Origin of the sequence: Streptomyces sp. NPDC002133 (assembly GCF_040296405.1) — a bacterium.
Classification (GTDB): Bacteria; Actinomycetota; Actinomycetes; order Streptomycetales; family Streptomycetaceae; genus Streptomyces.
Genome location: NZ_JBEOXF010000030.1, coordinates 1 through 92,127, shown reverse-complemented (window position 1 = coordinate 92,127; position 92,127 = coordinate 1). Strand labels below are relative to the sequence as shown.

66 protein-coding genes, 1 tRNA gene and 10 pseudogenes are annotated in these 92,127 nt (G+C 68.6%); 36 read left to right on the top strand and 41 right to left on the bottom strand.

Translation table 11 applies throughout. From position 1 onward, the window contains the following. Nucleotides 1-99: 99 nt before the first annotated feature. The 9 genes and pseudogenes from ABT078_RS25620 to ABT078_RS25580 form a co-directional block, all read right to left on the bottom strand. Nucleotides 100-399 (bottom strand): annotated as a pseudogene (locus ABT078_RS25620) (helix-turn-helix domain-containing protein); the annotation flags it as partial. Nucleotides 400-812: 413 nt separating this feature from the next. After that, nucleotides 813-1,001, bottom strand: coding sequence for an MbtH family NRPS accessory protein (locus ABT078_RS25615; RefSeq protein ID WP_351231530.1), 189 nt, complete (start codon nucleotides 999-1,001; stop codon nucleotides 813-815). Beyond that, nucleotides 998-4,924, bottom strand: a complete 3,927-nt coding sequence (locus ABT078_RS25610) for a non-ribosomal peptide synthetase (RefSeq protein WP_351231528.1) — start codon at nucleotides 4,922-4,924, stop codon at nucleotides 998-1,000. Before ABT078_RS25610 ends, ABT078_RS25615 begins: the two co-directional genes overlap by 4 nt. Continuing rightward, the gene (locus tag ABT078_RS25605) at nucleotides 4,921-5,148 is read right to left on the bottom strand and encodes a phosphopantetheine-binding protein (RefSeq protein WP_351231526.1); all 228 of its coding nucleotides are present in this window, start codon (nucleotides 5,146-5,148) and stop codon (nucleotides 4,921-4,923) included. Before ABT078_RS25605 ends, ABT078_RS25610 begins: the two co-directional genes overlap by 4 nt. Nucleotides 5,149-5,153: 5 nt before the next feature. After that, entirely contained in the window at nucleotides 5,154-5,786 is a 633-nt protein-coding gene (locus ABT078_RS25600) for an isochorismatase family protein (RefSeq protein ID WP_351231524.1), read from the bottom strand. A 13-nt stretch (nucleotides 5,787-5,799) separates the two neighbouring features. Next, entirely contained in the window at nucleotides 5,800-7,521 is a 1,722-nt protein-coding gene (locus ABT078_RS25595) for a (2,3-dihydroxybenzoyl)adenylate synthase (RefSeq protein ID WP_351231522.1), read from the bottom strand. Nucleotides 7,522-7,547: 26 nt separating this feature from the next. Then, complete coding sequence (locus ABT078_RS25590) at nucleotides 7,548-8,744, bottom strand: isochorismate synthase (protein ID WP_351231520.1); 1,197 nt, start codon at nucleotides 8,742-8,744, stop codon at nucleotides 7,548-7,550. Between the two features lie 53 nt (nucleotides 8,745-8,797). Then, entirely contained in the window at nucleotides 8,798-9,601 is an 804-nt protein-coding gene (locus ABT078_RS25585) for a 2,3-dihydro-2,3-dihydroxybenzoate dehydrogenase (protein ID WP_351231518.1), read from the bottom strand. A gap of 483 nt (nucleotides 9,602-10,084) precedes the next feature. Continuing rightward, nucleotides 10,085-10,225 carry a hypothetical protein gene (locus ABT078_RS25580; protein ID WP_351231516.1) on the bottom strand — a complete coding sequence of 47 codons (141 nt, stop codon included), beginning with the start codon at nucleotides 10,223-10,225 and terminating at the stop codon, nucleotides 10,085-10,087. A 484-nt stretch (nucleotides 10,226-10,709) separates the two neighbouring features. Between ABT078_RS25580 and ABT078_RS25575 the strand changes: the two genes are divergently transcribed. Continuing rightward, entirely contained in the window at nucleotides 10,710-11,915 is a 1,206-nt protein-coding gene (locus ABT078_RS25575; RefSeq protein WP_351231514.1) for a cytochrome P450, read from the top strand. A gap of 423 nt (nucleotides 11,916-12,338) precedes the next feature. Here ABT078_RS25575 and ABT078_RS25570 read toward each other — a convergent pair whose 3' ends face one another. The 3 genes from ABT078_RS25570 to ABT078_RS25560 all read right to left on the bottom strand — a co-directional run bounded on the left by ABT078_RS25570 (nucleotide 12,339) and on the right by ABT078_RS25560 (nucleotide 14,690). Continuing rightward, the gene (locus tag ABT078_RS25570) at nucleotides 12,339-12,485 is read right to left on the bottom strand and encodes a hypothetical protein (RefSeq protein ID WP_351231512.1); all 147 of its coding nucleotides are present in this window, start codon (nucleotides 12,483-12,485) and stop codon (nucleotides 12,339-12,341) included. 161 nt (nucleotides 12,486-12,646) lie between these two features. Then, nucleotides 12,647-14,431: a SpoIIE family protein phosphatase gene (locus tag ABT078_RS25565; protein ID WP_351231510.1), complete on the bottom strand. Its 1,785-nt coding sequence runs from the start codon at nucleotides 14,429-14,431 to the stop codon at nucleotides 12,647-12,649. Between the two features lie 67 nt (nucleotides 14,432-14,498). Continuing rightward, a complete protein-coding gene (locus ABT078_RS25560) occupies nucleotides 14,499-14,690 on the bottom strand; it encodes a hypothetical protein (protein WP_351231508.1) in 192 nt (63 codons plus the stop codon). Nucleotides 14,691-15,900: 1,210 nt separating this feature from the next. Between ABT078_RS25560 and ABT078_RS25555 the strand changes: the two genes are divergently transcribed. The 7 genes from ABT078_RS25555 (at nucleotide 15,901) to ABT078_RS25525 (ending at nucleotide 24,927) form a co-directional block, all read left to right on the top strand. Next, entirely contained in the window at nucleotides 15,901-17,430 is a 1,530-nt protein-coding gene (locus tag ABT078_RS25555) for a 4-hydroxyphenylacetate 3-hydroxylase family protein (protein WP_351231506.1), read from the top strand. A 151-nt stretch (nucleotides 17,431-17,581) separates the two neighbouring features. After that, nucleotides 17,582-18,442, top strand: a complete 861-nt coding sequence (locus ABT078_RS25550) for a cupin domain-containing protein (protein WP_351231504.1) — start codon at nucleotides 17,582-17,584, stop codon at nucleotides 18,440-18,442. 107 nt (nucleotides 18,443-18,549) lie between these two features. Beyond that, nucleotides 18,550-21,522 (top strand): AfsR/SARP family transcriptional regulator, encoded by a 2,973-nt coding sequence (locus tag ABT078_RS25545; protein WP_351231501.1) that lies wholly within the window; start codon nucleotides 18,550-18,552, stop codon nucleotides 21,520-21,522. 103 nt (nucleotides 21,523-21,625) lie between these two features. Then, nucleotides 21,626-22,165: a flavin reductase family protein gene (locus ABT078_RS25540; protein ID WP_351231499.1), complete on the top strand. Its 540-nt coding sequence runs from the start codon at nucleotides 21,626-21,628 to the stop codon at nucleotides 22,163-22,165. Nucleotides 22,166-22,278: 113 nt separating this feature from the next. After that, a complete protein-coding gene (locus ABT078_RS25535; protein WP_351231496.1) occupies nucleotides 22,279-23,166 on the top strand; it encodes an NAD(P)-dependent oxidoreductase in 888 nt (295 codons plus the stop codon). Nucleotides 23,167-23,195: 29 nt separating this feature from the next. After that, nucleotides 23,196-23,420: a hypothetical protein gene (locus tag ABT078_RS25530; protein ID WP_351231494.1), complete on the top strand. Its 225-nt coding sequence runs from the start codon at nucleotides 23,196-23,198 to the stop codon at nucleotides 23,418-23,420. A 319-nt stretch (nucleotides 23,421-23,739) separates the two neighbouring features. After that, complete coding sequence (locus tag ABT078_RS25525; RefSeq protein WP_351231492.1) at nucleotides 23,740-24,927, top strand: RNA-guided endonuclease InsQ/TnpB family protein; 1,188 nt, start codon at nucleotides 23,740-23,742, stop codon at nucleotides 24,925-24,927. Nucleotides 24,928-25,315: 388 nt separating this feature from the next. On the opposite strand, the gene ABT078_RS25520 is transcribed toward ABT078_RS25525, so the two are convergent. Next, nucleotides 25,316-25,861: an SLAC1 family transporter gene (locus tag ABT078_RS25520; protein ID WP_351231538.1), complete on the bottom strand. Its 546-nt coding sequence runs from the start codon at nucleotides 25,859-25,861 to the stop codon at nucleotides 25,316-25,318. A 154-nt stretch (nucleotides 25,862-26,015) separates the two neighbouring features. Here ABT078_RS25520 and ABT078_RS25515 point away from each other — a divergent pair, with 154 nt between their 5' ends. After that, nucleotides 26,016-26,240 carry a P-loop NTPase family protein gene (locus tag ABT078_RS25515; RefSeq protein ID WP_351231490.1) on the top strand — a complete coding sequence of 75 codons (225 nt, stop codon included), beginning with the start codon at nucleotides 26,016-26,018 and terminating at the stop codon, nucleotides 26,238-26,240. 91 nt (nucleotides 26,241-26,331) lie between these two features. Here ABT078_RS25515 and ABT078_RS25510 read toward each other — a convergent pair whose 3' ends face one another. The 4 genes from ABT078_RS25510 to ABT078_RS25495 all read right to left on the bottom strand — a co-directional run bounded on the left by ABT078_RS25510 (nucleotide 26,332) and on the right by ABT078_RS25495 (nucleotide 30,997). Then, nucleotides 26,332-26,916 (bottom strand): carboxymuconolactone decarboxylase family protein, encoded by a 585-nt coding sequence (locus ABT078_RS25510; protein WP_351231488.1) that lies wholly within the window; start codon nucleotides 26,914-26,916, stop codon nucleotides 26,332-26,334. A 682-nt stretch (nucleotides 26,917-27,598) separates the two neighbouring features. Next, a complete protein-coding gene (locus ABT078_RS25505) occupies nucleotides 27,599-28,999 on the bottom strand; it encodes a M24 family metallopeptidase (protein WP_351231486.1) in 1,401 nt (466 codons plus the stop codon). 141 nt (nucleotides 29,000-29,140) lie between these two features. Further along, on the bottom strand, nucleotides 29,141-29,785 hold the full coding sequence (locus ABT078_RS25500; protein ID WP_351231484.1) for a helix-turn-helix domain-containing protein: 645 nt from the start codon (nucleotides 29,783-29,785) through the stop codon (nucleotides 29,141-29,143). Nucleotides 29,786-30,235: 450 nt separating this feature from the next. Continuing rightward, nucleotides 30,236-30,997 carry an FAD synthetase family protein gene (locus ABT078_RS25495; protein ID WP_351231482.1) on the bottom strand — a complete coding sequence of 254 codons (762 nt, stop codon included), beginning with the start codon at nucleotides 30,995-30,997 and terminating at the stop codon, nucleotides 30,236-30,238. A 214-nt stretch (nucleotides 30,998-31,211) separates the two neighbouring features. Between ABT078_RS25495 and ABT078_RS25490 the strand changes: the two genes are divergently transcribed. The 4 genes from ABT078_RS25490 (at nucleotide 31,212) to ABT078_RS25475 (ending at nucleotide 36,634) form a co-directional block, all read left to right on the top strand. Next, nucleotides 31,212-32,003 carry an SDR family NAD(P)-dependent oxidoreductase gene (locus ABT078_RS25490; RefSeq protein ID WP_351231480.1) on the top strand — a complete coding sequence of 264 codons (792 nt, stop codon included), beginning with the start codon at nucleotides 31,212-31,214 and terminating at the stop codon, nucleotides 32,001-32,003. A gap of 119 nt (nucleotides 32,004-32,122) precedes the next feature. Next, nucleotides 32,123-33,682 (top strand): Re/Si-specific NAD(P)(+) transhydrogenase subunit alpha, encoded by a 1,560-nt coding sequence (locus ABT078_RS25485; protein ID WP_351231478.1) that lies wholly within the window; start codon nucleotides 32,123-32,125, stop codon nucleotides 33,680-33,682. 25 nt (nucleotides 33,683-33,707) lie between these two features. After that, a complete protein-coding gene (pntB, locus tag ABT078_RS25480; protein WP_351231536.1) occupies nucleotides 33,708-35,135 on the top strand; it encodes a Re/Si-specific NAD(P)(+) transhydrogenase subunit beta in 1,428 nt (475 codons plus the stop codon). Nucleotides 35,136-35,215: 80 nt separating this feature from the next. Next, nucleotides 35,216-36,634 (top strand): FAD-binding oxidoreductase, encoded by a 1,419-nt coding sequence (locus tag ABT078_RS25475; RefSeq protein ID WP_351231476.1) that lies wholly within the window; start codon nucleotides 35,216-35,218, stop codon nucleotides 36,632-36,634. Between the two features lie 363 nt (nucleotides 36,635-36,997). Here the strand turns inward: ABT078_RS25475 and ABT078_RS25470 are convergent, their stop codons facing one another. From ABT078_RS25470 to ABT078_RS25455, 3 genes are all read right to left on the bottom strand, one after another. Continuing rightward, nucleotides 36,998-38,374 (bottom strand): NADP-dependent succinic semialdehyde dehydrogenase, encoded by a 1,377-nt coding sequence (locus ABT078_RS25470; RefSeq protein ID WP_351231475.1) that lies wholly within the window; start codon nucleotides 38,372-38,374, stop codon nucleotides 36,998-37,000. A gap of 849 nt (nucleotides 38,375-39,223) precedes the next feature. Next, nucleotides 39,224-39,907 carry a GntR family transcriptional regulator gene (locus ABT078_RS25460; RefSeq protein WP_351231472.1) on the bottom strand — a complete coding sequence of 228 codons (684 nt, stop codon included), beginning with the start codon at nucleotides 39,905-39,907 and terminating at the stop codon, nucleotides 39,224-39,226. Continuing rightward, entirely contained in the window at nucleotides 39,904-40,416 is a 513-nt protein-coding gene (locus tag ABT078_RS25455; RefSeq protein WP_351231470.1) for a VOC family protein, read from the bottom strand. Before ABT078_RS25455 ends, ABT078_RS25460 begins: the two co-directional genes overlap by 4 nt. A gap of 133 nt (nucleotides 40,417-40,549) precedes the next feature. Between ABT078_RS25455 and ABT078_RS25450 the strand changes: the two genes are divergently transcribed. Together ABT078_RS25450 and ABT078_RS25445 are read left to right on the top strand one after the other, a co-directional pair. Further along, nucleotides 40,550-42,739, top strand: coding sequence for an alpha-ketoacid dehydrogenase subunit alpha/beta (locus tag ABT078_RS25450; RefSeq protein ID WP_351231468.1), 2,190 nt, complete (start codon nucleotides 40,550-40,552; stop codon nucleotides 42,737-42,739). Beyond that, complete coding sequence (locus ABT078_RS25445; protein WP_351231466.1) at nucleotides 42,732-44,006, top strand: dihydrolipoamide acetyltransferase family protein; 1,275 nt, start codon at nucleotides 42,732-42,734, stop codon at nucleotides 44,004-44,006. The genes ABT078_RS25450 and ABT078_RS25445 overlap by 8 nt, the downstream gene beginning before the upstream one ends. A 244-nt stretch (nucleotides 44,007-44,250) precedes the next feature. Here the strand turns inward: ABT078_RS25445 and ABT078_RS25440 are convergent, their stop codons facing one another. Next, nucleotides 44,251-44,409, bottom strand: coding sequence for a hypothetical protein (locus ABT078_RS25440; protein ID WP_351231464.1), 159 nt, complete (start codon nucleotides 44,407-44,409; stop codon nucleotides 44,251-44,253). 174 nt (nucleotides 44,410-44,583) lie between these two features. Here ABT078_RS25440 and ABT078_RS25435 point away from each other — a divergent pair, with 174 nt between their 5' ends. Continuing rightward, on the top strand, nucleotides 44,584-45,006 hold the full coding sequence (locus ABT078_RS25435; RefSeq protein ID WP_351231462.1) for a DUF3592 domain-containing protein: 423 nt from the start codon (nucleotides 44,584-44,586) through the stop codon (nucleotides 45,004-45,006). 517 nt (nucleotides 45,007-45,523) lie between these two features. Here ABT078_RS25435 and ABT078_RS25430 read toward each other — a convergent pair. After that, complete coding sequence (locus tag ABT078_RS25430) at nucleotides 45,524-48,016, bottom strand: SpoIIE family protein phosphatase (protein WP_351231460.1); 2,493 nt, start codon at nucleotides 48,014-48,016, stop codon at nucleotides 45,524-45,526. A gap of 656 nt (nucleotides 48,017-48,672) precedes the next feature. Between ABT078_RS25430 and ABT078_RS25425 the strand changes: the two genes are divergently transcribed. Continuing rightward, nucleotides 48,673-50,763 carry a SpoIIE family protein phosphatase gene (locus ABT078_RS25425; protein WP_351231457.1) on the top strand — a complete coding sequence of 697 codons (2,091 nt, stop codon included), beginning with the start codon at nucleotides 48,673-48,675 and terminating at the stop codon, nucleotides 50,761-50,763. A gap of 1,380 nt (nucleotides 50,764-52,143) precedes the next feature. On the opposite strand, the gene ABT078_RS25420 is transcribed toward ABT078_RS25425, so the two are convergent. Continuing rightward, nucleotides 52,144-55,881: a S8 family serine peptidase gene (locus ABT078_RS25420; protein ID WP_351231455.1), complete on the bottom strand. Its 3,738-nt coding sequence runs from the start codon at nucleotides 55,879-55,881 to the stop codon at nucleotides 52,144-52,146. Nucleotides 55,882-56,476: 595 nt separating this feature from the next. Between ABT078_RS25420 and ABT078_RS25415 the strand changes: the two genes are divergently transcribed. The 6 genes and pseudogenes from ABT078_RS25415 to ABT078_RS25390 form a co-directional block, all read left to right on the top strand. After that, nucleotides 56,477-57,481, top strand: a complete 1,005-nt coding sequence (locus ABT078_RS25415) for a LuxR family transcriptional regulator (protein WP_351231453.1) — start codon at nucleotides 56,477-56,479, stop codon at nucleotides 57,479-57,481. Between the two features lie 429 nt (nucleotides 57,482-57,910). After that, nucleotides 57,911-58,321 (top strand): VOC family protein, encoded by a 411-nt coding sequence (locus ABT078_RS25410; RefSeq protein WP_351231451.1) that lies wholly within the window; start codon nucleotides 57,911-57,913, stop codon nucleotides 58,319-58,321. A gap of 360 nt (nucleotides 58,322-58,681) precedes the next feature. Further along, nucleotides 58,682-59,146 carry a helix-turn-helix transcriptional regulator gene (locus ABT078_RS25405; protein ID WP_351231449.1) on the top strand — a complete coding sequence of 155 codons (465 nt, stop codon included), beginning with the start codon at nucleotides 58,682-58,684 and terminating at the stop codon, nucleotides 59,144-59,146. A gap of 5 nt (nucleotides 59,147-59,151) precedes the next feature. Beyond that, complete coding sequence (locus ABT078_RS25400) at nucleotides 59,152-59,778, top strand: glyoxalase (RefSeq protein WP_351231447.1); 627 nt, start codon at nucleotides 59,152-59,154, stop codon at nucleotides 59,776-59,778. Nucleotides 59,779-59,949: 171 nt separating this feature from the next. Further along, nucleotides 59,950-60,397 (top strand): annotated as a pseudogene (locus ABT078_RS25395) (pyridoxamine 5'-phosphate oxidase family protein). Between the two features lie 184 nt (nucleotides 60,398-60,581). Then, nucleotides 60,582-60,793 (top strand): annotated as a pseudogene (locus ABT078_RS25390) (transposase); the annotation flags it as partial. 86 nt (nucleotides 60,794-60,879) lie between these two features. Here ABT078_RS25390 and ABT078_RS25385 read toward each other — a convergent pair. Then, a complete protein-coding gene (locus ABT078_RS25385; RefSeq protein WP_351231540.1) occupies nucleotides 60,880-61,200 on the bottom strand; it encodes a hypothetical protein in 321 nt (106 codons plus the stop codon). Nucleotides 61,201-61,756: 556 nt separating this feature from the next. On the opposite strand from ABT078_RS25385, the gene ABT078_RS25380 reads away from it, so the two are divergent. Continuing rightward, nucleotides 61,757-61,830, top strand: a tRNA-Met gene (locus ABT078_RS25380). A gap of 233 nt (nucleotides 61,831-62,063) precedes the next feature. Here ABT078_RS25380 and ABT078_RS25375 read toward each other — a convergent pair. Together ABT078_RS25375 and ABT078_RS25370 are read right to left on the bottom strand one after the other, a co-directional pair. Beyond that, nucleotides 62,064-62,669 (bottom strand): recombinase family protein, encoded by a 606-nt coding sequence (locus tag ABT078_RS25375; RefSeq protein ID WP_351231445.1) that lies wholly within the window; start codon nucleotides 62,667-62,669, stop codon nucleotides 62,064-62,066. Between the two features lie 372 nt (nucleotides 62,670-63,041). Then, nucleotides 63,042-63,218, bottom strand: coding sequence for a hypothetical protein (locus ABT078_RS25370; RefSeq protein WP_351231443.1), 177 nt, complete (start codon nucleotides 63,216-63,218; stop codon nucleotides 63,042-63,044). 224 nt (nucleotides 63,219-63,442) lie between these two features. On the opposite strand from ABT078_RS25370, the gene ABT078_RS25365 reads away from it, so the two are divergent. Continuing rightward, on the top strand, nucleotides 63,443-64,555 hold the full coding sequence (locus ABT078_RS25365; RefSeq protein WP_351231441.1) for a right-handed parallel beta-helix repeat-containing protein: 1,113 nt from the start codon (nucleotides 63,443-63,445) through the stop codon (nucleotides 64,553-64,555). Nucleotides 64,556-65,061: 506 nt separating this feature from the next. Here ABT078_RS25365 and ABT078_RS25360 read toward each other — a convergent pair. Beyond that, nucleotides 65,062-65,544: pseudogene (locus ABT078_RS25360) on the bottom strand (tyrosine-type recombinase/integrase); the annotation flags it as partial. Here ABT078_RS25360 and ABT078_RS42790 point away from each other — a divergent pair. Beyond that, entirely contained in the window at nucleotides 65,524-67,041 is a 1,518-nt protein-coding gene (locus tag ABT078_RS42790; RefSeq protein ID WP_502981312.1) for a helix-turn-helix transcriptional regulator, read from the top strand. The pseudogene ABT078_RS25360 and the gene ABT078_RS42790 sit on opposite strands and share 21 nt — an antisense overlap. Nucleotides 67,042-67,477: 436 nt before the next feature. On the opposite strand, the pseudogene ABT078_RS25345 reads toward ABT078_RS42790, so the two are convergent. Then, nucleotides 67,478-67,696 (bottom strand): annotated as a pseudogene (locus tag ABT078_RS25345) (DUF4158 domain-containing protein); the annotation flags it as partial. A 24-nt stretch (nucleotides 67,697-67,720) separates the two neighbouring features. Here ABT078_RS25345 and ABT078_RS25340 point away from each other — a divergent pair. Then, nucleotides 67,721-68,146: pseudogene (locus ABT078_RS25340) on the top strand (polysaccharide deacetylase family protein); the annotation flags it as partial. A 187-nt stretch (nucleotides 68,147-68,333) separates the two neighbouring features. Here the strand turns inward: ABT078_RS25340 and ABT078_RS25335 are convergent. The 3 genes from ABT078_RS25335 to ABT078_RS25320 form a co-directional block, all read right to left on the bottom strand. After that, nucleotides 68,334-68,894 (bottom strand): hypothetical protein, encoded by a 561-nt coding sequence (locus ABT078_RS25335; RefSeq protein ID WP_351231437.1) that lies wholly within the window; start codon nucleotides 68,892-68,894, stop codon nucleotides 68,334-68,336. Nucleotides 68,895-69,658: 764 nt separating this feature from the next. Further along, nucleotides 69,659-70,717, bottom strand: a complete 1,059-nt coding sequence (locus ABT078_RS25325; RefSeq protein ID WP_351231534.1) for an IS630 family transposase — start codon at nucleotides 70,715-70,717, stop codon at nucleotides 69,659-69,661. A gap of 126 nt (nucleotides 70,718-70,843) precedes the next feature. Further along, nucleotides 70,844-71,509: a nitroreductase gene (locus tag ABT078_RS25320; RefSeq protein WP_351231435.1), complete on the bottom strand. Its 666-nt coding sequence runs from the start codon at nucleotides 71,507-71,509 to the stop codon at nucleotides 70,844-70,846. A gap of 159 nt (nucleotides 71,510-71,668) precedes the next feature. Between ABT078_RS25320 and ABT078_RS25315 the strand changes: the two are divergent. Further along, nucleotides 71,669-72,240, top strand: a pseudogene (locus ABT078_RS25315) (aromatic-ring hydroxylase C-terminal domain-containing protein); the annotation flags it as partial. A 116-nt stretch (nucleotides 72,241-72,356) separates the two neighbouring features. Here ABT078_RS25315 and ABT078_RS25310 read toward each other — a convergent pair. Continuing rightward, nucleotides 72,357-75,050, bottom strand: coding sequence for a Pls/PosA family non-ribosomal peptide synthetase (locus tag ABT078_RS25310; protein WP_351231532.1), 2,694 nt, complete (start codon nucleotides 75,048-75,050; stop codon nucleotides 72,357-72,359). 1,272 nt (nucleotides 75,051-76,322) lie between these two features. On the opposite strand from ABT078_RS25310, the gene ABT078_RS42785 reads away from it, so the two are divergent. The 6 genes and pseudogenes from ABT078_RS42785 to ABT078_RS42775 all read left to right on the top strand — a co-directional run bounded on the left by ABT078_RS42785 (nucleotide 76,323) and on the right by ABT078_RS42775 (nucleotide 79,894). Beyond that, nucleotides 76,323-77,270, top strand: coding sequence for an RNA polymerase sigma factor (locus ABT078_RS42785; RefSeq protein WP_502981310.1), 948 nt, complete (start codon nucleotides 76,323-76,325; stop codon nucleotides 77,268-77,270). Further along, nucleotides 77,267-77,590: pseudogene (locus tag ABT078_RS25295) on the top strand (FAD-dependent oxidoreductase); the annotation flags it as partial. The gene ABT078_RS42785 and the pseudogene ABT078_RS25295, both read left to right, overlap by 4 nt. Beyond that, the gene (locus ABT078_RS25290) at nucleotides 77,565-78,401 is read left to right on the top strand and encodes a group II intron reverse transcriptase (protein WP_351231432.1); all 837 of its coding nucleotides are present in this window, start codon (nucleotides 77,565-77,567) and stop codon (nucleotides 78,399-78,401) included. The pseudogene ABT078_RS25295 and the gene ABT078_RS25290, both read left to right, overlap by 26 nt. A gap of 167 nt (nucleotides 78,402-78,568) precedes the next feature. After that, on the top strand, nucleotides 78,569-79,234 hold the full coding sequence (locus ABT078_RS25285) for an RNA-guided endonuclease InsQ/TnpB family protein (protein WP_502981309.1): 666 nt from the start codon (nucleotides 78,569-78,571) through the stop codon (nucleotides 79,232-79,234). Next, on the top strand, nucleotides 79,228-79,512 hold the full coding sequence (locus ABT078_RS42780; RefSeq protein ID WP_502981308.1) for a zinc ribbon domain-containing protein: 285 nt from the start codon (nucleotides 79,228-79,230) through the stop codon (nucleotides 79,510-79,512). The genes ABT078_RS25285 and ABT078_RS42780 overlap by 7 nt, the downstream gene beginning before the upstream one ends. 82 nt (nucleotides 79,513-79,594) lie before the next feature. Further along, complete coding sequence (locus tag ABT078_RS42775) at nucleotides 79,595-79,894, top strand: hypothetical protein (protein WP_502981306.1); 300 nt, start codon at nucleotides 79,595-79,597, stop codon at nucleotides 79,892-79,894. Between the two features lie 61 nt (nucleotides 79,895-79,955). Here the strand turns inward: ABT078_RS42775 and ABT078_RS25275 are convergent, their stop codons facing one another. From ABT078_RS25275 to ABT078_RS25260, 4 genes are all read right to left on the bottom strand, one after another. Continuing rightward, nucleotides 79,956-80,951: a MerR family transcriptional regulator gene (locus ABT078_RS25275; RefSeq protein ID WP_351231429.1), complete on the bottom strand. Its 996-nt coding sequence runs from the start codon at nucleotides 80,949-80,951 to the stop codon at nucleotides 79,956-79,958. A 720-nt stretch (nucleotides 80,952-81,671) separates the two neighbouring features. Continuing rightward, nucleotides 81,672-81,815, bottom strand: a complete 144-nt coding sequence (locus ABT078_RS25270) for a DUF6126 family protein (RefSeq protein WP_351231427.1) — start codon at nucleotides 81,813-81,815, stop codon at nucleotides 81,672-81,674. A 5-nt stretch (nucleotides 81,816-81,820) separates the two neighbouring features. Beyond that, nucleotides 81,821-82,462 carry a helix-turn-helix domain-containing protein gene (locus ABT078_RS25265; protein ID WP_351231423.1) on the bottom strand — a complete coding sequence of 214 codons (642 nt, stop codon included), beginning with the start codon at nucleotides 82,460-82,462 and terminating at the stop codon, nucleotides 81,821-81,823. Between the two features lie 1,377 nt (nucleotides 82,463-83,839). Beyond that, complete coding sequence (locus ABT078_RS25260) at nucleotides 83,840-84,211, bottom strand: DUF8825 domain-containing protein (protein WP_351231421.1); 372 nt, start codon at nucleotides 84,209-84,211, stop codon at nucleotides 83,840-83,842. Nucleotides 84,212-84,341: 130 nt separating this feature from the next. On the opposite strand from ABT078_RS25260, the pseudogene ABT078_RS25255 reads away from it, so the two are divergent. Then, nucleotides 84,342-84,837 (top strand): annotated as a pseudogene (locus ABT078_RS25255) (hypothetical protein); the annotation flags it as partial. Between the two features lie 241 nt (nucleotides 84,838-85,078). Here the strand turns inward: ABT078_RS25255 and ABT078_RS25250 are convergent. The 4 genes from ABT078_RS25250 to ABT078_RS25235 all read right to left on the bottom strand — a co-directional run bounded on the left by ABT078_RS25250 (nucleotide 85,079) and on the right by ABT078_RS25235 (nucleotide 88,812). Next, nucleotides 85,079-85,747, bottom strand: a complete 669-nt coding sequence (locus ABT078_RS25250; protein ID WP_351231419.1) for a type 1 glutamine amidotransferase — start codon at nucleotides 85,745-85,747, stop codon at nucleotides 85,079-85,081. Next, on the bottom strand, nucleotides 85,740-86,474 hold the full coding sequence (locus ABT078_RS25245) for an MOSC domain-containing protein (RefSeq protein WP_351231417.1): 735 nt from the start codon (nucleotides 86,472-86,474) through the stop codon (nucleotides 85,740-85,742). The genes ABT078_RS25250 and ABT078_RS25245 overlap by 8 nt, the downstream gene beginning before the upstream one ends. A 377-nt stretch (nucleotides 86,475-86,851) precedes the next feature. After that, on the bottom strand, nucleotides 86,852-87,322 hold the full coding sequence (locus ABT078_RS25240; protein WP_351231415.1) for a MarR family winged helix-turn-helix transcriptional regulator: 471 nt from the start codon (nucleotides 87,320-87,322) through the stop codon (nucleotides 86,852-86,854). A gap of 347 nt (nucleotides 87,323-87,669) precedes the next feature. Beyond that, the gene (locus tag ABT078_RS25235) at nucleotides 87,670-88,812 is read right to left on the bottom strand and encodes a sensor histidine kinase (protein WP_351231413.1); all 1,143 of its coding nucleotides are present in this window, start codon (nucleotides 88,810-88,812) and stop codon (nucleotides 87,670-87,672) included. A 1,437-nt stretch (nucleotides 88,813-90,249) separates the two neighbouring features. Here ABT078_RS25235 and ABT078_RS42770 point away from each other — a divergent pair. Next, a pseudogene (locus ABT078_RS42770) lies at nucleotides 90,250-90,489 on the top strand (IS30 family transposase); the annotation flags it as partial. 135 nt (nucleotides 90,490-90,624) lie between these two features. Here ABT078_RS42770 and ABT078_RS25230 read toward each other — a convergent pair. After that, nucleotides 90,625-91,596: an alpha/beta fold hydrolase gene (locus ABT078_RS25230; protein ID WP_351231411.1), complete on the bottom strand. Its 972-nt coding sequence runs from the start codon at nucleotides 91,594-91,596 to the stop codon at nucleotides 90,625-90,627. Nucleotides 91,597-92,127: the final 531 nt, after the last annotated feature.

Here is a 92,127-nt window from a genome sequence, read left to right as displayed (position 1 = left end):
CTCCGTATGCTCATCCGCCGCGCCACCTCGCTCTACCGATGGGACGGTCGCCCCACCACCAAACGCCTGAAGTAACGCCTACTGCCGGGCACTCTAAGCCGGCCGCAGCTCGCGCACCCGCTCCCGCAGGATCGTCAGCCCGCGCTCCCAGCCGATCCGCTCCGCGATCACCGTGACGGGCATCGTCGGGGTCTGTTTCAGCAGTTCCCGCACGGCCGGCTCCACCGCGTCCACCGCCGAGCCCTTCGGCGCCCGCCGATACCGCGGCGGACGGTCCGAGCCCAGCGCCCGCAGCACGGTGTTCCTGGAGATCCCCAGCTGACGGGCCACCGCCCGAGCCGACAGCCCCTCCATCCGGTGCATCCGGCGGATCTCAGCCCAGTCCTCCACGTGGATCACCCTCTCTTCCTCCCGACTTCAGAACCAGTGAAGTCAGGATGATCAAGAGATCGCAGAGTGGCTCACTTTTCAGCCGCCGTCCGTGGCCCTCGTTTCACCCGTTGCCGAGATCATCTTGCCGAGTTGGCGTGGGAGCGGGGTTTGAGCATCAGGCAGCTGGTGGAGGCGCCGGCTGCCGAGCGGCCCACTGCGGCACGGCGTACGGGCGGCCGGCGGTGGACCGGGAGGCGGTAGGTCGGCCGCTGGGCGTTGCCATCAGTGACGCCGAGGCCGACCAGGCCTGGTCCCGTCGACGTCGAGGGCGTCCGTTCCCGGCACCGGCTCGTCGCAGTCCATGGCACTGGTGTACTTGACCTGAGCCCGACAACAGGTCGCCGCGGGGGTCATCGCCTTCCGTCGTCCGGCGCCGAGAGTCATCCCCGGGCCGCATCCACCTCGCGCGCGCACGCGTCGTGTGGGGCCGGGCCGAAGCGGGCCCTCCAACCCGGCGGTACGGCACGCCAGGCGGGCCACAGGGACAGCTGCCCCTGGGCGTTCTGCAGCACGAGGTGGGTGTCCTTGTCGGCGGGGCCCGGATCGAACGGACCGGCTTCACTGCTCATGCGTCGAGCTCCGTCATGCGCGCCGCCAGGATGGCGGCGATGTCGTCGAGGTGGCGGTCCTGCAGGAGCTGCGCATGCGTGCAGTCCAGGTCGTGATTGACGATCGGGCCGCTGACGTGCGCGCGCCATGCCTTCCATGTGAGCCAGTCCTCCGCCCGCGGCGCGGCTGCGGTGAAGAAGAGCAGGTCGCCCTCGTAGCAGCGGTGCTGGTGCTCACGCACCAGGCGCGCGTGGTTGGGCACGATTTCGATGATCTTCGACAGGGTCCGGTCGGCGAGCCCGGCGAGCGGGCTGCCCACCCGGCGCAGCGTGGCCATCACGTCGTCGCGGGTGCGCTCGTCGGTGCGGTCGAAGCCGCCCATGCGCAGCACCGCGGTGAGCGCGTCGCCCTCCTCGGGCGCGGGCCGCTCCCTCCACTGCTCGGCCGGGAACGCGTCGAACAGCGCAAGCAGTTCGATCTTCTCCCCGGCCTCCTGGAGCATGCAGGCCGCGGTATGGGCGAGGATCCCGCCGAGGGACCAGCCGAGCAGCCGGTACGGACCATGTGGCCGCACTGTGCGGATGCGCTCGACGTAGTCGGCTGCCTGCTCCCGCAGAGTGCGCGGCAGCGGCTCGTCGCGGACCAGGCCGCGCGCCTGGATGCCGTACAGGGGCTGGTCCGGAGCGAGGCGGGCGGACAGGCCCGCATAGCACCAGGAAATGCCACCGCCGGGATGGAACGCGAACAGCGGGGGCCGCTCGCCGTCGGTGCGCAGCGGAAGGAGGACGTCGAGGGCGACCTCGGCCGCACTCCCTCCGCGGCCGGCGCCGCGCGGCGGCCCCGCGGCGTTGATACGGGTGGCGAGAGCGGCGGGTGTCGGTGCCTCGAACAGCGAGCCCATGTTCAGCTCGGTGCCGAACTCCTCCCGCACCCGCGCCACCAGCCGTACCGCGGACAGCGACGTGCCGCCCAGGTCGAAGAACGCGTCGTCGGGACCGGCCCGTCCGACCTCGAGCACCTCCGCGAAGAGTCGTGTCAGCGCCTCCTCGAGCGGGCCCGACGGACGTCTGGCGCCCTCACCGCCGGTGAAGACAGGGTCGGGCAGTGCACGGCGGTCCAGCTTGCCGTTGGGGCTCAACGGGAACGCGTCGAGGCCGACGACCGCCACCGGAACCATGTGTTCCGGCAGCACCCGCGCCAGCCGGGCCCGTACGGCCTCGGGATCGGCGCCGCCGGTCACGTACCCGACGAGCCGGTCCTCCCGCACCACGGCGCACGCGCCGTCCACGCAGGGCTGCGCCACCAGCGCGGCCTCGATCTCGCCCAGCTCGATACGCTGCCCGCGCAGCTTCACCTGGTTGTCGGTGCGGCCGAGGTACTCGACCTCGCCCTGATTCGTCCAGCGCGCCAGGTCGCCCGTGCGGTACATCCGGCCTCCGGGCGGCCCGAAGGGGTCGGCGACGAACCGGGACGCCGTCAGCGCAGGGCGGTTCAGATAGCGCTCGGCCAACTGCCGACCAGCCAGGTACAGCTCACCCGGGATGCCCGGCGGGCACGGCTGGAGCGCCGCGTCCAGCACGTACAGGCGGGTGTTCCACACCGGGCCGCCGATCGGCACCGTGCCGCTGCCGTCCCGGGCGCACACGTGGTACGTGACATCGACGGCGGCCTCCGTCGGCCCGTACAGGTTGTGCAGTTCGACGCCGGGCAGCGCCCGCACAAAGGCGTTCACCGTCTCGGAGGGCAGAGCCTCACCGCCGCAGAAGACCCGGCGCAGCCCCGTGCAGGCGGCCGTGTCGGCCTCGGCAAGGAAGACCTGGAGCATCGACGGCACGAAGTGGCAGATGGTGACGGACTGTTCGCGGATCAGAGAGGCGAGTTCGACCGGGTCCTTGTGGACCCCCGGCTCGGCGACGACGAGCGACGCACCCTCGCGCAGCGGCCACATGAACTCCCACACGGACACGTCGAACGACGACGGAGTCTTCTGGAGCACCCGGTCGTCGGCGGTCAGTGGGTAGGTGTGCTGCATCCAGCGCAGCCGGTTGTCGATCGCCCCGTGCGAGACGACGACGCCCTTGGGTCGGCCCGTGGAGCCGGAGGTGTAGATGACGTACGCGGGGTGGGTGGGAGTGAGCGGACGTGCCGGGTTGGCCGGTGGGTAGGGGGATATGTCGAGTTCGTCAAGGACGACGAGTGGGGCGCCGGCGTCCACGGGAAGGCGTCCCGCACGGTCGACCACGGCGCACACCGGCGCCGCGTCCTGGATCATGGACGCGAGTCGCTGCGCCGGATAGTCCGGGTCGAGCGGCAGATACGCGGCACCCGACTTGAGCGCGGCGAGCACGGTGGCGACCAGCTCCACCGAGCGGGGCATCGAGACCGCGACCACTGCTCCCGGCCGGGCGCCGAGGGTCTGCAGGTGCCGGGCCAGCCGGTTGGCGTGGGCGTTCAGCTCCGCGTACGTCAAGGAGCTGTCCCCGTACACCAGCGAGGTCGCGTCCGGGGTGCGCATGGCGCGCGCCTCGATGGGGCCGATGAGCGTGGTGGCCGGCAGCGTGTGTTCGGTCTGGTTGAACTCGTGCAGGACCAGGGTGTGTTCGGCGGGTGTCGCGATGGTGTGAACGGCGAGCGGCTGCTGCGGGTCGGTGCCGGCGAGACGGTCCAGCAGGTGCAGGAAGCGCTCCTGGTGGGCGGCGAGTTCGGCATCCTCGTACAGGGAGGGGTTGCCGTCGTGGTCGATGCGCAGGCCGCGGCCGTCCGCGCGGTCGTAGACGTTGACCCTCAGGTCGTCGACAGGCCCTGCGGCGAGGTTGTGCGCCCGCGTGGGCGCGCCCGCGAAGTCGACGCCGTAGTCGAAGGGCATGACGTTGATGACCGGGCCGAACAGGGCCCGGCTCGCGCCGAGCACTCCCAGGTCACGGCGAATGTCCTCGTAGCGGTAGCGCTGGTGGCGTCGCACGTCGCGGATGCCGAGCACGACCTGGTGCACCAGGTCGGCGAAGGTCGCGTCGGGGGAGACCGCCAGCCTGAGCGGGAGCACGTTCATCACCATGCCCGGCACACGCAGCGAGGCCGACCCCATGCGGCCCATCATGGGCAGGCCGAGCACGACGTCGGACCGCGCGGTGGCGCGGGAGGTGTAGAGGGCGAGCGCGGCGATCAGGACGTCCGGCCATGTCGCGCGGAGCCGGGCGCCCAGTTCGCGCAGACGCTCGGTGATTACGGGAGTCAGCTGAGTCGTGCGGCGACGGAACGTGCGCGAGGGCAGCGCGCCGCGGCCCGCGAGCCGGGGTGCCTCGGGCCGGTCGGCGAACACCTTCGCCCAATGGGCGCGGTCGGCCGCGAAGGCGTCGGACGAGTGGTAGGCGGCATCCTCGGCGACGAGGTCGGCGATGGTTCCGAAGGTGCGCGGGGCGGGTTCCTCGCCGCCTGCGAGCGCCGTGTAGACCTCGGCCGTGCGCCGTACGAGGAGCGAGTAGCCGAAGCCGTCGATGACGAGGTGGTGGATGCGTTGGTACCACAGCCATCGCTGCGCGCCGACCCGGAACAAGGCATGCCGGAAGAGCGGTCCGGTCGCCAGATCGCAGGGCTTGGCGAGGTCGGCGCGCATCCACGCCACGGCCTTCCGCTCGGCACCGTCGTCGCCGTGCAGATCGAGAACCGTCAGCGGCGGCTCGACGGTGGCGCTTATGTGCTGGCGCGGACCGTCCGGGCCGTTCTCGACGTGTACCCGCAGGGTGTCGGCCTCGGCGGCGACGCGGCGCAGGGCCGTGGCGAAGAGGTCCGGGTCGAGCGGCCCGTCGATGTCCAGGCACTCCGCGGTGTTCTGTGCGGGGCTGAGCGGATCGAGGGCCTGTGCGTACCACATGCCCGACTGTGCCGCCGTCAGCGGCAGCACAAGGGCCGGGGTCCCGGTGCCGATGGTCGTGGAGGCGGTCATGACGCCCCCAGCAGCGGTGCCCAGGCCTTGATGGCCGGCTGCTCGGCAAGGTCCGCGAAGCCGGCTTTGACGCCGTGCTCGCGGCGCCACCGTTCGAGCAGTGCCATGATGCGGACCGAGTCGAGTCCGTAGTCGACGAGGTTCTCGTCGAAGGGGATGTCCGCGGGGTCCTCGCCGAGACTGTCGGCGACATCGCTGCGGAGCTGCTCCAGAGTGAGTGCCACGGTGCTCAGAACTCCTTGAAGAGCGCGTCGGTGGTGGTCACGAACGCGCAGCGGCCGGCGGCCCAGCGCAGGGCCATGTCGTGGTCGTCGCGGGAGAAGTCGGCGACGGCATCGGCGACGACGAACGCCTGAATGTCCCGCATCCACGCATCGCAGGCGGTCGCCAGCACGCCGATGTGCGCGTACACACCGATGACGACCAGCTGGTCGCGGCCCGTCTCACGGAGAAGCTGCGCCAACCGGGTGCGCACGAAGGCGCTGTACTTCCACTTGGTCAAGACCCTGTCGCCGGGCTGTGGCGCGACGTCGTCCGGCACGGCGAGCGCCCCGGCGTCGTCGGCGACGCCGGGGCCCCAGAAGTCGAGCTGGAGCCCGCGCTGCTGGGGCGTCTGGCCGCCGCGCTGCGTCGAGTACACGACCGGTACACCGAGGCTGCGGGCGCGCTCCAGCAGCCGGCCGGTGTTGCCCAGCATCCCGGTCAGCGGCTGCTCGCCGGACGGGAACGCACCGAGGAAGTGGTTCTGCAGATCGTGGACGAGCAGCACGGCGCGCGCGGGGTCCGCGGTCCAGGTGACGCGGTTCTCCGGCAGTTCGTCCGCCGCCGGCAGCGGATAGGGTGCGATGGCGGGAAGTGCCATGGGAAACAGCCTTTCAGCGCTGCTCGGTGGCGGCCGCGGCGGACCGCAACCCCTTCTTGGTGACCTTGCCGACCCCCGTCTGCGGGAAGGCGTCGACGAACTCGACGAGATCGGGGACCTTGTAGGCGGCGATGCCGCGGTCACGGACGAACCGCTTGATGGCGGCCGGCTTCAGCTGCTCCGCACCCTCGCGGAGGATGACGTAGGCGAGGGAGCGCTCCCCGAGATACGCGTCGGGCACCGCAACCACGGAGACGTCGTGCACGGACGGATGGGCCAGGATGATGTTCTCGACCTCCTCCGGCGCGACCTTCTCACCGCCCCGGTTGATCTGGTCCTTGGCCCGGCCCTCGACGACCAGGTGGCCCGTCGGGGTGCGGCGCACGATGTCGCCGGTGCGGTAGAAGCCGTCCGGTGTGAAGTCGCGCGCGTTGTGGCCGGGCGCGCGCCAGTAGCCGCGGATCGTGTAAGGGCCGCGGGTCAGCAAGTGCCCGAACGCGCCCTCGGGGACGTCGTGTCCGGCGTCGTCGACGATGCGGATCTCGTCGTCCGGGGAGATCGGGCGGCCCTGCGTGGTGACCACGGTCTCGAAGTCGTCGTCCAGCCGTGTGTAGTTGACGAGCCCCTCGGCCATGCCGAAGACCTGCATCAGCCTGCAGCCCAGGGTGGGTTCCAGACGGCGCGCAGCCTCCGCGCTGTACTTGGCGCCGCCGACGAGCACCAGGTCCAGACTCGCCAGGTCGTGATCCTCCTGCGGACCGGTCTCGGTCCACAGGAGGGCGAGCGGCGGCACCAGCCCCGTCATCGTGATCCGCTCCTGCTCGATGAGCGGCAGGGCCGTCGCCGGGTCGGGGCCGGGGCACAGCACGACGGTGCCCCCGGCATACAGCGTGCCCAGCCAACCCGGCGAACTCATCGGGAAGTTGTGTGCGGCCGGCAGGACGACGAGGAAGCGGGTGTCCGCGTCGACGCCGCAGATCTCATTGGAGCCCCGCAGCGAGTAGATGTAGTCGTCGTGAGTGCGCGGGATGAGTTTCGGCACTCCCGTCGTACCGCCCGACAGCTGGAGGAACGCCAGCTCGTGCGGCTCCGGTCCGGCGGGCATGACGACCGGGTCGCAGGGCACGTCGGACAGTGCGGTGTGCTCGCCCGGGTCGCCGACGACGAAGACATGCCGCAGGCTCGGCGTGCGCTGCGTCATCCGCGTCGCGAGCTCGCGGTGGTCGAAGCCCGCGTGACGGTCGGGGACCACGTAGGCGACGGCCTCGGCGAAGGAGCAGAAGTGGCCGATCTCCGTCTCCCGGTGCGCGGGCAGCGCGTACACGGGCAGCGCACCGATGCGGAAGAGCGCGAAGGCGACCTCGATGAACTCGCCGATGTTCGGCAGATGGAGGACGACCCGGTCGCCCTTGGACATCCCGCGCGCCGCGAATCCGGCGGCCAGCCGGTCGGCGCGCTCGTCCAGTTCCCGGTAGGTCCAGGTGCGGCGCTCGGGCGCCGGGTCGACGAGGGCGATCCGGTCGGGGTGGGTGGCGGCGCGCTCGCGCAGTACGCTCCCGAAGGTCTCCCCGCGCCAGTAGCCCGCCGCGCGGTAGCGCTCGGCGAACTCCGGGGGCCAGGTGGGTGCGTCGATCCCCGGAGTGGTGGCAGTCGGAGGGCGCGGCGCGGTGGGGGTCCTCCCGGCCGGAGGCCGGCGGACCCTTCTTGAAGGGGCGGAGGCGGTGGGGTCCCCCATGCCGGAGGCCAGGGGAGGGTGGGCGGTCACAGCGAAGCCCCCACAGCATCGAGAAAGGTGCGGAACTTGGCGCCGGTCTCGGCGGTCTCGGCCTCCGGCGACGAGGCGGCGACCACCCCGGCGCCCGCGAACAGCCTGAGCGAGCGCCCTTCGGCTTCGGCGCAGCGGATCGTCACGACCCACTCGCCGTCCCCGTCCGCGTCCTGCCAGCCGACCATGCCGGTGTACGGGCCTCGGTCGAAGGGCTCCGACTCCGCGATGACGGCGCGGGCCACCTCGGTCGGGGTGCCGCACACCGCCGGTGTGGGGTGCAGGGCGGTGGCCAGCTCCAGGGCGGTGACGTCAGGGTCGGCGAGCTCGCCCGTGACGGTGGTCGACAGGTGCCACATCGCCGCCGTACGCACCAGTGTGGGCCGCTCGGGCACCTGCAGGAAGGTGCAGAACGGCGTGAGCGCCTCCTGTACGGCGTCGACGACGACGGCGTGCTCGTGCAGGTCCTTGGGCGACTCCAGGAGCGCTGCCGCGCGCCGGACGTCCTCGGCCAGGTCGGGACTGCGGGGGGCGGACCCGCCCAGTGGGTTTGCGGTCAGGCGGCCACCCGTGCGGGCGACGAGCAATTCGGGACTGGCTCCGATGAGCGTGCGACCGGGGCCGCTGGGGACGGCGAAGGTGTAGCCGGCAGGGTCGCGGCGGGCCAGGCGGCTCAGCATGGCCGGCAGATCCGGCTCGTCGGGCGCGGTCAACTCCAGCGTGCGGGCGAGGACCACCTTGGTGAACTCCCCGGACCGCATCCGCTTCACCGCGTCGGCGACCGCCCGCCCGTATCGCTCGGGCTCCGGAACCTCCCGCACCTGCCAGTCGGTGCCTTCCTCCGGGAGCGGCCCGGGCAGGGCGGTGAGCGGGTCCTCACACAACGGCGGCGCCCACTGGACGGACTGGGGGGAGACCAGCGAGTGCGGGGAGGCCGGAGCGAAGGGCACGGAGCCCACGACGACCGGCGCCGGGGCGCCCGCCCGTCGCCGTGCGTTCAGGACGGCGCGCACCCGCCATGTCAACGGCCGCGTGTCGTGGGGGATGTCGGCGGCGGCCCCTCTGCCCAGCAGGGTGTGGTGGGGCGACGCGAGGAACCGGTCGCTGCCCGGGCGGTAGGCGTCGAGCAGGGCGGTTGCCGCGCCGGGCGATACCAGAGGCGTGGCTGTGGGTTCGCGCAGAGAGGCGGACATGGATGTCTCCAGCGGGGGAGGGCACGATCCGTGGTCGGGGAGCCGCTGCGGGTTCAGGCCCGCAGGGTGGCGCCGCCGTCGACGTACAGGTCGTGCATGGTGATGTGACGTGCGCGGTCGGACACGAGGAAGGCGACCGCCTCGGCGACGTCGGAGGGGTCGGCGATCCGGCCGAGCGGGATGCCGGTGCGGTGCGTCGCGAGGTCTCCCTCGACGATGCGGCGCGCGGCGGCTGCCGGGTCCTGGTCGTCGGAGGCGGTCCACATGGCGCGCTGCATGTCGGTCAGAGTCGAGCCGGGGGAGACCGTGTTGCAGCGGACGCCCCGTGAGGCCACCTCCAAGCCCAGGCATTTGGTGAACATCACAGCGGCGGCCTTGGAGGCGGCGTAGGCGGACAGGCCCGCGCGGGGAACGCCGGCCGCGTTCGATGCGACGGTGACGATGCTGCCGCGGCCACGCGCGGCCATGCGGCGGGCGGCTGACCGCGAGACGTGGAATACGCCGTTGGTGTTGACGGCGAACGTGGCCGCCCAGTCCTCGTCCGTCAGGTCCACGACCCGGGAACCCCGCAGGATTCCGGCGACGTTGACTGCGATGTCCATCGCACCGAGCGCGGGCTCCGCCTCGGCCTCGGCCACGAGGGCCTCGACGGCCGCGGCGTCCGTGACATCGAGTGTGCGGGCGGTGACTTGATCGCCGTACTTTGCGGCGAGCGCCTCCACGCCGTCGGGGTCCAGGTCGGTGGCGAGTACGCGCGCGTCGCGTTCGACGAGCGCCGTCACCACCGCCTTGCCGATGCCCCGGCCCGCGCCCGTCACGAGGGCGAGCCGTCCGGAGAGTTCAGCGTCGGCACTCACTTGACCATCGCCTTCCGGATGTCGTCGAGCACCGAGACCGCCGCCTCCATACCGCCCGGGCTCGCCCACTTGGAGCCGTCCATCACGGTCGCGTGCTTGTCGCGCACGGCGTTCAGATGCTGCTGGTAGGCAGGCTACTCGGCCAGCTCGTCGGGGAGTTCGGCGTCCGAGCCGATCGAGGACGGGATGCCGATGAACAGCCAGTCGCTGTCGATCTCCCCGAAGTTCTCTTAGCTGATCGGCGTCGAACTGCCTTCACCCTTCTCGGTCTGGACGCCGGGCCGCTCGAAGCCGAACATTCTTCAGGATATCGCCGATGAGCGCGCCCTGCTGTATGACGACCGTGCCGTTCGCCGAGTAGTGGGCCACGGCCACGCTCGCGCGGGAGCCGAGGTCCTGTTGGAGCACCTGCTCGCCGGAGCGTTGCCCGGCGCGGACGACGTCCGGCTCGTGCTGACACGACCTTCTCGATGTCCGGGGCGGTCACCGCGCCATCAGGGCCCTGCCCTTCGCCTGGTCCACGAGATACACGGGGGCGCGCTTCCGGCTGCGGCCCGCGGTCGGGCCGACCGGTTTGACACCGAGAGCGAGCATCGAGTTCGGATCCATCTCGCTGAGCGCCATCACCCGCTTCGGCGTTGGCGGGGAACGCGAATCCGACCGGCATGTGCTCACCTCGAGGCACGTCGTCCCTGTGATGCGGGAGCGAGGAGCCGGGGCTATCGTGAACATGTCGGTGATGATGAGCGTGTCCGCGCTACCGTGCGTCCTGGGGTACTCCTGGTAGAAGGCCGGCGTGAACTCCTTGACACTCGCGCTCGGCACTCACTGTGCGCCGTGGCGCATCCGGGGCAACGGCTTGATTGTCGATGCGACCGGACACGCCGCACGTTCCTTGCGACGATCACGGGTACGCAGGACGGCGTGACACTGCAGGAGATCCGTGCCCAACGCGCCGCGGCGGCGGCTCGCACGGTGCCGCTCGGACGGCTTTTCTGGCATCCGAAGACGCCTCGTTCATCAGCGGCGCCCTGCTGCCCGCCGACGGGCGCAGACGATCCACACCGTGGACGGCGCGCCGCAAGCGGCGAGAGACGAAGGATCGCCCATGACGACGACTGTCCGAGCAGACCTCACGGACCTCGACAACTTCGCCAACGGGTTCCCGCATGATCTGTTCGCCCGGCTCCGCCGCGAAGCACCGGTCAGGTGGCACGAGCCCACCGAGCACACTCCGAGGAGAACCGGGTTCTGGTCGGTGCACACCTACGCCGAATCGCGGGCGATCCTGCTCGACCCCGCCGTGTTCTCGAGCGCCCAGGGGACGGTCCTTTTCGAACACCCGTGGGCTGGCTACATGATGAACATGATGGACAACCCGCGCCATGCCCGGCTGCGCCGCCTTGTCTCCGGTGGCTTCACGCCGAGGATGGTGAATCGGCTCGAGGACGAACTGCGGCGGCGGAGCGTGACGTTGATCGACGCCGCCGTCGAGCTGGGGCGATGCGACCTCGTCGAGTCGGTCACCGGTGAGCTCCCCTTGCAGGCGATCTGCATGCTCATGGGGATCCCGCAGCAGGATCGCCACCTCCTCTCCGAGTGGGTCCACCACGTGTTCGACGTCAAGGCCGACTCGACTGTCGACGGGGCGCCTGCTGCGGCGGCGGAGAGCCTTCTGCAGTACGGCCGAGAGATCGTCGCCGAGAGGCGGCGCAACCCGCAGGACGACCTGCTGTCGGTCATCACCCATGCCCACCTCCCCGACGAGGATCCGTCGCACCTCATCGAGCCGGAGATCGACGCGTTCTTCGAGCTCCTGTTCGGCGCGGGGGCGGATGCGACGCGCAGCGCGGCATCGTGGGCGCTCGTCGCGATGTCCGCTGACCCGACGATCCTGGATGCGGTCGCCGACGATCCGAGTGTGCTCACCACACTGCCGGACGAAGCGGTCCGCATGATGAGCCCCGTCGCGCACAACGTCCGCACGGCCACGCAGGACTGTGAACTGGCGGGACATCGGATCTCCGCCGGGGACCGCGTCGTGTACTGGCTCGCCTCGGCAAACCGTGACGAGGCGATGTTCTGCGACCCCCAGCGTGTCGATGTTCGTCGCGAGCCCAATCCGCATCTCGGGTTCGCGCAGGGGCCGCACTTCTGCCTCGGCGCCAACCTCGCCCGTCTCGAGCTTCGGGTGATCCTCGGCGAGTTCGCCGCCCGCGTCGAGAGAGTCGAGCTCACCGGTGATGTCGAGTGGACGCGCAGCAACAAGTACAACGGCATCAACGGGATACCGGCAGCGCTCGTGCCGCGGTGAAGGCGGCCCGCTCCGCGAGGTGGCCGCTGTGCGCGTGTCCGGGGTGTGGGTCGTGCCGGAGGTCGTCCCGCACGTGATCTGCCGCAGTAGCGTCGCGATCGACGAATCCCGCCGATCTCGAGCCACTGATCTTCCGCCTGTATCCCCTGCCACAGCGACCTCATGGGCGGTTGCCTCGCCGAGACCGGTCTGACCATCAGCACGCGAGCGCCCGGCACGACATCACGGGGCCAACCTCAGTGACCTCCCCGCTTCGGTTCATTGGCTGAGCTGGGCTGATCGGAGGGGCGCCGTGGTTGTCGGCCGCTTGTCGCCGAACGGGCAGGGACAGCGCCGCTGGTCAGGTGGCCGGCCCGGGCATGGCGAGACAGGCGAAGACATCGCCGCCGGCTCATGTCGCCAGGGCCAGGAGGGGAGCGAACCTCAGCGCGCGCGGCGGCCTCCGCGGGTGTTGCGGGCGGCCGCGTGCAGCAGTCGGTCGCGGAGGTTCTTCGGCTCGACGGTGGCTCGCCGTGCTCCGGCGTGGTGGGCGGACGGCCACGGTGAGCACTTGGTGATCGTGTCGTCCATGGACACCGCGGGCCACGGCTGCGGAGTTGGGGCGGCGTGCGCCGCCGGTTCCACTCGAACCAACCGTGCCTCACGCGCGAACGGAACGTGAGCCAGAGCTGTTGCTCACCGAAAAGGCGACTCGACCGCCGGTCAGAAGGCGGGCTTCGGTCACCCGGTGATCAGATGAGTTCGCTCGCCTGCAAAGGCTGCTCGGCCCAGATGGTTTTCCCGGTGGGGGTGTAGCGGACTCCCCAGCGGTTGACGAGCCGGGCGGCGATGTACAGTCCTCGGCCGCCTTCGTCGGTGTCTCGGGCGCGCTTGATGTGTGGGGCTGTGCTGGAGGGGTCGGATACCTCGCAGGTCAGTCTGTCGCTTTCGCGGATCAGGCGCAGGGTCGCGCAGCCGCCGCCGTAGCGGATGGCGTTGGTGACAAGCTCGCTGACCACCAGCTCGGTGGCAAAGGCGAGTCCGGCAAGGCCCCATTCGCTGACTCGGTCGACGGCGCTCTGGCGGCTGCCGGCAACCGCCGCCGGATCGGCCGGTATCTCCCATGATGCGGTGTCTTCGTCGCGGACTCCGTGTACCCGTGCGAGCAGGAGGGTGCCGTCATCGCGCAGGGCGTCCTGGGAGAAGCCGGCAACCAGGCGGGACGCTGCCACGTACAAATCACCGTCGGTGGGGCGGGCTGCGGCCAGTCGCTCGCGGAAGATCGCCATTCCGCGGTCGATGTCGTTCGACGGGTGTTGAATCAGGCCGTCGGAGTAGAGCGCGAGCACGTCGCCGTCTCGTAGATCAACCTCCGCGACCTCGAACGCCAGGCCCCCCACGCCCAGCAACGGGCCTGGGGAGAGGGGAATGTACTCCACCGCGCCGTCGGGCCGGACGATTGCCGGTGGCGGATGCCCCGCACTGGCAACGGTGCAGCGCCGTGTGGTCGGGTCGACGACGGCGTAGATGCAGGAGCTGCCTGGGGCCTCGTGACCCTCTGCAAAATGGATGACGAGGTCATCGAGGTGGGTGAGCAGTTCATCGGGCTCGAGATCGAGATCGGCGAGTGTGCGCACGGCCGTGCGCATCCGGCCCATGGCGGCGGCGGCATGCACACCCTGGCCGACGACTTCGCCCACTACCAGCGCCACGCGGGCGGAAGACAGGGGGATGACGTCGAACCAGTCCCCGCCCAGGCCGCCTGTCGCCCCCGCCCCGGCCGGCACGTAGATCCCGGCCGTCTCGCCTGCTGTCGTGACGGCCCGCGCCTGTGGCAGCATGCTTTGCTGGAGCGCCAGCGCCATGCGATGTTCGCGCGTGTAGCGACGGGCGTTGTCTATGCTCACTGCGGCATAGGCGGCGAGCCATTGCAACAGCTGCAGATCAGCAGCGGTGAAGGGGGTCCTTCGCCATACTTCGATGCTGCCCAGGAGCAGACCGGGTTGTTCAATGGCGTCGTGCATCCTTTCTGTGACCAGGGGGGCACACAGCAACGACACTTCTTCGTGGTCGCCGCCTATCGGAATGAGGGCTCTTTCCATGTCGGGGTTGTGGTCGTAGAGGGCGTTGATGTGCGAGCGACCGGAGATCATGAATCCCTTTCCGGCCTGGAAACTATTTATCACTGATTGATTCGGGAATCTCGGAAGATCATCGCCCACCGGAAGGTAGCCATTCGGCCACCGCCTGCCTGCCGGCGCGAGCGCCGTGCGACGCAGCGCCAAGTCTCCGCCCCCTGTCCGCTCCGGTGGTTCCTCGCCGTCGCCGATTTCCGTGGCCAGATTGACGTTCGCGAAGTCGCCCAGCCCCGGGACTACGAGGTCGGCCAGACGTTGAGCCGTCGTTTGCACGTTCAAGGACGCGCCGATGGACGCCGCGTTCGAAAGCAGCTCCAGCTGCCTCCGTGCTTGGTCCACATCGGTGTCCACTACCTGGCCGCCCTCTGAGCCGTCCGGATCGGGAACCATCAGCTTCATATCTTTATACTAGGACTTGTCTGAATATGGACGAACGCTGGCGGTCGTCATTATGCTGCGGAGGCGGTCACCGGATCTCGATGTGGCCGGTTGGATCGCGGTGCCATGGATGCCGCGCGCACCATTCCAGACAGACCTTGGCCAGGACGGGCAGCACCGCTTGCCGGCCGACCAGGCCGCTGGGCAGTGCCTGGCGGCGCACCGGCCGAGCAGGCCGCGCGATCAAGCCGCCGGCGCGGAAGCCGGGCAGTTCCCACACAACGCCTCACTGCGTGTCTTTTGCGCGTGGCACACCCGTGTCGGAGACCGTCGGCAATTCCCGGGCGTTCACCGGACGAACGTCGTCTTGAGGCAGCGGCATGAGCTTCGAGAACCCAGGGCCCCGAGGGAGGTCAGCGGTCCGTGGCCGGTCTGTTCTCACGCCGGGCCTGGGACCGCGAGGGAAGACGCCAGGGACTTCGGTCACCTGCAGCTGGGCGTCCATGCTCAGCCGTCCGAGCCGGTCGCGTTGTGCCGGGATCCGGCCCGTCAGCGAACTGGCGACCATGCCGACCACCCGGACCACCGTAGCCGCAGAGATCACGTCACCGAGAGTGACATTCTCGGGTGTGGCCGCTGCACGGTACGTCTCAGGCGTCGCTCTGCCCCCAGGCGCGGACCTTGCGGTGGGCGGCGCTGGCCTTCTCGTCCTTCTGCAGCCTTCGTCCCAGGAGCGGCGGTGCCGGACGATGTGGCTGGGGCTGATAAACGCCCCGACGCCACTGAGCCCCCGAGCGCAAGTCGAGCGCATCACGGTAACCGGTGGCCGAGTGGACGGGGTACTTCTCGCCGATGGCGGCCACCTGGCAGGCGGTCGCCCCCGCCCTGCACTGCCTGCCAGGGCCGCACGAGTGCGGCTCGGCAGGGGGCGATGATGCGTTCCTCGATACCGCGCGCCGGCTGCTGCTACGGACCCGGCGCGCAGTTCGACTTCTTTCCTCACGCGAGGCGAACGTCAGGTCCAGCGTCATTCTCGGACCCCATTCGCCGCCGATGGATGCGGACCTTGGGAACCGATGTGGAACAGGCGGACTCGACGAAGAGGCCGTGAAGGGCTCCCGCGCCGCACTTGACGTCTGACCAGCGGTCCACGGACAGAAATACTCTGCCGCAAGGCTCTCTAACGCCATTGCTAACGGCGCCTCATCACGATTAACACCCGGCTAACATCCCGTGAATAAACTGAGGGGAATCATCGGGTGAGCGAGTCTCCACCTTGCAGGAAGATGTGCTTCGTCGATTCGAATTGACGGTGGGAATGACCGGCCGATCGTGGCTCTGATTTCCCAGCTTATAACGCGTCGAAGGTAGGTTCACAAACGGGTTCGCGGCGGTTCCCAGCGACGTTCCGTCGAGGGAACTCACTGACGAATCCGACAAGAGAAGTCCATGCAAGACGGTGCTTGGGTGAACGGAGAAGGTGGCATTTGATGCGAACTGGCGACCAGTACTTGGAGTCTCTCAGGGACGGGCGCGTTGTCTGGGTCGGAGGTGATCGGATCGATGACGTCACCACACACCCGAAGACCAGAGCAGCGGCCAAGACCATAGCGAAGTTCTACGACCTGCATCACGAGCCCGAGATGCAGGACATCATGACCTTCGTCGACGACGACGGAGTGCGTCGTTCGATGATGTGGTTCAAGCACGTGGACGCCGAGGGGTTGCGGCGCAAGCGTGTGTATCTGGAGACCGTGATCCGGGAGCTCAATGCCGGATCGGTCGGGCGGACCCCGTGCGCGAACAACTACGGCCTGGTCACCTACGAAGAGGACCCGAAGCCGTGGAGTGACCAGTCCGTGGGCACCGGCGGGCGTGACCTGACCGTGGGCATCCGAGACTTCCTGGAGCTCGTGAAGGAGGGCGATCTCAACTGCGCCTTCGCCTTCATCGACCCTCAGGTCGACCGGTCCAAGCAGCACGCGGCCAAGACCGCGCTGCGTATCGTGGAGACTCGCGACGACGGCATCGTGGTCAACGGTGTCAAAGCCGTGAGCACCGGCACGCCGTTCGCCGACTACATTCACATCGGCGTCTTCTTCCGCCCGGGAATGGAGAGCGAACAGGTCATCTACGGCGCCTGTCCTGCCAACGCGCCGGGCGTCACGATGGTCTCCCGCGAGGCGACGGTGCGGGACGACCCCGATAACCACCCGATCTCTTCGGCCGGCGACGAGCTCGAATGCACCGTCATCTTCGACAACGTGTTCATTCCGTGGGAGCGCGTTTTCCACATTGGAAGTACCGAGCACGCTTCGCTCTACCCGCAGCGCATCTTCGACTGGCTGCACTACGAGGCGCTCGTCCGGACGATGGTGCGGGCCGAACTCATGGCCGGACTCGCGCTGGTGATGACCGAGCACCTCGGCACCTACCAGCTTCCGCCGGTCCAGGCGCGCCTGGCGCGTCTCATCGAGTTCTACCAGACGATACGAGCCCATGTGATCGCGTCCGAGGCGGAAGGGTTCATCTCGCCGGGAGGGCTCTACAAGCCGAACGTCCTGCTGTTCGACTTCGGCCGGTCGTACTACTTGGAGAGGTACGCGGAAATGAGGAACGAGGTGATCGACCTTGCCGGTCGTGCCTCGCTCCTGTTCCCCACCGAGGAGCAGTGGAGCAACCCCGAGCTTCACGACTGGCTCGAACCGTTGCAGGCAGGTGCGGTCGGCGAGCCCTATGACCGCTTGCGCATCTCGCGCGTCATCCGTGACCTCTTCCTGTCCGACTTCGGCGACCGGGTGAGCACCTTCGAGCAGTTCAACGGGACCCCGATGCTCGCCACTCGGATGCTCACGATGAAGCGCTCGGAGCTGTCACCCTCCGGCCCGCTCACCGAACTCGCCCGAAAGATCTGCGGCCTTCAGAAGCCCGAGGCTCCCGAGGTGACGGCTTACACCGAGCAGGCCGAATACGCCCGGCGCCTTGACGGCGTGCGGCTTGAGGGCTCACGGGTCCGCTGAGCCGGCGACCGAGCAGGGGCGGTTCGCGGCCGGTGTCGGCCGCGGACCGCCGTCCTCAGTATTCCCCTGGGCAGGGGCTCCATGAAGAAAAACAGCGACTGGGCGAGGGATGCCGACCCGGGCTCCTTCGCGTATGAACGGAGAGGTTGACATGGCTTACTACATCGCACGTGCGGCGGATCGGAAGTTCTTCGATGTCGAGGGCGTGCCCGGTCTTCGGCAGGCGCTCCTGGTCGGGCATGAGCAGGGTGCTGCGCACTTGGAGGTGAGCTTGTACGAGCTGGCTCCCGGGGCGACGACGGGCTGGGCCCGCTGCCCGTTCGAGGAGTCGTGGTTCATCACGGGCGGAAACGGCGAAGCCACCCTTGCCGGTCTGCGCTACGAACTGGGTTCCGGCGACTACGGTGTGGCGCCCGTGGGCCTCGCCCATGCGCTGTCCGCGGGTGATGAGGGACTGACGTGGCTCGGCGTGCGCGCACCGAAGCCGCCGACGTTCGACGGTGCCCGTAACAGCATCGCCGCCAAGCCCGCTGCGGGTGAGAACCTCGGCCGTCCGTCGGAGACGGATCCCCGGCATCGCTTCGTCGGGCACTTCGAGGACTCGGACATGGCCCCGTACGCGCAGCTGTCGATGCCCGGTTACCACGGCCCCAACGTCAAGAACATCAGCCTCAGGATGATGGTCGACCAGCTCCTGGGGGCACAGCATCACACGGTCTTCGTGTGCGAGATCGCGCCGAAGTCCGGTCCGGGCCAGGCGGCGAAGGTCCACTACCACCCGTTCGAGGAGATCTACTACTTCACCTCCGGCGGGATGCGAGGAACCCTCGACGGCAACGACGAGGTCGTCGAGACAGGTGATCTGGTGTGGGCGGGCACCAACGGCACACATGGGTTCGTCAACGAACGTAATGAGCCCGCGCGCTGGATCGAGGTGCAGTCGCCGATTCCTCCCACTTCGGACGGGTTCTTCTTCCCGGACGACTGGCGTAAGCTCCCGGAAGAGCACTGAGGATCACGGAGGCGCGACGATCGATGGGTGACTCCGAAACCGATAGACCGAGCGGCTCAAAGGCCCCAGGTCGACAGAATCGCGCGATCATCAGGCGGAAGCTGGCAATGCCGGAGCCGGCGAAGGACATCGTCGTTCGCGAGAGGCTCAGTCAACGGCTGAGGGGGTTGCTCGACCGCCACACCGTGGTGAACGTCTTCGCGACAGCCGGGGCCGGCAAGACGACGGCAGTGGCCCTGGCTGTCCGCGATCTCGACAGGCCCGTTGCCTGGCTGTCACTCGACGGTACGGAGCAGGCGGCGGGCCGCCTGCTCGTCTACCTCGAGGCGGCTGTCGAGGGCGCTGTCCCCAGTGCAGCCGATGTGGCGTCCGATGCCCTGAGCAGCAGTCTCCACATCGGTGAGGCAGCTGGACTACTGGCGGAAAGTCTCCAGGGGAGCCGGCTCATTCTGGTGTGCGACAACGTGGAACGAGTCGCCCCCGACGAGACCTGCATCGCGGTGCTGTCGTCCTTCGCTCGCTACCTGCCGTACGACGTGAACCTCGTACTGATCTCGCGTGTCGATGTCCGCCTCGACTCGGGCTCGACGAGCGAGCGTGACCGGGTGGGTGAACTGGTCGAGAGCGATCTCTCGTTCGACGCCCAGGAGGCCGCCGCAGCACTACGAACCGTCGGTCGCGTCGACGTGAATCCGGCTCAGGCGGTGGCGGCGACGGGAGGCTGGGTCACGGGCGTCCTGTTCGAGGGCTGGCGTCATACACCGTCTCGCGAGCTGGATCGCGACATGCTGCGGTCCTATGTCGCAGCGAACGTCTTCAACTCCCTCTCCCTGACCGAGAGAACGTTCCTCCTTCATACCAGCCCTCTGGAGGAGGTATCGGCTGAGAGCGCCCGAGCCCTGGACCAGGAGAACGCGGCGCAGGTCATGGCGGGACTCCGCGGCCGGCATCTTCCGGTGACGTGGTCCCCGGACGGTTCGCGCATGACGCCGCACCCGGTGTTCCGCGACTTCCTGCTCGAGGCTCTGGGACGGGAGGATGCCAGGACGCTCGACGCGGTTCGGCGCAGGCACGCCGAGGTCCTGATCGCCCGCGGCGAGCACGAGGAAGCCGTCGATGAGTTGCTCCGGCTCGGCGACCTGGAGGCGGCTGGGCGGCTGGCTGCCGTGGCCCTCCCCAGCCTCGTCGCCCGGATGGACTTCGCGCCGGCGGCACGGTGGCTCGATGCACTGGGAGCGTCGGCCCGGACCCCGACCCCGGAGATCGGATCGGTCATCCTGCGCGTCGCGTTCGCACTCGAGCAATGTGATCGCGGAGTGGAGCTCGTCGACCGCCATGGATCTGCCTGGCTTCCGGAGCCGGGGACTCCCGACTTCGAGGAGGCCCATGTCCTGGCCTGTTGGTGCCTCTGGCACTTCGGGCGGATCGAGGAGGCGCGGTCCATTGCCGATCAGCTGCCCCCGGGCCGGAACCGGCTCATCGCGTTCACGCTGATCGCACTCGCCACCGGCGAGGAGCCGCCACCTTTTCCCGACTACTCGACCACGCCGTCCGGCCCCCTCGACGGTTTGCTGATGCGGCTTGCCTTCTTGCGCGGTCGCCTCGAAGGACTCGACGACCCGGGATCGTTCGATCCGTGGCGCACGATACTCGGCGGCCCTTGGACCGTCGCCGCACTGCGCGCCACCGGTCGACTCGACGCCGCGATGTCGATGTTCGAGCCTCGCCGTGGTTCCTCGCAGCCGGTCTGGCTGCATGCCGTCGACGCCGTCGACCTCATGCTCGACCTCGGCCGCGGAGAGGAGGCCTGTGCGTCCATCAAACGTGGGAGAGAGCTCATCGCGGCAACCGGCTCCAGAGTGTACAAGAACTTGAGCCTGCTTGTCGAAGCCAAGTTGTGCCTGCGCCTCAAGGGTGACACACAAAGTGCCGACCGTGTGCTGGCCGAGGCGACTGCCAACGGAGCCTCGGAGTACGCCCTCACACGGGAGCCATGGCAGATGTGGTCGGGACTGTCGATGCTTCTGCAGAACAGAGATGCCGAGGGGCACGAGCACCTCGCGGAATGCCTTCGGAGCATGCAGAAGGGAGACCGCCATCTCGATCTCCCGACGGCTGCCGTGTACCTGGCCGAGGCACAATGGCGCCTCGGCCTCGAGGACGACTCCGACGCCACGGCCGACCTTGCGATGGTCTCCGCCTCGACGCACGGAACACAGCACCTGCTCCTGACGGCCCTGGCGGACATGCCGTCGGTTGCGGCCAGAGCTGCGGACACCAAGTCCAGTCGCATGTCGCCCTGGCACGAGATCCTCGCCGTCCTCTCGGGCCAACATCCCATACGTGTGAACGTGCGTACGCCCCGCCTCGTGCTCGAGGAGTTCGGCGAGCCGACCCTCACCATCGACGGAACCGTGGCTCAGCCTGGGCTGACGAAGAGTGTCGAGCTGCTGAGCTACCTGCTCGGGACACCCGACCGTAGGGCTACACGCGAAGAGCTTCTCGGGGCGCTCTTCGGCGGCCGCAATGATGCTGCCGGCCGCAGCTATCTGCGGCAGGCGCTCTACCGACTGCGCGAGGTGCTCCCCGACGGCATGGGCCCGGCGCAGGACGGCGATGTCTTTCAACTGGTCGGCCCCGCGTTGGCCATGGGTTCGGCACAACGGGCGGTCGACCTCGTCGCCCAGGCGGGGAGACAGGACGGAGCGATTCGCCTCCAGACGCTGTCGAACGCCCTCAGCAGTGCGGAGAGAGGGCCCTACCTTGCCACGGTTGCAGGTGACTGGGTCGCCGAGCGTCGCGTAGCTCTGACGGAGACCTTCTTGTCGGCCCGAGTCGACGCAGCCAGTCTCGCCTATCGAATGAACCGTTATCGCGAGGCAAGGGGACTTGTCGACTACGTGCTTCGCGAGGATCCGTACCGCGAGCAGGCCTGGCGGCTCGCCATCCAGCTGGCGCATGCCAGCGGCAGCGATGACGCCGTGCTGGCGCTCTACCAACGGTACGCCGCGCGGATGCGGGAGCTCGGCGTACCGCCGTCCGACGAGGTTCGCCGACTCGTCATGCAGCTACGCCGATAGGCCTGGGCCGATTTCGCGTCAGTAAACATGCTCTCAGTCACACTCAAGCCATCTCGTTACGGACAACGCTCAAGCCATCTCGTTACAGGCAACGGAGGGCATCATGGGTACATCGACCGCGCAGGACATGAGCGTCACCTACCGCGGAGCCATGTCTCGGTTCACGACCGGCGTCACGATCGTGACCACCAGGACTCCGGAAGGACCAGCAGGGATGACAGCCAGCGCTGTCGCGTCTGTGTCGCTGGATCCGCTCATGCTGCTGGTCTGCGTCGGAAACACCCTTGCGACGAGGGACGCGATCTCCGGATCCGGAGTCTTCGCTGTCAGCGTCCTTTCACAGGGCCAGGAGCGGCACGCACTTCAGTTCGCGAGCCGGTGTGACGACAAGTTCGCCGGCATCGGGTTCCGAACCGACAGCGACCTCCCCGTTGTCGAAGGCGCCGTCGCCCACTTTGCTTGCAACGTGAACGAAGAGATCGCCGGGGGAGACCACACCATCTTCATCGGCGAGGTGGTCAGCTGCGGCTATTCCGTCGAAGCGGACCCACTTGTGTACTTCGGTGGGAAATTCGGCAGTCTCTGCGATCTCGATTCGCATGCGCAGCTCGCGTTCGACTGGCAGCTCGCTGCATCGATGTAGCGAGACCCGCCAAGACACCCAGGCCGGCACTGAGCAACACCGCGAGTTGTCCGGCCTGGGTGAGATCAACAACCCTTTGCGCATGTCGCGCATTTTGTCCCCAGGAGATGAACGTGGACGTATCCGTGCTGGGCCTCGGTCAGATGGGATCCGCCATCGCAGAACGACTCATCGGCGCAGGCCACAAGGTCAGCGTCTGGAATCGGTCGAAGGGCAGGGCAGACGGCCTGGTGGCCAAGGGCGCGTTCGAGCTGGACGCCTCCCATGAGGCGTGGGCCCGGTCGGACGTCTGCATCACGATGGTCGCAGACTCCTCTGCTCTGGCCGATGTTGCGCTCGCGCCCGACGGCGGGCTCGCCCACGCCGCACCCGGCAGGGGGAAGACTCTCATCGACATGAGCACTGTCTCAGCGGAGGTCTCCCGTCAGGTGGCCGCCGCGGCTGCGGCCGGCGGCATCCGGTACCTACGCGCTCCAGTGAGCGGAAACCCGGGTGTCGTGCGAGCCGGGAACCTCACGATCATCGCCTCGGGTGAGGACCCCGTCTTCACGTCGGTCGAGAGTCTGCTTCGCGACATCGGCCCCCATGTGTTCTACGCCGGCGAGGGGGATGCTGCACGAATCATCAAGCTGGCTCTCAACCTCATGGTCGCCGGGACGGCCGAACTTCTTGCCGAGTGCGTCGCATTGGCCGAGGCCCACGACGTACGACGAGACAAGCTTCTGGAGGTCGTCGGCGCCTCGGCGGTCGCGTCACCGTTGGTGAAGTACAAGATCGGGCCCATCCTGGCGGACGACTACACGTCGACGTTCAGCTCGCGGCTGATGCGCAAGGACTTGGACCTGGTCCTCGAGTCGGCGGCAGCCGGTGGAGTTCCGCTGCCGGTCACCGGCGTCGTGCAGCAGCTGCTTCAGGCGTGCATATCGACTGGTTTGGGCGAGCTGGACTTCATGGCGCTCCTCATCCGGCTGCAGCGTGAGGCCGGCCAGACCTCTGCCTGACCGGCCGCACAGTCGATGGACTTCGACATGTGGACCAGTCTCGGTCTCCGACCCTGTCGGCGGTCGGCGGCTTCGCCGGTTACGAGATCCTGGAGGACCGGGCGACCGAGACGGTGCGCATCAGTTGGATCTGCGACGACACCGGAGGGGAGTTGGGCGTTCACATGGGCGGGTTGTTCAGCCCGGACGCGCGGCCCGGTTCCGCGCGGGACGTGGGTGCGGCGGGCCGGGAGGTCGCCGGCGATTCGGTCTGACCCGAGCAGTACGGTCGCGACCCGAAGCCGGGAGCGGGCGACGCCATTTCTCACGTCCGGTGGGTGAGGGGACGCCGGACGTTCCGCACGCACGCGGGCTGAGCTGCCGAGCCGCGTGATCGTCCGGGCCGGCGAGTGCATCCGCCCGGACGATCACGCGGCTCGCGTCACTTCACCTGATTTCTCCCAGGAGGCCCCGGCCTTCAGGCCGGGGAGGAATGGGTGCTTGGAGCGGAGCCGCTAAGCGGCGGAGTTCCCTTCGTGTCTGTCGTGACCTGTGCTTTCGGCTGTTGTCGGTGGTGGCGGTTAGGTTGATGGGGTGAAGGTCGTGGTGCAGGTGAAGCTGTTGCCGTCGCCGGAGGTGGCGGCGGCTTTGGCGGCGACCCTGCGCGTGTGCAACCGGGCGGCTGATGCCGCCTCGGTGGTGGCTTATGAGACGGGCACCACCACCCGCAACGAGCTGCAAAAGCTCGTCTACACCCACTTGAAGTCGGAGTTCGGGCTGGCTGCCCAGCCGGCCGTGCGGGTGGTGAAGAAGGTCGTGGACGCCTACGCCACGTTGCGCGCCAACATCCGGGCGGGAAACCTCGGCCCGGCCACCTCGAAGCGGCCCAGGCGTGCGGAGTCGAAGCCGGTCGTCTTCCGGCCTGATGCGGCCCAGCCGTATGACGACCGGATCCTGTCCTGGCAGCACGACGCCCGGACGGTGAGCGTCTGGACCGTGGCCGGGCGGATGAAGGGCGTCCGGTACACCGGGCACCCCGGCCAGTTGGCGATGCTCGAGAAATACCGCAAGGGCGAGTCGGATCTCGTGCACCGGGACGGCATGTGGTTCCTTATCGCCACCTGCGAGATTCCCGAAGCGCCGCTCAACACCGACCCGGTGGACTGGATCGGGGTGGACCGGGGCATCGCCAACCTCGCCACCACGTCCGACGGGACCAACTACCAGGGCCGCCGCCTTGGCCGCTACCGGCGCTGGCACGCCCGCAAGCGAGCCGAACTCCAGGCGAAGCAGACCCGCTCCGCCACCCGGCGGGCCAAACGCCGGGCACGCCGCGAGGCCCGGCACGCCGCCCATGTCAACCACAGGATCAGTAAAGAGATCGTGGCCGTCGCTGGGGGTACCTCCCAGGCGAAGCGCTGGGGGAGCACCGGACGCGGAATCGCCCTCGAAGAACTGAGTGGCATCCGTGACCGGGTACGGCCTTTCCGCGACCAGCGGGCCGCGTTCTCCTCGTGGCCTTTCCACCAGCTGGAAGAGCACATCCGGTACAAAGCCCGGCGGGCCGGAGTGCCGGTGATCTGGGTGGATGCCCGCTACACCTCGCAGATGTGCCCCAGATGCGGACACACCGCGAGAAACAACCGTCCCGTCCGGGACGCCTTCTGCTGTCGTCGGTGCGGGCTCGCTGGCCCGGCCGACCACGTCGCCGGGGTCAACGTGCGCAACCGTGCACGCTCGGCGTGGGTTCTCGTCAACGGACCCGTACCACAAAGGACATGAACACCTCCCTTTTTGCTGGTAGATGCGACCCGTGACCGCCCTGCCGTAGGGGGCAGTCGGGAGCGCGACAAGGCGTCAACGACAGAGCCAACAGGTTCGGTCGTTTGCGGCCGAGAAGTTGACCGGAAACCGGAGCCTCGGGCAGGAACAGTGCGCCGAGAAGGCTGCCGCGCAGCGTGCGCCCGGCGACGACGACCTCGTCGCCAGAAGGAGTACGTACAAGGCTGCCGACGCGTCGAACGCGTCGGCGCGAAGGCGTGCCGCCAGTGGAACCGGTGCCCGTCACGCACGCGCCCACCGGAAGGTGAAGCTCTACCAGGCCAAGATAATGGGAAGATGTGCCCTGGCGGCCCGGCCCCACGGTGAGGCGGGGCGAGGGCAGGCCACATCATTGCGAGCCCGCGGTGGGGACAACGATGACGAAACCGGAGACACGGCGGCGCCGGACGTGTGCGGGTGCGGCAGTGCCAGGTGGGCGACCGACCCCAGTGCGTTCCCCGCTGCCATCGGCTGACCGAGCAGAGAGCGGACCGCGCACGATGCACAGCGTGGGAACCATCCCGCTGGCCCGACCTTGCGGTGCACGAGACGGCTCGACAGGTGAGTGCTGATCACGATGCTCGTGAAGTGGCTGATCCCGAACGTGGAGCAACAGGCAGCAGCAGGGTGAGACGCGCCTGTCCGGGAGCGGTGTGCGGAACGAGTGTCGCACCGCCGGCGGGGAGAGCATCGGCGGGATCACGTGCATGAGCCATCCCGCGAAGGCCGGGTCCTGGCCCGCTTCGTGGTCCGCGATGGCCGGGATCGGAATCCAGACACTGGTGACCAGGCTCAGCAGCGTGCCGACGACCCACAGCACCAAGTCGACGCGTACGGCCGGCGAAGGACCGATCCAGTCCTTCGCCGGCGAGAGGGTGCCGAACCCCACAGTCATCAGTGCCACGGCCCACTTCCGGGGTGCGCCGGCCGTGGCACCGATGTCTGTGGGCATGGTGCTGCGCGGTGTTCCGGTGAGGTGTGCAGTGCACCACCCACGCCGACGACAGGGCGAGCAGTGGGGCGGTCGCGAGGGTCCGGAGGACCAGGCGATGATGCGGAGCCCTGTCACGCGGAGTGGGAGGACGGAGGCGGCGTCGGCCCCGGTCCCCGTCCCGTCAGTTGGACGCCGGGGCGAGGTCTTCGGCGACGACAGGGTCGCCGCCATGATCGGCCGCCTCGTCCACCAGTCCGAAGTGATCTCCCTCAAGGGCGACTGCCACCGCATGCGCGGTCGTGACCTCGGCCGGATTCCCGCGATCAACACCGGGGAATGACCAACTCAACTGACGGACCGTGGGGCCATCGTGACGGTCGAGGACCGGGATGGCTCTCGAAGCGGCCGAGACCTCACTGCCCTGTGTGGTTTCAGAGGTGGATCTCCACGAGTGTGGGTGGCTCCGGCATGTCCAGATCGAGGGCCATGACACGATGGAAGCGTGACAATGCATTCCAGATGCTGATGCTCATGACGAGCTCCACCACCTGTGCTGCGTCGAACACCCGCTGCACATCGTCGCGGACACTTGCCGAGACGCCGGTGAGGCCACCTTCCACGGGGACCGTCGGAACGGCGACCGTGATCTCCTCGGCCAACTGAAGAGCCAGCCGTTCCCGCTCGGTGAAGCCTTCGAGCTCGCCTCCCGCAACGGCCGTGAGCTCGTCGACGCCCACCCCTTTGGCCAGTGCGGACGTGCAGCGGTGACTTGCTGTATAGCGGCAGTGGTTGAGTACGGCCACGCGTACCGCGACGAGCTCCTTCACGCGCTCCTCCAACGCGCCTGGGCCGTTGACCTGCCTGAGGAACGGCAGGTATGTGGCGAGCAAACCGGGACTGTTCCCGATGGCCGCCCAGGTGTTGAGGACTTGTCCGTAAGCATTCACCCCCTGTGCGAGGGTGGGTTGGTCGACCGAGGAGAACTGGTCGGATGCGAGTAGAGGAACAAGCGACATGTGAACTACCTTTCGACGGGTCCTGCGTGGGAGTGGCCGGCTCGGGGTGAGGGTGGGACAGACTCCTGGGGAGTGGCCATTACTGCATGCCCGGTCCGGCGACGCGGTGAAGCGCCGGGTTTCCGCAGGCCGATCGCGATCCCCATCGTCGCGTTGAGCCACGGCACGAGGAAGGTCAGGGCGACGCGAGCCGTGAGCGCCCACGTGAACGGGCCTTCCCGGACCTGTGAGTAGAGGTTGACCATGAACAGGATTGACCCGACTGTCAGGGCGGCCACGGTCGTCTGCGCCAATGACCTGCCTCGTACGGCGCTGCGCAGCGCCTCGCTCCAGGAGACAGCGGGAGTCTTGGCTTGAGGGTCTTGCTCGGGCAAGCTCATCGTGTGCTTCAACGCTCCCGTCAGGTCACGATCTCCAGCGGTCGCTTTGGCCGACAACACCGTCGAGGGAGTGTGGATGGAGGGCGGCCGCGTCAGCGAACTCGTCGCCGAGTCCCAGCTGATCGTGAATGGGGACTCGGCGGACGACGTTGCAAGCCTGATCCACACCCACCCGACTCAGTCGGACGCGCCGGGAGAGGCCCACGTGCTCCTTGGAGGGAAATCTCTTCACGTCACCGACTCACGGGAGCAGTCGGCGGCTCGCGTCCACGTGGACCGACGGGCTTGGGTCAGCTCTCGGGTCAGAGGTGAGCAGAGTCGCCTTGGTGGCTGGACCGGGTCCCGGCAACCGTGTTCAGATGCGACTGCGAGTCGCGCTCGGTCGACAACGGTCCTGAGACGGTGAAGTAGCGCTGGCCGGCGACGAGAAGCTCCTCTGCGGGGAACTTCGTGATCACCTCGCAGCCATCCGCGGTCACCACGAGTTCCTCCTCGATCCGGGCCGCGCCCCAGCCGTCCTTCGACGGCCAGTAGGTCTCCAGCGCGAACACCATGCCCTCTTCGAGCACCTCGGGGTGCTCAAGGGAAACCAGTCTGGAGAACACCGGCTTCTCCCAGATCGACAGCCCGACACCATGGCCGTACTGCAGCGCGAAGGCCGCTTCCTCGTCGGGGAACCCGAACTCCTGCGCCGTTGGCCACACCGACACGATGTCGGCCGTTGTAGCGCCTGGGCGGACGAGACTGATCGCTTCGTCCATGTACTCGCGGCACCGCGTGTAGGCGTCGCGTTGGGCGGAAGAGGCGCTGCCGACAGCAAACGTACGGTAGTAGCAGGTGCGATAGCCGTTGTAGCTGTGCAGAATGTCGAAGAACGCCGGATCCCCGGGCCGCACGATGCGGTCCGAGAAGACGTGGGGATGTGGTGCACACCGCTCCCCGGAGATGGCATTGACGCCTTCGACGAACTCCGAGCCGAGGTCGTAGAGAGTCTTGGCCACCACTCCCACACACTCGTTCTCGCGCACACCCGGCCGGAGAAACTCGTAGAGGTTCTCGTAGGCAGCGTCGACCATCGAGCAGGCATGGGTGAGCAGATGGATCTCGTCACGTGTCTTGATGCGTCGGGCTTCCAGGAACACCTGCTGGCCGTCGACCACGGTGATGCCCGCGTTCTGCAGGGCCATCAGGACCGGGAGCTCGATGACGTCGACGCCGAGCGGCTCGCCCAGGAGCCCATAGAGCTCGAGCTCGCGCTTGATCTTCTGGGCGACGGAGTCGGCCATCCCGACCAAAGGGTTGATCGCGCCGCGCAGTGTCGAGATGCCGGCGCGAGCGCCGCTCGGGTTGCGGGCATCGGCTCCGTGGTGGGCTCCGTGCGGATCACTGTCCGAGTGGGCTTTCGAGTAGTCCAGCCACGGGTTGTACAGCTGGTGGTGCTTGGCGGCTGAACCAAAGTCCCAGACGATCGGCTCACCTCCCCTGACCAGCAGGGAGAACCGGATCATCTTGTCGACTGCCCATGTGCCGATGTGGGTCGAGGTCATGTAGCGGATGTTGGCGAAGTCGAATGCCAGGACGGCGCCGACGTCGGACTGCTCCAACGACTTGCGGAGACGGGCCAGCCGCTCGTCGCGGAGCCTGCTCATGTCGACGCGGGTTTCCCAGTCGACCGCGTTCGGACCAAACGTTGGAATCGCCATCACAAGTCCTTTGCTCAAGCGGACAGTCGCGGTATCGGAGACGCACGCCCATCAGCTGCACTCGGTATGGTGTGCATGTGTTAAGCAAGACTTAACACCTGAAGGGCGAGCGACGTCAACCAGTGGTGGGCAGCGAGGTTGTCAAGAGCGGCCTTCTTGCTGCGCGTCAGTGGGGAGCCAGGTGGGGATCGGGCCCTCGGTTCCCGACGCACCGCCCCCTACGACCACATGCCACAGGCCGCTCGCCGGCTCGTCGCTCTCGTTCACGTACAGGTGGGGGACCGCGGAGTCGAAGCTGATGGACGAGCCGGGTTCGAGACTGTAGGTCTCGAACCCGATGCGGACGGTCAGGCGCCCCGAGATCAGAAAGCCGTACTCCCGTCCTTGGTGACTCATCAGCCCTCCTTTCGTGGAAGAGCTGCTGCCAGGTGGGTAGGTGACGAGCAGTGCATCGACAAGCGGGTCAGGGCTGGGCGTAAGCCGCTCCCAGGTGACGCCGCTGTCCATCACGAGCACAGCTCGTTCGTCGGGCGTCACAAGAGGCGACGTAGGGGTCGTCAGTGGGCCGCGACTGCGCTCCACCCCCGGTCCGGCGAGGAGCTGGTCGAGCGAGATCGAGAGTTCGGACACCAGGGAGTAGAGGGTGGCGACCGAGGGTTCGGAGTGCCCGTTCTCGATCTGGGACAACATGCTCGGTGAGATGCCGACGCGGCGACTCAGCTCACGAACGCTGAGCTTGGCCTCGGTGCGAGCGGTGCGCAGGCGAGCACGTGCTTCGGGTTCCACGGGTCTGTTCCCTCCTCGATTGCGGCATGCGGTCCCCGGGCAGTCGTTGACCTGCGTCGGACGTCGCTCCCGCGGTGTACAGCAATACTAAACAAGACGCGAGGGTGCGACACGGATGCGGGTGGACTGCCGGGTCTGCGTGGTGGTGACCATCCAGAGATCACCGTGCCTGATTCTGACCCCGCGACCCGGTTCTTCGTCGACATTCCGGGAGCCAAGGAGTTCGACGTCCTCGGCCCCTTCGAGGCCGAGGACGGCTGAGTGGAGACTCAACTGGGAGTGGCCCGCGATGCCAGGGTCGACCGCCTTCCGTCTCCGCCTTTGGCTGCGAGCCTCCAACTGGAGCTCGACGGTTGTCCCGATGGGAAGGGCCATCAACGGCACATGTCCGGCGCGCCTGTGGGATCCGCGGACCCGAACGCCTGAGGGGAAGTGGGCCGTCGGCCAGGCCTACGAGGCTCGCTTCACGAACGTCACCTCGACATGGGTGCCTGTCCGCGCTGGGCTCATGACTTCGACCGTGCGGTCCTGACGCACTCGAAGGGCGCAAGGGTGACTGTCGACGTATCCGAGATAGAACCCGGGTGCGGGGCGCGCGAACTCGGACGAGATCAGCAACTGGCCCTCATCGCCGACGACTGCCGGAAGGGTGAGGGACGCTCCCAGCAGGTCAGCGGCCCCTTCGATGTCGCCGTCGAAGATCAGCCGGCGGATGCGCGTCGATGAGATCGGCTCACCGGCCGGGCCCCGCGTGACGAGCGGGACGACTCGGGTGCTCAGCTCGGGATACTGTTCGAAAGTGGTTGTCGTCCCGGCGCCTCGGGCGCCGAATCGAAAGCCCTGGCCGACACTGACGAACTGCGCACCGAGCCGGTCGACAACGACACGTTCGACGAAGTCCTCGGCAGAAACTCGCGACCAGGCTCGGTCGAACGGGACGATCGCCACGCGCCGGATCCCCAAGGTGCCAAGCTTCTGGAGCTTCCGTCGGCGATCGCTCAGCAGGCTCGGTACATGGCGTGGCTCGAGCACCTGCATCGGGTGAGGGTCGAATGTGAGCACTGTGTCGCACTCGTAGAGGACCTGACGGTGACCGAGGTGAACGCCGTCGAAGGTCCCGATCGCGACCTTGGCGCGCGCCCGCGCTCCACCGGTGCGGCGACTACCGGCGCCCCGTTTCCTGTCGGGCACCTCGAGGCTGAGGACCTCCATCGCCCTTCCCTCCTTCACCCTCGGAGCGGGCCGAGCGCGGGCCATTGTGCGCCTCGCACCGTTAGCCGTCAGGAAGGTGGGAGGGGGCCCGACCGTCCGCGTGTGAACCCTGTGTTAACCGCGCTTGCAGTGGCCGCAGCGCTTCAGATCTTCTCTTCGCAGAAGGAATAAACCGCTAGCTGTGAGGAGCCGAACAATGGCTGCAGGTTTGAACTTGGAGGGCCGGACGGCTTTCGTGACCGGTGGTAGTCGAGGCCTGGGCTTCGCCATCGCACAGGCGCTGCTCGAGCGTGGCGCCAAGGTGGCGATCGCAGCCAGGGACGAAGCGGCCGTCAAGGCTGCGGCCGGTCGTCTCACCGCTGGTGCCGGCGCGGCGGACGTGCTCCCCGTCGTCGCGGACGTCACCGACGCGGAGTCCGTCAACAGCGCGCTGGCAGAGGTGCACGCGTGGCACGGCAGCCTTGACATCCTCGTGAACAACGCAGGGCCGCAGCTCGCGCCGTCCCCCCTGGACAAGGTCGACGAGAAGATCGTCGCGTCGGCCTTCGACACGAAGCTGATCGGCTTCATTCGCGTCTCGCAGGCCGCTCTCCCGTTCTTGAGCCGGACCGGCAGCGGCAACATCGTCAATGTTGTCGGCGCGACTGCACACGCGGTGATTCCGAATACCGCTGCTACGGCCATCGTGAATGCGGGCGTGGTCGCGCTCACGAGCTACCTGGCGACCGAGGCGGCGCCCAGCAACATCCGAGTCAACGCGATCTCCCCCGGAATGACGAAGACCGAGGGCTGGCTCACCAGGACCGAGGCCATGGGCCAGCAGCAGGGCAAGAGCGCCGAGGAGGTTCGGGCCGGCATGGCCAAGGGGCTTGGCATTCGCCTCGACCGCTGGGCCGAGCCTGCCGAAATCGGCGCTGCGGCGGCGTTCCTGGCGTCCGACGACGCCTCCTACGTGACCGGTCAGGTACTGCGTGTCGACGGCGGGCTGTCGAAGCCCGTCGCCTGATCGCAGGCCCCAGGCAGGCGCCGTCCAAGGTCCGCACTCGCCTTGGACGGCGCTCCTGGTTTGCGTACGTGAGGAATCCGCCGAGTGCTCTGCAACATCGACACCCTGGAGTGTTGGGAATGCTGATCGGAATCGTGAGCGAAGCCCGCCGTGGCGAGACGCGCGTTGCCGCGACTCCTGCCACGGTCGTCCAGTTGGTGAAGCTCGGGTACGACGTCGTGGTGGAGCCGGGTGCGGGTGTGTTGTCGAGCTTCCCGGACGAGGCGTATCTCGGGGCCGGTGCGAGTCTCGGTGACCCGCTCGCGGCGGAGGTGGTGCTCGGGGTGAACGCCCTGTCGCCGGAGCAGTTGGACGGGTTGAAACCGGGTGCGACGGTCGTGGGCATCATGGGCCCGGCGTTCAACCCCGCACTCGTTCAGGACCTTGCGGCGCGGCCGATCACGGCGTTGGCGATGGACGCGGTGCCGCGTATCTCGCGGGCGCAGTCGCTGGACGTGCTGTCGTCGATGGCGAACATCGCCGGCTACCGGGCGGTGGTGGAGGCTGCTCATGTCTACGGCCGGTTCTTCACCGGTCAGGTGACGGCTGCGGGCAAGGTGCCGCCGGCCAGGGTGCTGGTCGTCGGTGCGGGGGTGGCGGGTCTGGCCGCGATCGGCGCGGCGGGGAGCCTGGGGGCCATCGTGTACGCCACCGACCCGCGGCCGGAGGTCGCCGACCAGGTCAAGTCGCTGGGCGGCGAGTACCTCTCGGTCGAGATCGCGGACGCCGGCGAGGTGGAGGTGTCGGCGACGGGTTACGCCAAGGAGATGTCGGACGACTACAACACCCGCGCCGCCCAGCTGTACGCGGACCGGATCCCGGAGATGGACATCGTGATCACGACGGCCCTGATCCCGGGCCGGCCGGCGCCGACGCTGATCACCGCGGAGATGGTGGCGTCGATGAGGTCGGGCAGCGTGATCGTGGACCTGGCCGCCGCGAACGGCGGCAACGTCGAAGGCACCGTCAAGGACGAGGCGGTGGTCACCGCCAACGGTGTGACGATCATCGGCTACACCGACCTGCCCGGCCGGTTGCCCGCGCAGGCGTCCCAGCTGTACGGGACGAACCTGGTGAACCTGATGAAGCTGATGACGCCGGGCAAGGACGGCCACTTGGTGCTGGACTTCGACGACGTGGTGCAGCGGTCGATGACCGTGGTCCGCGACGGCGAGTCGACGTGGCCGCCGCCGCCGGTCCAGGTGTCCGCCACTCCGGCAGCCGCTGCCGCCTCCGCGTCCCCCGCGGTGAAGCCGGCCGGCTCCCAGGACAAGCCGCCGATGTCGATCCGGCGGCGGTTCGCCCTGGTCGGGGTCGGCGCCGCGGTGCTGTTCCTGCTCGCGGCCATGTCACCGCCGGCGCTGCTGGGACACCTGACGGTGTTTGCCCTGGCGATCGTGATCGGCTACTACGTGATCGGGCACGTGCACCACGCCCTGCACACGCCTTTGATGAGCGTGACCAACGCGATCTCGGGAATCATCGTCGTCGGCGCCCTCATGCAGATCGGGCACGGTGAGACCCCGAACGGCGTGGTGGTCACGGTGCTGTCGGCAACCGCGATCCTGCTTGCCTCGGTCAACATCTTCGGTGGCTTCGCGGTGACCCGCCGGATGCTCTCCATGTTCTCGAGAAGCTGAAGGGGCCCCAGCCATGTCTGATCTGATGACTGTCGAGACCGCCACGGCGGCGGCGTACATCGTCGCGGCCCTGCTCTTCATCCTGGCGCTGGCCGGACTGTCCCATCACGAGTCCGCCAAGGCCGGCAAGACCTTCGGCGTCGCCGGTATGGCGGTGGCCCTGGCCGCGACGATCGCGCTGGCGATCGACCGGGACATGTCCGGAGTCGGTCTGGCGCTGATGATCGGCGCCGTGGCCGTCGGTGCCGCGATCGGCCTGTGGCGGGCACGGGTCGTGGAGATGACCGGGATGCCCGAGCTCATCGCCTTGCTGCACTCCTTCGTGGGGCTGGCCGCGGTGCTGGTGGGCTGGAACGGCTACCTGCACGTCGAGGCCACCCTGGACGGCACCAGCAGTGCCGAGGCCAAGGTGCTGGAGGCTCAGGAGCTGCTCGGGATCCATTCCGCCGAGGTGTTCATCGGCGTCTTCATCGGCGCGGTCACCTTCACCGGCTCGATCGTGGCCTTCCTCAAGCTCTCGGCACGGATCAAGTCGTCCCCGCTGATGCTGCCCGGCAAGAACTACCTCAACCTCGGTGCCCTGGCCGCGTTCGCGGTGCTGACCACGTGGTTCGTGATCGCTCCGGCGCTGTGGCTGCTGGTCGCGGTCACGCTCGTCGCGCTGGCCCTGGGTTGGCACCTGGTCGCCTCGATCGGCGGCGGTGACATGCCGGTCGTGGTCTCGATGCTGAACTCCTACTCCGGCTGGGCGGCCGCGGCGTCGGGGTTCCTGCTGGAGAACGACCTGCTGATCATCACCGGCGCCCTGGTCGGCTCCTCTGGTGCCTACCTGTCCTCCGTCATGTGCAAGGCGATGAACCGGTCCTTCATCTCCGTGATAGCCGGCGGGTTCGGCATCGAGGCCGGCCCGGCCGAGGACAAGGACTACGGCGAGCACCGCGAGATCACCGCCGAGGGCGTCGCCGAACTCCTCGGGTCGGCCGACTCGGTGATCATCACCCCCGGTTACGGCATGGCCGTGGCCCAGGCCCAGTACGGCGTCGCCGAGCTGACCCGCAAACTCAGAGACCGCGGCGTGAAGGTGTGCTTCGGCATCCACCCGGTCGCGGGCCGGCTGCCGGGCCACATGAACGTCCTGCTCGCCGAGGCCAAGGTCCCGTACGACATCGTGCTGGAGATGGACGAGATCAACGACGACTTCAACCACACCGCCGTCGTTCTCGTCATCGGCGCCAACGACACCGTCAACCCCGCCGCCACCGAGGACCCAGGCTCACCCATCGCCGGCATGCCCGTCCTCCAGGTCTGGAACGCCGAGAGCGTCATCGTCTTCAAACGCTCCATGGCCTCCGGGTACGCCGGCGTCCAGAACCCGCTCTTCTATCGCGAGAACTCCGCCATGCTCTTCGGCGACGCCAAGGACCGTGTCGAAGACATCCTCCGAGTCCTCTGACACGAGTCTTGCCGAAGGCACGGGCAACTGTCCCCGAATTTCCCGTTCGCCTAGTGCGTCCCTGACACAGAAGGTCCCCCATGAGCGCGTCGACAGAACCCCGCACCCACCCCGACTTCCCCACCGACTTCCGCGGCGCGGTGCTGCGGCCCGGCGACGAACAGTACGACGCGGCGCGTGCGCTGTATCAGGGCCGTGCCGCCGACGAGGGCCCCGCGCTGATTGCGCAATGCGCCGACGAGGAGGACGTCGCGACCGTGCTGCGCCATGCCTCGGCTCACGCCATCCCGGTGGCCGTGCGCGGTGGTGGACATGGCTCGGACGGCTATGCGATGCCCGGTGGGGCACTGGTCATCGATCTCTCGGGGATGCGGGCGGTCACGGTCGACCCGGAGACCCGGGTGGTGCGGGCCCAACCGGGCGTCAAGCTCGGCGAGATGGATGCCGCCGCACAGCAGCACGGCCTGGCCGTACCCGCCGGGACGGTCAGCAGCACCGGCGTTGCCGGGCTGACCCTGGGCGGCGGCATCGGCTTCCTCATGCGACGCCACGGCGCCACCGTCGACAATCTGCTGGCCTGCGACATGGTCACCGTCGACGGCCGCAAGGTCCGCGCCGACGAGACCGAGAACCCCGAGCTGTTCTGGGCGCTGCGCGGCGGGGGCGGCAACTTCGGGGTCGTCACTTCCCTCGAGTACCGCGCGCACCCGGTCGGCCCCGACGTCGTTGCAGGACAGCTGATCTTCCCGCTCGACCAGGCCGCCGATGTCCTCGGCAAGCTTTCGGCGCACCTGGCGACAGCCCCGCGGGAGCTGGGCCTGCTGGTCGCGATCGCTCCTGCTCCCCCTCTGCCGATGCTGCCCGAGGAGGTGCACGGGAAGCCGGCGCTGATTCTTGTCGTGGTCTACACCGGGGAGCCCGCCACGGCCGATGAGGTCGTCCAGCCGCTCGCCGCGCTCGGCCAACCGCTGGCCAACCTGGTCACGAAGACCATGTGGGTCCGGGCGAACAGCATGCTCGACGCCGTCGCCCCGTACGGCATGCGCATGAACCTGCGTGGTGGGTACCTGCCGACACTGTCCGGCGACGCCATCGACGTGCTGCTGGAGCACGTTGCCACCGTGCCGGCGAACCCCGGCGACATCTACTCGATCAACATCTCGTTCATGGGCGGCGCGATCTCCGAGGACGTCGCCGAGGACGCCATGGCCTTCTCCCGTGCCGGAGCCGCCTGGCTGTGGGAAGCCATCTGCAAGTGGGACGCACCCGAGTCCGACGCGCAGTACGACGAGTGGGCGACGACCCTCACCGAGGCGATGCGGCCGCACGCACTGACGAACGGCTACGCCAACCTCACCGACGACCTGGGCGAAGAGTGGCGGCGCGGAGTGCACGGCAGCGAGGCCAAGCACCAGCGGCTGCGTTCGATCAAGGCCGCCTGGGACCCTCACAACTTGCTCCGCTTCAACAAGAACATCTCGCCTGAGACCACCGGCTGACCGCGCACCGGCGGAGCGTCACACGAGCGGCCCGGTGTGACGCTCCGCCCCTCGCCCCGTACCGGCGGGGCGAGGGGCGGGTCTCCGCAGCAACCCGACCGCAGACCTCAACGCAGACTTTGGTGACCGTCTCTGACGTTCGGGACGATCCAAGGTCGGCGTCGGTCTCAGCAGTCGTTCTCGGGCCTGTCCGGCTCAGGTGATCTGTGAGGCTGCTGCTGTGCTCCGCCACGTCTGAGCGTGTCCTCTTCGGGCGCGGGGGAAGGTTCCGGGCCACGACGTCGTGACCGTGCGCGAGGAGCCGTCGGGCGATGACAGAGCCCCGTCGCGCCCAGTCCGAGGAAGCCGACGGTTCCCAGCAGATCAGCTCTTCCAGATCGTCTTGAGGTTGCAGAACTCCCGGATGCCTTCCGCGGCGAGCTCGCGGCCGATACCGGAGTCCTTCACACCGCCGAAAGGCAACTCGGGGTAGGAGACGCTCATGCCGTTGACGAACACGGCACCGGCCTCGAGGCGGGTGATCAGGAACCGCTCCTCGTCCGGGTCGATGGTCCACACCGACGAGCTGAGGCCGAAGGTCGTGTCGTTGGCGAGCGCCGCGGCCTGCTCGATGCCGTCGACCCGGTGAACCACGGCCAGTGGACCGAAAGCCTCCTCCTGGTACACCCGCATCTCGGTGGTGACCTCCTCCAGCACGGCAGGCTCGAAGAACCACCCCTCGGTACCGACCGCCGACCCACCGCACCGCAGGACGGCACCCTTCGCGACGGCGTCGTCGACCAGTTCGGTGAGCTCGCGCCGACCGGACTCCGTGGCGATCGGCCCGATCTCGGTTTCCTCGTCGAGCGGGTCGCCGATGGTCAGCGCCTTTGTGCCCGCGACAAAGGCCTCGACGAACTCCTCGTACACCTCCGTGTGGACAATGAACCGCTTGGCCGCGATGCAGGACTGGCCGTTGTTCATCGTGCGAGCGGTCACGGCGGTTCGGGCGGCCGCGCGAACATCGGCGGAAGGCAGCACAATGAACGGGTCAGACCCACCTAGCTCCAACACGGCCTTCTTCACCTCTGAGCCCGCGACAGCTGCGATCGACCGCCCGGCCGGCTCGGAACCGGTCAGTGTCACGGCGGCGACGCGTCGGTCGCGGACGACTGCTTCGACATCGGCTGCTCCGATGAGGAGCGACTGGAACGACCCGACGGGGAAGCCCGCTCGTTCGAAGAGCGTGTCGAGGTACATCGCGGACTGCGGCACGTTCGAGGCATGCTTGAGCAGGCCGACGTTGCCGGCCATCAGCGCAGGCGCAGCGAAGCGGATCACCTGCCACATGGGATAGTTCCACGGCATCACGGCAAGAACGACGCCGAGAGGCTGGTAGGAGGTGTAGGCAGCCGAAGCTCCGACCGTGCTCGGGTCGGCCAGTGGCTGGTCGGCCAGCAGACTTTCGGCGTTGTCGGCGTAGAACCGCATCGCTTTCGCGCACTTGAGGACCTCTCCGCGGGCCTGCGCGATCGGCTTGCCCATCTCGATCGTGAGCCTTCGCGCCGTCTGGGCTGCCTCGGCCTCGACCAGGTCCGCGGCCGCCCGCATCCACCGGGCGCGAGTGTCGAAGTCGGTTCCCTGGAGCACCGCGGCCGCGGCCTCTGCGCGCGTCAGTCGCTGGTCGACCTGTTCCTTCGTGAATGAAGCGAACTCTTCGACGAGCTCACCGGTAGCGGGGTTGACGGTAGCGATGGGCACGGCGCTCTCCTCGTGGCCTGGGCATCCAATGAATGCTGATTGGATCCAGTGTAGGCTCCGCAGTGATGGTGCACCAGTAGGAATATGGCGTGGGCGCCTCTCGATCACATTGAGTTGGATACATTTCGAGCGTGGGTGTCCATCTGAGAACAGTTCGCGATGCGGTCGCAGAGCCGGCTGCGCGCGTCGAGTGCGCGTGACTCCTCCCACGCGTACGCGCGCTGTCTTCCCGCGTCGGTGGCTGGGCCGCCGCGCAGAGGGCCGGCCAGGCCCTGTTGAGGACGTTGAGTGCGCCGACGTGGTCCGCGTTCGCGAGGAAGCCGCACGCGGTGCACTCGAACTTCGCTCGGGTGACGCGGTGCTCCTCGCCCACGTGCCCTCATTCGGGGCAGGTGCGGGAGGTGTTGCGGGAATCCACCTACGTCACGCGGCGGCCGGCGCTTTCAGCCTTGTTCGCCAGGATGCCCAGGAAGATGCCCCAACTCGCCTCGACGCCACTGCGGTTCAAGCCCGCTTCGGCGGCAGCGCGGTTGGTGAGCTGCGTGCCGGGAGACCAGCCGGCTCTCGCCGGGGGAAGGGACTTGGGGCAGGCGGCTGGCCGCCGGCGATCGTGACGCCCGGTCGACACGACCGGTGTGCACGATGAGCACCCGTCCACCGCGTAGCACCCCGTATCGGCGCGGTTGCTCGCACATTGCCGTCCGCGAGACGGTGCGCCTCACCTCCGGATCGGTGCTTCACACGAACCGGTTCGTCGCTGGGCAGCCGTGCCCCGATGGGGCCCATCGCTGAAAATCACTTGCTGCGGGGCGCCCGTTTGCCCAAGAGGTTTCAGGGTTCCCGCTCGCGTCATCGATTCTCGACGAAGAGTTCGGGGTGAGCCGTGAGTTCGACCCGGGTGCGCCGGATGTGCCCCGTGAGGTACCGCTCACCGTCTTCGGGATCACGGCGCCGCACGGCGTCGAGGATCAGTCGGTGTTCGGCGTTGACGATCGTGGCCCGGTCAGGGTCCGCGAGCACCATGTACGCACGGCGATAGTGTTGGGTCGAGTTCCAGAGCCGCTCGGTGATGGCCAGCAGGTGGTCGCTGCTGCAACCCGCGTAGGTCGTCATGTGGAAGTCGCGGTCCAGAAGAAGGAACCGATTGACGTCGTTCTGGTTCTCGATCTCGTCCTGGATGTGCTCCAGATGGGCGAGATGGCGATCGGTGAGATGGGGGAGACTCTCGGTCAGCGTCAGCGGCTCGAGTCGCTCGCGCATCCGGTAGTACGTGTTCACGTCCTCGAGGCTGAGCACGGGAACCCGCGACCCTCGGTTGGGGAACGACTCGGTGAGGCCGTCGGACTCCAGGATCCGCAGCGCTTCGCGGACCGGGATCCGGCTGGTGCCGAGGCGCGCCGCGAGTTCGTCCTGGCGCAACCACGTGCCGGGCGTCAGGTCGCCGGCGAGGATCTCGTCGCGGAGGATGCCGGCGATGTGCTGACTCCTGACACTGTCCGACCCGCGCGGATCGCGAGCGTGCGAAGGAGTCAAGAGCGGTCACCTCTGAACTTTGACGGGTCGCGGTCGAAGGCCTTGCCGTCAGGATAGGACACCAGCTCGAACTGCATTCCCCATGGTGAGAGGAAGTAGACCCACCGCTGTCCCTCCGACGGTCCGGCGCTGGTGGTCGGGTCGCCCAGCACGGGAACGTCCCTCGCCCTCAGGAACGACACGGCGGCGTCCAGGTCCTCGACGTACAGCGCGACATGGTGGCCGCCGACGTCACTGTTGCGCGGGACAGCCGTCTGCTGCCGATCCGCTTGGTACTCGAAGACCTCGAACACGGCCTGCTCGCCGCACCGGTAGAAGCGCAGCTGGCGCATGACCGTGCGGGCGTCCACGTTCAGATGCTCCGACATCCAGTCGCCTGCCGAGCTGAGCGGGCCGAGCGAGTAGAGGTACTCGCAACCCAGGACGTCCACGAGCCACGTGTGCGCCTGGTCCAGGTCCGGCACCGTGAATCCGATGTGATCCAGGCGCATGAGGCCGGGTAGAGACATGGTCTTCCTCCTTTGGATCCAAAAGTGTCTACCATGTTGCCGAGTATGGCGCCATAGGTCGAACATGGTCTTGAAATTGGATCCAACTGTGTGGCAGGGTCGGTGCACTCCGGTCGATTGAAGGGGGCTCCCGATGCCTGTGGAACACACACTCGAAGCGAAGGCCGCGTGGTCGGAGTTCGTCGTCACCCAGGACGACTGGGACGCCGCGGCTCCGGACCTCCTGACGGGCATGTTCAGCCAGCTGGTGCTGATCCGGACCTTCGAGGAGTACGTCCTGGAGCTTGCCGCGGACGGGCTCATCCACGGCCCCGCGCACTCCAGCATCGGTCAGGAAGGCGGCGCGGTCGGTGCGTGCTTCGCCCTGACGTCGGAGGACACCGTGAACGGGTCGCACCGTGGCCACCACCAGTTCCTCGCCAAGGTGCTCGCTCATCTGTATCCGAAAGGCATCGACCCGACGAAGCCGTTCCCTGAGGATGTGCGGGCCGTGCTCCTGCGCAGCCTGCGCGAAATATGCGGACTGGACCGGGGCTTCAGCCACGGTCGAGGCGGCAGCATGCACCTCCAGTGGCACGAGGCCGGCGCCATCGGGACCAACGCGATCGTCGGTGGCGGGGTACCCCTCGCGGCCGGATCCGCGTGGGCCCACAAGAAGGCCGGCACCGACGCGGTGACGTTCACGTTCTTCGGCGACGGCGCGATCAACATCGGATCCACGCTGGAGAGCCTCAATCTCGCGGCGGCGTGGTCGCTGCCGTTGTGCTTCTTCGTCGAGAACAACCTGTACGCCGTCTCCACCCACGTGTCCGAAGTCACCGCCGAGCCACGGCTGTCCGGCCGAGGCCCGGGCTTCGGCATCCGGAGCTGGAAGGTCGACGGTATGGATCCGCTGGCCGTGTACCTCGCGACGCAGCAGGCCCTCGCGCACATGCGCGGCGGCGACGGTCCGACGATGATCGAAGCCGATGTGTACCGCTACTTCCACCAGAACGGTCCCTTTCCCGGCTCGTCGTTCCGGTATCGCACCAAGGAAGAGGAGGCCCAGTGGCGCGCTCGCGACCCGATCGACACCATGGTGGGACACCTGGTGCGACGCAGGATCCTCAGCAAGAAGGCGGTTGCGGAGACGATCAGGCGTGCCAAGGATCTGATGGCCGAACTCGGGGACGTCCTCCTGGAACCGCGGCCGGGCGGCAAGCCGGGTGAGCGACGCATCGTGCCCTCGGAGTGGCCGGATCCGGCGTTCGTCGACGAAGGCGTCCGGGGCGACCTGTCGGAGCTGGCCGAGATCGAGTTCACCGACGCCGAGAACTTCGTCGACAGCTTGACCGATGTCAAGTTCATCGGCGCCGTCGCCGGCGTGATGGGACGCCGCCTGGAGACCGACCCTCGCGTCGTGGTGATGGGGGAGGACGTGCACCGGCTCAACGGCGGCACCAATGGCGCGACTCGCGGCCTGAGTGAGGCGTTCCCCGACCGTGTGATCGGAACCCCGATTTCGGAGAACGCGTTCGCCGGCCTCGGCGGCGGACTGGCTCTGGACGGCCGGTTCCGCCCGATCATCGAGTTCATGTACGCCGATTTCATGTGGGTGGCGGCAGACCAGCTGTTCAACCAGATCGGAAAGGCCCGCCACATGTTCGGAGGTGAGGGCAAGGTGCCCTTCGTCCTGCGCAGCAAGGTCGCCACCGGTACCGGATACGGATCGCAGCACTCGATGGACCCGGCCGGCATCTTCGCCACGGCACTGGGCTGGCGAATCGTCGCTCCGTCGACGCCGTTCGACTACGTCGGCCTGATGAACACGGCCTTGGCCTGTGATGACCCGGTCGTGGTTCTCGAGCACGTGGATTTGTACAACTCGACAGGTCCCGGCCTGCCGGAGAACTACGACCACTACCTTCCGGTCGGCAAGGCCGCCGTACGCCGCGAGGGCGCGGCCCTGACCATCCTCACCTATCTGGCGATGACGCCCGCCGTTCTGGACGCCGTCGAACAGACGGGAGTGGACGCCGAGGTCATCGACCTGCGCTGGCTGGACCGGGCCAGCCTGGACTGGGACACGATCGCCGCATCGGTGAAGAAGACCAACAACGTGCTCATTGCCGAACAGGGCGCCATCGGCACCTCCTACGGCGGCTGGCTCGCGGACGAGATCCATCGTCGGCTGTTCGACTGGCTCGATGCACCGATCGAGCGTGTGACGGGCGGCGAGGCGTCGCCGAGCATCAGCAAGGTGCTGGAGCGTGCCGCGTTCGCTTCCACGGAGGAAGTCGTCGCCAAGCTCCGCGAGATGGCGCAGGAGCGGAACAATGGCTGAGATTCTGCGCATGCCCGAGGTCGCTGCCAACACCGCAGAGGCGATCCTGGAATCCTGGAACGTCGGCGTGAACACCCCTTATGCGGCCGGCGATACGATCGTCACGGTGGAGACCGAGAAGGCCGTGGTCGACGTGGAGGCCGAGAGCGACGGCGCACTGCTGCGCCTCCTCGTCGATGCGGGCACGACAGTGGCGGTGGGTACACCGATCGCGGTCTGGGGGGCACCGGGCGAGTCGGCCTCCGAGGTGGACGCTCTGGTGGCTTCACTGGGTGCTGGACAAGCGCCGGTGACGGCTTCCACCGCCTCGGCACCGGAGGAGTCGGCGACGCCGGCAGGCACGGTGACTTCGGCGCCCACCGAGGCTGTGGGCGCCGGGAGCGAGCGTGTCTTCGCCAGCCCGCTGGCGCGACGTCTCGCGCGCGAGCTCGAAGTCGACCTGAGCGCTGTGGTGGGGAGCGGCCCGCGCGGACGAATCCGGCGGTCCGACATCGAAGCAGCTGTTGTCAGGTCGACGCAGCCGGAGGAGACGTTGCCGGCGGACGCCGCGGCGGAAAGCCCGAGAATCGGGACTTCGGCGGTCGATTCGCGATTCGTGGACGTGCCCAACACGCGGATGCGGGGGGCCATCGCCCGCCGGCTGACGGAGAGCAAGCAGAACACGCCGCACTTCTATCTACGCGCCGGAGCACGCGTCGACGCATTGCTCCAGCTGCGGCAACAGATCAACGCCGGCCAGGGCGTGAAGGTGTCGATCAACGACCTGCTGGTCAAGGCGATCGCGTCCGCGCACGTGGACGTTCCCGCGATGAACGTGCAGTGGAACGACACCTCGATCCGGCACTTCTCGGACGTCGACATCGCCGTAGCCGTCGCCACCGACGGCGGGTTGGTCACCCCAGTGATCCGCGGCGTGGACTCCCTGTCGATGAGCGGCGTTGCCAAGGCCACGAAGGACCTGATCGCCCGCGCGAAGGAGCGCCGGCTCCGGCAGGAGGAACTGGAAGGCGGCACGATCTCGATCACAAACCTCGGCATGTACGGCACCGAGGACTTCGCAGCGATCATCAATCCGCCACAGGCCGCGATCCTGGCCGTCGGTGCGGTGCGGCAGGAGGCAGTCGTCGAGGACGGTGCGGTCGTCGTCGCGTCCGTTCTGCGTCTGACCCTCGCCGTCGACCACCGGTCGGTGGACGGCGCCACCGCGGCCGAGTGGATGAAGGCATTCGTGGACGTGCTCGAACACCCGCTCCGGATCCTGCTGTGAGTACGGGCGAACACGAAGGCAAGGAGAACGCACCATGACCGAGACCACGCTCGACCTCGTGATCCCCGGCGGTGGATCAGGCGGTTGTGCGGGCGCGCTGCGCGGTGCGGAGCCGGGTTTGAGCGTGATCTGGTGAAAAACCCCGGTTCTTCGGGACTTCGTCGGCGGATTCGGTGTTCAGGCGACCGGTTCCGGTCCGAGCCAAGCGGCTGACGTGGGTGATGCCGATGGGAGTTTCGGGACATCAGGCATCACGGCGGTGGAGGTCGAGTCCGACGGCGGTCAGGACGTGACCGAGGTGGGTCATGTGCAGCGTGCGGTAGGGCGTGGTCCGTGTCCGCGTCACCCCGACGAGTTGGGAGACGGTGCCTTCGATGCCGGCGCGGGTGCCGTAGGCAGCCACTGTTGGAACGACAAGAGGCAGACCTTTGCCGACAAGGTGCGCAAAACCATCATGATCAAGATCAATAAGAGCTGAGCCCCTCCGGATGAGAGGGGCCTGGCCCCTCCGCGAGTGAAAGGGTCGACGCGTATTGTCCCGACACGGGTTCGCGACGGGCGATCGAGGTTCACGGACGTGGAGATTCCAGGAGGGGGCTACCTCTTCTTCGGCTGTATGGCCGCGCTGTTCGGTGCGTTCACGGTGATGTACCTGCGCCGTCTGCTGACGGTGATGCGGACCCTCCGCCGGGGAGTCCGCACGTCGGGCGCCTGCATCCGGGTGGAGTATCCGGACCGGGACTCCGACACCAAGGACCACTTTTTCGTGTTCCGTGCGGCCGACGGCCGTGAGGTGGAGTTCAAGGATCTCGCCGCCTGGACCATGACCACCGGAACGCAGGTCACCGTCACGTACGACCCTGCGGACCCGCAGCGGACAGCCACCATCGCGGGCCGGGGCAACTGGGCTCCAGTGCGCCTGGGGCTCGTGGTGGTGACCGGATGCGGCCTGGCGTGTGCCGTCTTCACCACCCTCCTCCTCATCGAGATCTTCGCCTGACCGTTGTCCGAGGCGGGCGGCATGGTGGAGCCCATGGTCGAGGAAGGGCTGCGAAGCGACGGGTGACTACTTCGAGCCCATCGTGGATGTCGAAGTGACTGCCGACGAGGCAGAGCCGCTCGCCGAGCGGATGGTTGCCTGGATGGTCTCCGAAGGGCTGATCACATTGAAGGGCGGCTGACGTCCGCCAGCATCACGGGCCCGAACGCCGCCGAGCTTTCCTGCTCGGCGGTCCGTCAACCGAGTCCTTCTCCGACACTGGACTGCACCTCAGTAGGCCTGCCCGGAACGGACGACCGTCGCGTGGGCCACCGCCTTCTGGGTCGGTGTACCGAGAGCTCGTTCAGCGGTGACCGTGTTCGTCGATTTCGGGCCCGCGCAACTTGCTGCGTAGTGAGGACAGGGCTCGGCCGGCATCTGTGACAGGCCGTGCGACTTCTGCCTCGTACAGATGGCACCCGGACCACGGCGCCTCCCGCCGGCCGCCTTCGCAATCCGGGGCGGAGGTGCGGTCCGGTTACTCCTCGAGTGCGGGCGGCGTGCCGGATGCCCGTGCGTGTGAGGAGGCAAGCTCTACTTCGGCCCAGACGACCTTGCCGCCCGCTACCGGGCGGGAGCCCCATCGGCGGGACAGCTGGGCGACCAGGGAGAGGCCGCGGCCGTTTTCGTCGATGGTGCGTGCGCTACGCATACGGGGGGCGCAGAAGTCGGTGTCGGACACTTCGACGGTCAGGACCTGGTGCCGGATCAGGCGCAGACGGATCGGGCCGGTGCTGTGGCGGACGGCGTTGGTGACCAGTTCGCTGACGGTCAGCTTCGTGGAGTCCTCGAGCCCTTCCAGTCCCCATTCGGCCAGCTGACCGGCTGCCAGGTGCCGGGCGTGGCGGACGGCGGTCTGGTCACTGGGCAGCGTCCAGGAGGCGACCTGGGTCGGGCTGAGCGAGCGGGTGCGGACGAGAAGCAGGGTGACGTCGTCGCTCGCCGCCTGACCCTGGAAGGGTTCCATCGCGCGGGTGCAGAGGTCTTCCAGGGAGCGATGCGGTTGGGCGAGGGCGGTGCCCAGGCGGTGCATTCCCTCCTCGATGTCGTGGTCGCGGGCCTCGATCAGGCCGTCGGTGTACAGGGCGAGGAGACTTCCCTCGGGCAGTTCCAGTTCCATGGCCTCGAAGGGGACTCCCAGGCCGATGCCGAGCGGGGCTCCGGTGGGAAGGTCGGGGTAGGTGACCTGGCCTTGCGGGTCGATGATCGCGGGTGGGGGGTGTCCGGCCGTCGCCAAGGTGCACTTCCGGGTGACCGGGTCGTAGACGGCGTACAGGCAGGTGGCGCCCACCACCGTGGGGGCCTGCTCCGGGGCGTCGGCATCTTGTTCGGCCAGTCGCTGGACCGTGTCGTCGAGGCGGGCGAGCAGTTCGTCGGGGGGCAGCTCCATGTCGGCGAGCGTGTGGACGGCGGTGCGGAGCCTGCCCATGGTCGCGGCGGCGTTGACGCCGTGTCCGACCACGTCGCCGACGACGAGGGCCACTCGGGCGCCGGACAGTGGAATCACATCGAACCAGTCGCCTCCGACGCCGCGGTCGATGTCGGCGGGCAGGTAGCGAGAGGCCGCCTCGATCGCCGACCCGCCCTTCAAACGGTGCGGGAGCAGATTGCGTTGGAGCGCGAGGGCCGCGGTGTGCTCGCGGCAGTACTGTCGAGCGTTGTCCAACGACACCGCGGCGCGGCTGACGAGCTCTTCGGCCAGGAGCAGATCGGCCTCCTGGAACCGCACCAGTTCCTCGGTGCGGATGAACACAGCCAGGCCCAGCAGGACGCGCCGGACGCGGATGGGGACGATCATCACGGAGTGCATGCCGTTCTCGCGGATCTTCTGCGCCCGTGCCGGATCCTGGTCGAGCCATGAGCCCGGAGCTGTGTCCAGGATCGGCTCCAGGTGGGACCTTCCGGTGCGCAGGACATCGACGACGGGTGAGGCGGGTCCCATGGGGATCGCCTCACCGCGCACCCACGGGGATTTCGGGACCCCTGGGCGGATCGAGGCCAGACCGGCACGTCGGAACACGGGCAGGCGCTCGCCCGCCGTGCCGATGCGGGCCGGGGCCCCCTCGCCGAGCAGGATGGACTGCTCCAGGTCCACGGCGACGAAGTCGGCGAACAGGGGGACGGCAAGGTCGGCCAGTTCCTGACCGGTCTGCATCACATCCAGGGTGCTGCCAAGTCGCGTGCCGGCCTCGCTGAGGATGGCGAGGCGCTCGCGCGCCCGCCGGCTCTCGGTGACATCAACGCTGATGGTGCACACCCCCAGGGTTTGGCCGTCGGCGCCTTGGAGACAGGAGAACGAAACCGCGAACGGGTGCTCCCGGCCCAGACTCGCCGGCTGCCACGTGCGGTACTCGTGGATCTTGGTGCTACCGCTCTGGAGTACCTGTCGCATCACCGCCTCGGTCGTTTCGGCCTCGCTACCGGGCCACGCATCGTTGATTCGACATCCGAGCCGCCGCTCACGGGAAATGCCGTCGTAGCTCTCCATCACGTCGTTCACCCAGGTGCAACGCAGCTCCAGGTCACGGACGACGACGCCGACCGGTGCGCGGGCAAGAAGCGCCCCCCGCACCGATCCGTTCACCACGTCCCCGGACAGCGCGCCGATGTCGGTCACGGACGCAAGCCACCGCACTGCTCCGCCCTGCCCCCACACCATGGAGATCCGCAGGCTGACGTCGAGCACGCGGCCGTCCCGGTGGCGCACCGCTGTCGCCCCCGACCAGCCATTTTGGGCATGGCACTGGTGGACGAACGCCGATGTCGTCGGCGCTTCACCGAAGGATGGCAGTACGAGTGCGGCGGACCGGCCCACCACGTCCCCGGCGGAATATCCGACAAGCTGCTCGGCGGTCTGCGTCCAGGCCACCACCGTTCCCTGCTCGTCGAGCAGCGCGAACGCCGTGTCGGATACCTCGGACGGGTTCATCTGCCTACCGAAGGTCACCCTGTCGGTGCTGGTTATGCTCATCAACCTGTTGTCCTCGGATGGCCAGGGCGGGCTGTACAGCTGTGTAGAAGGCGATGGGTGCCTCTTTTGGGAGGTTGACCAGATGGGGTATTGCTCTGTGACAACGCCGCAGCCGTATCGCCTTCCAGTTCGGTCATGAGGCCGCTGTCGGGCTGCGTGGCGGGCAGCGCAAGTGGACGGCCTACGTGCGGCCACCCGCACTGGGCCCCCAGGGCCTTCTGGCCGCCGCCCGCTCGGCCGGGTGTTGTGCGGATCGCCTGCCTGCAGCGTTGCCCGCTGTGGTGGCGGCTGCTCGCGCCCGTCGTCGCCATCGCGATCCCGGTCCTCACGGGACGGTCGACGACAGGAAGCGGTCCGTCAGCGCGTTTCTCCTCGCGCTCGGCGCGGGCGGCGTATGGAGCACACCGCTGTCCGACGAAGTGCTCACTCCGGGAGCCACGGGGTTCATTGCTGTCACGGGGATCACAGGGCGCTCCCGAGTGCCGCAACGGCGTCGCCCCGAGCCTCCCGCGCGCGGTCGGCCGGTGCGGACGTACGGTGCTGGTATGTGCGCGACAGTGGACGACGGCGCTGCGCAGCCATACGGGTCCCGCCCCCCTTCGCCCGCCGGCGGGTCGGTACACCGGGCTGAGCTGGACCGACTGCTGGAGCTTGCCGTGCGTGACACGGGCGTGCATGCGGGAGCGGTCTTCTTGCTCGCGTCCGACGGGCGGACGCTGCGGCTGGAGGTGACCGCCGGCATGCCGGCGGAGTATCTCGCGCCTTGGTTCGGGGTGGCGCTGTCGAGCCCCGTTCCGGTGGCCGAGGCGGTGCGCGAGCGGCGGCTGGTGTGGCTCGGCCACCCCCAGGAGCTCGCCCGTCGCTACCCGCGCACGGCGATCGCCCTGCCGTACCACTATGCGGTGGCCGCGGCGCCGATCCTCACCGGCACCACGGCCTGGGGCACGCTGCTGCTGTTCTGGCCCGTCTCCGACGGCGCCGGGCCCGCCGGTCCGAGCCGCGAGCGGGTCGGTGCCGTCTGCCGGCGCCTGGGGCGTTTCCTGCGTGACGCCGCCGACACCGGCCACGCCGTCGGTCCCGCACCGCTACCGCGCACGCTGCCGCAGCCTCCCGCGCGGAAGCGAGACCCGGCCGAGGCGCTGGCCGCCGCGGACTTCGTCGAACGGCTGCCGGAGGGCAGCTGCTCCCTCGACCTCGAGGGCAGGTTCACCTACGTCAGCGCCACCGCCGCCGACCTGCTCGGCGCCGGCATCTCCGATCTGATCGGCACGCGCCCTTGGCAGTCTTTGTCCTGGTGCAGCGACCCGGCCTTCGAGGACCGCTACCGCGCAGCCGTGGTCAGTCGGAAGCCCGGCTACTTCACCACCATGCTCCCGCCGGACCGGTGGCTCGCCTTCGAGCTCTACCCCGACGGATCCGGGGTGAGCGTCCGCATCTCGCCGACCGGTCCGGGCGTGGCCTCGCAGGGAGCGCCCGCCAGGACGGAGACGTTCCAAGGCGAGCCGATCGCCCTGGGCGAGCTCTACCGGGTGCTGCACCTGGCCGCGGCCCTCTCCGAAGCCGTGGGCGTGGGCGATGTGGTCGATCTGGTCACCGCCGAGATGCTGCCGGCCTTCGGGGCCCGGACCGTGGCCCTGCTCGCGGCCGAGGACGGCAGAATGCGCATCATCGGCTGTCGGGGATACAGCCCCCGGCTCCTGGAGCACATCGACGGAGCGCCGCTGACCCATCCGGCACCCGCGGTCCAGATCCTTGCCACCGGCGTGCCGGCCTTCTTCGCCACCTTCGAGGAGCTGGCCGGGACCTACCCGCCTGCCCCCCGCCTGGACGGTCTGCAGGCCTGGGCCTTTCTGCCACTGATCGCCTCCGGGCGCCCGCTGGGCTCGTGTGTGCTCGCCTTCGACCGGCCCCACTCCTTCTCCGACAACGAGCGGGTCGTCTTCACCGCACTCGCGGGACTGATCGCTCAGGCGCTGGAACGGGGCCGCCTGTACGACACCGCCCAAGAGCTCGCGAAGACCCTGCAAGCGGCTCTGCTCCCCGACTCGCTGCCCGACCTTCCCGGACTGGATGTGGCTGTCCGTTATCTGCCCAGCGTCCGCGGCATGGACATCGGCGGCGACTTCTACGACCTGGTCCGGGTGGATGGCACCACCGCGGCCGCGATCATCGGAGACGTCCAGGGCCACAACGTCACCGCCGCCGCACTCATGGGCCGGATCCGCCCCGCCATCCGCACCTACGCCGCCACCGGGGCCACGCCGGCGCAGGTCCTCGCGCAGGCCAACCGCCAGCTGGTCGACATGGACTCGGGCCGCTTCGTCAGCTGCCTGTGCGCCCGTCTCGACCTCGCACGCCGCCGGGTCGTCCTGGCCACTGCCGGGCATCTCTCGCCGGTGGTGCGCCACCCGGACGGGCACGCCGAGGTCCTGACCCTGCCGCCCGGGCTGTTGCTCGGCATCGACCCCGACGCGGACTACCCTTCCACCGAGATCCCGCTGACGCCCGGTACCGTCCTCGCCCTGTACACCGACGGGCTCGTCGAGACTCCCGGGGTCGACCTGGACGCCGCCATGGCCGGGCTCGCCGCCCAGCTCGCCCAGGCCCGGCCCCAGCCCATGGACAAGCTCGCCACAGCTCTGATCGACCATGCACGGCAAACCGCCGCCCGGACGGACGACATCGCCTTGCTGCTCATCATGCTCGCCACCACCGGGGAGGGCGCACAACCGCGGGACCTGCGGTGAGCGTTCGCGGCACCCTCGCGCCTGCACCGTCGCGTGCCGGCTCGGTCCGGCGGACGCAGTTTCGCTGGGCTTCCTTGTGGATGGCGGGGTCCCGACTTCGACATCCGCCACCACCCGAAGGCCATCACCAACGGGCAAGCGGCACTGTGATCGGGATGCCGGCGGCCCCGGCCCCTCATCATCACCACGCTACGGCGAGCTCACCGCGACGTCGGGCTGCGTGCGCGCCGACCGCACCGAACGGGCGCCGGCCAGGACCGTGGTGGTAAGGGCCGCGAGCGGCCCTGCCGCGCTCGTCGACGAACTGCGCTCGTTCTGGAGAACAACGCCTGCTACAGGCGCGGGAGGTGTGGTGAACGGCGCGGCCGGGAATGCAGAGCAGTCGCCGAATTTGGATCACCCGCAGAGCAAGAGGCAGCGCGGCCGCGCCGCCCGGTGAAGGCTGGGACGGGACATCCGATGCGTCAACGGCGAGGCCGCCCGAGGCCGGCAGCAACTGGGTACCCAGGCCGCGACCGACACCCCGCCGCCTGGATCCTCTTGCGCGCCGATCCCACCCCGGCCGCCCGGACCGACCCCCTCAAGGGCGAGGCCGGTCCACGGCACTCGTCGCGGTGAGACGGTGGAACGCCGGCAGATCGAGGGCCCTGCCGGTGGCCGGATCTGGCACGTCCTGGACGTCGAGCGCCGCGCCGCCCGGATCGACAGCTCATCCACCGGGCCACCCCATGACCACCGGCCGTTGGACGGCGGGGAAGATGTGCGGATGAGCACCTCTCGCCGCCCTCTGGGCACCGGCCCTCGCCTCGACTCCGCGCTGGCCCCAAGTCCTCGGACCGACCGTGGCCGTACCGTCGCGGAGAGGGCGGCGGCCGACCCGGCCGCAGCTCCCGCCGAGAACCTGCAGGCGCGCCGGCAGGGTCGGCGCCACCTGGGATCCGGACCGGCGGAAGCCGAAGAATCCTGAACTCGGCCGGCTCCCACGCATTCTCACGGTGGCGGGTGGTTCGATCGTCGCGGCGGGCGCGCGTCCGCGTCAGAAGAGGTGGGTTGGCGGCATGTCTGATGGCTGGGAGTGGGACGAGACGTTGTTCCTCGGGTCGGCTCCCTACTACCAGCGGGGGAGGCTCCCCGGTGACAGTATGCGCCTCGAAACCGAGCCCGGCGGCAACGTCCGTGCCTGTGGGGCCGGTTGCGCTCTCAGGCACGATCCGCCGCGGTGAGCATCAGCGCGGCCTTCGGTGTCCAAGGGAGCATGCGGGTATGAGTACGAGGCGTCCAAGATCGTTTTGTGAGAGAAACGACCCGGATACCCTCATGCGGCCCCTGTCCGCGGTGGCCACCGCGGACAGGGGCCGTTTCGTCAGCCGCCCGCCGTCACTACTTCAGGCCGAAGGCGCGGATCAGGGTCTGGCTCACGCTGTTCCCCTCCGTGTCCCGAGCGGTGGTGCGCAGGCTCGCGAAGCGGGCCCGGGACGGCGCGTCGAGCTGTGCCTTCCAGTCGCCGCCCGACTGCCGCAGCGTCGTCCGGCGCCACGTGACGCCGTCGTCGTAGGACACTTCCAGCGTCACCGTGGGGATCGCCCCCGCGCCCGCCGTTCCCTTCAGGTGCGAGGGGGTGACCGTCAGCCCGGTCCGCCGGTGCGCCTTGCCGGACAGGTCGGTGGCCACCGCGTAGTCGAGCTGCACCAGCGGCAGAGGCGTGAGGACCGTGTGGTCCGTCGTGCCGGAGGTGAATCCCCACTCGGTGCGCGTGCGGGTCGAGTACGGCCTGTTGGGCAGGTTCCGCTTGGCCTCGATCACGATCCGGTAGGGCAGCGGGTCGGGTGACAGCTCCTCGACGGCGATGATCCGCTCGTCGGATTCCTCGCCGAGCAGCTGGTCGCCCTGGTAGAGGGAGATCTTCGACGTACCGCCGTCGACCCAGGCGGTGCCTCCGTGACCGCCGGAGTCCCCCCATGTCGGCGTGATCGACGTGCTGATGATGTCTCCGACCCGGTAGGGAGCCTGCCAGCTGATGCCGTCGTCGTGCAGCAGCCGCGGGTGCTGGATGGGTGAGAACCAGGTTTCGCGGGTGGTGCTGCGCGGCTTGTACGAGCGTGCCTGGCCCCTCTGGCCGAGGTCGGGCATGGCGGCGGCGGAGATCCAGTGGGCGTCGGCGCCGGCAGAGACCCACGATGTCAGCGTGCCCTGAGCCGGTACCGGGGTCGGCCAGGTGAGCGTCCAGGAGTTGAAGATGGGGGACACGTCCACGCGCCACTGCACGGCCTTGTCCTGCTTGGTGTCGCGGAATTCCTCGTCGATCCGGGCCAGTTCGCCGGGGCCTGGCCGGTAGGACGGATCCTGGGGGATCGCCCCGTCGTGGTGGCGGACCAGGTCGTACAGGTATCGCGGATACGGGTGCGAGACCACCTTCAGCGTCGCCGTGCCGGGCTTGCGGAGCCTGCTGAGCAGCTGAGTGCTGTCGTCGGTGCCGAGCGAGGCCACCGGCAGCGGGGCGCCCTCGGGCAGGTGTGCCCAGGGGTCGAACTTTCCGTAGCCGTCATTGAGGATCAGCAGTTGCCTGGCACCGGCCTTCGCCGCTGCCGCGGCCTGCTCCGGGGCGGGCACGGTGTCGCTGCGGCGGACGACCGCCACTTGGCCGCGCACCTTCAGCTTGCGGAAGTCCGCCGCCGAGCCGTCGCCGGCCCAGACTGCCTGGTAGCTGCCCGTGCCCTCCGGCAGCGCGGGGGAAAGGCTCTGGACGACGACGTCGTCGTAGGTCTGCGAGCCGGAGGAGAACGTCAGCGGCGGCTGGATCTGCCGCCAGCGGGTCGCGAAGATGTATGTGCCCTTCGTCACCTTCGGCGTCGGGGTCACCCAGAGGCTGTCGTACCGCCAGAGCTCGGGCATGTAGCTGTCCATGAACGGGAACAAGTCGCGGTTGGTGCGGTACTGGTCCACCCGCATGAACTGGTTGGCGGTCGGCTGCGAGGTGAAGGCAGCCGCCTTGCGCAGGTTTGCGGCGTCGAAGCGGACGGTGCGGTCGGCGTCGAGGTCGATCTGCGGCGCGGAGAACATGGCGAAGCCCAGGGCGTGCGTTCCGTCGATGCCGGGCACGTCGGCGTTCATCCACGCCGAGTAGGTGCCTGGGGTCAAGCGCAGGGTCATACGGCCAGAGGCGTCGATGTTGTACATCTTGGGCGCGGTGTTGCGCTCGACGTCCTTGAGGAGGAGGGTGCCGGGCAGGGCGGCCCCGTGGCGGTCCTTCGCCGTGACCGACAGCGTGACCCGCCGGCCCTCCTTGTTCACGCCGACCGGCGTGCGGGTGAGGACCGTGCCGTCGGCGCCGGTCGCGGTGAGCCGGCTGGAGTAGGCGGCATCGTCATCCGCCGCGTCGAGATGGGTGATCACGCCGACGACGGCGGTGCCGTGCGCGGGCACCGTCAGCCGCGAGTCGGTGAGGGTGAACAGGCCCTCGGGCAGCTGGTCCTGGCTCAGTGACAGGTCCACGGTGACCGGCTCGGCACCGGTGTTGGTGTAGGTGACGTCCTTGCGGATGGTCTGGCCCGGCGTGTACGGGTAGTGGGCCTGGGCGAACGCGGACCCGGAGGCGACCAGCGTGGCCTTCACGGCGGCGGCGACGTCGAGCCGCCCGCTGCCGGCCTGGAAGGCGCTGTACCGCTGCGTGCTCGCGGTTGTGCTGACCAGGGCATCCTTGAGCTGCCGACCGGTCCAGTCCGGGTGCTTGGCGGCCAGCAGGGCCGCCGCCCCCGCGACGTGCGGTGTCGCCATGGAGGTGCCGCTCATCGTCTGATAGGCGCCCTCGCCCTGCTCCGCGTACTGTGAGCGCGCCGCCAGCACGTCCACACCCGGGGCGGTCAGGTCGGGCTTGATGGCGTTGTCGCGCACGCGGGGGCCGCGACTGGAGAACGACGCCAGCTGATCCACGCCCTTGCCCGGGCCGTGCACCGCGCCGACCGTCAGCGCGGCGTCCGCCGCTCCCGGGGCGCCCACGCTGTACGGCGCGGGGCCGGAGTTGCCCGCCGCGATGACGAACAGCGCCCCGGTCTCCTCGCTGAGCCGGTTCACCGCCTGACTGAGCGGGTCGGTGCCGTCGGTGGGCTTGCCGCCCAGGCTCATGCTGACGACCTTGGCCCGCTGGTCCCGGGCGGCCCACTCCATGCCCGCCAGGACCCAGGAGTCCTGGCCGCTGCCGAAGTTGTTCAGCACCTTGCCGATGTGCAGCCCGGCGCCCGGAGAGGCGCCCTTCTCCTTGCCGTCGGACGCGGCTCCGGTGCCGGCGACGGTGGAGGCGACATGGGTACCGTGGCCCTGCCGGTCGGTGACGTCCTCCCCCGGCACGAAGCTCTCCGCCGCCTTGATGCGGCCGGCGAAGTCGGGGTGAGCGGCGTCGATCCCGGTGTCCAGCACCGCGACGTCCACGCCCTGCCCGGTGTTCCCACCCGCCCAGACCTCGGGCGCGCCGATCTGCGCGGTGGTGTCGGACAGCGTGGCCTTGACCTTTCCGTCCAGCCACACCTTCGCGATGCCGCCCGCCAGCGCCGCCGGCGCCGACCCGGCCGAGCGCGCCCTCGCGGACGCCGCCCCGGCACCGGTGAGGGAAGCCCAGAAGTCCGCCGCCCGCGTGTGCTTCGCGGATATCGCCGCGCCCTGGATGCTGCTCAGGGCCAGGGTTCTGCTGGCGCCCTCCGGGGTCTTCATGGTCCGGGAGCGGGCCGCCGCGTCGGTGTAGGTGACGATCAGCGGCAGGTGGTCGCTGCGCGCGTCGTCGTAGCCGTCCGCAAGCAGCTCGGTCACGTTGAACAGGTGCTCGTCCAGCGCGCCGGACGCGATGAAGGGCAACGCCGCGTCGGGATACACGTAGATGTCGTCACCGACCGACATGACGCGAGCGCCACCGGTCCTGCCCTGCGGGTCGGCCACCGACGTGACCGAGTGCCTGCCGCCGTTCGCAGTCACCGTGACCTTGTCACCGGTGATCAGCGTGACGGTACGCGCGATCGCCGGACGGGCGGCGGAGGTTGCGGTGGGCGTTGGGGACGTCGGAGCGGCGTCTGCCGACGCGGCAGGACCGGTGGCCGTCAGCACCACCAGGGCGGTGACGGCGGATGTCAACCCGCGTCTGCGGGACGGAGGCATACGCAAGAGAACCTCACGAACTAGGTGTGCAGAAGTCCTTGGCAGTCAGCCATCCGTTCGCAGCGCTGTAAAGTCAGCGCTTTGGCACTTCTGTGCCACGTCACCAAGTGGACATGACGCAAGTCGGCGCAATGATCTCCGAACAGGACATGCTGCAAGGCGTGGAGTTGTCGGACTACCAACGAAGCCCAGACGTGCAAGCCGTCCGCCGTTGTCCTGTGCAACCCGCAACGGCCGTAACATGCAGGTCACTTGTCCCTTTGCCGAATCGTCACACCAGCCTTCGTGCCTTCGTCTGCAGCCCGGCCGGACGCTGCAGCAGCCATGACGCTCCGGGTGTTCAGCCCGCATGCCTGCGGCCTGCTGTCCCGGCCCTGGGCTTCTCGTCCCGGTAGCCGGAGCCGTGTGTCGAATCCATCGAAGATGTCGTCCTTTGCGGCGCCGCGACGGCAGCGGATCGAGGGACCTCGACGGGAGGCAACCGACGGCCGGGGCTTGTACCTCCGGCCGACACCACGGCTTGTATCTTCCTGATCGACATCACACGGGCAAAGGTCAGAGGTGGGGAGCAATGACGGAAAGCGACGCACCCTTGGAGTTGGTCGGACTCGATACAGAGGCGGAGGCCGTCTATCGCCATCTGCTGGTGCGCGGTGGCGGGACTGTCGACAACATAGTGGCGGCGTTCGGAATGAGCTTCGAGCACACGTTGGCGTTGCTCGAGCGTCTGCACCACTCCGGATTGGTCAGTCGTAGATCCTCGGGGGAGTTCCTCACGGTGGATCCCCGTCACGCGCTGCGGACACTGGTGGAGTCACGCGAGCGTCAGCTCGCTGCCGTGCGGGAGGCGGCGGGGCCGCTGGGTGCGATCTTCGACGACGCCATGCGGTCCAGTACGGCCGAACCCGCCACCAGGACGATCAGCGGTCCGGAGGCGGTCGGTGACTGTTACTACCGCTTGAAGCAGGCTGCCCGATCCGAGATCTGCGCCATGGACCGCCCTCCGTTCCTGCTGGCTCCGAACGGACCACTCGACGAGGCGGCGGTCCGGCGCGGCGTGCGGGTGCGTGTGGTCTACGCGGCTGCAAGTTTCGATGCCGAAAGCGGCTGGCAGGCGCTGGGCAGTCTTGTGTCGCGTGGGGAAGAAGCCAGGGTCGCGCCGGCGCTGCCCATCAAATTGGCGATGGCGGACCGGTCGGCCGCGATGGTGTCGCTGAGCTTGTCAGCCGACAGCAGCGAGTGCCTCTACACCGAAGCACCCCCCTTGCTGAAGGCATTGACCGAACTCTTCGAGCATTACTGGGCCACTGCGCCCTCACTGAGCGGTGGCCCCGACGCCGAGTCGTTGCCGTCACCAGGTCCGTCCACCCAAGGCGACCAGGCGCGTAAACCCACTGACGATGAGCGGAACCTGCTTGCGCTCTTCGCCGCCGGGGTCAAGGACGACGCCATTGCCCGCCAGTTCGGGATCTCGACACGGACACTGCGGCGGAGGATCCAGGACCTGTACGCAGAGCTGGGCACCACCAACCGGTTCGGCGCCGGTGTCGCGGCAGCTCGACGCCACTGGGTCTGAGCGCCGCGGCCCGTTCGAACCAATCGGAATCTCCCACGAGCCGACGACTCCCTCGGCCCGGACCGTGCCGGACCGACCGTTCGCATCGAGCGTCGGGCGGGCCTCACGGGCCGCCGTCGCATTCGCTCGTCGACCGGCCGAACCGCCTCGGCGGCGCGTCGCCTCGCTGTCCGGTCGGGACGCCACGGCCCGGGAGCGGGCAGAGCGCACCCGGGAGCAGAACGCGGAGCTGAACCGGTGACCGGTGGCTGAGGGGCACGCCCTGTCCCGGCTTGTGATCACCGGGGAGACGGTCGAGGAGATCCCGGGCGACGCGGCACCGGCGGTGCGCGCGACGGCGGGGATGCGCCCGTGTGCGGCGAAACAGGTGGCCAGATCGATCAGGATTGGAGAAGCGCGGGTCACGGAGCCGCACCTAGCCTGATCTCCATGGACATCACCATTCACACGACCTTCCTCCCACATGACGACCCGGACGCGTCCCTGGCCTTCTACCGCGACACCCTCGGCTTCGAGGTCCGCAGCGACGTCGGACAGGGCAAGATGCGCTGGATCACGGTCGGCCCCGTCGACCAGCCCGGCACGTCCATCCTCCTGGCGCCGCCGGCCGCCGACCCCGGGGTCACCGAGGACGAGCGCCGCACCATCGTCGAGATGATGGCCAAGGGCACCTACGGCTGGATCCTGCTGGCCACCCGCGACCTCGACGACACCTTCGAGAAGGTGCAGGCGGGCGACGCCGAGGTCGTCCAGGAGCCGACCGAGCAGCCGTACGGCATCCGCGACTGCGCCTTCCGCGATCCAGCGGGCAACCTGGTCCGCATCCAGGAGCTTCGCTGAGCCGTCCGGTCATCGATCGCGCCATGATGGCCGACGTCACGACCACCTGCGAAGAATTCGGCGGCCGGCGCCTCCCGGCGCTGTCCTCGACCACCCCTCGGCTGCCGCACCATCGCAGAGATGCTCGCGATGTCGGCAGCCGAGGCCGAGGCGCGCACCCGGGCCGCCCACAAGGGCGGCGTCCACATCCCCGCCGAGCCGACCAACGGCCTCCGACCGCGGCCGTCGAGCAGGTTCTCGGCCTGCTCGGCCTGCTCGTCGGCTCCGGCAGGCCGGTCATCGCCATCGAGCACCTCGCCGCCCGCCCACCTCGGCATGCAACCCCGGTGCCCGCGGACATCGATGAAGAGGAGATCCCTGATGTGTCACCCCTCGTGGGCGCGCGCACGCACCGCGGCGCAGCGCCTGAGCGACCTCGCGCGGCTGCGCCGCGTCCGCGACCGGATCGACCGGGAGTACACGCAGCCGCTGAACGTCGAGGAGCTCGCCCGCGGCGTGAACCTCTCCCCCGGGCATCTCAGCCGCCAGTTCCGGCTGGCCTACGGCGAGTCGCCGAACGCGTACCTGATGACACGTCGCATCGAGCGCGCGGCGGCGCTGCTGCGCCGTGGCGACCTCAGCGTCACCGCAGTCTGCTTCGCGGTCGGCTGCTCATCGCTGGGCACTTTCAGCACCCGCTTCACCGAGCTGGTCGGCATGCCGCCCAGCGCCTACCGGCGCCGCGCAACAGGCGCTGCGGCGAGGACGCCGCCGTGTGTGGCAATACGGCTGACAAGACCGATCAGGAATCAAGAAGCCCAGGTGGTCGAGCCGCAACTAGCGTGATGGCCATGGCATCCATCGAATCCGTCACCCTCGACGTGGCCGACCCCACGGCCGCCAACCGCTTCTACACCGCCGCCTTCGGTCTGGACACGCAGATACGCCTGCGGGCCTCGGAGGCACCCACAACCGGCTTCCGTGGGTTCACGCTGGCGCTCACGGTGTCCCAGCCGGGCACCGTCGACAACCTCATCGACGCCGCCCTCGACGCCGGCGCCAGGCCGCTGAAGCCGGCCGCGAAGTCGCTCTGGGGCTACGGCGGTGTCGTACAAGCCCCGGACGGGACGATCTGGAAGGTCGCGACCTCGGCGAAGAAGGACACCGGCCCTGCCACCCGGCAGGTCGACGAGATCGTGCTCCTGCTGGGAGTCGCGGACGTGGCCGTGAGCAAGCGGTTCTACGTCGACCAAGGCCTTGCCGTGGCGAAGAGCTTCGGCCGCATGTACGTCGAGTTCGCTGCTGGGTCGAGTCCCGTCAAGCTGGCGCTGTACCGGCGCCGTGCCCTTGCCAAGGACGTCGGCGTCTCTCCCGACGGCACCGGATCGCACCGGCTCGCGATCGGCGGCGATGCCGGGCCTTTCACCGACCCGGACGGGTTCGCATGGGAGGCCGCCCTGCCGGCACCCACGCCCTGATGTGTCACTGCTGCCTGCCCCGCCTGGTCGCCGATCACACGGCAGCCGCCGGGCTCGGGGCGGTGCCGGACGCCGAGCTGACACGCCTGCCGCGGCCCCGGTGAACCGACCGATGACCGACGGAGCCCGTCTTCTGAAGGACGGGATCCCCACGAAATGGCTGGACGAAGCATGACGGTCGCGCCGCCGCATGGACTTGAGGGGACGCTGCGGGACACTCGCGCGAAACTGGAGAGCGACGTCGATCTCTGGGTCGCGACGTCGGGCTACCCGGGCGGCGTCCACCTCATCCCGCTCTCCTACCTCTGGGACGGGACCGCGTTCCTCATCTCGACGCCACGCGCCTCGGCCACCTGCCGCAATCTGCTGGCGGACGGCCGGGTGCGACTCAGCCTCGGGCCGATCCGCGACGTCGTCGACGGCACCGCCGAGCCGGTGCGTCGCCGACCTCTCCCCTGACCCGCGCGACGCGTTCGCGACCAAGACCGGTTTCGACCCACGCGAGGTCGACGAGCCCTGCCAGTACTTCCTGATCCGGCCACGGCGCATCCAGGCCTGGCGTGAGGCGAACGAGCTGCGGGGACGCGCCCTCATGCGCGACGGCCGCCGGCTCGGCTGACCGCCGCACGGGAACACCCCCCGCCCCACCCGCCGAGCCGGTGAGCCCAACTGTTTGCGGCGGGTCGGTGAGCCCGACTGCGCGTGGCGGGGATCGGTGTGTTTGCGTGTCTGCGGCGCAGGCGGGTGACCTCTTCTGCGCTGCGGGCGCCTCAGGCGTTCGGCTGCCTGCCGTAGTCGCGGGGGGACACCCCCACCCGCTTGCTTTCGTCATCACGCCCGGCGAGGGGGCGACGCCCCGCAGCTGATCCCTGTGCTGGATCCCTCGGCCAGGAGGCGCACACCCACGTGCTCGGCCCGATCACCTCGGGGCGACAAAGCCTATTCGTCCCGCCGTAACCGCCGTTACCTGCGGAGGCGCCAGACCAAGCACACCATGCCAGAGCCGAAGGACCGACCTCCCTGCCAAGCGGGGAAAGTGATCCCCTTCATCCCTGCTTCTGCTTCGGCCGTGTACCGCGACAAGCGATCCCGGCGTGCGGTTCACCTCTTGCGGACACTCGTGAGTGCCACTGCCATGGCCACGAACATCACAGACACCACGAGCGAGGCGAAGAACAGAGCCACCATCCACCCCGCATTCGCGCCGGTGAGCGTTCCGTCCATGGAAGCGCACGCCACCTCCGGCGGGAAGCTTTGCCTGCGCAGGTCGTGGCAGGCGTTGGGCAAGTCATCATTGATCACGTAGGCATTCAGCCAGCACAGGCCCCAGGTGATGAGGAAAACGCTCAACGCGGTGAAGGAAACACCCCACAGCAGAGTCGGGCGATCTGATGGCTTGGTGGCCGTCGGGGATGGCGTCATGGACCGGGAGCGTACTTGGCGCAACGTCGACCATCCGCAACCCCTCCGGCATTCCCGGCCTCATGGTGACCCCGTGGCCACAGTTGCCCGATTCGCGTATGAGCCAAGGGCCGGGAGGTGGCTGTGCCCCGTCCTGGCCCGTTGGTGCGGGAAACTGCTGGGAACCACGACTGCGTGCGGCGGTAGGGGATGTGAATCCGCGGTGGCGTCGTAGCCATCACGTACGTCGCGCTCTCCAAGGAGGGCCGTGACGCTGTCACCGCGGCCACTCCGCTGCATGTGAACCACGTGCGCCGCATGTTTTTCGAGGTTGCCAGTCCGCGACAGCTCGATGCCTTGGCCACCCTGTCAGAAGCCGTGCTGCAGAACCTCAAAGGCGACGACGTCTCCGACGGCTGACCGACGCGCTCTTGGCTTACGCGCGCCGCCGGATGTCCGCAGTTCTCGTAGCGCCTCTTCGGGTTGGTGCAGGGTCTGGTAGTCGCGGTGAGCTGCTGAGCGGTGACAGTCGCAAAACCGTTCGCTGTGCGTGCCCGCACCGTCCCACAATGGAGGCCGCCGGGTGGAGCAGTTCGGTAGCTCGCTGGGCTCATAACCCAGAGGCCGCGGGTTCAAATCCCGCCTCGGCTACGAAAACGGGCCCGTCGCACGTGCTGCGGCGGGCCCGCCCCGTGTCGCTCAGCCCTCGTGCCGCGGACGGCAGTGCAGAGGCTCGTTCAGGCAGGAACCACCATCCGTGCCGTCCAGGACGGCGCGAACCCCCTGCTCGTCCAGGATGGGCCGCCGAGAATCGGGGTCCCCGTAGTAATCGCCGAAAAAACAACGGATATCGCTGAACTGCACTGATACGCCCGGTTCCCTGGTCAGCCCTCCTGTCCGACGGCTTCGGTAGTGGCGTCTTCGCGGTGCTTGCGTAGTTCCCGGTACAGCGTGGAGCGGCTGACGCCGAGTTCGGCGGCGACCTGTTCGGGGATCGCGCCGTCCTTGATCCGCTGGGCGGCCCCGGCTCGGGTGGTGGCGTTCAGCTTCGCCGGGCGGCCGGTGGGCAGTCCGCGGGCTTCTTTGGCCGCGCGGGCGCCGGCGGCGCGCTCCAGCATGTAGATCCGTTCCATCTGCGCGAACATCGCCAACAGTGCGATGGCCATGTCCGTGCCGGGCCCCGGTTCGCTGGTGTCCACGGCGAGCTTGTCGCCTAGCGTGCGCAGGAAGATGCCGCGCTCGGTGAGGTCGTGCACGAGGTTCAGGGTCTCGCGCATGTTCCGGCCGAGCCGGTCCAGGGTGAGCACGTTGATCCGGTCGCCTGGCCGCGCGAAGCCGAGTAGTGCGGTCAGACCCTCGCGGTTCATGTTCGCGCCGGTGCGTTTGTCGACGTAGATGTGTTCCTCGGCGATACCGGCGTCGCGAAGCGCGTCGATCTGCCGGTCGAGGTCCTGAGCGGTCGTACTGACGCGGGCATAGGCAAGATCCATCCGCCCACAGTGTCAGAACTTGACGCTGTGGCGCGGGTTTTGACCAAGACTTATGACACTGAGTTCTGACACTGGCCGACCTGCGGAAACGTGATCACGGTTCAACGGTCCCGCCCCTGTGTCACATCCATGCTTGTGAGACAAGTGACATCAGCACTCCGGCTTTCGCGTTCCAGCGATCTCGGCCGCTGTCCGAGTACGGTCGTTCCGTCCCGACTGGTCCGAAAACAGTGACTGCTGAGATCGGCGTCCCGGGCGGCGCCGCCCCGTTTTCCCGCCTCCACGGCTGCCGCGCAGCGGCCTGGGTTACTGGCTCGAATTCGAGCAGCTCATCCTCCACTCCCCGCCATAGAGAGGGCATCCCACACGTGATCAGTCCGAGGTTGCGCTGCCGTCCGCTGAGCGGTTGAGCGTCGATACGCCCCACAGCTCGGCGATGCGGCCATCCTGCACCCGCAAGATCTCCATCATCGAGGGGGAAGGCTGTTCCTCAACACTCGCCGGGATGCCGTGCAGGGTCGTGCGGACTGCTGCTTTGCCCGTCTCCACGATCCGCCCTCTGCGCGGCCCGCTTCCCGCCGCCCGTGGGCCACGCCGGTCATCGTCCCCGGCCGTTCGGAGGATACGGGGCCGTCTCCGGGGCGGCTTCCGCCCGGCCGGGGCACCCATGCCTGACGGTGGGGCGTTCAGGCCGCGCTCCTTGCAGAAGGACGCGAGCCGGGCGCGGACGTGCCCGCGCGCTGAACAGAGGGAACAGGAGGAGACGGATGCTCATGCGAACAGCCCGGGCGGTGTGGCGCCGATGGGCGGCGGCGGGGGCGGTGGTGGTGACGGCGGGGGCAGGGGCGGTCGGCCTGGTCGGGGCGGTGCCGGCCGCGGCCGCGGCCGGCACCGTGGTGAACTGCAAGGGCAACCGCGGAGCCCTGCAGCCCGCGATCACCAGTGCCGCCCCGGGGGCGACGCTGCGGGTGAAGGGGAGGTGCATTGGCCCCTTCACCATCACCAAGGACCTGACCCTGATCGGCCGGGGGCGCGCGGTCCTCGACGGCAACCAGGCCGGCTCCACCGTGACGGTCACCGGAGCCGTCCGGGTACGGCTGACCACCCTGACCATCACCAACGGCACCGCCTCCGACGGCGGCGGCATCAACAACGCCGGCGGCACGGTGACGCTGAAAGACTCCACGGTGGAGCGCAACACCGCGACAAACCGCGGCGGCGGCATCTTCAACAGCGGCGGCGCCACGCTGACGCTGAAAGACTCCACGGTGAAGCGCAACACCGCGACAAACGGCGGCGGAATCCTCAACCTCGGCGGCACGCTGACGCTGTCCGACTCCACGGTGGAGCGCAACACGACGACAGACGACGGCGGCGGCATCGACAACCGCGGCACGGCGACACTGACCCGCTCCACGGTGGAGCACAACACGGCGAGAGACTTCGGCGGCGGCATCCGCAACACCGGCGGCGGCACGGTGACGCTGAACGACTCCACGGTGGAGCACAACACGACGACAAACGTCGACGGCGGCGGCATCACCAACTTCAGCGGCACGGTGACGCTGAACGACTCCACGGTGGAGCACAACACGACGGCACGCGACGGCGGCGGCATCTTCAACTTCGGCGGCGGCACGGTGACGCTGAACGACTCCGAGGTGGAGCGCAACACGGCGGCACGCGACGGCGGCGGCATCTTCAACTCCAACAGCGGCACGGTGACGCTGGACGAGTCCAAGGTGCGCGACAACACCGCGACAAACAACGGCGGCGGCATCCGCAACAGCGGCAGCGGCACGGTGACGCTGGACGAGTCCAAGGTGCGCGACAACGAACCGGACAACTGCTTCCCGCCCGGCAGCGTCCCCGGCTGCACCGGCTGACCTCCCCACCTCCCGCCGGCGGCCCCCGGCCGGCACACCGCAGCGCACCAGCGGCCCGCAGGGCACCCGGGATCCCGTCCCGGGTGCCCCCGGTGCCCATGAGGCGGAACTGGCCGGGAAGCCGGCGGGGCGACGGGGTGACATCCACGATGACCTCAACGACGGCGGATGAGCCCGGCACCCGGCGGCTCGGCACGGCCGGCTCGGCACGGCCGGAGTCACGTAACGAAGTGGCCGCTCGACAGGGCCGAGACGCACACCCGATCGAACTCCTCAAGCGGTGGTCGGTACTGTTCCGACGCTCACGGCAGCGCCCCCGCCCGGGCCGTCTCTGGGCCGTGCGGGGGCGCTCAGTGGTGACCAACGCGGGCTCAGCAGCGGGCCAGAGGGCCGATCGAGAACGCGGCCCCAGGCCAGCGACCCGGCCCGCCACTTCCAGAAGAACTAGCCGATCCCAGCCACGAAGAAGCCCCCGACCAGTGGTTTCCCGTTGGGCGGGGGCTCTTTCATGCCTCAGGGGCCGTCTCTGGGCCGTCAGGGGGCTTCCGGGCTGTCCGGTACATCGAGTCCACGGCACGGCGGGTACGGGCCTCACTGCTCGGCATCAGGTGCGTATAGGTCCGGAGCGTGAAGCCAGGGTCAGCGTGTCCCAGGTAGGTGCTCAGAGCCTTGATGTTCTCCCCGGCATCGAGGAGGACCGAGGCATAGAAGTGCCTCAGCGCATGCATGCCGTCCTCACGTGATTCCTTGTACGACTCGCCCGGCCCCCGCTCCGGGATCACGCCAGCAGCGACAAGGGCAGGCTTCCAGGCGTGGGTGTTGAAGTCGTTCCGGCGCAGCGGCCCCAGCTCTGCACCCGTGAAGTACAGGAGCTTGGTCACCGGCGGCCCGTCCGGCCGGAGCCAGGGCAAAGTCACCTCTACCGGCGGGAAGGCCGCCATGTGCTCAGCCAGTGCGAAGGCCACAGCATGGGGTCCGGGGAGTATCCGAGCAGGGATCACCGCTACGGCGTTCAGTTTCCGGGGTTCCGCCGGTACTGCGGCGAGCTGGCCGGGCGGATGGAGGTCACCGAGCGCACCGTCCGCCGGGACATCGCCAGGCTGCGGGAACTCGGCTACGGCGTCGAGTCCGACCCCGGGCCGTGGGGCGGCTACCGCCTCAGCGGCGGCACCCGGATGCCACCACTGATCCTCGACGACGAGGAGGCACTGGCCGTGGCCGTTGCCCTGCGCGAGGCCGCGCTCAGCGGCGTCCTCGGCAGCGACCAGGCCGCGCTGTCGGCGCTGCTGAAACTGCGGCAGGCCCTCCCGCCGCGGATCGCGGACCGGCTGGCCGAGATGGACGCCGCGTTCGTGCACACACCCAGGCCCGACGAGCCGCAGATCGCGCCCGGCATGCTGCTGGAACTGGCCACCGCGTGCCGTCAGGGGGAGCGCATCCGCCTGTCGTACCGCGACCGGGCGGAGAAGGCCAGCGTCAGGGACGTCGACCCGTACCGCCTGGTGCACACCGGGCGCCGATGGCACTTCGTCGCCCGGGATGTGGCGCGGGGCGAGTGGCGGACGTTCCGGGCCGACCGGGTGACGCAGGCGCAGCCGACCGGGCACGCGGTGGTACTCCTCGACCCTCCCGATCCAGCACTTCTTGTCTCGCGAGGCATCGCGAGCGGCGCGTACCCGCTGTACGTGACGGTCCGCCTCCCGCTGCCCATGGACCGGGCGCTGCGGCTGGTCCCGCCGACGGTCGGCACTCACCACCCGGACGGCCCCGACGCGGACGGGCTCGCCAAATACCTGCTCAGCCTGGGCAGCCCGCTACGGGTACTGTCCCCGGACGACGTACGGCAGGCACTGCTGCGACGCGCGAGCTGTTCGAGGACAACGGGGGCGGTCAGCCCTTGTACGGGGTTACGCCGGGTACGAGCACCGAACCTCAACCGGCTGCGGGAGGACAGTCCTCCCGTCGGACGGAGGCGATCAGTGCGCGTCTCAGACCTGGTCCGGGCGGCGAGGCCGCAGCGGGCGGTAGCCGGCCGGGTCGAGCTTGGCGAGTTCGGTGTCGACCTCGACATTGATCGTGCCGTGGTAGTTGACGTTCTCGCTGTGCGCGGGGGAGATGTGCGCGAGCAGTTCGTCGTCCACCGCCCGGCCCTCGGCGCGCATCTGGGCGATGGCCAGGCCGTAGTACTCCGTCGTCCAGGTCACCACCGAGTTGGTCAGCAGGGTCAGGCACCACGCCTGCTCGGTCTGCCCGGCCAGGAACCGTTCGCGGATCTTGCCCTGGTGGGCGTAATGCAAATCCGATGGTGTTCCGCAGCCGGCCACCGACCTGCTCGTCCTCGATTCCCAGGTCCAACAGCACCGGCAGGATCTCGTCCAGCAGCGCCTGCCGTCCCTCGCCCGCGGCTGCGCGGGCTGCCAGTTCGTCGCGCATCTTGGTCCGGGCCCGGCTCTCCCGTGCCGAGACGGCCTGGTCGAACAGACTGATCACCTCGTCCAGCACATCGGCGGCCGACTGCGCCAGGACCGTCAACAGGATCGGGTGCCGCCGCTGCGGCTCACGCCGGTCCAGCGACTGCGCGGTCAGCCGCCGTCCCACCAGGGCCAGGAACCGGCGCCGCTCGGCGGGCAGCGCGGTCAGGTCCAGGGCGTGGGCGTCCAGACCGCGCAGGAACCCCAGCTTCTCCAACTCGCCCTTGACCGCGTTCGCCGAGTCCCCGGTCGCGCCGGTAGACAGCCAGTTCAGCCGCGTTTCCCCGATCACCGGGTCCACGCTCAGCAAGCCGTCGAGCTCGGTCATCAGCTTCGGCGTCAGCAGGTGCCTGACCCGCTGGTAGGTTTCCCGGCCCGCCTCCGCCCTCGCGGTGGCCACCCGCTCCAGCAGACTGACCACCCCGGGCCGCACCACCCGCGAGGCCGCCAGATGCTCGCACGCCAGCCGGAACAGCAGCGAGGGCGAATCGTGCTCCATCGCCCTCGCGAGCAGGAACTCGTCCAGCTCCTTAAGCTGCAGCGCCTTGGCGGGCTTCCAGTTCAGATACCGGGCCACCTCCCGCAGGTGGTCGGTCCGCGTCTGCTTGCGCTCACCGTAGAACCGCAGCTCACCGATGGGTATCCGCAGGTGTTCCGAGAGCCGGGCCACCGCAGCCGGCGGGGCCGAGGCGACCTGGACTTCCACTGCCTGGCCGATGGAGGGCGCGACGACATCCTCGAGCTGACCGTGGGGCTGGCTGCAGAGTACGGTCTCGCGGTCCGGTTTTGACTGGAGCCAGAGCGCCGGGCGATGCGGCAGAGAGGGCTGCCGGTCACCGACAACGACTTCCTGGACAGCTTCTCCCTCGACATCGAAGGAAAGATGTCCCGATATGCCCAGATGTTGTGAGACTTGCCCGCCGGGCTCAATGAGTGGGCGGTGCACCCCAGTTCGGGGAGTCGTGAGTCGCAGGCTGTCATCGGTGGCTGGCTCGTGCGCCGACCGGATGACGAGTTCCTGACATCGCCGCAGGCCCATGACCTTCTGCGGCAGGAGAACATTGCCGTGATCGACTACAGAACGATCCAGCGAGTCTGGTCCGAGAACCGCGGCCGTTGATGAGCCGGCTTGGCTTCGACGGATCAGCCGGTCCGTGCCGCTGTTCGGACCGCGCGGGTTGTGGCGATGCGGACCGCAGAGGCCGGCTGGGCCGAGGTCACACTGCGGTACCGGGGGACGGGGGATCCGGAGCGACGGACCGGGCGATCCGCCGCGGTCCTTGCCGGTGATCTGTGGTCAAGCGCGGTCATCCCATGCCGGCCGGTCCGCGATTGACCCGGATGCACCGCTGGGCCCGTCGGGCACGTCGACGATTGACGAGCAGATCGGTGAGGCAGGCGATCACCAGCAGTGCCGCGTAGGCGACGATAGACCACGCCTCCCGTTCCTGGACCAGCATCAGCCCGGCCGTCATCAGGGCGACGGCCGCACCGAGCAGGGGCCAGCTCACGTCGCGCCCGGGCTTGCCGGCGTCCAGCAATGCGCTCAGCCGTTCCGCGCGCTGCACAGCCAGGTCCGCCAGCCGCGGATCGACCACGGACCGCCCCCGCACCGTGGCGCGGAATAGTTCCCATCGGTCCCGCCACGCCAGCCCCGACGCTGTTCGGAGCCATTCGTCCCATCGGCTCTCCGCCCAGTACTGAGCGAGGCGCTGCCGCACGAAGAAGGACACGATCAGCGTCACCGCCACAGCGATGAGCACCTCCGGATAGATCGACAGTGACCCTTTCCAGGCCGCCAGCATCGCTGTGGAAGCGATCAAGAACGCGGAAAGACGGATTGCAGCCGCCCTGGCCAGTGCGGTCATGGGGATCCTCCTATGCCGGTACCGAGACTTGAGAGCTCAGGATGTTCGACTCGGGCAAGAGGTATGAGTCCCGAGATGCCGGTACTTGACAAAGCGGCGGATGTCCGGCCATCGCGTTTCTGCCGCTGCCGCTGCCGCTGCCGTGCGGGGCGCCCGGGCAGGGAGGCAGCAGGCGCCGCAGCGTGCGGCCGCCCGTCGTGTTGGTGAGATCAGCGCCGCAGTGATTCGATCAGGGCGCCGCGGGCTGCCGCCGTGGACCGACATGGCTGCCCACGGGCCACTGCCTGAGGATTCCGAGCTCCTCCGGGCCATCGCCGTGCTCGCACGCGCCCAACAGGATGTAGGGACCACCGGCGCCCTGCCTGGCGGTCAGGGCAAGCGCCATCGGCGGGCAGCGCCGGTCGGCGGCCATGTGGATCTTGGCGGTCAGCCCGCTGCGGGACCGCCGACCAGGGCGACCTTCGGCCGGGCCTGCTGCCTTCGGCGGATGCGTCGCGGTTTCCGTCGCCGTCCGTCCTTGCTGCCGAGCGCGAGGTTCCCGGCGCTGGATCGCATGCAGCGGCGCTGTGCTTCGCTGAGCAGGTGCCGTTCACCTCGGCCCACGCACGCACGGGACGCCTTGGCCTGGCCGAGCGCGGAGTGGCCGCGGCCCACTCGGCGCCGATCGCTCTGTTCGGTCCCTGTGGAGGGCGTGGACGGTATTCCCGGGGGCTCACCTGCTTCGCTGATGCCAAGTGCGGGGGAGCGGCCTGGCTAGTGGCTCGTCACGCAGCCTTGGCCGGGTATTGGGTCCACTGGCGGATCGGTGAATCGGGGGCGAAGTTGGTCTTCGGTTCCGCGTGAGTGTTGTGCCAGCGGACGTAGGCGGCGATGGCGGCGTTCTGCTCGTCGTGGCTGCGGTGGTCGGTGCCGTTCAGCGCGAAGTAACGCAGGGCTGCGAACTCGGACTCGATCCAGTTCAGCCAGGACCCGTAGGTCGGCAGGAAGACCAGCTCGACCCGGTGGTCGGCCGCCCAGGCGCGGACCTTGACGTGCTTGTGCGGGGAGAAGTTGTCCAGCACCACATACAGCCTCTGACCGGGCCAGCGGGCGCGCAGGGCCTTGAGGAGGTCGAGGAACTCCCGCCAGCGCTTGCGCGGGCGGATGCGGTAGTACAGCTTGCCGGTGGCCAGATCGAGAGCGGCGAGCATGTGCCTGACACCGTGGTGACGGTTGTAGGTGGCCCGGAGCCTGCGCGGACGCCGCACCGGACCCCACGCCTTGCCCTTGCGCGGCATCAGGTTCAGCGGCCCGAACTCGTCGACGCATATCACCCGCCCGTCCGCCGGCGGGGTGTCGTAGAGCGCCAGGACGCGGTGCATCTTGGCGATGAACTCCGGGTCGGTGGACGCCTTCCACGTGGTGGTGGTCTTCCAGGAGACCTTGCCGGCGCGCAGGATCCGGCGCAGGGTCTCCCGGCTGATGGCCGCGGTCACCTTCTGCTTGACCAGATGGTCGGCGAGCTTGCTCAGGCTCCAGGTGGAGAACGCGGTGATCTTCCAGTCGGCGGGGGACGTCCGGGCGATCAGGCAGATGTGCTCGCGCACCTCGTCATTGATCGTCCTGGGGCGTCCCCCGCTCCATTTTGGGTCCAGCGCGTCGAACCCCCGCTCGTTGAAGGCGTGGATGACCTCACGGACGTAGTCCTCGCCGACCTGCATCAGCGTGGTGATGTCCTTGACCGTCTGGCCCTGGGCGGACATCAGCACCACGATCGCCCGGCGGAGTTTCACCGGGTCCTTCGCGGTCCGGCTGATCCGCTGCAGCCTGCGGCCCTCCTCCATACTCACCGGCCGGACGAACACACTCGGTCGACGTCCCACGACCACCTCCAAGATCAGGTCTTGGAGACAGTCTGCTGGCTCACGGGCAGCGGGTCGATTACCTGGCCAAGGCTGCGTGACGAGCCACTAGTCCTGGACGAAGGTGACCGTCTCGTCGAGCGGCGCCCGGCCCGTACGGGCGTAACCCACCGTGACGTCCTCGAAGCCGATCGACAGGCCGCAGAAGAGGAGGAGCTCGTCCGGCGGCGACAACACCTCCGCGACGGTCGTGCGGTACTTGGCCCATGCCATCTGGGGGCAACTGTGCAGCCCCTCGGCGCGGAGCAGCAGCATGACGGTCTGCAGGTACATGCCGACGTCGGACCATTGGGGTGGGCCCAGGTCGCGGTCGATGTAGCAGAACAGGGCGGCGGGCGCGCCGAAACAGTCCCAGTTCGCGGAGGCGGCCCTCTGGCGCGCCTCCAGGTCCTCGCGGGCAATCCCGAGTGCGCCGTAGCGCTGCTCGCCGAAGGCGGATCGGCGCTCGCGGTACGGGGATTTCAGTGCGGGCGGGTACTGCTCGTACTCCGGCTCGTCCCAGGGGTCGCATGACGCCAGGCGCTCGCCGGTGCGCTTCTTGAGCTCGGCCAGCGGCGCGCCGGTCAGCACGTAGACGCGCCACGGCTGGAGGTTCGATGAGGACGGCGACCAGGCCGCGGCGGACAGCACGCGCTCCAGCACCTCCCTCGGGACATGCCGATCGGTGAATCCGCGCACCGCCCGTCGGCTTGTGACCGCCTGGTAGACGTCCACGATGCCTGCCTTTCCGATCTGCTCGACGCTCTCCCCGATTGACAGTCGAAGGCCGCAAAATGTGACAAAGCGACAACACCTTATGAGCGACAGCCGCACCGGAACGCGCCCCGCGCACGGGTGACCACGTGATGGGCACCGCGTCCCGAAAGCCCGTAGCGGCCGGCCGAGCGCTACCGGGTCGGCCGGGTGCGGTGCTGCTGGCCGACGACCGGGGCTCAGCCTCCCGCCGACCGGCGGGCAGGGCTCAACCTCGACGGGAAGCTGGCCGCCGAGGCCAACGGCTTGGCGTCGGAGGGGCTGCTGGACAGCGACCACACCGAACGGCATCCGGTGGGCGCCGACGTGCCGGACGACACTCACGCGCAGAGCGAGCTGCTGTCCCCCGAGCCGAGTGCCCGGTCGGTGAGCCGGCCGGACTTCGAGGACCTGAACGGGTACCTGATTGGGAAGATCACCGCGGTCGGGGTCCGCTACGACTTCGGCGAGGGACATGAACTGCTCGGCCGGCGGATGCGGGACGTGAAGCTGAAGCGGGGCCGCTCTACGAGCCGACGCACGGCGGCCGCGGGCTGCCGCTCGACCAGTCCGGCCGCCTCTCGGTGGCGGGCTGGGCAGATCGGGTCGACCACGTCGTCGACGTCAGCAAGGAACTGGACGTACCCGCCGTGCTGCTGCGACCGGACGGCGACGTGGCGCGGCTCGGAGAGGATCAGCAGGATCTGCTCGGTCTGCGCCGAACCGGGACAGCCAGCGCGGCGAGTGCACGCCGAAGTCGGTGCTCGCGAGCGCCCGCAGCTGCGGAGTGGGAGCACCCTCGGTGACACCGGTCCGGGCATCATCCCGATCAACCATGTGTCGAGTGATTGTGCGGCTCGTTGACGGCAGCTGTCTCCTGGGCCGGGTTTCCGCCCCACCGTGCCTGCGAGGGGACTTCCTCGCCCTTCATGAGGAAGGAGTCGGCGGAGAGCTGTGCGTGGTCGCCGAGCGTGGTGCCGTAGTGGACGAAGGCGCCTACGCCGAGGGTCACGTCCGCGCCGATGGTGATGTGGTCGGACTTGAAGGCGCCGTCCTCCTGTGAGTGGCACTGGATGATGGATCCGGCGTTGAGGGTGCAGCCGTCCCCGATGCTGACGAGGGTGCGCTCGGCCAGCGAGCAGCCGTCGTCGAACACCCGGTGGCCGATCCTGACGCCCAGCAGCCGCCAGACCATGGGCTTGAACGGGGTGCCGTTGAAGACCTGCATGTACCGGTGTGTCGACGCCAGCTTCCAGAAGCGTTCGTGGCCCCAGAACGGTCGCTCGTAGATCGAGCAGTTCAGCGGCTTGAGCGGGCGGAATCCCGCTACCGCGCGTTCGATCAGCGCGAAGTAGACGACGGTGAACGACAGGATGAGCAGACCTGCCAGTGCGAACACCGGCGCGCCGAGGGTGGGATAGAAGTCGACGGTGGCCGTGGCGATGAGGGCGAGGACGACGAAGTGGGACCATTGCATGAGCAGGAACAGGCCGGCGGTGATTGCGTTGTGCTTGTTCTTGGCGGCAAGGCGGCGGCGCAGCTCTTCGCCGCGGGCCAGGTGGTTGAGCTTGCTGTCGCGGAGCACGGTGCGCGGGATCTCGAAGCTGGGCGAGCCCAGCAGGCCCACGCCTTCGTGCACCGGCCCGTCGATGGGGACCATGACCTTCGTCGCGAGCAGGCAGTTGTCGCCGGTCCGGGCGCGGGAGGGATAGACGATGTTGTTGCCGAGGAAGCTTCTCGCCCCGATCGAGGCGCGGGAGAAGCGGAACGACGTGCTGGAGAAGTCGGCGTTGATGACCGAAAGGCCGTCGGCGATCATCGTTCCTCTGCCGACCTGGCTCAGGTAGGGGGTGTCGTGTTTGACGAGCAAGCCGAAGTTCGACCCCGTCTGTCGAAAGCGGCACAGGTCGTAGCCGAGGAACCGCAGGAAGTGCACGATTGCGGAGCTGTCCCCGAACAGCACGGTGAAGAACCTGATGTTGGTCATCCGCATGACCGTCCGCTGGATGCCGTAGTGGAAGCCGTACAGCGGGTAGATCAAGCCCGGCTTGATGACCGGGGTGAGCAGCCGTGGCACGGTGTTCACCGTCAGCAGTCCCACGAGCAGGCCGCCGATGAAGACGACCAGTGAAGCGACCAGCGCCTCGAGGAAGAATGCCGGGCGCGTGAGGGCCGGCGGGCCCGCAGTCGCCACCGCGTGCAGCTGCGGCACCGCGGCGATCACCATGGTCACGCCGGCCACCGTCAGCGGCAGGTACACCAGCAGTACGGTCATCAGGCGCCACAGGCTGTACAGCGCCCTGCGCAGGGTGCCGCACGCCGCGGGCTCGACAGCCCGGTAGTCGATCCTCGCAGGCTGCGCCGGAGTGCCGTGCCATGACTCGTCGGTCGGCACGGCCTGTCCTGGATGCAGGGAGGAGGCGTGGCCCAGTTGGGCGTCGTCGCCCATCGACGTCCCGATGTCGATGACGCTCTGCTCGCTGACGGTCACATTCATGCCGAGGGTGACCGGACCTGTCTCGATCCAGCCGGCGTGCGCTCGGTACCCGGACAGGAACACGTCCTTGCGGACGACCGTGCCGTCACCGATGGTGAGCAGGTCGGCGCAGACCGGAATGTTGCGGGTGAGGATGGTGACGCCCTTTCCGATGTGCGCGCCGAGGGCTCTCAGGTACAGCACGTACAGCGGTGATCCGGTGAACAGGCGTGCCGGGCTCGTGCGGATGAGGGTCTTGGCGCACCAGAATCGCAGATAGGCATGGCTCCACACGGGGAACCTGCGAGGGGTGAAGCGGCCGATGAGTATCCACTTGGCCGCGATGGAGAGGGCGCACACCCCGAAGAAGACCGCCGCACCGAACAGGACCGCCCGCAGATAGATGCCGGCTACCCCGGAACCCGCCTGGATCCACTCGTAGCCGTGAACGGCGGCGAGGGCGCCGAGGCAGGAGAAGCCGAGGAACGTCAGCAACTGTGCCGCCCCGCACAGTACGTATGACCACGTACCGGCTCCGGGTGGCGTTCGGGCCGGTGACTCGACCGCCACGTCCGGGGGTGGGGTGGTGTCCGTGAACGCGGCGGTGAGGGTGCGGATGGTGGTGTGTTGGTAGATGTCCTTCATTGAGACGGTGGGTAGGTCGTCGCGTTTGCGGATGCGGGCGCAGAACTGTGCCATGACGAGGGAGTCGGCGCCGAGGTCGGTGAAGAAGTCGCTGTCGGGCGGCACCTGCTCGGTCTGTATGACGCCGGCCAGCACCTCGGCCAGCAGTGTTTCCGTGTCGGATGGGGTGTCGGTGTGCGGTGGGGGTGGGGTGGTGTCCGTGAACGCGGCGGTGAGGGTGCGGATGGTGGTGTGTTGGTAGATGTCCTTCATCGAGACGGTGGGTAGGTCGTCGCGTTTGCGGATGCGGGCGCAGAACTGTGCCATGACGAGGGAGTCGGCGCCGAGGTCGGTGAAGAAGTCGCTGTCGGGCGGCACCTGCTCGGTCTGTATGACGCCGGCCAGCACCTCGGCCAGCCGCATCTCGGTACTGGCCGCTGCCGGGCCCGCGGCCGTGGGGCCCTCAAGGCTATTGCCGGTCACGGCCATCCCCCCCAGGACGCTCCGTCCGGCACCGGACTGTGCGGCCCGCGCCCGGCGGCCCCGTACTGGAACAGCAGCCCGGGACGCCATCGGAAAGTCACAAGGTCAGGAGCTCTGGTCTGGTCACAAACCCACGAAAACATGCGCCGTTCGCCTCCGGGCAGTGCGCCCCGCCCTCGGTCTTTCATCGGGATCGTCCGGCCTGGCCGCGCACGTATGGCCGTACCAGCAGCAGTCCTCCAACTCGCCGCGTTTCCGGCGCCAGACGCTCTTCCCACCAGCAGGCCCGAGGATGAGATCTGCCCGGCTACGGCAACTCGGCACGTGAGATTGCCAGGCCGCCTACGAGATCGGTCCGCGGCTGTCGGCGCTGACGGCATGGCCAGAACCCACAGACCACACTTTCGGAGAATTGCCGGTTTCAACCATCCGGCAGGTGTCCGAACCAACCCCGCCGACTGGCGGGGGTGCCTCCGGATCGAGTCGAGAGTTGCCGATCCTTGACATTCTGACCTGTCCCATCACACACCGTGGGTGATCGACTTCATCGGGAGTGCGCGGGCACTGCTGAGGGACCAGCAGGACTCGTGTCCGGCAAGCGCGGTGCGACCAGGCCGGGCTTCGCCGTGTTGCTGAAGTTCTCCACGCAGTACGGTCGTTTTCCCCGGGGCCGGGCAGAGCTGTCCGGTGGGGTCGTGGAGTTCGTCGCCCGGCAGGTACAGGTCTCCGCTTCGGAACTGGATTCCCACGAGTGGACGGGGCGTACGGTCGAGTGCCGCCGTGTGCAGATCCGGGAGGCCTCGGCTTCAGGGAGTGCAGCGTCACGGACGCGGAGAAGCTGACGGTGGCCGAGCACGTCGGGCGCAAGGAACGCGGACCCGAGCAGGTGCGGATGGAGCTGCTGGTACGTTGCCGCGCCGAAGGGCAGTGAGCCGCTCGCTCCGGGCCGGTGCGACCGGATCGTCGCGGCCGCCTGCGAGCGGCCGAAGGGACTCAGCCCCCTCGGGGCTTGGGACCCCCGCGCCCCGATCCGCCCCCGGACGACGCGATCGCCCCGTGACAAGACGATGCACAAACGATGCATCTTGAATCGCCGCTGCGGTGCGCCGGATTCTGAGGTGGCCGGGAGCACCAGGCACCCGGCGGCGGCCCGGTCCAACAGGAGCGGACGCCCGACCCGCCTGCCCGGCCCGCACGCCAGGAGGAGTCGTTATGACCGCAGCGCTCACGGTGCGCCGCTTCCGCCCTCTCCCGTTCTACGGAGGCCCTCACCCGCTTCCCGGCGGCCTGCTCCCGTGCGACGACCTCCACGCCCCCCATGACCGCCTCGACAGCCCCGGCGCACGGCCCGAGCGTCCCGCCCCGGTCAGTCGGCCCGCGTCGGGGCCCGACCGCCCCGCCCCGGACGCCCGCCCCGCACCCGAGTCCTCGGCTCAAGACGAGCCGAAGGACGAGGAGATCGGCGCCGGACTCGTCCGCGGCGACGAGCACTGCCTGGTCCTGGCCTACCGGCGCTGGGGCGGTCTCGTGCACTCCCTGGCCAGCCGTGCGATCGGGGACTCCCGTGAGGCCGAGGACGTCACCCAGCAGGTCTTTCTCGCCGCCTGGCGCGGCCGTCACGGGTACTGCCCCGACCGGGGACCGGTCCCGGCCTGGCTGGTCGGCATCACGCGCCGCAAGATCGCCGACACGCTCTCCGCCCGTACCCGCAGGACCGAACTCGTCGCCGCCGCGGGAGCCGCGCTGCCCCCGCACGCCGCGGCCGCCGACGGACCCGACCACCTGCTCGACCACATCGTGGTCACCGGCGAACTCGCCCGTCTTCCACGCGTCCAGCGAGACGTCCTGACGCTCGCGTTCTTCGGAGACCTGACACAGGTGCAGATCGCGCGACGGACCGGTATGCCGCTGGGCACCGTCAAGAGCCACGCGCGGCGGGGGCTGCAGCGGCTGCGCGGCCGCCTCGCCGAGGACTCCGCGGCCGTCACGACGAAGGAGAAGTCCGACTCCGGCAGGCCACCCGCCCCGGACGCCCCGGGGACCGCATCCGCGCCCGAGGAACGCGCACCCATCCGGAAGGCCGACGGCACCGAAGCATCCACGGGGACGTTCCGCACAACAGGTGCGCGGGAGCCCCGGAACACGAGGGGGAACGCATGAACCGGCGAACCGTCGCGGTCGTCGGTGCGGGAGTGGCCGGCCTGACGGCTGCTCACGTGCTGTCGCGGACGTACGACGTGGTGCTGTACGAGGCGGACGCCCGGCTCGGCGGCCACGCCCACACCCACGAGCTGTCGACCGGGGAGGGCGGCACCGTGCGCGTGGACAGCGGCTTCATCGTCGACAACGAGCGCTCCTACCCGAATCTGCTGCGTCTCTTCCGCGAGCTCGGCGTCGCCACCCAGGACGCCGAGATGAGCATGTCCGTCCGGTGCGACGGCTGCGGCCTCGCGTATGCGGGTGTTAGCCGCCTGGCTGGGGCCGAGGGGACTGACCTTCAACGACGAGAAGACTCAAGTAGTCCACGTCGAGGAAGGGTTTGATTTCCTGGGGTTCAATGTCAGGACCTACAACGGCAAGTTCTTGACCAAGCCCAGCAAATCAGCAATCCAGAAGGTCAAGAGGGAAGTTGCGGATCGATGCAAGCAGATGGCATCGGCCAGAACGACGGAGCTGATCTGTCGGGTCAACCCTCTGATCAAGGGCTGGGCCACCTACTACAGAGGCGCCGCATCCAGTGAGACGTTCAATCGCCTCGACTACTGGATGTACAAGCGCCAGTACAGGTGGAGCAAGAGAAGGCACCCGAAGAAGTCGTCTACCTGGGTAAAGGAAGCGTACTTCGGCCGGCTCAACCCGACCCGACAAGATCGCTGGGTTTTCGGAGACAAGAAGACCGGATCCCACATGGTCAAATTTAGTTGGACGCACATCCAACGTCACGTGATGGTCAGCGGACGTGCGTCCAAAGATGACCCGGAGTTGAAGCAGTACTGGGAAGGGCGGACGCGAAGGCGGAAGCATCCCCAAGCGGATGGCAAAACAGCCGTCTCGCTGGCTGCCAAGCAGAAGGGCATCTGCCCGCTATGCGGGCTTGACCTGATCGGCGGTGCGACCTACGAACCGGACTCCGTCCGGGAATGGGCCGACTGGTTCCACGCCAACTACCGCACGATCAACCGGCATCACCTGATGTACCGCTCACGCGGTGGATCGGATAAGCGATCGAACATGACATTGATCCATGCCGACTGCCATAGGAAGCACCACGCTTCCCGTAACTACGGATGAGCAGATGCATGCGCGACCCTCGCGGTCTGCTTGAGCCGGGTGCGGAGTAATTCGCACGCCCGGTTCTGAGGGGGGCCCTTTCTTGAGAGGGAAAGGGCCTACCCGACAAGAACTGCTGGGAGGGCCGAGCGGACGCCCCGACGTTCAAGGGCCGGTTCCGGTCCGTGATGAGCGTGGACGTGCCGCAGGGCCGCGACCTGAACATCATGCGCGTGCACCGCCGCTGGGGCATGGTCAACCTGCCCAAGATCGGCCGTGTCCGCTTCCGGTGGACCAAAGACCTCCCCGTCGGCAAGCACGCCGACACGGACAACCGGATCACCGGCGCCCGGCTCATCAAAGACGCGCTCGGCTGGCACATCGCCTTCCGCGTGATGACCCAGGAGCCCCCGCCCGAGCCCCGCCAGGGGCCGGACGTCGGAATCGACGTGGGCGTCACGGTCCCACTCGCTCTCTCGGACGGAACCACGTTCGAGCACGGCGAGTGGCTGACCGGGAAGGAGAAGACCAAGCTCCTGCGCCTGGAGCAGCGCGCCGCCCAGCGCAAACAGCACCGCAAGGCAGGGGAGCGCACCTCGCGTCGCCTGCACCGCACCTATGACCAGATCGCCCGGCTCCGAGCGAAAGCCAAGCGACGAGCAGTGCACTGGCAGCACCAGGCGACCACCACCATCGCCCGCACCTACGGCACGGTCGTGGTCGAAGCACTCACCATCACGAGCATGGTCAAGTCGGCTCGGGGCACTGTCGAAGAGCCGGGGAAGAACGTCGCACAGAAGACCGGGCTGAACCGCTCGCATCCCAGGCGTGGAACCGCACGGTCACGATGCTGACGTACAAGACCGCCCGGCACGGCGGCACCCTGGTCAAGGTCCCCGCCCCCGGCACCTCCCAGCGCTGCTCAGCGTGCGGTTTCACCACGCCCGGCAGCCGGGAAGATCAGGCCACGTTCGTGTGCAAGAACCCCGATTGCGGCTGGTTCGGCAACGCCGACCGCAACGCAGCCCGGAACATCTTGCACCTGTACCGGATCGGCCTCGTGGCGATCCCGGCTGCTGGAAGAGCAGTCGTCAGGCGCGCTCGTCGCGTCAAGCCTCCCATCGCAAGATAGGGCGGAATCTCCTTCCTGAGCTTGCGAAGGGAGGAGAGCGCTTCAAGTCTCGCCGTTCTTCGATGTCGAAGGCTCGTACCGAATGCGGCTGCCGCTCACCGGTGAGCGCCTCGACCTCACTGTCCAGCTGCGGCCCCCTGGTGCCCGTCGGGGGAGCCCGTCGAGCATCTCGCGGGGCGGGGGGATCTATGTGCTGCACGACGAGGCCGACCGGATCACCTCCGCCCGGGAGTCCTGGGAGTTCGGGTGCAAGGCCAGGACCGCGGGTGCCGAGGCGGTCGGGATTCCGATGCCCACCGGGGGACACGCGATGCTCAGCGGCGCCTCCGGCTGGCACCGGCGTGCCGCCGAACTCACCGCCGCGTTGCTGCCACGCGGCTGAGCCCGCGTCGGACGGAATCCGGGCCGTCCGGCGCCACCGAGCCGACCGGAGCGTCCCGTCCTCAGTCGGCGGGATTCCTGTCGGCGGCGGGGTCGGGAAAGGCCGCGCAGCGGCGAGCGAGGATGTCGAGTGCTTCGCGCAGGCCACCGGGCCGCAGCATCCCCGGTGCGGCTGCGCGCCCGGCCCAGCCGGGACCGGCGAGCAGCACCAGCGGGTGGGTCCGGGCACCCTTGATGCCGAACGCGATCTCCGCCACATGCCGGGCCAGGGCGTGACTGGCGGTCGAGCGGGACTGCGACCAGAGGACGACGGCCGCGGGGCCCAGGCGGTGTACCGCCGCGTCGAGCGCCTCGGCCGGTACCGCTGCTCCGAACATACGGGTCGGCAGCCCTCGTTCGGTGAGACCGGCGGCCAGGGCCTCCAGCGAGAGGGTGTGCTGCTCGGAGGGGACGCAGGCCAGCAGGACCGGGGCCGCGTCCGCCACGCGCGGACGGGCGGAGCTCACCAACTGCCGCAGGGCCGTGGAGATGTGCCAGGACAACAGGTGCTCGACCTCGACGTAGCGGTCGTCCGAGGACTCCCACTTGCGGCCGACGGCGTGGAGCGTGGGCGCCATCACCTCTTCCCAGGAGGTGACGAGCCCGTGCTCGGCCACCAGATCGCGCAGCAACGTGTCCATGGTGGGACTGTCGAGTCGTACCGCCGCCCGGGCCAGTCCCCGGAACTCCTTGTGGACGTCGCCGAGCGGCAGCCCGTTGCCCGAACCCGGGGCACGCGTGGGCCCGACAGTGTCGGCAACCGGAGGCGCGGGGTGCTGCCCGGCCGCCCGGGTTCGGGCCACCCGGGCGGCCTCGGCCGGTGGCACGCCGGACGTGGTGAGCCGGCACATCTCCTCCAGCATGGCGACGTCAGCCGGTGACCAGCGTCGGTGCCGTCCGTCCTCCCGCGCCGCCGGACCGATGCCGTACCGCTGGTCCCAGGACCGCAGTGTGGTGGGGGAGACGCCCAGACGCCGGGCCATGGCACCCGTCGTGATGCCGTGCGTCGTGTCGGACATGCCTCCCATGATACGACGCACAAACAATGCACATGCGGAACACCTTCGCCCTCAGCCGGACCCCGGTGCGCCGAATGCTCTGTGAGAGCACACCCAAGCCACAGCCGTGGCGCATGCACCCGGCTTGAGGAGTAGGCCATGAACACCTCGCTCACGCGTCGCCGTGTTGTCACCGCCTTCGCCGTCGTGCCCCCTCCGCTCTCGCTCGGGGCCGGCGCATACACCCGCCCCGGGCCGCTCTCGAGGCCCCGACAGCTCGGCACGGGAGCGGGGCCCCGCCGTGGCTGCGGTGATCGTTGCGGTGCTGTCAGTCCTGGTGGGTGAGCTCGCGTGAGTGGACGTTCTTGCGCTGTGCGGGCGCCCGCGCCTCTGCTTGGTAGGGCCACCGTGCCGACGAGCTCGTGGGTCCGCTCGCGCCACAGTGCCCGTACCTCGCCTGTGGGCGGACGGCGCGAAGGACACCCGTACGCGCCTCTGTGCGCTCCGCCGGGCCGGGACGGCCTGCGGTCACGTTCCGGCCCGTGCGACTGGATGCCTCGCGCATCGGGGCATGGTCCGTGATGCAGAGCGCCATCTTCGCACTTTCTTCCCTCGCGTTGGCCGGGGCCCCTCAGCAGCGGCCCCGGCGCCGCTGCTGATCGGCGTGCCGCCCGGTGGTTCTGCGAGTCGGCGGCTTCTGGCCCTGTGCCGATCGGAAGGGAACTGGGGGCGAGCGACCGCTTACTTGGCTCCGACGGTGAACAGCAGGAAGAGGAAGCCGGCAACGAGATGGCCAGCCACGATGTAGGCGAACAGGCGGAGGGCGAATCCCTTGGGGAAACGACCGTCCCCGCGCTCGACGCCGGTGTTCTCACTGAGCGGCATGAGTGTCACCTTCTGATGGGTTCGTGCGCCGGTCGGCGCCCTGCGAAATCGGACGTTCCCCCGGCTCCCAGGCACAGATCACTGGCGGGGCTCTGGAGAAGCGTGTGGACGAACAGCAGGTCCGCGCCCCCCGGTGGTAGGGCAGTGATCCGATGGGGGGTGAGACTGTCGTAGTGGGCCGAGTCGCCCGGCTCGATGAAGTGCTCCTCGCTTCCCAGCGAGAGTTTGAGTCGGCCCGTGAGGACGTACAGCCACTCCTCGCCGGAGTGGACTCGGACCGAGTCGTTCTGAGTACCCGGTGGCACATGCACGCGCAGCGCCTGCATCGCTCGCCGGGACTGGCCGGCATGCCAGTAGGTCCATCCGTCGGCCCCTACTGATCCCGGGCCCGCGGGCTTGACCACAGGATCCCGCTCGGGAGGTGTCTCATCGAGCAGATGCGAGACGGTTGTGCCGTAGGTGCGAGCCAGCGTCAGGAGCATGGGCAACGACGGCTGCCGGTGGCCCGTTTCCAGACGGGACAAGTGCGCGGGAGACAGCCCAAGGCGTTGTGCGGCTGCTTCAAGGGTGAGTCCTCTGCGTTTTCGCAGGTCCCGCAGTTGCGGTGCGACACTGGAGAGGACGGCGCCCGTCTCCATGGCGCTCATCTCCGCGGTTCCTCTGACCATGCCACTATTGAGCCACAAGCATTCCTCCTAGGCAAAGAGTTTGCCTAGGAGGCAAGACTCCCTCGTAACGGACGCGGTCGAGTACGCCCCCACTGGGCAGTCAGGTTCCGGCGTCGTCGGCCAGGCGACAAGCAGCGGGACGACGGCACCGCTGGCAAGCCACGATGATGATGCCCGGCTCGTCACCTGGGACAGCGGGGCCTGGCGCCGCTGACACCAGCGGTTACGCCCCGCCCGCGGGATCCCCCTCCGCCAGCGCACTGCGGGGTGGCAGCCCCGGAGGGGCCACCGAGGCTGTAGAGGCACGACGGGAAGTTCACGCAGGCCTGTTTTCCACGGGACCCACCGCGGGACGATCGGCGTCGCGAGCCTGCCCAGGGCCGACAAGGCCGCAAGACCGATTCTCAGCAGATCTCGCGTGACCGGGTGACGGTACGCCAGATGCTCACGGCCGCCGGAGACGAGGGCGAAGGCCAGGCTGGGCGAGCGCCGACGCCATGCCCGTCCTGCACGACGAGTACCGCGAGAGACAGGAGCAGCTCATCGCCGCCCACGTGGAGCGGGAGGAGTTCACGGCGCCGGAGACCAGGGAGTAGCCGGCGGGGACGGAGGGCGACCCGATGGCTGCGATGAACGCCGGCGTGGGAACTCCGTGCCGGCGGTCGACCTCCAACTCGTACGCGCGGCACTCGCTGCGGCGCATCGGCCCGACATCCTGCCCGAGTAGGACCGGCCGGTTTCTGAGCCGTTGGACGTCACAGCGTCCCGCGGCGTAGCGCCACGTCCAGTTGGGAAACAGGCTCTTCGAGTCCGCGGATTCCGGTCACAGGCCGACGCGCCCCGCACACCGGCCATGCAGGCGTTGGGCGGGGCGGGTTCGCTGTCGCGCCGAAGCGCGGCAGAACCGGCAGGCTTCGACTTCTTCGGGCAGTGCTCGTACTGTCCGTTCTCGGATGATCTGTCGGATGTATACCTGTTGCCGTATATATGGCATTCCATGGCATGCGCGCCGTTCGGGCTCTTGCCGTCGATGCTGATCTCCAGCGTCCATTTTGGTGGTGGCCTTTGGCGCTCGGCCTTGCCGTGGATCGTTTCCTGCTGGTCGCGGTGCGTGATCCGTTCGCGGGCGCGGGCCGGTTTGAGGACGAGGAAGGTCGCCGCGGTAGGAGTGCCGGCGCCGGCCGTGGCGTGAGATTGCCCCGTGTTGCTCCGGTGCCACGGACGACGGGCTGGACAGGGCGACGTGCCGGCCGATCTCCCGGACGGTGGGGGTCTTCACCGTGATCGTTGATCCACTCCCGGATGCAGGTCAGGATGCGTTCCTGCTGCCGGCTCAGGTGGTCCAACGCGACGTTCTCACCCTGCCTTCAGTGCCGCAGGTTCTGCGGTCGCCGGCACGGCGTCGGGGTGGTGCTTGAGGGCCATCCGGGCTTCGACCCGCGCCGGGTCCTCGATGGTCGCCCAGTACGGATGGGTCGACACCTGGATGGACAGATCCCGGACCAGCTCGCGCCGGCGGGCGTAGTCCACCTTCTGCTCGTCGGTGTAGCCGGGACTGTCCGCCCGCCCGCCGGTCACGACCCCGGTGTGCGGGTGCACCTCGCCGGGCCAGCCCTTGGCCGGTACGACCGACCAGGGCAACGTGCGGCAGAACGCTTCGTACTCGGCTCGGGCCCGATGGAGGCGGAGCTGGGCGTCGAGGAGATCGGGAGGAAAGGTATCGGCCACGACCAGAATGATACGCCTGTTCGAATTCATGGAAGAAGTGCGACCGCGCGGAAATCACCCGAACGGGTGCGGTGGGGTCACCCGGGACCATGCTCCAAGGCCACTCACCCTGGCGTCTCGCCGTCGACTGCCGGCCTGCACCGCCGGCTGCTGCGGCGCCCTGTACGTCACCATGCGCCGCGAGGGCGATCGGGTGATCCGGGACTCCTGGGAGAACACCAGCAATGTCACTGGTGTGCCCGCGGACATCTGCTTCGACACCGCCCAGTACGAGGCCGAACTCGCGCGGGCCGCAGCGGACCGTAGTTGGGAAGAGCCGGTGGACACTCTCTGCCCGGCTCCTCGAGCAAACCCTTGCGGACAGCGGCTGGTTCGAGCGGTGGGGCTGCGTCCTCACGAATGTCTCGCCACGACGCGAGGAGCCCGGCCTCCCCGAGGAGCTCACAAGCCCCGATGGCGTCGATGTCGAGTTCCGCCAGATCCCGGGACCGGGCGAGCGTACAAAGTTGTACGGGTACGAGTTGTTTGTCACTCGCCACCAGTCCGTGGAGGAGCAGGCCCGGCGGCTCGCGGCCCGCATTCTGGGGGACGATCCGCGGAAGACTGCTGAGATTCGAGAACGCTGAGGACCTTCGGGCCTCCTGTCGAAGGTGATCCAGTGGAGACGCTGGGGCGGATTGGCACCTCTGGACGCGATGACCGGCAGGACCAAAGCGGGTCTCGGTCATGCCGAGTGGCTGCCATACGCGCGTGGTGACTGGTGTCGCCCTGGGACAGGAGTGTGACGTCTCCTGCCGCTCTCATGAATCAGCCCAAAACGACCTGCTTCGAAGCGCTGGCCGGCAGACTCAGGAGGTCCCCGGACATTCAGCCGAGTTGGAACAGCCGGGGCAGGACGGTACGTCCGATGGCGGCGACGGCCCTCATCTCGTGCGCACTGGGACGGGCGTGGTCGGGCAGCAGATGCCGTAGCGCGTCGATGGCTGCGGCGTCGACCTCGATGTGGAACTGCAGTCCCCAGGCGGTGGGTCCGACACGGAAGGCCTGGTGGGCGTAGCGGGTGCTGGAGGCGAGGAGGCGGGCGCCGGCGGGCAGTGTGAAGGTGTCCTGGTGCCAGTGGAAGACGGGCAGGGCAGGGTTGAGGCCGGTGAGGAGCGGGTCGTTCGACGCTGCGGGGGTGAGGGTGACAGTGCCTGCTCCGATCTCGAATTCGGGTCCTTGTGTGACATCCGCTCCCGCGGCGGCTGCCAGCAGCTGAGCCCCGAGGCAGATACCGAGGATGGGAATCCGGGCGCTGAGGGCATCGGTCAGCAGGCGGCGTTCATCGGCGAGGTGAGGATGGTTGGCGTCGTCCATGGCGTTCATGGGGCCGCCGAGAACGATGAGTCCGGCCGTGTCGGTGATGGACGGGAGTGGGGCGCCTTCCCACATGCGGTGGATGTGCAGATCCGCACCGGCTTTGGTCGCGGCGGTCGTGATCAGCGCCGGGCCCTCGTAGGGCACGTGCTGCAGGACATGCCAGGAGCGTTCAGTCATGGGGTTCCTTGCTGTCGGTGGGGGTCCCGGTCAGTCGCGCCTGGTCGGAGTCGTCGTCGCGTCCGGCGACTCTGCGCTGCAGAGAGATGCGCCAGCTGGCAGGGAGATCGGGGAGGGCAAGCAGTGTGCTGATGCCGTCGAGGTCATGACGGTCGTGGTGCATGACGCGGTTGGCTTCGGCAACGCTCACGTGGGGGTTGCGACGCTCGACGAGTGTCATGACGGCGCCGGCGCGTATGCTTCCCGGCTGCAGGACGCGTAGGTAGTAGCCGGTGCGGCCGGTGCGCTGCATCGCGGGTGCCAGTTGGTCGTTGCCGAAGCGTGCTGCCAACCGGTAGCAGGGGCGGCGTGGCTGCGTGACCTGGAGGAGGGTGGTGCCCACCGCCCAGATGTCCCCGATGCAGACGTCCGCCTCCAATGCGCCGCGGGTGGTCAGGTTTTCGCCGAGTGCGCCGCTTGGCAGGTCGGGGTCGCCGAGCAGTTCGCTCCAGTGCTCATAGTGCTCTTCGGGATGCACACACAGGGCTTTGGAGGGACCGCCGTGGTGGCGCAGATCGGCCTGGCCGTCGCCGGCGAGCCCCTGGCGGCTGACCCTGGCGGGGCCGGTCACCGGGTGCTTGACGATGCCGGTCACCAGCTGGGATCCCTTCCAAGGCAGTGGTACCGGCTTTCCCGCCTGGATCGAGGCGATGTGGATCTGGGGGGTGGCGGTGTCGGTGGGCGGCATGGCAGGGCCTTTCACAAGGTGGGTGTTCCTGAGGCACGGCCACTGACCCGGTGCCTGACACGCCGGGGTGTCGTTCACATGGCTTCACGGGCAGAAGTGGTCCGGGCAGCGTCGCGGAGGCCGGTACGGTTCCGGTCGGCAGGGACGAGACCGCGTACACGTCCACCTCGCGGCGAGTGTGGACGAGCCGGGTGGACTACTTGCTGAGCAGAGCGACCGGCGGGAGTTGACCTCGGTGCGGCCCACGGAGTTGAAGCAGTTGTGAAGACATGCAGGGCGATGTTGGCGACGTTCTCACCATCGCCGTGACCGGCGGATCATGGCGCGTGGTGCGTCCGGGACCGCTCACGGCGGACCAGCGACAGGAAGCAGCCTGATCAGCGCGCGGAGACGTTGGCCGTCAGACGTTCGAGGAGGGACTTGGCTTCTTCGGTATCCCGAGCGGTGAAGCCCGCCGCGCGCCCCATGGCAACGGGGATGGCGCGAGCGCGCTCGCGGAGCTCGACCCCCTGTTGGGTGAGAGTGATCTGCACCGAGCGCTCGTCGTCCACCTGACGCTCGCGCCGGATGAGCCCGTTTGCCTGCAGGCGCTTCAGCAGCGGCGTCAAGGTGCCGTAGTCGAGCTGCAACAGCGTGCCCAGAGTCTTGATGGGGAGGGCGCCGTGCTCCCACAGCACCAGCATCACCAGGTACTGCGGATAGGTCAGGTTGAACTCGTCCAGCAGCGGGCGGTAGCGATTGGTCAGCGCGCGCTGCGCCGCGTACAGGGCGAAGCACAGCTGGTCCTCGAGCAGCATGCTGACCGCCTCAGCGTCAGCCTGCCCGGCGTCTGTCGCGGTCTCGCTCATCACGACTCCTCCCTCAGGCAAGTCTTGCCTGCTCGATAGCCTACCCCAAAATGTTCAATTGCGAAATTATATTGTGCACACTTAAAAAGTGGGCGTGGAGTGATGGACACCGTTCTCGCCTTGGATCCTGGGCCGGCACTGCAGCGGCCGCCCACATCAGAGACAGTCCAAGCGCCTGCAGTCGACCGTGATGATGTGCAGCCGGCCACTGAGCAGGCCGCAGGGCCGACGGCGAACGGATGTCTGAGTCGCCGGAGCAGCCCCCGGCATGAGCTGGGCTCAGCGCGTCGATCGTGCTGACCGCGAGCGGGGCGAGGGAGCTCGCCCAGGAAGAGATCCCCGCCTGGTTACTGACTGACTCCGGTGGGGAGGTCCAGGCGGAGTTCGTAGCCGCCGTCGGTCGTCGGGCCGGAGGTGATGGTGCCGCCGAGGAGTTCTGCGCGCTGGCGGAGGCTGTCCAGGCCGTAGTGAGCGCTGGGCAGGGGAAGAGCGGGTCGGGTCGGGGCGGTATTGGTGACCGTGAGGTGGACGGCGTCTCCCTCACGGCGGATGCGGACTGTTGCGGTGGCGCCGGGGGCGTGCTTGCGGACGTTGGTCAGCGCTTCCTGCACGGTGCGGTAGATCGCGCGCTGGACGGTGGGAGGCAGGCCGTCCGGCGCATCGTTCCGGTGGTCCGGCTGATGGCTTTCGGTCTGCAGGTCGGTGTGCAGCTCGGCCTCGATGCCACTGCTGTCGACGAGGCGGGGGAGGTCGAGCAAAGACGGCTGCGGGGTCAGTTCGGCGGGGCGGCCCCCGGCGGCGCGCAGGACGCCGACCATGTGCCGCAGTTCGTCGAGGGTCTGCACGCTCAGCCGTCGCATCGTGGCCGCGGCGTCCCTGACGTCGGCGTCCCCGGTGCCGATCTGGAGGGCTCCCGCCCGCACTGCGATGAGGCTGACCTGGTGGGAGACCACGTCGTGCATCTCCCGGGCGAGCTGCGCGCGCTCCCTGGCCAGCACGGTCTGGGCGATCAGAAGTCGCTCGTGGTCACGCGCCTCGGAGATCTCGGCGAGCCGCAGCGACAGGTCACGCCGGGTCTGGACGAGCTGGCCCAGAAAGACAGCCGCAGCCGCCGTCGCCGCGGTGTAGCCCAGAGAACTCAAGGTTGAGCTGGCCGACAGGTCGAGCTCCAGGGATGGCCACGGTGTTGCGACACTGACTGTGAACGCCAATGCGCAGACTGCCAGGAGAGCGCGACTGCGCGTACACGAGGCGAGGGTGTACAGCGCGGCCAGCGCGGCGAAGGCCGCGTCGGCAACCAGAACTGCCGGCAAAGTCAGCACGAACGTCGGCAGCGGCCATCGCCGGCGCAGCAGAAGAGCGAAGGCCGCGGCCAAGGAGCAGGTCATCCGCAGCGGCTCGTCGCGGTCGAAATGGACCCAGACATCGAGCAACGCGACACCGACGAGAGTGGCGTCCAGCAGCGGACCTGGCAACCGGCGGGAGGTCATGCCCCCTCCTGGTCCCGCGGCGGTCTGAGCATGCACTCCCGCTCGGCGAGCAGCTCGGCCTGGACGCGACCGCCCACCTTCAGCTCGGTGAGAATCCCACGCATATGATCCTCCGTGCGAGTGCGCAAGTGGAGCAGTACGGCGACAAGAGTGTCCCGTTCGACAGTCCCGCTACGATGAACCCACGACCGGCCAGGACGGTCGCAGGCGCCTGTCTGAATCAGAGGCTCCTCACCGACAGTCGACACCCGGATCACGTGTGCTCCACTCGCCATCGGGCCACTGTCCGATTCGTACCACGCCGGGTGAATCCCTGTGGCCTCCGCCCACCGAATCCGGTCGGGTGGCGGGGGCGGTACCCGCCGGTCGGCGGGGTGGGTCCGGACGCCTGCCGGGGTGGGTGCGGACACCTGCCGGCCGTCCCTGGGCCGTCCGTCACGCCTCTCGGCAGCAGCCAGATCATCCCACCTCTGCTGCGGTCACGGGTTTGCTCTCCAGGGATGAGGGCCGCGCGCGAACAGGGCTTGGCGGCGATGGCGACATCCGGCCGGTCCTTGGGCGCGATCCGGAGAGAGGCGATGTCGTCGTTCACCGACGGGGAAAGCTACGAATCGCCGTTGCTCGACGACTGGATCCGTCGCAGCCTCCCCGACGACGGTTACGGCGCTCAGTACCGGCTGGCCGCCAGGCACGTCCTCCACACAATTGTGGGCTGTCGTGGTGTGGGCGCTGCGGTGGTGGTGTGCGGCGAGGCGCAGGCACCGGTTTCGCGGGCGCGGGATTCAACTCGGTTGACGTGCAGCGGGCGGAGGGCCGGCTTGGACTTCATCTTCCTGTCGCCTTGCGGGAGGCGGGAGCGAGGTGGCCTGCGTCGGCGTGGGGTGTACCTGTGTACACCCCGGCCCGGCATCCACACGCAATGGCGCCGGCTCCGCCGAGCGGCATCGTGAAGCGCACGTCGACGACAGGTCTCCCGCCCTCTGCGGCGTTCAGTCACACGGCTGCCCGGCGGCAGCACACGAACCCGGTCACTGAGCCCCTGTTGGTCGAGCTGAGCCAACCGCACCGCAGTCCGGCCCCTGACCCACTGGATAACGAGCCGGGCACAAGCAGACATGCAGCAATTGCGTGACATTCCATGGTGCCCGACACCAGCCGGATCGGCGAACAGGTGCCGAGCACCTCAACGGGTCCAGGGCAAGCGTTACGAAAACGCGTTCGGTTACTCGCGGCCCCTGCGCAACTAAACGTTGAGGAAACGAAGTTGGCCCTGCATGGCCACTGCTCGTCGGGCACTGGTGTGTCCCGGCGGGAAGTCTCCCTCTCATTAGCGGGGGACCTATTGCGTTCCGACGACACTTTCATATGCCGCACAAAGCCCCCGCGGTCACACTTGAGTTCTAGCAGTCGTCGCATCACCCCAGTTCAGGGGATGCGATGGACTTCACGATCCGGGATGACCGGGGGCCAGGCGGAGGCCGTCGTCTGACGCGTGAGCGGGAGGCACACTTCCAGCTCATGCAGCAGGGCTACGGCAACAGAGAAGCCAGTCGGATCGTCGGAATCAACCGGCAGACCGGCAAGAGATGGCGCAACGGCTGGCACCCGCCGCCCACCGGGAAGCCCAAGCCTCCGATCCGGGTGGAGGCTTCGGCTTCCGGCGCGTCCAGGTACCTTGTGAGTCGCGCGCGTGATGGCGAAGGCCCGCAGCTACTCGGTGAAGTGCCGGAAGACGGTCATTCCCGACGTGTACGACCCTCGTGGAACGATTGGTTGACCCCGTATGGGCCAGCCGCCGCAGCCCCGTCCGCGTCAGTGCGTGCGGCGTCGCAGCCGGCGGCCGAGGAGAACGCACGCAGAGCCGGCGGCCAGAGATGCGCCCGCGATGCCGCCGAGGGCGATCGCCTCCGTGCTGCGCCCCGAGGTGCCGGTGTTCGCCAGCGCCGGGCGAGCGGGATCGGTGTCCGCGGCGGTGGCGGCCTGGAAGATCAGCTCGGCGACGGCATCGGGGCGGGCGATGAGGGACACGTGGCAGGTGTCGATCTCCACGGTGTGGGAATGGGCGCGCTTGGCCTCGAAGCGTTCCTGCTCCGGATTGATGGTCATGTCCTGCTGGCCGATGAGGGCCCAGGACGGGACGTCTCTCCACGCCGCGACCTTGGCCTTCTCCGAGAACGCGGTGGTGGCCGCGGGCCGCTGGGTGACCGCCAGCAGGTTCGCCTCGCTGTCCGGCAGGCAGGCGGCGAAGACCGGGTGCACCTTGTCCGGCTTGAGGTACAGGTCGGTTCCGCTGACGTCGCCCGCCTGATATGGCACGGACGTGGTGGCGGTGCCGAGGGCGCTGGGGAAGCGGGCGGACAGCGACATGCCGCTCTCACCCACGTCGGGCATCAGCGCCGATATGTACACCAGGGACTTCACCTGGGGATTGCCGGCTGCGGCCGTGCTGATTACGGCTCCGCCGTAGGAATGGCCGGCCAGCACGATGGGGCCCTTGATGCTTTTGAGCACGGAGGCGATGTAGGCGGAGTCGCTGTACAGCCCGCGCAGCGGGTTGGCAGGGGCCATGACCCTGTAGCCGCGACGCTCAAGCCGTTCGATCACCCCTTTCCAGCTGGAGCCATCGGCGAAGGCGCCGTGCACCAGCACGATGGTGGGCTTCGCGCCGCCTGTGCCGCCGTCCGCGACTGCCGGGGCCGCCGTGACCATACACAAGGCGGCGGCGGCGCACCCCGCCGCCGCGACGTGGAGGCGCCGTATGCCGTGGACCGCAGATGCCGTCATGCCGTTCTCGCTTCCTCTTGAGGCCTTCGACACCTCAGCGTTCACGCGTCGGTGCCGTCGAGCCCGCTCATCCGGTGCAATCGGGTGAAACCGGCGCGGCATCGCGGTGACAGCGAGCACGCTGCGCTGGTCGAGGCATCGACAGCCGCAGGAAGCGCCTGCTCGCAGTGATGGACGCAGCATGGCGTGGACACAGGAGCCCGCACCAAATGGGTGAACCCCACTGGGGGAGCCTCGGCCGACCGCCGTGACGTGCGTTCCACGCCCCTTCCCGAAGTTGCGCCGATGCGCCGTTGAGAGACGATGGGAGACGGTCGGGGTCATCTGTGATGACCGGATCCCCTAATACTGCAACCGCATATGGCGTGACGGTCGGCGTTGTTGCTCGTTGATGTGACTGTGTGAACAGTCGCTGACGGTTGAGCAGATCGAGTCCTGGTCCGAGGGGATAGCCGGGTTGCATGCCCGGTTCGGGCATCGTTTTGGCAGGTCGGAGCCTCGAGATCGGGCTCTGGACTACTTGAGGGGTCT

Excerpts from the sequence above, each read along its gene's own strand:
- ABT078_RS25245 (WP_351231417.1), bottom strand. The coding sequence starts at position 86,474 with ATGCCGCCCACCGACACCGCCACCCCCCAGATCCACATCGCCTCGATC.
- ABT078_RS25335 (WP_351231437.1), bottom strand. The coding sequence starts at position 68,894 with ATGACCGCACTGGCCAGGGCGGCTGCAATCCGTCTTTCCGCGTTCTTG.
- ABT078_RS25400 (WP_351231447.1), top strand. The coding sequence starts at position 59,152 with ATGGCATCCATCGAATCCGTCACCCTCGACGTGGCCGACCCCACGGCC.
- ABT078_RS25415 (WP_351231453.1), top strand. The coding sequence starts at position 56,477 with ATGACGGAAAGCGACGCACCCTTGGAGTTGGTCGGACTCGATACAGAG.
- ABT078_RS25615 (WP_351231530.1), bottom strand. The coding sequence starts at position 1,001 with ATGAGCAGTGAAGCCGGTCCGTTCGATCCGGGCCCCGCCGACAAGGAC.
- ABT078_RS25430 (WP_351231460.1), bottom strand. The coding sequence starts at position 48,016 with ATGAGCATAACCAGCACCGACAGGGTGACCTTCGGTAGGCAGATGAAC.
- ABT078_RS25520 (WP_351231538.1), bottom strand. The coding sequence starts at position 25,861 with ATGACTGTGGGGTTCGGCACCCTCTCGCCGGCGAAGGACTGGATCGGT.
- ABT078_RS25610 (WP_351231528.1), bottom strand. The coding sequence starts at position 4,924 with ATGACCGCCTCCACGACCATCGGCACCGGGACCCCGGCCCTTGTGCTG.
- ABT078_RS25580 (WP_351231516.1), bottom strand. The coding sequence starts at position 10,225 with ATGGCGCTCAGCGAGATGGATCCGAACTCGATGCTCGCTCTCGGTGTC.
- ABT078_RS25450 (WP_351231468.1), top strand. The coding sequence starts at position 40,550 with ATGCCTGTGGAACACACACTCGAAGCGAAGGCCGCGTGGTCGGAGTTC.
- ABT078_RS25565 (WP_351231510.1), bottom strand. The coding sequence starts at position 14,431 with ATGAAGCTGATGGTTCCCGATCCGGACGGCTCAGAGGGCGGCCAGGTA.
- ABT078_RS25285 (WP_502981309.1), top strand. The coding sequence starts at position 78,569 with ATGAGCGTGGACGTGCCGCAGGGCCGCGACCTGAACATCATGCGCGTG.
- ABT078_RS25375 (WP_351231445.1), bottom strand. The coding sequence starts at position 62,669 with ATGGATCTTGCCTATGCCCGCGTCAGTACGACCGCTCAGGACCTCGAC.
- ABT078_RS25475 (WP_351231476.1), top strand. The coding sequence starts at position 35,216 with ATGAGCGCGTCGACAGAACCCCGCACCCACCCCGACTTCCCCACCGAC.
- ABT078_RS25600 (WP_351231524.1), bottom strand. The coding sequence starts at position 5,786 with ATGGCACTTCCCGCCATCGCACCCTATCCGCTGCCGGCGGCGGACGAA.
- ABT078_RS25405 (WP_351231449.1), top strand. The coding sequence starts at position 58,682 with ATGTGTCACCCCTCGTGGGCGCGCGCACGCACCGCGGCGCAGCGCCTG.
- ABT078_RS25325 (WP_351231534.1), bottom strand. The coding sequence starts at position 70,717 with ATGGAGGAGGGCCGCAGGCTGCAGCGGATCAGCCGGACCGCGAAGGAC.
- ABT078_RS25270 (WP_351231427.1), bottom strand. The coding sequence starts at position 81,815 with ATGCCGCTCAGTGAGAACACCGGCGTCGAGCGCGGGGACGGTCGTTTC.
- ABT078_RS25365 (WP_351231441.1), top strand. The coding sequence starts at position 63,443 with ATGCGAACAGCCCGGGCGGTGTGGCGCCGATGGGCGGCGGCGGGGGCG.
- ABT078_RS25495 (WP_351231482.1), bottom strand. The coding sequence starts at position 30,997 with ATGGAGGTCCTCAGCCTCGAGGTGCCCGACAGGAAACGGGGCGCCGGT.
- pntB (WP_351231536.1), top strand. The coding sequence starts at position 33,708 with ATGACTGTCGAGACCGCCACGGCGGCGGCGTACATCGTCGCGGCCCTG.
- ABT078_RS25510 (WP_351231488.1), bottom strand. The coding sequence starts at position 26,916 with ATGTCGCTTGTTCCTCTACTCGCATCCGACCAGTTCTCCTCGGTCGAC.
- ABT078_RS42775 (WP_502981306.1), top strand. The coding sequence starts at position 79,595 with ATGCGGCTGCCGCTCACCGGTGAGCGCCTCGACCTCACTGTCCAGCTG.
- ABT078_RS25550 (WP_351231504.1), top strand. The coding sequence starts at position 17,582 with ATGGCTTACTACATCGCACGTGCGGCGGATCGGAAGTTCTTCGATGTC.
- ABT078_RS25540 (WP_351231499.1), top strand. The coding sequence starts at position 21,626 with ATGGGTACATCGACCGCGCAGGACATGAGCGTCACCTACCGCGGAGCC.
- ABT078_RS42785 (WP_502981310.1), top strand. The coding sequence starts at position 76,323 with ATGACCGCAGCGCTCACGGTGCGCCGCTTCCGCCCTCTCCCGTTCTAC.
- ABT078_RS25485 (WP_351231478.1), top strand. The coding sequence starts at position 32,123 with ATGCTGATCGGAATCGTGAGCGAAGCCCGCCGTGGCGAGACGCGCGTT.
- ABT078_RS42790 (WP_502981312.1), top strand. The coding sequence starts at position 65,524 with ATGGGGTCCGGGGAGTATCCGAGCAGGGATCACCGCTACGGCGTTCAG.
- ABT078_RS25310 (WP_351231532.1), bottom strand. The coding sequence starts at position 75,050 with ATGCGGCTGGCCGAGGTGCTGGCCGGCGTCATACAGACCGAGCAGGTG.
- ABT078_RS25590 (WP_351231520.1), bottom strand. The coding sequence starts at position 8,744 with ATGTCCGCCTCTCTGCGCGAACCCACAGCCACGCCTCTGGTATCGCCC.
- ABT078_RS25455 (WP_351231470.1), bottom strand. The coding sequence starts at position 40,416 with ATGTCTCTACCCGGCCTCATGCGCCTGGATCACATCGGATTCACGGTG.
- ABT078_RS25575 (WP_351231514.1), top strand. The coding sequence starts at position 10,710 with ATGACGACGACTGTCCGAGCAGACCTCACGGACCTCGACAACTTCGCC.
- ABT078_RS25235 (WP_351231413.1), bottom strand. The coding sequence starts at position 88,812 with ATGACCTCCCGCCGGTTGCCAGGTCCGCTGCTGGACGCCACTCTCGTC.
- ABT078_RS42780 (WP_502981308.1), top strand. The coding sequence starts at position 79,228 with ATGCTGACGTACAAGACCGCCCGGCACGGCGGCACCCTGGTCAAGGTC.
- ABT078_RS25545 (WP_351231501.1), top strand. The coding sequence starts at position 18,550 with ATGCCGGAGCCGGCGAAGGACATCGTCGTTCGCGAGAGGCTCAGTCAA.
- ABT078_RS25445 (WP_351231466.1), top strand. The coding sequence starts at position 42,732 with ATGGCTGAGATTCTGCGCATGCCCGAGGTCGCTGCCAACACCGCAGAG.
- ABT078_RS25410 (WP_351231451.1), top strand. The coding sequence starts at position 57,911 with ATGGACATCACCATTCACACGACCTTCCTCCCACATGACGACCCGGAC.
- ABT078_RS25230 (WP_351231411.1), bottom strand. The coding sequence starts at position 91,596 with ATGACGGCATCTGCGGTCCACGGCATACGGCGCCTCCACGTCGCGGCG.
- ABT078_RS25570 (WP_351231512.1), bottom strand. The coding sequence starts at position 12,485 with ATGGACGACACGATCACCAAGTGCTCACCGTGGCCGTCCGCCCACCAC.
- ABT078_RS25265 (WP_351231423.1), bottom strand. The coding sequence starts at position 82,462 with ATGAGCGCCATGGAGACGGGCGCCGTCCTCTCCAGTGTCGCACCGCAA.
- ABT078_RS25275 (WP_351231429.1), bottom strand. The coding sequence starts at position 80,951 with ATGTCCGACACGACGCACGGCATCACGACGGGTGCCATGGCCCGGCGT.
- ABT078_RS25555 (WP_351231506.1), top strand. The coding sequence starts at position 15,901 with ATGCGAACTGGCGACCAGTACTTGGAGTCTCTCAGGGACGGGCGCGTT.
- ABT078_RS25505 (WP_351231486.1), bottom strand. The coding sequence starts at position 28,999 with ATGGCGATTCCAACGTTTGGTCCGAACGCGGTCGACTGGGAAACCCGC.
- ABT078_RS25385 (WP_351231540.1), bottom strand. The coding sequence starts at position 61,200 with ATGACGCCATCCCCGACGGCCACCAAGCCATCAGATCGCCCGACTCTG.
- ABT078_RS25595 (WP_351231522.1), bottom strand. The coding sequence starts at position 7,521 with ATGGGGGACCCCACCGCCTCCGCCCCTTCAAGAAGGGTCCGCCGGCCT.
- ABT078_RS25240 (WP_351231415.1), bottom strand. The coding sequence starts at position 87,322 with ATGAGCGAGACCGCGACAGACGCCGGGCAGGCTGACGCTGAGGCGGTC.
- ABT078_RS25515 (WP_351231490.1), top strand. The coding sequence starts at position 26,016 with ATGATGCGGAGCCCTGTCACGCGGAGTGGGAGGACGGAGGCGGCGTCG.
- ABT078_RS25250 (WP_351231419.1), bottom strand. The coding sequence starts at position 85,747 with ATGACTGAACGCTCCTGGCATGTCCTGCAGCACGTGCCCTACGAGGGC.
- ABT078_RS25290 (WP_351231432.1), top strand. The coding sequence starts at position 77,565 with ATGCGGGTGTTAGCCGCCTGGCTGGGGCCGAGGGGACTGACCTTCAAC.